The 115,343-nt window shown below is 71.8% G+C and carries 93 protein-coding genes, 2 tRNA genes and 1 riboswitch (2 of these 96 cut by a window edge); of the genes, 58 read left to right on the top strand and 37 right to left on the bottom strand.

The features are described 5' to 3' along the window. The 14 genes from ACZ3IJ_RS18290 to ACZ3IJ_RS18225 form a co-directional block, all read left to right on the top strand. Positions 1–315, top strand: the 3' end of a protein-coding gene (locus ACZ3IJ_RS18290) for a ubiquitin-like domain-containing protein (RefSeq protein WP_467469341.1). 948 nt of this gene lie to the left of the window's left edge; 315 of the gene's 1,263 nt are visible here — the last part of the coding sequence; the start codon falls outside the window, past its left edge; the stop codon is at positions 313–315. Between the two features lie 16 nt (positions 316–331). Beyond that, on the top strand, positions 332–1,204 hold the full coding sequence (rsmA, locus tag ACZ3IJ_RS18285) for a 16S rRNA (adenine(1518)-N(6)/adenine(1519)-N(6))-dimethyltransferase RsmA (RefSeq protein ID WP_467469339.1): 873 nt from the start codon (positions 332–334) through the stop codon (positions 1,202–1,204). Positions 1,205–1,248: 44 nt separating this feature from the next. Next, positions 1,249–2,178 (top strand): 4-(cytidine 5'-diphospho)-2-C-methyl-D-erythritol kinase, encoded by a 930-nt coding sequence (locus tag ACZ3IJ_RS18280; protein WP_467469700.1) that lies wholly within the window; start codon positions 1,249–1,251, stop codon positions 2,176–2,178. Positions 2,179–2,290: 112 nt separating this feature from the next. Next, complete coding sequence (locus tag ACZ3IJ_RS18275; RefSeq protein WP_467469337.1) at positions 2,291–3,595, top strand: acyltransferase family protein; 1,305 nt, start codon at positions 2,291–2,293, stop codon at positions 3,593–3,595. A gap of 213 nt (positions 3,596–3,808) precedes the next feature. Next, positions 3,809–5,599 carry a serine/threonine-protein kinase gene (locus ACZ3IJ_RS18270; protein WP_467469698.1) on the top strand — a complete coding sequence of 597 codons (1,791 nt, stop codon included), beginning with the start codon at positions 3,809–3,811 and terminating at the stop codon, positions 5,597–5,599. Between the two features lie 79 nt (positions 5,600–5,678). Further along, positions 5,679–7,487, top strand: coding sequence for an ABC-F family ATP-binding cassette domain-containing protein (locus tag ACZ3IJ_RS18265; RefSeq protein ID WP_467469335.1), 1,809 nt, complete (start codon positions 5,679–5,681; stop codon positions 7,485–7,487). A 135-nt stretch (positions 7,488–7,622) separates the two neighbouring features. Beyond that, positions 7,623–9,449 (top strand): outer membrane protein assembly factor BamB family protein, encoded by a 1,827-nt coding sequence (locus tag ACZ3IJ_RS18260; RefSeq protein WP_467469332.1) that lies wholly within the window; start codon positions 7,623–7,625, stop codon positions 9,447–9,449. A gap of 16 nt (positions 9,450–9,465) precedes the next feature. Then, complete coding sequence (locus ACZ3IJ_RS18255) at positions 9,466–11,025, top strand: outer membrane protein assembly factor BamB family protein (protein WP_467469330.1); 1,560 nt, start codon at positions 9,466–9,468, stop codon at positions 11,023–11,025. 45 nt (positions 11,026–11,070) lie between these two features. Then, the gene (locus tag ACZ3IJ_RS18250) at positions 11,071–12,942 is read left to right on the top strand and encodes an outer membrane protein assembly factor BamB family protein (RefSeq protein ID WP_467469328.1); all 1,872 of its coding nucleotides are present in this window, start codon (positions 11,071–11,073) and stop codon (positions 12,940–12,942) included. A 179-nt stretch (positions 12,943–13,121) separates the two neighbouring features. Further along, positions 13,122–13,811, top strand: coding sequence for a helix-turn-helix transcriptional regulator (locus ACZ3IJ_RS18245; protein ID WP_391800981.1), 690 nt, complete (start codon positions 13,122–13,124; stop codon positions 13,809–13,811). Positions 13,812–13,949: 138 nt separating this feature from the next. Beyond that, positions 13,950–14,993 (top strand): galactose-1-phosphate uridylyltransferase, encoded by a 1,044-nt coding sequence (galT, locus tag ACZ3IJ_RS18240; RefSeq protein WP_467469326.1) that lies wholly within the window; start codon positions 13,950–13,952, stop codon positions 14,991–14,993. Next, on the top strand, positions 14,990–15,970 hold the full coding sequence (gene galE, locus ACZ3IJ_RS18235; RefSeq protein ID WP_467469324.1) for a UDP-glucose 4-epimerase GalE: 981 nt from the start codon (positions 14,990–14,992) through the stop codon (positions 15,968–15,970). Before galT ends, galE begins: the two co-directional genes overlap by 4 nt. Then, a complete protein-coding gene (galK, locus tag ACZ3IJ_RS18230) occupies positions 15,967–17,127 on the top strand; it encodes a galactokinase (protein WP_467469322.1) in 1,161 nt (386 codons plus the stop codon). Before galE ends, galK begins: the two co-directional genes overlap by 4 nt. A 312-nt stretch (positions 17,128–17,439) precedes the next feature. Then, on the top strand, positions 17,440–18,213 hold the full coding sequence (locus tag ACZ3IJ_RS18225) for a LuxR C-terminal-related transcriptional regulator (RefSeq protein WP_467469320.1): 774 nt from the start codon (positions 17,440–17,442) through the stop codon (positions 18,211–18,213). Here the strand turns inward: ACZ3IJ_RS18225 and ACZ3IJ_RS18220 are convergent. Then, positions 18,172–18,669, bottom strand: a complete 498-nt coding sequence (locus ACZ3IJ_RS18220) for a MarR family winged helix-turn-helix transcriptional regulator (protein ID WP_352188481.1) — start codon at positions 18,667–18,669, stop codon at positions 18,172–18,174. The two genes, ACZ3IJ_RS18225 and ACZ3IJ_RS18220, sit on opposite strands and share 42 nt — an antisense overlap. A 131-nt stretch (positions 18,670–18,800) precedes the next feature. Between ACZ3IJ_RS18220 and ACZ3IJ_RS18215 the strand changes: the two genes are divergently transcribed. Beyond that, a complete protein-coding gene (locus ACZ3IJ_RS18215; RefSeq protein ID WP_467469318.1) occupies positions 18,801–19,643 on the top strand; it encodes a trans-aconitate 2-methyltransferase in 843 nt (280 codons plus the stop codon). A gap of 96 nt (positions 19,644–19,739) precedes the next feature. Here the strand turns inward: ACZ3IJ_RS18215 and ACZ3IJ_RS18210 are convergent, their stop codons facing one another. From ACZ3IJ_RS18210 to ACZ3IJ_RS18200, 3 genes are all read right to left on the bottom strand, one after another. Beyond that, positions 19,740–21,446 (bottom strand): FG-GAP-like repeat-containing protein, encoded by a 1,707-nt coding sequence (locus ACZ3IJ_RS18210; protein ID WP_467469317.1) that lies wholly within the window; start codon positions 21,444–21,446, stop codon positions 19,740–19,742. Between the two features lie 219 nt (positions 21,447–21,665). Next, entirely contained in the window at positions 21,666–22,340 is a 675-nt protein-coding gene (locus ACZ3IJ_RS18205) for a TetR/AcrR family transcriptional regulator (RefSeq protein WP_383178713.1), read from the bottom strand. Continuing rightward, positions 22,340–23,326 carry an acyl-CoA desaturase gene (locus ACZ3IJ_RS18200; protein WP_467469315.1) on the bottom strand — a complete coding sequence of 329 codons (987 nt, stop codon included), beginning with the start codon at positions 23,324–23,326 and terminating at the stop codon, positions 22,340–22,342. Before ACZ3IJ_RS18200 ends, ACZ3IJ_RS18205 begins: the two co-directional genes overlap by 1 nt. Before the next feature lie 224 nt (positions 23,327–23,550). Between ACZ3IJ_RS18200 and ppc the strand changes: the two genes are divergently transcribed. After that, a complete protein-coding gene (gene ppc / locus ACZ3IJ_RS18195) occupies positions 23,551–26,280 on the top strand; it encodes a phosphoenolpyruvate carboxylase (RefSeq protein WP_467469313.1) in 2,730 nt (909 codons plus the stop codon). A gap of 255 nt (positions 26,281–26,535) precedes the next feature. Beyond that, on the top strand, positions 26,536–30,258 hold the full coding sequence (locus ACZ3IJ_RS18190; RefSeq protein ID WP_467469311.1) for a LamG-like jellyroll fold domain-containing protein: 3,723 nt from the start codon (positions 26,536–26,538) through the stop codon (positions 30,256–30,258). Positions 30,259–30,325: 67 nt separating this feature from the next. Here ACZ3IJ_RS18190 and ACZ3IJ_RS18185 read toward each other — a convergent pair whose 3' ends face one another. From ACZ3IJ_RS18185 to ACZ3IJ_RS18150, 8 genes are all read right to left on the bottom strand, one after another. Continuing rightward, on the bottom strand, positions 30,326–31,072 hold the full coding sequence (locus ACZ3IJ_RS18185) for an LPXTG cell wall anchor domain-containing protein (RefSeq protein ID WP_467469309.1): 747 nt from the start codon (positions 31,070–31,072) through the stop codon (positions 30,326–30,328). A gap of 139 nt (positions 31,073–31,211) precedes the next feature. Further along, a complete protein-coding gene (locus ACZ3IJ_RS18180; protein WP_467469307.1) occupies positions 31,212–31,655 on the bottom strand; it encodes a hypothetical protein in 444 nt (147 codons plus the stop codon). A 39-nt stretch (positions 31,656–31,694) separates the two neighbouring features. After that, positions 31,695–32,291 (bottom strand): aminoacyl-tRNA hydrolase, encoded by a 597-nt coding sequence (gene pth, locus ACZ3IJ_RS18175; RefSeq protein WP_361438545.1) that lies wholly within the window; start codon positions 32,289–32,291, stop codon positions 31,695–31,697. Between the two features lie 127 nt (positions 32,292–32,418). Further along, complete coding sequence (locus tag ACZ3IJ_RS18170) at positions 32,419–33,024, bottom strand: 50S ribosomal protein L25/general stress protein Ctc (RefSeq protein WP_467469305.1); 606 nt, start codon at positions 33,022–33,024, stop codon at positions 32,419–32,421. A 243-nt stretch (positions 33,025–33,267) separates the two neighbouring features. After that, positions 33,268–34,242, bottom strand: a complete 975-nt coding sequence (locus ACZ3IJ_RS18165; RefSeq protein ID WP_352188491.1) for a ribose-phosphate diphosphokinase — start codon at positions 34,240–34,242, stop codon at positions 33,268–33,270. A gap of 121 nt (positions 34,243–34,363) precedes the next feature. Further along, positions 34,364–35,812 (bottom strand): bifunctional UDP-N-acetylglucosamine diphosphorylase/glucosamine-1-phosphate N-acetyltransferase GlmU, encoded by a 1,449-nt coding sequence (gene glmU / locus ACZ3IJ_RS18160; RefSeq protein WP_467469302.1) that lies wholly within the window; start codon positions 35,810–35,812, stop codon positions 34,364–34,366. 113 nt (positions 35,813–35,925) lie between these two features. Beyond that, positions 35,926–35,996, bottom strand: a tRNA-Gln gene (locus ACZ3IJ_RS18155). Between the two features lie 6 nt (positions 35,997–36,002). Further along, positions 36,003–36,875 (bottom strand): hypothetical protein, encoded by an 873-nt coding sequence (locus ACZ3IJ_RS18150; protein ID WP_467469300.1) that lies wholly within the window; start codon positions 36,873–36,875, stop codon positions 36,003–36,005. 154 nt (positions 36,876–37,029) lie between these two features. Between ACZ3IJ_RS18150 and ACZ3IJ_RS18145 the strand changes: the two genes are divergently transcribed. After that, positions 37,030–38,358 (top strand): sensor histidine kinase, encoded by a 1,329-nt coding sequence (locus ACZ3IJ_RS18145; RefSeq protein WP_467469298.1) that lies wholly within the window; start codon positions 37,030–37,032, stop codon positions 38,356–38,358. Here ACZ3IJ_RS18145 and ACZ3IJ_RS18140 read toward each other — a convergent pair. Continuing rightward, positions 38,355–38,846 carry an SUKH-3 domain-containing protein gene (locus ACZ3IJ_RS18140; protein ID WP_467469296.1) on the bottom strand — a complete coding sequence of 164 codons (492 nt, stop codon included), beginning with the start codon at positions 38,844–38,846 and terminating at the stop codon, positions 38,355–38,357. The two genes, ACZ3IJ_RS18145 and ACZ3IJ_RS18140, sit on opposite strands and share 4 nt — an antisense overlap. A 10-nt stretch (positions 38,847–38,856) precedes the next feature. Continuing rightward, complete coding sequence (locus tag ACZ3IJ_RS18135; protein ID WP_467469294.1) at positions 38,857–39,366, bottom strand: YwqJ-related putative deaminase; 510 nt, start codon at positions 39,364–39,366, stop codon at positions 38,857–38,859. Positions 39,367–39,610: 244 nt separating this feature from the next. Here ACZ3IJ_RS18135 and ACZ3IJ_RS18130 point away from each other — a divergent pair, with 244 nt between their 5' ends. The 3 genes from ACZ3IJ_RS18130 (at position 39,611) to ACZ3IJ_RS18120 (ending at position 44,355) form a co-directional block, all read left to right on the top strand. Next, positions 39,611–40,606, top strand: coding sequence for an SMI1/KNR4 family protein (locus ACZ3IJ_RS18130; protein WP_467469292.1), 996 nt, complete (start codon positions 39,611–39,613; stop codon positions 40,604–40,606). 7 nt (positions 40,607–40,613) lie between these two features. Beyond that, positions 40,614–43,310, top strand: a complete 2,697-nt coding sequence (locus ACZ3IJ_RS18125) for an SUKH-4 family immunity protein (RefSeq protein ID WP_467469290.1) — start codon at positions 40,614–40,616, stop codon at positions 43,308–43,310. A 106-nt stretch (positions 43,311–43,416) separates the two neighbouring features. Further along, a complete protein-coding gene (locus tag ACZ3IJ_RS18120) occupies positions 43,417–44,355 on the top strand; it encodes a cellulose-binding protein (RefSeq protein WP_467469288.1) in 939 nt (312 codons plus the stop codon). On the opposite strand, the gene ACZ3IJ_RS18115 is transcribed toward ACZ3IJ_RS18120, so the two are convergent. Further along, positions 44,343–45,860 (bottom strand): MFS transporter, encoded by a 1,518-nt coding sequence (locus ACZ3IJ_RS18115; protein ID WP_467469696.1) that lies wholly within the window; start codon positions 45,858–45,860, stop codon positions 44,343–44,345. The genes ACZ3IJ_RS18120 and ACZ3IJ_RS18115 overlap by 13 nt on opposite strands. Positions 45,861–46,210: 350 nt before the next feature. Here ACZ3IJ_RS18115 and ACZ3IJ_RS18110 point away from each other — a divergent pair, with 350 nt between their 5' ends. The 3 genes from ACZ3IJ_RS18110 (at position 46,211) to mfd (ending at position 53,342) form a co-directional block, all read left to right on the top strand. Further along, positions 46,211–46,999, top strand: coding sequence for an ABC transporter ATP-binding protein (locus ACZ3IJ_RS18110; protein WP_467469286.1), 789 nt, complete (start codon positions 46,211–46,213; stop codon positions 46,997–46,999). Beyond that, on the top strand, positions 46,996–49,569 hold the full coding sequence (locus ACZ3IJ_RS18105; RefSeq protein ID WP_467469283.1) for an ABC transporter permease: 2,574 nt from the start codon (positions 46,996–46,998) through the stop codon (positions 49,567–49,569). Before ACZ3IJ_RS18110 ends, ACZ3IJ_RS18105 begins: the two co-directional genes overlap by 4 nt. A gap of 242 nt (positions 49,570–49,811) precedes the next feature. After that, positions 49,812–53,342 carry a transcription-repair coupling factor gene (gene mfd, locus ACZ3IJ_RS18100; protein ID WP_467469281.1) on the top strand — a complete coding sequence of 1,177 codons (3,531 nt, stop codon included), beginning with the start codon at positions 49,812–49,814 and terminating at the stop codon, positions 53,340–53,342. Between the two features lie 98 nt (positions 53,343–53,440). Here mfd and ACZ3IJ_RS18095 read toward each other — a convergent pair whose 3' ends face one another. Together ACZ3IJ_RS18095 and ACZ3IJ_RS18090 are read right to left on the bottom strand one after the other, a co-directional pair. After that, positions 53,441–54,724, bottom strand: a complete 1,284-nt coding sequence (locus ACZ3IJ_RS18095; protein ID WP_467469279.1) for an SGNH/GDSL hydrolase family protein — start codon at positions 54,722–54,724, stop codon at positions 53,441–53,443. Between the two features lie 135 nt (positions 54,725–54,859). Further along, on the bottom strand, positions 54,860–55,069 hold the full coding sequence (locus tag ACZ3IJ_RS18090; protein ID WP_467469277.1) for an antitoxin: 210 nt from the start codon (positions 55,067–55,069) through the stop codon (positions 54,860–54,862). A 121-nt stretch (positions 55,070–55,190) separates the two neighbouring features. Between ACZ3IJ_RS18090 and ACZ3IJ_RS18085 the strand changes: the two genes are divergently transcribed. Together ACZ3IJ_RS18085 and ACZ3IJ_RS18080 are read left to right on the top strand one after the other, a co-directional pair. Then, a complete protein-coding gene (locus tag ACZ3IJ_RS18085; protein WP_467469275.1) occupies positions 55,191–55,865 on the top strand; it encodes an HNH endonuclease family protein in 675 nt (224 codons plus the stop codon). A 40-nt stretch (positions 55,866–55,905) separates the two neighbouring features. After that, positions 55,906–56,652: an N-acetyltransferase gene (locus ACZ3IJ_RS18080; protein WP_467469273.1), complete on the top strand. Its 747-nt coding sequence runs from the start codon at positions 55,906–55,908 to the stop codon at positions 56,650–56,652. 75 nt (positions 56,653–56,727) lie between these two features. Here the strand turns inward: ACZ3IJ_RS18080 and ACZ3IJ_RS18075 are convergent, their stop codons facing one another. Further along, positions 56,728–57,489: a hypothetical protein gene (locus ACZ3IJ_RS18075; protein ID WP_467469271.1), complete on the bottom strand. Its 762-nt coding sequence runs from the start codon at positions 57,487–57,489 to the stop codon at positions 56,728–56,730. A 97-nt stretch (positions 57,490–57,586) separates the two neighbouring features. Further along, positions 57,587–58,366, bottom strand: a complete 780-nt coding sequence (locus tag ACZ3IJ_RS18070; RefSeq protein WP_467469269.1) for a DUF4190 domain-containing protein — start codon at positions 58,364–58,366, stop codon at positions 57,587–57,589. Positions 58,367–58,589: 223 nt separating this feature from the next. Here ACZ3IJ_RS18070 and ACZ3IJ_RS18065 point away from each other — a divergent pair, with 223 nt between their 5' ends. The 4 genes from ACZ3IJ_RS18065 to ACZ3IJ_RS18050 all read left to right on the top strand — a co-directional run bounded on the left by ACZ3IJ_RS18065 (position 58,590) and on the right by ACZ3IJ_RS18050 (position 63,415). Further along, positions 58,590–60,662, top strand: a complete 2,073-nt coding sequence (locus ACZ3IJ_RS18065) for an N-6 DNA methylase (RefSeq protein ID WP_467469267.1) — start codon at positions 58,590–58,592, stop codon at positions 60,660–60,662. Between the two features lie 164 nt (positions 60,663–60,826). Next, positions 60,827–61,372, top strand: coding sequence for a hypothetical protein (locus ACZ3IJ_RS18060; protein ID WP_467469265.1), 546 nt, complete (start codon positions 60,827–60,829; stop codon positions 61,370–61,372). Then, positions 61,369–62,889 (top strand): protein kinase domain-containing protein, encoded by a 1,521-nt coding sequence (locus ACZ3IJ_RS18055; protein WP_467469263.1) that lies wholly within the window; start codon positions 61,369–61,371, stop codon positions 62,887–62,889. The genes ACZ3IJ_RS18060 and ACZ3IJ_RS18055 overlap by 4 nt, the downstream gene beginning before the upstream one ends. A 121-nt stretch (positions 62,890–63,010) precedes the next feature. After that, positions 63,011–63,415 (top strand): LppU/SCO3897 family protein, encoded by a 405-nt coding sequence (locus ACZ3IJ_RS18050; protein WP_467469261.1) that lies wholly within the window; start codon positions 63,011–63,013, stop codon positions 63,413–63,415. Positions 63,416–63,488: 73 nt separating this feature from the next. Here ACZ3IJ_RS18050 and ACZ3IJ_RS18045 read toward each other — a convergent pair whose 3' ends face one another. Continuing rightward, a complete protein-coding gene (locus tag ACZ3IJ_RS18045; protein ID WP_467469259.1) occupies positions 63,489–65,882 on the bottom strand; it encodes a YfhO family protein in 2,394 nt (797 codons plus the stop codon). A gap of 125 nt (positions 65,883–66,007) precedes the next feature. Between ACZ3IJ_RS18045 and ACZ3IJ_RS18040 the strand changes: the two genes are divergently transcribed. From ACZ3IJ_RS18040 to ACZ3IJ_RS18030, 3 genes are all read left to right on the top strand, one after another. After that, positions 66,008–66,994, top strand: coding sequence for a glycosyltransferase family 2 protein (locus ACZ3IJ_RS18040; RefSeq protein WP_467469694.1), 987 nt, complete (start codon positions 66,008–66,010; stop codon positions 66,992–66,994). 95 nt (positions 66,995–67,089) lie between these two features. Continuing rightward, a complete protein-coding gene (locus ACZ3IJ_RS18035) occupies positions 67,090–67,734 on the top strand; it encodes a SurA N-terminal domain-containing protein (RefSeq protein WP_467469257.1) in 645 nt (214 codons plus the stop codon). A gap of 30 nt (positions 67,735–67,764) precedes the next feature. Then, positions 67,765–68,739, top strand: coding sequence for a nucleoside triphosphate pyrophosphohydrolase (locus ACZ3IJ_RS18030; RefSeq protein WP_467469255.1), 975 nt, complete (start codon positions 67,765–67,767; stop codon positions 68,737–68,739). Between the two features lie 117 nt (positions 68,740–68,856). Here ACZ3IJ_RS18030 and ACZ3IJ_RS18025 read toward each other — a convergent pair whose 3' ends face one another. After that, positions 68,857–70,062 carry a globin domain-containing protein gene (locus tag ACZ3IJ_RS18025; protein ID WP_467469252.1) on the bottom strand — a complete coding sequence of 402 codons (1,206 nt, stop codon included), beginning with the start codon at positions 70,060–70,062 and terminating at the stop codon, positions 68,857–68,859. A gap of 207 nt (positions 70,063–70,269) precedes the next feature. On the opposite strand from ACZ3IJ_RS18025, the gene ACZ3IJ_RS18020 reads away from it, so the two are divergent. The 9 genes from ACZ3IJ_RS18020 to ACZ3IJ_RS17980 all read left to right on the top strand — a co-directional run bounded on the left by ACZ3IJ_RS18020 (position 70,270) and on the right by ACZ3IJ_RS17980 (position 80,785). Further along, positions 70,270–71,547, top strand: coding sequence for a cytochrome P450 family protein (locus tag ACZ3IJ_RS18020; RefSeq protein ID WP_467469250.1), 1,278 nt, complete (start codon positions 70,270–70,272; stop codon positions 71,545–71,547). Between the two features lie 179 nt (positions 71,548–71,726). Then, positions 71,727–72,695, top strand: a complete 969-nt coding sequence (locus ACZ3IJ_RS18015) for a LysM peptidoglycan-binding domain-containing protein (protein ID WP_467469248.1) — start codon at positions 71,727–71,729, stop codon at positions 72,693–72,695. 259 nt (positions 72,696–72,954) lie between these two features. Then, positions 72,955–73,130: riboswitch (cyclic di-AMP (ydaO/yuaA leader) on the top strand. Positions 73,131–73,133: 3 nt separating this feature from the next. Then, the gene (locus ACZ3IJ_RS18010; protein ID WP_467469246.1) at positions 73,134–73,829 is read left to right on the top strand and encodes a transglycosylase family protein; all 696 of its coding nucleotides are present in this window, start codon (positions 73,134–73,136) and stop codon (positions 73,827–73,829) included. A gap of 342 nt (positions 73,830–74,171) precedes the next feature. Further along, positions 74,172–75,458 (top strand): phosphopyruvate hydratase, encoded by a 1,287-nt coding sequence (eno, locus tag ACZ3IJ_RS18005; protein ID WP_467469244.1) that lies wholly within the window; start codon positions 74,172–74,174, stop codon positions 75,456–75,458. 98 nt (positions 75,459–75,556) lie between these two features. Further along, on the top strand, positions 75,557–76,030 hold the full coding sequence (locus tag ACZ3IJ_RS18000) for an FtsB family cell division protein (protein WP_467469242.1): 474 nt from the start codon (positions 75,557–75,559) through the stop codon (positions 76,028–76,030). An 80-nt stretch (positions 76,031–76,110) separates the two neighbouring features. After that, positions 76,111–76,650: a DUF501 domain-containing protein gene (locus tag ACZ3IJ_RS17995; protein ID WP_391801028.1), complete on the top strand. Its 540-nt coding sequence runs from the start codon at positions 76,111–76,113 to the stop codon at positions 76,648–76,650. Continuing rightward, positions 76,647–77,561 carry a Ppx/GppA phosphatase family protein gene (locus ACZ3IJ_RS17990; protein ID WP_467469240.1) on the top strand — a complete coding sequence of 305 codons (915 nt, stop codon included), beginning with the start codon at positions 76,647–76,649 and terminating at the stop codon, positions 77,559–77,561. Before ACZ3IJ_RS17995 ends, ACZ3IJ_RS17990 begins: the two co-directional genes overlap by 4 nt. 369 nt (positions 77,562–77,930) lie before the next feature. Next, positions 77,931–79,310 carry an NAD(P)/FAD-dependent oxidoreductase gene (locus ACZ3IJ_RS17985; RefSeq protein WP_467469238.1) on the top strand — a complete coding sequence of 460 codons (1,380 nt, stop codon included), beginning with the start codon at positions 77,931–77,933 and terminating at the stop codon, positions 79,308–79,310. 176 nt (positions 79,311–79,486) lie between these two features. Continuing rightward, positions 79,487–80,785 (top strand): class I SAM-dependent methyltransferase, encoded by a 1,299-nt coding sequence (locus ACZ3IJ_RS17980; protein WP_467469236.1) that lies wholly within the window; start codon positions 79,487–79,489, stop codon positions 80,783–80,785. Between the two features lie 85 nt (positions 80,786–80,870). Here ACZ3IJ_RS17980 and ACZ3IJ_RS17975 read toward each other — a convergent pair whose 3' ends face one another. Further along, a complete protein-coding gene (locus ACZ3IJ_RS17975) occupies positions 80,871–83,402 on the bottom strand; it encodes an ABC transporter permease (protein WP_467469234.1) in 2,532 nt (843 codons plus the stop codon). 83 nt (positions 83,403–83,485) lie between these two features. Next, positions 83,486–84,256 (bottom strand): ABC transporter ATP-binding protein, encoded by a 771-nt coding sequence (locus ACZ3IJ_RS17970; protein ID WP_467469232.1) that lies wholly within the window; start codon positions 84,254–84,256, stop codon positions 83,486–83,488. A 388-nt stretch (positions 84,257–84,644) separates the two neighbouring features. Here ACZ3IJ_RS17970 and ACZ3IJ_RS17965 point away from each other — a divergent pair. After that, positions 84,645–84,726, top strand: a tRNA-Leu gene (locus ACZ3IJ_RS17965). A gap of 131 nt (positions 84,727–84,857) precedes the next feature. After that, positions 84,858–85,745, top strand: coding sequence for a Bax inhibitor-1/YccA family protein (locus tag ACZ3IJ_RS17960; protein WP_467469229.1), 888 nt, complete (start codon positions 84,858–84,860; stop codon positions 85,743–85,745). 130 nt (positions 85,746–85,875) lie between these two features. Here the strand turns inward: ACZ3IJ_RS17960 and ACZ3IJ_RS17955 are convergent, their stop codons facing one another. After that, positions 85,876–86,439 (bottom strand): TetR/AcrR family transcriptional regulator, encoded by a 564-nt coding sequence (locus tag ACZ3IJ_RS17955; RefSeq protein ID WP_467469227.1) that lies wholly within the window; start codon positions 86,437–86,439, stop codon positions 85,876–85,878. A 137-nt stretch (positions 86,440–86,576) separates the two neighbouring features. Further along, positions 86,577–86,807: a DUF4287 domain-containing protein gene (locus tag ACZ3IJ_RS17950; RefSeq protein WP_352188531.1), complete on the bottom strand. Its 231-nt coding sequence runs from the start codon at positions 86,805–86,807 to the stop codon at positions 86,577–86,579. 100 nt (positions 86,808–86,907) lie between these two features. Here ACZ3IJ_RS17950 and ACZ3IJ_RS17945 point away from each other — a divergent pair, with 100 nt between their 5' ends. Further along, on the top strand, positions 86,908–87,249 hold the full coding sequence (locus tag ACZ3IJ_RS17945) for a hypothetical protein (protein WP_391801034.1): 342 nt from the start codon (positions 86,908–86,910) through the stop codon (positions 87,247–87,249). A 35-nt stretch (positions 87,250–87,284) separates the two neighbouring features. On the opposite strand, the gene ACZ3IJ_RS17940 is transcribed toward ACZ3IJ_RS17945, so the two are convergent. The 3 genes from ACZ3IJ_RS17940 to ACZ3IJ_RS17930 form a co-directional block, all read right to left on the bottom strand. Further along, positions 87,285–88,139, bottom strand: coding sequence for a hypothetical protein (locus ACZ3IJ_RS17940; RefSeq protein ID WP_391801035.1), 855 nt, complete (start codon positions 88,137–88,139; stop codon positions 87,285–87,287). A 279-nt stretch (positions 88,140–88,418) separates the two neighbouring features. After that, complete coding sequence (locus tag ACZ3IJ_RS17935; RefSeq protein WP_467469224.1) at positions 88,419–89,639, bottom strand: acetyl-CoA C-acetyltransferase; 1,221 nt, start codon at positions 89,637–89,639, stop codon at positions 88,419–88,421. 280 nt (positions 89,640–89,919) lie between these two features. After that, positions 89,920–90,930, bottom strand: a complete 1,011-nt coding sequence (locus ACZ3IJ_RS17930; RefSeq protein ID WP_467469692.1) for an SGNH/GDSL hydrolase family protein — start codon at positions 90,928–90,930, stop codon at positions 89,920–89,922. Positions 90,931–91,049: 119 nt separating this feature from the next. On the opposite strand from ACZ3IJ_RS17930, the gene ACZ3IJ_RS17925 reads away from it, so the two are divergent. Continuing rightward, a complete protein-coding gene (locus ACZ3IJ_RS17925; protein ID WP_467469222.1) occupies positions 91,050–92,450 on the top strand; it encodes a cystathionine beta-synthase in 1,401 nt (466 codons plus the stop codon). 512 nt (positions 92,451–92,962) lie between these two features. Here the strand turns inward: ACZ3IJ_RS17925 and ACZ3IJ_RS17920 are convergent. Beyond that, positions 92,963–93,388 (bottom strand): hypothetical protein, encoded by a 426-nt coding sequence (locus ACZ3IJ_RS17920; RefSeq protein WP_467469220.1) that lies wholly within the window; start codon positions 93,386–93,388, stop codon positions 92,963–92,965. A 119-nt stretch (positions 93,389–93,507) separates the two neighbouring features. Between ACZ3IJ_RS17920 and ACZ3IJ_RS17915 the strand changes: the two genes are divergently transcribed. Beyond that, positions 93,508–94,347 (top strand): MurR/RpiR family transcriptional regulator, encoded by an 840-nt coding sequence (locus ACZ3IJ_RS17915; RefSeq protein ID WP_467469218.1) that lies wholly within the window; start codon positions 93,508–93,510, stop codon positions 94,345–94,347. A 15-nt stretch (positions 94,348–94,362) separates the two neighbouring features. On the opposite strand, the gene ACZ3IJ_RS17910 is transcribed toward ACZ3IJ_RS17915, so the two are convergent. The 7 genes from ACZ3IJ_RS17910 to ACZ3IJ_RS17880 form a co-directional block, all read right to left on the bottom strand. After that, positions 94,363–94,734, bottom strand: a complete 372-nt coding sequence (locus ACZ3IJ_RS17910) for a hypothetical protein (RefSeq protein WP_467469216.1) — start codon at positions 94,732–94,734, stop codon at positions 94,363–94,365. A gap of 117 nt (positions 94,735–94,851) precedes the next feature. Next, positions 94,852–95,298, bottom strand: coding sequence for a roadblock/LC7 domain-containing protein (locus ACZ3IJ_RS17905; protein ID WP_391801040.1), 447 nt, complete (start codon positions 95,296–95,298; stop codon positions 94,852–94,854). Next, positions 95,298–96,056, bottom strand: a complete 759-nt coding sequence (locus ACZ3IJ_RS17900; protein WP_467469214.1) for a transcriptional regulator — start codon at positions 96,054–96,056, stop codon at positions 95,298–95,300. The genes ACZ3IJ_RS17905 and ACZ3IJ_RS17900 overlap by 1 nt, the downstream gene beginning before the upstream one ends. Continuing rightward, positions 96,053–96,595: a hypothetical protein gene (locus ACZ3IJ_RS17895; RefSeq protein ID WP_467469212.1), complete on the bottom strand. Its 543-nt coding sequence runs from the start codon at positions 96,593–96,595 to the stop codon at positions 96,053–96,055. The genes ACZ3IJ_RS17900 and ACZ3IJ_RS17895 overlap by 4 nt, the downstream gene beginning before the upstream one ends. A 189-nt stretch (positions 96,596–96,784) precedes the next feature. Beyond that, entirely contained in the window at positions 96,785–98,158 is a 1,374-nt protein-coding gene (locus ACZ3IJ_RS17890; RefSeq protein WP_467469210.1) for an APC family permease, read from the bottom strand. 102 nt (positions 98,159–98,260) lie between these two features. Beyond that, positions 98,261–98,725, bottom strand: coding sequence for an SRPBCC family protein (locus ACZ3IJ_RS17885; protein ID WP_391801044.1), 465 nt, complete (start codon positions 98,723–98,725; stop codon positions 98,261–98,263). Positions 98,726–98,766: 41 nt separating this feature from the next. Then, positions 98,767–100,089: a type III PLP-dependent enzyme domain-containing protein gene (locus ACZ3IJ_RS17880; RefSeq protein ID WP_467469207.1), complete on the bottom strand. Its 1,323-nt coding sequence runs from the start codon at positions 100,087–100,089 to the stop codon at positions 98,767–98,769. A 101-nt stretch (positions 100,090–100,190) separates the two neighbouring features. Here ACZ3IJ_RS17880 and hutU point away from each other — a divergent pair, with 101 nt between their 5' ends. The 11 genes from hutU to ACZ3IJ_RS17825 all read left to right on the top strand — a co-directional run bounded on the left by hutU (position 100,191) and on the right by ACZ3IJ_RS17825 (position 113,643). After that, positions 100,191–101,870, top strand: a complete 1,680-nt coding sequence (gene hutU, locus ACZ3IJ_RS17875; RefSeq protein ID WP_467469205.1) for a urocanate hydratase — start codon at positions 100,191–100,193, stop codon at positions 101,868–101,870. A 17-nt stretch (positions 101,871–101,887) separates the two neighbouring features. After that, positions 101,888–103,078 carry an allantoate amidohydrolase gene (locus ACZ3IJ_RS17870; protein WP_467469690.1) on the top strand — a complete coding sequence of 397 codons (1,191 nt, stop codon included), beginning with the start codon at positions 101,888–101,890 and terminating at the stop codon, positions 103,076–103,078. Continuing rightward, the gene (locus tag ACZ3IJ_RS17865; RefSeq protein WP_467469203.1) at positions 103,069–104,514 is read left to right on the top strand and encodes a formimidoylglutamate deiminase; all 1,446 of its coding nucleotides are present in this window, start codon (positions 103,069–103,071) and stop codon (positions 104,512–104,514) included. Before ACZ3IJ_RS17870 ends, ACZ3IJ_RS17865 begins: the two co-directional genes overlap by 10 nt. Positions 104,515–104,540: 26 nt before the next feature. Next, positions 104,541–105,788: an imidazolonepropionase gene (gene hutI, locus ACZ3IJ_RS17860; RefSeq protein ID WP_352191959.1), complete on the top strand. Its 1,248-nt coding sequence runs from the start codon at positions 104,541–104,543 to the stop codon at positions 105,786–105,788. Positions 105,789–105,860: 72 nt separating this feature from the next. Then, positions 105,861–106,364 carry a GNAT family N-acetyltransferase gene (locus tag ACZ3IJ_RS17855; RefSeq protein WP_467469200.1) on the top strand — a complete coding sequence of 168 codons (504 nt, stop codon included), beginning with the start codon at positions 105,861–105,863 and terminating at the stop codon, positions 106,362–106,364. 300 nt (positions 106,365–106,664) lie between these two features. Then, positions 106,665–107,819, top strand: a complete 1,155-nt coding sequence (locus ACZ3IJ_RS17850; protein ID WP_467469198.1) for a GNAT family N-acetyltransferase — start codon at positions 106,665–106,667, stop codon at positions 107,817–107,819. 21 nt (positions 107,820–107,840) lie between these two features. Further along, positions 107,841–109,130, top strand: coding sequence for a glycosyltransferase family 2 protein (locus ACZ3IJ_RS17845; protein WP_467469196.1), 1,290 nt, complete (start codon positions 107,841–107,843; stop codon positions 109,128–109,130). Beyond that, entirely contained in the window at positions 109,127–109,933 is an 807-nt protein-coding gene (locus ACZ3IJ_RS17840) for a polysaccharide deacetylase family protein (RefSeq protein ID WP_467469194.1), read from the top strand. The genes ACZ3IJ_RS17845 and ACZ3IJ_RS17840 overlap by 4 nt, the downstream gene beginning before the upstream one ends. Before the next feature lie 138 nt (positions 109,934–110,071). Further along, positions 110,072–112,057 carry a hypothetical protein gene (locus tag ACZ3IJ_RS17835; protein WP_467469192.1) on the top strand — a complete coding sequence of 662 codons (1,986 nt, stop codon included), beginning with the start codon at positions 110,072–110,074 and terminating at the stop codon, positions 112,055–112,057. Positions 112,058–112,147: 90 nt separating this feature from the next. Further along, the gene (locus ACZ3IJ_RS17830) at positions 112,148–112,576 is read left to right on the top strand and encodes a hypothetical protein (protein ID WP_467469190.1); all 429 of its coding nucleotides are present in this window, start codon (positions 112,148–112,150) and stop codon (positions 112,574–112,576) included. Further along, positions 112,573–113,643: a glycoside hydrolase family 26 protein gene (locus ACZ3IJ_RS17825; RefSeq protein ID WP_467469188.1), complete on the top strand. Its 1,071-nt coding sequence runs from the start codon at positions 112,573–112,575 to the stop codon at positions 113,641–113,643. The genes ACZ3IJ_RS17830 and ACZ3IJ_RS17825 overlap by 4 nt, the downstream gene beginning before the upstream one ends. Before the next feature lie 96 nt (positions 113,644–113,739). Here the strand turns inward: ACZ3IJ_RS17825 and ACZ3IJ_RS17820 are convergent, their stop codons facing one another. Further along, positions 113,740–115,343, bottom strand: partial view of a lipopolysaccharide biosynthesis protein gene (locus ACZ3IJ_RS17820; RefSeq protein ID WP_467469186.1) — the 3' portion only. The gene runs 538 nt beyond the window's last position; the window shows 1,604 of its 2,142 coding nt (coding positions 539–2,142); the start codon falls outside the window, past its right edge; the stop codon is at positions 113,740–113,742.

The following is a 115,343-nucleotide window of genomic DNA, read 5'->3' as shown; positions in this document are numbered from 1 at the left end:
GAGATCGTCCGCGAGCCCGTCAGCCGGAAGGTGAGGGTCGGCACCCGGCCGCTGCCCACCTCGGTCGCGGGCGCGGACGGGCTCGACTGGGGCTCGCTCGCCGCCTGCGAGTCCGGCGGCCGGCCGAACGCGGTCGACCCGTCGGGGACGTACGGCGGGCTCTACCAGTTCGACCCCGGCACCTGGCGCTCGCTCGGCGGCAGCGGGGTCGCGCAGAACGCGCCGGCCTCGGAGCAGACGTACCGGGCGAAGAAGCTCTACGTACAGCGCGGCGCGAGCCCCTGGCCGCACTGCGGCCGAAGGCTCCACCAGTGAGCCGTAGGCTGTACCGGTGAGCACCACCACCGGCCCCGAAGGCCCCGACGCCCTGCTCGGCCCCGCCGACATCCGTGAACTGGCCGCCGCCCTCGGCGTGCGCCCCACGAAGCAGAAGGGCCAGAACTTCGTCATCGACGCCAACACCGTGCGGCGGATCGTCCGCACGGCCGAGGTGCGCCCCGACGACGTGGTCGTGGAGGTGGGCCCCGGGCTCGGCTCGCTGACCCTGGCGCTCCTGGAGGCGGCGGACCGGGTGACGGCCGTCGAGATCGACGACATCCTGGCGGCCGCGCTGCCGTCGACGATCGCCGCCCGGCTGCCGGCGAAGAAGGACCACTTCGCGCTGGTCCACTCCGACGCGATGGACGTCCAGGAGCTGCCGGGCCCCGCCCCGACGGCGCTGGTCGCGAACCTGCCGTACAACGTGGCCGTTCCGGTCCTGCTGCACATGCTCGACCGCTTCCCGACGATCGAGCGCACGCTGGTGATGGTCCAGGCGGAGGTCGCGGACCGGCTGGCGGCCAAGCCCGGCAACAAGGTGTACGGCGTGCCGTCGGTGAAGGCGAACTGGTACGCCGAGGTGAAGCGGGCCGGCGCGATCGGCCGCAACGTCTTCTGGCCGGCGCCGAACGTCGACTCGGGCCTCGTCTCGCTGGTCCGGCGTACGGAGCCGGTCGCCACGACCGCCTCGAAGGCGGAGGTCTTCGCCGTGGTCGACGCGGCGTTCGCGCAGCGCCGCAAGACCCTGCGGGCCGCGCTCGCCGGGTGGGCGGGCTCGCCGGCGGCGGCGGAGGAGGCCCTGGTCGAGGCGGGCATCTCGCCGCAGGCCCGGGGTGAGGCCCTGACCGTGGAGGAGTTCGCGAGGATCGCGGAGGCGAAGGCGTGAGCGGCGGCGTGAGCGAAGGCGTGAGCGGCGACCCGCGCCCCGGCGTGAGCGCGGGCCGGGCCGCGGGTTCCCCGGCCGGGCGGAGCGTCACCGTGCGGGTGCCCGCCAAGGTCAACGTCCAGCTGGCGGTCGGCGCGGCGCGCCCCGACGGCTTCCACGACCTGGCCAACGTCTTCCTCGCCGTCTCCCTGTACGACGAGGTCACCGCGACGCCCGCCGACGAGCTGACCGTCACCTGCGAGGGCCGCGACGCCGACAAGGTGCCGCTGGACCGGACCAACCTGGCCGCGCGGGCGGCGGAGCTGCTCGCCGCCCGGCACGGCATCTCCCCGGATGTGCACCTCCACATCGCCAAGGACATCCCCGTCGCGGGCGGCATGGCGGGCGGCAGCGCGGACGGCGCGGGCGCGCTGCTCGCGTGCGACGCGCTGTGGGGCCTGGACTCCTCCCGCGCCGAACTCCTGGAGATCTGCGCGGAACTCGGCAGCGACGTGCCGTTCAGCCTGGTCGGCGGCGCGGCGCTCGGACTCGGCCGCGGCGAGAGGCTGACGGAGCTGCCGGTGGGCGGCACCTTCCACTGGGTCTTCGCCGTCGCCGACGGCGGGCTGTCCACGCCCGTGGTGTTCGGCGAGTTCGACCGCCTCACCGAGGGCGTCGCCGTCCCCCAGCCCGCCGCCTCCCCTGCGCTCATGGACGCCCTGCGCACGGGCGACACGACCTCGCTGGCCGGCGCCCTGGCCAACGACCTCCAGCCGGCCGCCGTCTCCCTGAAGCCCGCCCTGAACGCCACCCTGGAGGCCGGCACGGCCGCAGGCGCACTGGCGGCCCTGGTGTCGGGCTCGGGGCCGACGACCGCGTTCCTGGTGAAGGACGAGGAGGCGGCCCGCTCGGTCGCCGACGCGCTGATCGCCTCCGGCACCTGCCGCACGGCCCGTGTCGCCACGTCACCGGCGCCGGGTGCGACGGTCCGCTAGCGCCACCGCGGCGGCCCCGGCCGACGGCGTGCGGCCGGCCGGCCCGTACTCAGAGCGGACTTGAGTATCCGAGCGCTGCCGGTGGCCCGCCCCCGGGCGGGAGCGTACCCGCATGGGAATCAGCGCTCGGGAACTCGCCGCCGCCACCCCCGCGACGCGGGACCGGTACGTCGACCTGCTGCGGGTCGCCTCGCTCGGGGTCGTGGTCCTCGGCCACTGGCTGATGGCCGCCGTGGGGACCGACGGGCAGGTGGGCAACCTGCTGGCCGTCGTTCCGGACCTCCAGGTCGTCACCTGGGCGCTGCAGGTCATGCCGGTCTTCTTCTTCGTGGGCGGGTTCTCCCACGCCCTCGCCCATCGCTCCCGCCCCGGCTACGCCGCCTTCCTGCGCGTCCGGCTCCAGCGGCTCCTGCGCCCGACGATGGTGTTCGTCGCGGTGTGGGGGAGCGCCGCACTCGTGATCCAGCTGCTCGGCGCGGACGGAGGGCTGACCGGGGTCGCGCTGCGGCTCGTCACCCAGCCGCTCTGGTTCATCGGGATCTACCTCGCCATGGTGGCGTTCACGCCACCGCTCCTGAAGCTCCACGAGCGGTGGGGCTGGGGCGCGTTCGCCGTGCTCGCGGGCGGGGCGGTCGCCGTGGACGTGTTGCGGTTCGCGCTCGGCGTGCCGTTCGTCGAGTTCCTCAACTTCGCCCTCGTCTGGCTGGCCGTCCATCAGCTCGGCTTCCTCAGGGCCGACGGCATGATCCGCCTCCCCGGCGCGCTCGCCGCGGGCGGGCTGCTCGGAGCGGGTCTCCTCGTCGCCCTCGGTCCGTACCCGCTCTCCATGGTCGGGATGCCCGGCGAAAAGGTCTCCAACATGGCCCCGCCGACCCTGGCCCTGCTCGCGCACGGCATCTGGCTGGTCGGCGCGGTGGAGCTGCTGAAGGGCCCGGGCGCCCGGTTCGCGGCCCGTGCCGGTGTCTGGCGGAAGGTCGTCGCCGCCAACGGGATCGCGATGACCGCGTTCCTGTGGCATCTGACCGCGATGCTCGGTGTGTACGGCGCGTTCCTCGCGCTCGACATGACGCTGCCCGCCCCCGCGACCGGTGCCTGGTGGGCGCAGGTCCCCCTCCGGATCGCCGCCGCGGCCGTCGTCACCGGCCTGCTGGTCGCCGCCTTCCGCCGTTTCGAACGCCCCGCCGCCCGCCGTCCGTCCGCCGGCTCGGCCCCGCTCGCCGCCCTCGGTGTCACCCTCGCCCTCTTCGGCGTGCTCGGCCTGTCGATGACCGGCTTCGGCGGTCTTCTGGAGGGCCACGCGGCCACCCTGATCGCCGTCCGCGTCACCGCTCCGGCCGCCGTCGCGACGGCCCTCGTGGGCTGGCTTCTCGTCGAACGTGCGGGCCGCGCACGGATCCCCGCACGGCGCACGCCCTGACACCGTGCCGTACTGACGGAGCGTCACCGTGCGAGGGTCCGCGCCGGGACCGGTCCGGGGCCGTCGGAGGGCGGCCCTCCGCGTAGGCCTACGCTGGTCCCTCCACGGGGCTACATCGACGACGTACGACGGATCGGAGCGTGACACGTGACGGGGGCGAACGGCGCGGAGCTGGTCGGCGAGGTGCTGGGCGGGCGTTACCGCGTGACCGCGATGATCGGGCGCGGGGGCATGGGCGTGGTCGCCCGGGCCGTGGACCAGGTGCTGAACCGCGAGGTCGCCGTCAAGGTCCTGCGGGCCTACACCGACGCCTCCCCCGCCGAACTGGCCGATCTGCGGGTCCGGATGGAGCGCGAGGCGCAGGCCGCCGCCCGGATCCGACACAGCGGCGTGGTCACCGTGCACGACGTCGTCGAGGAGCGCGGGCTGCCCGTCATCGTCATGGAGCTGGTCGAAGGCCCCTCCCTCGACGAGGTGCTGACCGAGCACGGACCGCTGGACCCGCGCGAGGTGGCCGCGATCGGCGCCAGGCTGATGGACGCCCTGGACGCGGCGCACCGGGCCGGGGTCCTGCACCGGGACGTCAAGCCGGGGAACGTGCTCCTGGAGCGCGCCGTGCAGAGCGGCCCGGGACTCTCCCCGGCCGGTGGCTGGGGGCGGGTCGTCCTCACCGACTTCGGCATCGCCAGCATGGACCGCTCCGGCGAGGAGGCGCTGGCCAAGCTGACCCAGAGCGGTCAGATCGTCGGCTCCCTCGACTACCTGCCGCCGGAGCGCGCGCAGGGCCGGCAGCCGGGGACCGCCTCGGACGTCTGGGCGCTCGGCATGACGCTGTACGCGGCCGTGGAGGGCGCCTCCGCCTTCCGCCGCACCTCGGTCTGGTCCACGCTGGCGGCCATCGTCGGCGAGCCGCTGCCCGGGCCCCGCCGCGCCGGGCCCCTCGCCCCCGTGCTGCAGGCGCTGATGGCCAAGGAACCGGAGCAGCGCCCCGACGCCGCGCGGGCCCGCGAGATGCTGGAGGCGGTCGCCGCGGGCGGGACGCCGCTTCCGCCGCCCGCCCCGGTGCGGGCCCAGCCCTCGCCCCCCGTACACACCCCCGCACAGACTCCTGTGCAGGCTCAGCCCTCCGCTCCCCTCCAGGCACCGCCCACGGATCCCGCGGTCCCGCCCGGCGCCTTCGGCCCGGCCGCGACGGCACCGTTCCAGCAGCCCGCCCCGCAGGCGCCCCCACAGTCCTTCCCGCAGCCGTTCCCCCATGCCGCCCAGCAGCACGCCGCACCGCATCCTGCCCAGCAGCAGGCCGCCCAGCACCCCGGCATACCCGCCGGCCACGGAAGCCGCGCCGACACCGCGACCGTCCGTGCCGGACGGCGCCGGACCCGTACCGTCGTCGCGGCCGCCGTCGCCACCGTGCTCATCGGCGGCGGAGTCGCCTACGGCCTGATGAAGACGGAGAACGAACCGGTCGGCGGTTCGGCGGCGGCACCGCCCACCTCGAGCGCCCCGGCCGACGACGACCTGGCCGCGGGCGGCCCGGGCGACGGCGGCGAGGGCCCGACCTCCCCGGGGGACCTGACGTCCATGGGCCCCGGCGAGACACCTACGAGCGCCCCCGCGGACGCCCCCACGGCCGAGCCGACCCCCACGAAGACGCCCGGCGCCGGCGACAAGCCGTCCGCCACCCCCACGCCGCCGAAGACCACGCCCAGCGCGACGGTGAAGGAGCCCAGCCCCGTCTCGACGGCGTGCACCGGCTGGGCCCACTCGAACCGCAGCGACGGCTACGGGAACATGTCGCAGAACTCCCACCTGTACACCGGGCCGTACTCGGTGTGCTCCTACGTGACCGTGATCAAGACCGGCACCAAGGTCTACTACCACTGCTACGTCACCAACGCCCAGGGCAACAAGTGGATCTACGCCCGCATCGAGGGCACCGAGACCGAGGGCTGGCTGTTCAGCGAGAAGGTCACCACGAAGGGCGGCTCGCTCGCCCGCTGCTAGGCGGGGACGACGCGCTCCGGACCACGGGCCCGGCCGTCTACCCTTGGACGTCGATCCATCCCCCCGTACAGGAGTCAAAGTGGCCGTCAACCTGGTCAATGTCGAGGCCGTCAGCAAGGTGTACGGCACACGTGCCCTGCTCGACGGTGTCTCGCTCGGCGTCTCCGAGGGTGACCGGATCGGTGTCGTGGGCCGTAACGGCGACGGCAAGACCACCCTCATCCGGATGCTCGCCAAGCTGGAGGAGGCCGACACCGGCCGTGTCACGCACAGTGGCGGGCTGCGGCTCGGGGTGCTCACCCAGCACGACTCCCTCGACCCGAAGGCCACCGTCCGGCACGAGGTCATCGGCGTCATGGCCGACCACGAGTGGGCCGGCAGCGCCAAGATCCGCGACGTCCTCACCGGGCTCTTCGGCGGCCTCGACCTGCCCGGCTTCGAGCAGGGCCTCGACACGGTCATCGGCCCCCTCTCCGGCGGCGAGCGGCGACGCATCGCGCTCGCCAAGCTCCTCATCGAGGACCAGGACCTGATCGTCCTCGACGAGCCCACCAACCACCTCGACGTCGAGGGCATCGCCTGGCTCGCCAAGCACCTCCAGGAGCGCCGCTCCGCGCTCGTCTGCGTCACCCACGACCGCTGGTTCCTCGACCAGGTCTGCACCCGCATGTGGGACGTGCAGCGCGGTGACGTGCACGAGTACGAGGGCGGCTACTCCGACTACGTCTTCGCCCGCGCCGAGCGCGAGCGCATCGCGGCCACGGAGGAGGTCAAGCGGCAGAACCTGATGCGCAAGGAGCTGGCCTGGCTGCGGCGCGGTGCCCCCGCCCGGACCTCCAAGCCCCGCTACCGCATCGAGGCCGCCAACGAGCTGATCGCCGACGTGCCGCCGCCGCGCGACACCTCCGAGCTGATGAAGTTCGCCAACGCCCGCCTCGGCAGGACGGTCTTCGACCTCGAGAACGTCACCGTCACGGCAGGCCCCAAGACGCTGCTCAAGCACCTCACCTGGCAGCTCGGTCCCGGCGACCGCATCGGCCTGGTCGGCGTCAACGGCGCCGGCAAGACCTCCCTCCTGCGGGCGCTCGCCGACGCGGCCGTCAGCCAGGGCGAGCAGCAGCCGGCGGACGGCAGGATCGTCGTCGGCAAGACCGTACGGCTCGCCTACCTCTCGCAGGACGTCACCGAGCTGCCCGCGACGCTGCGCGTCCTGGAGGCCGTCCAGCAGATCCGCGACCGGGTCGACCTCGGCAAGGGCCGCGAGATGACCGCCGGTCAGCTCTGCGAGCAGTTCGGCTTCTCCAAGGAGAAGCAGTGGACGCCCGTCGGCGACCTCTCCGGCGGCGAGCGGCGCAGGCTCCAGCTGCTGCGCCTCCTCATGGACGAGCCCAACGTCCTCTTCCTCGACGAGCCCACCAATGACCTGGACATCGAGACCCTGACCCAGCTGGAGGACCTCCTCGACGGCTGGCCGGGCTCCATGGTCGTCATCTCCCACGACCGGTTCTTCATCGAGCGCACCACCGACCGCACGTTCGCGCTGCTCGGCGACGCGACGCTGCGGATGCTGCCGCGCGGCATCGACGAGTACCTGGAGCGGCGCCAGAAGATGGTCGAGGCCTCGGTCCCCGCGCCGGCCGCCGCCACGGCCGCGCAGGCGAAGCCCGGCCTCTCGGCCGCCGACGCGCGCGCCGCGAAGAAGGAACTGCAGAAGGTCGAGCGCCAGCTGGACAAGGTCTCCGAGAAGGAGGCCAAGCTCCATGCCCAGATCGCCGAGAACGCCACCGACTTCGAGAAGGTCGCGAAGTTGGACACCGAGCTCCGGGAACTCGCGGGGGAACGCGAGGAATTGGAGATGCGTTGGCTGGAATTGGCGGAGGATGCGTAGAGAAGCCGTGCGAAACGCGTAACGAGGGCATCACGGGCCGGTCCTCCCTTGGGCACAAGGGGTGGACCGGTCGCTTTTGCGCCATCCCGTGAGTGGTAGAAAGAAAACCCGCTCACACCAAGGGGGAACGCGCTGATGACCCAGCCGCCCAGCAACCAGCCGCCGGGCTTCGGCGCACCGAACCCGGATCCGAATCAGAATCCGGCCCAGAACCCGGCTCCGAACCCGCCGCCGATGCCGCCGCAGGCCCCGCCGATGCCGCCCCAGGCTCCGCCGGCCCCGCCGCAGGCGCCGCAGGCTCCTCAGACGCCCCCGCCCGCCGCGCCCGGCCCGTACGGCCAGCCGCCGCAGCCCGGTTACGGCTATCCCCAGCAGCCGGGTCCGTACAACCAGCCGCCGCAGCCGGGTTACGGCTATCCCCAGCAGCCCGGTCCGTACGGCCAGCAGCCCGGCCCCTACGGTCAGCAGCCGGGTCAGTACGGCTACCCCGCCCCGGCGCCCGCCCCGGGCGGCAGGAACCCCTTCAAGGGCAAGCCGGGCGTCATCGTCGCCGCGGCCGTGGCCGCCGCGCTCGTCATCGGCGGCGGCACATGGTTCGCGCTCAGCGGTGACGACGAGGACAAGCCGGTCGCCAAGCCGACCGCCACCAGCGGCACCCCGAAGCCCTCCGAGTCCGTCGACCAGGGCGACGGCAGCGGCGACGGCGGGGGCCGCAACGGCGAGGACGACCTCAACGCCGGCCGCAAGCCCGGCGAGGCCAAGATCAACTGGCTGCTGAAGAACAACGTCGACCTGCCCCGCAACGGCGCCGACGTCTTCGGCCCGTGGGTGACCGGCGATGTCGTCGCCAAGGCCATGTACAAGGGCATCAGCGGCTTCGGCCTCAGCGACGGCGCCTCCAAGTGGCACCTCGACCTGCCCTTCGAGGTGTGCGCGGCGGCCCCCGAGCCCGCCGCCGACGGCACGACCGTCATCGGCATCAACGACAAGGCCGGCGACCGCGCCGACTGCACCGTCCTGCAGCAGGTCAACCTGAAGACCGGCAAGGCGGGATGGAAGAAGACGCTCGACAAGGGCACCGGCTTCAGCTCGCTCTCCGACATCACGCTCGCCATCAGCGGCACCACCGTGACGGCCTCCGGGACCAACAACTCCTGGGGCTTCTCGCTCACCGACGGCAAGCAGCTCTTCGGCAAGCCGGCCTCGGGCGAGTGCCAGCCGTACGCCTTCGCGGGCGGCGCGAAGCTGATCGCCGCGGCCAGCTGCCGTACGGGCGACGTCAACAAGAAGCAGGAGCAGATCAGCGAGGTCGACCCGAACACGGGCAAGCCCCGGTGGACCTTCAAGCTCCAGCCCAACTGGGAGGTCGACAAGGTCTACTCGGTGAACCCGCTCGTCGTCTCCGCGCAGCAGCGCGACGAGAAGAAGTGGACCGTCTTCGCCGTCACCCCCGACGGCAAGCTCCGTTCGCAGATCCAGGGCGGCAACGACAAGTACGCCCCGGACTGCGGTGGCGGCGCCTTCGTCATCTTCGGCCGCAACCTCCAGGGCTGCCACGGTGTGGCCGCCGACGCCAACACGTTCTACATGGCGACGGACTCCGAGTACCGCCAGGCCAACGCTGTCGTCGCGTTCGACCTGAACACCGGCAAGCAGAAGTGGCGTGCCGCCGCACCCGCCGAGCGCTCGATCACCCCGCTGCGCATGGAGGGCTCGGAGGTCGTCGTCTACATGAAGGCGATGTACGACAAGGGCGGCGCGGTCGCCACGATCGCCGCGACCGGCGGCACCCCGAAGATCCTCCAGCAGCACCCGCTGGCGACGGCCGAGATCGAGGACGACTACTACGACCCGGCCTACGTCTACTCGGGCGGCACCTTCGTCGTCGCGGCGGGGCGCGTCAGCGCCCGCAACGACGCGGAGGAGAAGGAGACCAAGACGATGATGGCCTTCAGCAAGTGAGGGCCGGCCGAATCCGATGACGACACCGCAGCAACCGGGCTCGCCCCCGCCGACGTACGGACCGTACGGAAGCCTGAACCCGCACGGCGGCGGGGGCCCCGGCACGGCGGTGCCTCCGTCGGCACCGCCGCCGCCTCCGCCCGGACGCGGGAAGCGCCGCACGACCGCCGCGATCGCGGCGGTCGTGGCGGCGCTCCTCGCCGTCGGCGGCGGGACCTGGTACGCCCTGGACGGCGACGAGGGGTCCCGGGGCAGCGACGCCAAGCCGTCCACGAGCCCCACCGTCTCCGGGGCCGGGGCCCCGACGGCCGGGCCCTCGGGTCCCCCTGCCCCGGACGCCGCCGACAAGGCCCGCTACAACGCGGGCCGCGCCCCCGGTGACGCCTCCGTCCTGTGGGTCCGGAAGAACGACATCGACGTCACCACGCTGACCGGCGACGTCTTCGGGCCCTGGCTGGTCGGCGACACCCTCGTCACCGCCATGTACCGCACGGTCACGGCCCATTCGGTCGTCGACGGCACGGTGAAGTGGCGGATGACGCTCGACACCGAGATCTGCCGGGCCTCGCACGACGTCTCGGCCGACGGGAAGATCGTCCTCGCCCGCAAGGACCGCCTCCACGCGGACGTCGACGAGTGCCGCCGGCTCCAGGCCGTCGACCTGCGCTCCGGCAGGTCCGCCTGGGAGCGGAAGATCGTGAAGGAAGGAAACTTCGACTTCGGGACCGACTTCTCGCTGGCGATCAGCGGCGGCACGGTCACTGCGGGCCGGGACCTGTACTCGACCGGATACCGCCTCAGCGACGGCAAGCAGCTGTTCGGACGGTGGGACAAGAGCGAGTGCCAGCCCTACGCCTACGCCGGAGGCCCGAAGCTCGTCGCCGCCGTCTCCTGCACGAAGGACGTGAAGAAGCCGCAGGAGGAGATCCACGAGGTCGACCCGGTGACGGGCAAGTCCCGCTGGAAGTACCGGCTTCCTGTCGGCTACCGGGTGGACCACGTCCTGTCCGTACGACCGCTCGTCGTCTCGGCGAACAACCGCGGCCAGGGGACCCACGGCATGGTCGTCCTCAACGAGGACGGCACGAAGCGCACATCGCTCAAGGGCCCGGGCTTCTATGCCGAGGGGTGCGACGACGACACCGTCCAGCAGGGGAATCTGCAGCGCTGCCAGGTCGTCGCGGACGGCACCACCGTCTACATCGCCGTCGAGAACGCCAAGGGCACGGGCAACGAGATCGCCGCCTTCGATCTCCGCACCGGCGAGATCGTGCGGCGCATCGAGGGAATTCCGGGGCGCAGGTCCTGGCCGCTGCGGATGGAGGGCGGTTCGCTGATCGTCCGCAGGGCGGCCGTGCTCGACGAACCCGGTTCGCTGGCCACCGTCGCGCCGGGCGCGACCAAGCCCGTCGAGATGTTGCGGCTCCCGCGGGTGACCGGCCGTCTGGAGTCGCACTTCCATGATTCGCCGGCACTGTACGTCGACGGCCGGTACATCCTGGTGCAGCAGCTCGTCGTCGGTGCGAACGACGGCGAGGAGATGAAGAGGGAGACGCTGTTGGCCTTCGGCAAGTGACACCGCCCCCATCCGTCTTCCCACACCTCAGAGGTACGCACGCCCATGACACAGCCACCTCCGCCGCCCAACCAGCCGCCCGGCCCGCCGCCGAACGAGCCGCCCAGCCAGCCGCCGCCGGTCGGCTTCGGCAAGCCGCAGGACCCCCCGCCCGGAGGATTCGGCGCGCCGACGCCGCCGCCGGAGCAGCCCCAGGGCCAGCCCTCGTACGGCTATCCGCAGCAGCCGCCCACGCAGCCGCAGTACGGCTACCCCCAGCAGCCGCCCACGCAGCCGCAGTACGGCTATCCGCAGCAGCCGCCGACGCAGCCGCAGTACGGCTACCCGGGGGGACAGCAGCCCCAGCAGCCGTACGGGTACCCCACCCAGCCGCAGCAGTACGGCTATCCGCTGGGGGCGCCTCCCGGGCCGCAGGGCCCAGGGGGACAGCCCGTGCCCCCGGCGTCCGGCGGCGGGAAGCTGTCCGCGCAGATGCAGATCGTCATCGCCGCGGTCGTCGCCGTCGCCCTGATCGTCGGCGGCGGGATCTGGTACGCGAGCTCCGGCGGCGGTGACGAGAACGACACCGCGGGCGGCACCACCGGCTCGACCCAGGGCCAGGGCCAGGACAAGGGCAACGGCCTCGGCGGCAACGGCAAGGAGAAGGTGCCGGGCAACACGCAGGCCACGCTCAAGTTCCAGCTCCCCGAGCCCAAGGTCGAGGACATCACCGACGTCGGCGGCTCCTGGATCACCGACAAGGCGTACGTCAAGACGGGCGTCAACTCGATCGTCGGCTACGACCTCGACAAGGGCACCCCGGTCTGGACCCTGCCCCTGCCGGGTCAGGTCTGCGGCACCTCGCGCCACACCACCGCCGACAACAAGACCGCCATCCTCTTCGAGGCGACCAAGCGCGTCGGGCCGAGGTTCTACCAGCCGTGCACCGAGGTCGGGGTCGTGGACCTGACCACCGGCAAGCTGGTCTGGTCCACCTCCGTCTCCGGCGGCAACGCGGGTGACGGCAAGGCCAAGTTCAGCGAGGTCACGCTCAGCGGCACGACCGTCGCGGCCGGCGGCACCGACGGCGGCGCCGCCTTCGACCTGGCCAACGGCAACCCGCGCTGGAAGCCCCAGGCCAACGCCCAGGACTGCTACGACATGGGCTACGGCGGCGGCGAGGGCCTCGTCGCGGCGCGCAAGTGCGGCTCCTACGGCAGCCAGTACGTCGTCATCCAGAACCTCAACCCGACGACCGGCCAGCCCATCTCCCAGTACAAGATGCCCACGGGCGTGGAGTACGCGGCGGTCGTCTCGACGAAGCCGCTCGTGGTCGCCGCCGACGTCGGCGACACCGCGGGCGACGGCAGCGGCATCTCGGACTTCTTCTCGATCGACGAGAAGACCGGGAAGCTGAAGGCCAAGATCGCGGCGAACGCGGACCGCTTCGCGGGCCGTTGCCGCTCCACCGAGGTGGAGACCTGCAGCAAGATCGTCGTCGGCAACGGCCGGCTCTACCTGCCCACCGAGGAGCACGAGGGCTCCACCGGTGAGTACGGCGACGAGACGAACGAGATCCTGTCGTTCGACCTGACCACCGGCAAGCAGAACCCCGAGAAGGCCGACGCCGGCGACCGGTACACGCTGTTCCCGCTGCGCATGGACGGCGGCAACATCATCGCGTACAAGGCCCCGCCGTACGACAAGGGCGGGCAGATCGTCTCCATCGACGGTGGCACCATGAAGCCGACGCTGCTGCTGGAGAACCCGTCGGACAAGACGGTGCGGGACGCCGAGGGCAGCTTCTCGGCGGACTACTCGGAGATGCTCTACGCGAACGGCCGGATGTTCATCTCCGCCGTCAACCTGAGCAAGCCGCGCGAGTCGTCCTCGACGAACGACAAGGAGTACCTGGCACTGGCGTTCGGCACCGGCTGACCCACGCCCGTACCCGGCAACGGCCCGGCGCGTCGACGCACTCGACGCGCCGGGCCGTTTGCGTGGGGCGCAGTTGGGTGAGTATTCGACAGTCTGGGGGGACAAGCGTGTAGTTTGCCGGGTCATCGGAGTGACTGGGGCCGGGGGACGGCCTCAGGGGGGAACTGAGGGGTTGCTCGATGGGCGTGCGGCTCATGGTGGTCGACGACCACCGACTGCTCGCCGAGGCGCTGGCCTCGGCACTGAAACTGCGCGGGCACCGTGTGCTCGCGGCGGCGGCCCCGGTCGCGGGCGCCGCGGAGCTGGTGGTGAGCCGGGCGCCCGAGGTGTGCCTGCTCGGCACGGCCGCCCCGGCCCAGCCGGGTGCCTTCGACCCGATCGTACGGATCAAGCGCGAGCGGCCGCAGGTGGCCGTGGTCGTGCTGGGACCGGTGCCCTCGCCGCGCGGGATCGCGGCGGCCTTCGCGGCCGGCGCCTCCGGGTACGTACGGCACGACGAGCGCATCGAGGGCGTCGAGCGGGCGCTGATCAAGGCGCGCGCCGGGGAGTCGGCGGTGGCGCCGCAGCTCCTCCAGGGGGCGTTCACGGAGCTGCTCAACCCGGCGGCGCAGCCCGACGACGAGGGACAGCGGCTGCTGCGGATGCTGACGCCGCGCGAGGTCGAGGTCCTCGTCCGGGTGGCGGAGGGCGAGGACACCCGGCTGATCGCCGCCGGGATGGGGATCGCGCCGAGCACGGCGCGCACCCATGTGCAGCGGGTGCTGATGAAGCTGGGGGTCGGTTCCCGGCTCGAGGCCGCCGCCCTGGCCGCGCGGACCGGTCTGCTGGATCACGCGCCGGTGCCCGGGGCCCGCACCGAGTACCCGTAACCCGCCGCGCGCCGCCGGACTCCGCGGCCCGCCCACAGCCGACGTCAACCCGCACGGGGCTCACTCACCGTTGACTGTCGATGTTTGATTGTGGTTCCTTGTGCGTGGTTCTGTTCGGTTCCCCGCTGAGGACACCCCGTGAAGAAGACCGTCACCACCCTCGCCGACGGGCGCGAGCTCATCTACTACGACGCGCGGGACGACGCGGTCCGCGACGCCGTCGACGCCCGGCCGCTCGACCCCGTCTCCTCCGCCTCCGAGATCCGCTACGACGCGCTGCTCGGGGACTCGGTCGCCGTCGCCTCGCACCGACAGGGCCGGACCTACCACCCGCCGGCCGACGCGTGCCCGCTCTGCCCGTCCCGCGACGGCCGGCTCAGCGAGATCCCGTCGCCGGACTACGACGTCGCGGTCTTCGAGAACCGCTTCCCCTCGCTCGCCGGGGAGAACGGCAGGTGCGAGGTCGTCTGCTTCACCTCCGACCACGACGCCGCCTTCGCCGACCTCACCCCCGAGCGGGCGGCGCTCGTCCTGGACGCCTGGACCGACCGCACGGCCGAACTCGCCGAACGCCCCGGCGTCGCGCAGGTCTACTGCTTCGAGAACCGCGGCGCCGAGATCGGCGTCACCCTCGGCCACCCCCACGGCCAGATCTACGCCTTCCCGTACGTCACCCCCCGTACGGCCCTGATGCGCCGCCAGGCCGCCGGGCACCGCGCCCGCACCGGACGCAACCTCTTCGACGACGTCGTCGCCCGTGAGCGGGAGGACGGCCTCCGCGTGGTCCTGGAGAGCGAGCACTGGATCGCCTTCGTGCCGTACGCCGCGCACTGGCCCTACGAGGTCCACCTCCACCCGACGCGCCGGGTGCCCGACCTGTGCGCGCTGGACGAGGGGGCCCGCACAGACTTCCCACAGATCTATCTGGAACTCTTGAGGCGCTTCGACCGGATCTTCGGACCCGGCGAGCCGCCCACGCCGTACATCGCCGCCTGGCACCAGGCGCCGTTCACCGGCGAGGACCGCGAGGAGTTCGGGCTGCACCTGGAGCTCTTCACCGTCCGCCGGGCGCCCGGCAGGCTGAAGTACCTCGCGGGCACCGAGTCCGGCATGGGCGCGTTCATGAACGACGTACCGCCGGAGGCGGCGGCCGCACGACTCCGAGAGGTGGCGACCCGATGACGGCCGCGACGTTCAAGTACCTGGTGACCGGCGGCGCGGGATACGTGGGGAGCACGGTCGCGCGCCATCTGATCGAGGCGGGCCACCGGGTGACCGTCCTCGACGACCTCTCCACCGGCTTCGCCGAAGGCGTCCCGGCCGGCGCGGAGTTCGTCGAGGGCCGCGTCCAGGACGCCGCGAAGTGGCTGGACGGCTCCTACGACGGCGTGCTGCACTTCGCCGCCTTCTCCCAGGTCGGCGAATCGGTCGCCAAGCCCGAGAAGTACTGGGAGAACAACGTCGGCGGGACGATGGCGCTGCTCGCCGCCATGCGCACCGCGGGCGTGGGCAAGCTGGTCTTCTCCTCCACGGCCGCCACCTACGGCGAACCGGAGTCCGTCCCCATCACGGAGTCCGCGCCGACCGCCCCGACGAGCCCCTACGGCGCCTCCAAGCTCGCCGTGGACCACATGATCGGCGGTGAGTGCGCCGCCCACGGCCTCGCCGCGGTCTCGCTGCGCTACTTCAACGTGGCGGGCGCGTACGGCGCGTGCGGCGAGCGGCACGATCCCGAGTCGCACCTGATCCCGCTCGTCCTCGACGTCGCCCTCGGCAGGCGCGAGGAGATCAGCGTGTACGGGGACGACTACGCGACCCCCGACGGCACCTGCGTCCGTGACTACATCCATGTCGCCGACCTCGCCGAGGCCCACCTCCTCGCTCTGGACGCCATGACCTCCGGCGAGCACCTGATCTGCAACCTCGGCAACGGCAACGGCTTCTCGGTGCGCGAGGTCGTCGAGACCGTCCGCGAGGTGACCGGCCACCCGGTCCCCGAGATCGCGGCCGCGCGCCGGGCCGGCGACCCCGCCGTCCTCGTCGCCTCGGCCGAGGCCGCGCGCGAGCGACTCGGCTGGAATCCGTCCCGCCCGGACCTGGCGGACATCGTGCGTGACGCCTGGGCGTTCGCCAGAGAGAGGGAGCGGGACCGCGGATGAGTGTGGCGGGCGAGTTCGAAGCGCTGTACGGGGCAGCCCCGGAGGGCGTCTGGGCCGCCCCCGGGCGGGTCAACCTGATCGGTGAGTACACCGACTTCAACGACGGCTTCGTCATGCCGCTGGCCCTGCCGCACACGGCCGTCGCCGCCGTCTCCCGGCGCCACGACGGGGTGCTGCGGGTCCACTCGGCCGACGTCCCGGGCGGGATCGTCCGGCTCGGCCTGGACGCGCTGGAGCCGCTCGCCCCGCTCGCCGGCGGCGCCGGAGCGAGCTGGGCCGCGTACCCGGCCGGCGTCGTCTGGGCGCTGCGCGAGGCCGGGCACCCGGTCACCGGTGCGGACATCCACCTGGCGTCGACCGTGCCCACCGGTGCGGGCCTGTCGTCCTCCGCCGCCCTGGAGGTCGTCTGCGCGCTCGCCCTCAACGAGCTGTTCGGTCTCGGGCTCTCCCGCCCCGAGGTCGCCGTCCTGGCCCAGCGCGCGGAGAACGCCTTCGTCGGGGTCCCGTGCGGGGTCATGGACCAGATGGCGTCCGCGTGCGCGATCGAGGGCCACGCGCTCTTCCTGGACACCCGCGACCTCTCGTACCGGCAGGTGCCCTTCGACCTGGCCGCGCGGGGGCTGCGGCTGCTCGTGGTGGACACCCGGGTGAAGCACGCGCTCGGAGACGGCGCGTACGCGGAGCGGCGCGCCGGTTGCGAAGCAGGCGCGCGGGCGCTCGGTGTGCGCACGCTGCGCGAAGTCCCGTACGCGCACCTGCTCGATGCTCTCGCGCGTTTGAGCGAGGAATCGGTTCGCCGCTATGTCAGGCACGTGGTTTCGGACAATCACCGGGTCGAACGGACGATCGCCCTCCTCGACGCCGGGGACGCGGCGGCCGTCGGTCCGGTCCTCACCGAGGGCCATGCCTCGCTCCGGGACGACCTGCGTGTCTCCTGCCCCGAGCTCGACCTCGCCGTCGAGGCGGCGAACGCGGCCGGCGCGCTGGGGGCGCGGATGACGGGCGGCGGGTTCGGCGGCTCGGCGATCGTGCTGGTGGCCCGCGAGCGGGCGGACGCGGTGGCCGCGGCCGTCGAGAAGGCCTTCGAGGGGGCCGGGTTCGCCGCGCCGCGCGTCTTCCCCGCCGTGCCGTCCCAGGGGGCCCGCCAGGAGGCCTGACGCGTCACCGAGAGCCCCTGAGCGTGGGAATGCCTTCGGAATTGTCGACTTCTGTCGCGACCGTGCTCTGGTGACACAGGAGTACCCACCGTGTTCGGTCACTTCTCCCAATCGCCTTCACCGACGGCCCCCCGCCCGTACTCTGATGCACAGCGCCGGTGGGGGCCGGTGCTGATCAGGGGGCGTGACCAGTCGGGTACGGCGCCCGGGACGGGGTAACTGTCACTGCACGGCGGCGGCCGCGCGATCGACGGACCCTCGTCCCCGGCGCCGTACCCGCGCCGGTCCGTTCCTCGACACTTGGGGGTGTCCGTGGCTCGCATCCGGGTCCTGGTGGTGGACGATCACCGCATCTTCGCCGAGTCGCTGGCCGCCGCGCTCGCGGCGGAGCCCGACGTCGACGTGTCCGCCGCGGGCAGCGGTCCGGCCGCCGTGCGCTGTCTGGACCGCGCGGTCGCCGAGGGACGCCGGTACGACGTGATGCTGGTCGACGCCGACCTGGGCACGGTCGCCGGCCCCACCGCCTCCCTGACGGTCGCCCAGGCCGTGCCGGACGACGGCGGGGGTGTCGTCGACGGCATCTCGCTGGTCGCCGGGGTCCGTTCGACTCAGCCGGCCGTCCGCACGGTCGTCCTCGCGGAGAAGGACGACCCGCACCGGGCGGCGCTCGCGCTGCAGGCCGGAGCGTCGGGCTGGGTGGCCAAGGACTGCTCCCTGCAGCGGCTCCTCGCCGTGATCCGCGGGGTGCTGCGCGACGAGACGCATCTGCCGCCCGCGCTGCTGACCGGCGTCCTGCGGGAGCTGACGGCGGCCCGCAAGCACCGCACCGAGAGCGAGCAGCTCGTGGAGTCGCTGACCCCGCGCGAGCGCGAGGTGCTCCGTTGCATGGTCGCGGGCCTGGGCCGCAAGGCCGTCGCCGAGCGCCTCTTCCTCTCCCCGCACACCGTCCGTACGCACATGCAGAACGTGCTCGGGAAGCTGGGCGTGCACTCCACGCTCGCCGCGGTCGCGCTGGCGCGCCGCGCGGGGGTCGGACCCGCCGAGCTATCCGGGGATGTTGTCGAACGGGGCGGTCAGCTGGCGTAGCAGCGCCGCCAGTTCGCCGCGCTCGCCGCGGGAGAGCTGGGCCAGGATGGCCCGCTCCTGGGCGAGCAGTCCGGCGAGCGCCTGGTCGGCCCGGTCACGTCCCTCGGGCGTCAGGCGGACGAGTACGCCGCGCCGGTCGCTGGGGTCGGGAAGCCGCTCCACCAGGCCCTTCTTGGTGAGCCGGTCGATGCGGTTGGTCATGGTGCCCGAGGTGACCAGCGTCTGGGTGAGGAGCTGGCCGGGGGAGAGCTGGTACGGGGCCCCCGCGCGGCGCAGCGAGGTGAGGACGTCGAACTCCCAGGGCTCCAGCTGGTGCTCGGCGAAGGCGAGCCGACGGGCGCGGTCGAGATGGCGGGCGAGCCGCGAGACGCGGCTGAGCACCTCGAGCGGCTCCACGTCGAGGTCCGGGCGCTCGCGGCGCCATGCAGCGACCAACCGGTCGACCTCGTCCTCCATGACGATCAGTGTAGAGGGTCTGTTGACATAAAGTCTCTTGACGTCAAGATATATTCGGATGGACTATGGGGAAGGACCGGGCCGGGACCTAGTTCCGCTTCGGCAGCTCGTTCCAGCAAGGGGGCTCGAACATGCATTCCGCACCATCTTCCGCTTCCGCGGCGCCAACGTGGGATCCGCAGCAGTACCTGCGGCATTCCGGCCACCGCACCCGTCCGTTTCTCGACATGCTCTCCCGAATACCGCGTCTTCCCTCCGTGGGCAGCCCGGCCAGGATCGCCGACCTCGGCTGCGGTCCCGGCAATGTGACCGTGCTCCTCGCCGACCGTTGGCCCGACGCCCACATCACCGGATTCGACCTCTCTCCCGACATGCTGGAACGGGCCGAGAAGGACTGGGCGGGCACCACGGCCGGCGGCGGCTGGCTGGACTTCCGTCCCGCCGACGCGGCGCACTGGACCCCGGAAGAGCCCTACGACCTGATCGTCTCCAACGCCGCCCTGCAATGGGTCCCCAACCACCCCGAGTCGTTCGCCGCCTGGATCGACGCCCTCAAGCCCGGCGGAACGTTCGCCTTCCAGGTCCCCGGCAACTTCACCGCGCCCAGCCACGCACTGCTCGGCGAACTCTGCGACATGCCCCAGTGGCGCGACCGCCTCGCCGGCGAGGGGCGCCGCTTCGTCCACATCCTCGACCCGGCCGACTACCTCCTGCGCCTCACCGACCTCGGCTGTGTGACCGAGGTCTGGGAGACCACCTACTCACAGCTCCTGCAGGGCGAGGACCCCGTCCTCGACTGGGTCAAGGGCACGGCGCTCCGGCCCGTCCTGACGGCCCTGGAAGGCGACCGGGCGGCGACGGACGCCTTCCTCGCCCAGTACCGCGACCTGCTGCGCGCCGCCTATCCGCCGGGCCCGCGGGGCACCGTCTTCCCGTTCCGGCGGATCTTCGCGATGGCGACGAAGCCGTTGTGACGGCGCCGCGGTGAAACGGCGCCGTGACGCACGGGCGCCCCGCACCGGAAGAACCGGTGCGGGGCGCCTTCGTGTGCCCTGTCCGCCCTGGAGGCGTCAGGACATCGTGTTGTAGATCCCGAACCCGTGGCCGATCTTGGCCCGCGCGGTGAACTTGCCCGCGGAGCTGTTCAGGTAGCTGTACAGATCACCCGACGAGGTCACACCCAGCAGGTCGCCCTTGCCGTCGGCGTTGAGGTCGCCGGGAGCGACCAGCTTGGCGTACGTGTTCCAGCCGCTGCCGACCTTCACCCGCGCCTTGAACGGCGTGGCCGCGACACCCGTGCCCGGGTACACGTACAGGTCGCCGCCCGAGGTGCGGGCCACGATGTCCGCGCGCCCGTCCCCGGTGTAGTCGCCCGCGCCGACGATCTTGTTGTACGTGCCCCAGCCGGTGCCGACCTTGACGCGGGACGCGAACGCCGTGCCGTAGCCGTTGCCCCGGTACAGGTACAGCGTGCCGGAGCCGTCACGGGCCAGCAGGTCGCCCTTGCCGTCGCCGCTCAGGTCCCCCGCGCCGACCAGGGTGTTGTACACACCCCAGCCGCTGCCGATGTACGAGCCCTCGACGTAGAGCCCGCCCTGGAAGATCTGCGCGATGTCGGACGAACCGTCGGGGTTCAGCGAGGACAGGTGCGTGAAGCTGGCACCCGCCCAGCCGCCCGGGTCGCCGATCTGGGCGCGCGCGGCGAGCTTGCCGGTGGTCCGGCTGCCGTACCAGAACAGCGTGCCGGCCGTGTCCCGGGCGAGGACGCCCTCCTTGTTGCCCAGAACCGGGTTGTTGCCCGCGCCGCCGAACAGCGGGACGCCGTCCCAGCCGCCGACGTCGCTGGACTGCACCCGGGCCGCCAGCGTGCCGTCGCCCCTGCCCGCGTAGTACCAGAGCGTTCCGGCGGAGTCGCGGGCGATCAGCTCGCCGTTGCCGTCGCCGTTGTCGTCGCCCACGGGGAAGATCTGGTTGTAGATGTTCCAGCCGCTGCCGATCTTCACCCGCGCGGCGAACGGCGCGCTCTTGTCACCGCGCCCGGCGTAGAGCCACAGCGTGCCGGCCGTGTCGCGGCCGATCAGGTCGGCCCAGCCGTCCCCGTTGTTGTCGCCGATGCCGAGGAGCTGGTCGTAGATGTTCCAGCCGCCACCGAGCGGCACACGGGCCGAGAACGGCGCGCTGCGGTTGCCGGTGGCGTAGTACAGGTACAGGTTGCCGCTGTGGTCACGGGCGACCAGGTCCGCACGGCCGTCGTCGTTCACGTCACCGGGCGCGACGATCTTGTTGTAGATCTGCCAGCCGCCACCCGTCCACGCGTGCCACGCACCGGTGGGCGTGGCGTCCGCGTACAGCTGGAGCGCGCCCTGCTCGGTGAGCGTCAGGACCTCGGGACCGCTGGCGTCCCCGTCCTGGTTGCCGATCGGGATGACGTCCTTCGCGGTCTCCGACAGGTTCCCTGCGAAGAGGCCGCCCGCGCCCGTCGTCGTCGCGGTGTAGATGTCGCCGCTCCACGAGCGGTAGATCAGGTCGCTGATGCCGTCGCCGTCGAAGTCCGACAGCCGCGGAGAGGCACCGACACCGGCGGCCTGGGCCGTACCCGCGCGCAGGCCGTCCGGCTGGGGCCGCGTGAGCGCCGGCGGGGTGAAGACAGGGGCCGGCTTCTCGACGGCCGGCCCGGGCGCGGGCTGGTCGGCCGAGGCCGGGGTCGCGAGCAGCGTGCCCGCGGAGAGGACGAGAGCGGTGCATGCCGCGATGCGGCGCGCACGCGTGGTGTGCACAGAACGCAAGAAAGATCCCCCCCAGGGATCAGAGAAACCATCGGACCGGGGCAGGGGTCCGCGACACCTCCGTAGGGCGCGCAAGCGCTTACGAAGGGCGAACACCCTTCCGGATGTGGAGCGGAGCATACCGCCGATCACGGACAGCGGATCAACGGATATACCCGGCAGCGACCACCCCGCCCCCGCTGCCGGGACCGACCGGCGCCGTGGCCGGACTCAGCTCTTGCGGTGCCCTATCAGGCGAGGCTTCTGCTCCAGGCCGTCGAGACCGTGCCACGCCAGGTTCACCAGATGCGCGGCCACCTCCGCCTTCTTCGGCTTGCGGACGTCCAGCCACCACTGACCCGTCAGCGCCACACTGCCCACCAGCGCCTGCGCGTACAGCGGCGCCAGCTTCGGATCGAAACCGCGGGCCTTGAACTCCAGGCCCAGAATGTCCTCGACCTGCGTCGCGATGTCACTGATCAGCGACGCGAACGTGCCCGTCGACTGCGCCACCGGCGAGTCACGGACCAGGATCCGGAAACCGTCCGTGTACCGCTCGATGTAGTCCAGCAGCGCGAACGCCGCCTGCTCCAGGAGCTCCCGCGGATGGCCCGCCGTCAGCGCCCCCGTCACCATGTCGAGCAGCTGCCGCATCTCACGGTCGACCACGACCGCGTACAGCCCCTCCTTGCCGCCGAAGTGCTCGTACACCACCGGCTTGGAGACCCCGGCCTTCGCCGCGATCTCCTCCACCGACGTGCCCTCGAAGCCCTTGGCGGCGAAGAGGGTCCGGCCGATGTCCAGCAGCTGCTCGCGGCGCTCCGCGCCCGTCATCCTCACCCGGCGTCCACGCCGTGGTTTGTTCTCGCTGCCGCTGGTACTGCCGTCGATCGCCACGCTCTCCATCATGCCGCGTCGACGGGCTCGCCCCGGCGCCGGGCTTCGATCCGTGACGCGTTCGGCCAGCGCACGTCGTACGCCCAGCCCAGCTGCTCGAACCAGCGGATCAGCCGCGCGCTGGAGTCGACCTGGCCGCGCAGCACGCCGTGGCGCGCCGACGTCGGGTCCGCGTGGTGCAGGTTGTGCCAGGACTCGCCGCACGACAGCACCGCCAGCCACCACACGTTGCCTGAGCGGTCACGCGACTTGAACGGCCGCTTGCCCACCGCGTGACAGATCGAGTTGATCGACCACGTGACGTGGTGCAGCAGCGCGACCCTGACCAGCGAACCCCAGAAGAACGCCGTGAACGCGCCCCACCAGGACATCGTCACCAGACCGCCGACCAGCGGCGGGATCGCCAGGGACAGGATCGTCCAGTAGATGAACTGGCGGGAGATCGCCCGGATCGCCGGGTCCTTGATCAGATCCGGCGCGTACTTGTGCTGAGGCGTCTGCTCCTCGTCGAACATCCAGCCGATGTGCGCCCACCACAGGCCCTTCATCAGCGCCGGCACCGACTCGCCGAACCGCCACGGCGAGTGCGGATCACCCTCCGCGTCGGAGAACTTGTGGTGTTTGCGGTGGTCCGCCACCCACCGCACCAGCGGGCCCTCCACCGCCAGCGAGCCCATGACCGCGAGCGCGATCCGCAGCGGACGCTTCGCCTTGAACGAGCCGTGCGTGAAGTACCGGTGGAAACCGATCGTGATGCCGTGGCAGCCGATGTAGTACATCGCCACCAACAGGCCCAGATCGAGCCAGCTCACCCCCCAGCCCCAGGCCAGCGGCACCGCGGCCAGCAGCGCCAGGAACGGCACCAGGATGAACAGCAGCAGCGTGATCTGCTCGATCGAACGCTTGTTGTCCCCGCCGAGCGTGGCGGAGGGCGGATCCGAGCGGTCCTTGAGGTCTTTGCCGGCGGGTTCGAGAACCTCGGGGCTGGAGGTCATGGGTGTCCCCTGGGGGGTGAGGGTGAGGGAATGGAGCCGAGCCTACGGGACCGTAACCTACGGCGACGTAAGTATGGCAGCGCCGTGGCGCGCGGCAAGAGGGCACACGAGGGGCTAGCGAGTGTCCAAGGGATGGACACCTATCCTGTTCGCGTCGGACAGCGCGGTCCGCAAGCCTTCAGTACCCCTTCAGATGTGCCCGAACACTGCAAGGAGCCGCACCTGTGAGCAGTGCCGACCAGACCCCCACCGACAACGCCGAGCTGCGTTCCGACATCCGCCGACTGGGCGATCTGCTGGGCGAGACACTCGTCCGCCAGGAGGGCCACGAGCTCCTCGACCTCGTCGAGAAGGTCCGCTCGCTCACCCGCGAGGACGGCGAGGCCGCCGCCGAGCTGCTGGGGGAGACCGACCTGGAGACCGCCACCAAGCTGGTCCGTGCCTTCTCCACGTACTTCCACCTGGCCAACGTCACCGAGCAGGTCCACCGCGGCCGTGAGATGCGCGAGAAGCGCGCCGCCGAGGGCGGCCTGCTCGCCCGCACCGCCGACATGCTCAAGGACGGCGACCCGCAGCACGTCCGCGACACCGTACGGAACCTCAACGTACGGCCCGTCTTCACCGCGCACCCGACCGAGGCCGCCCGCCGCTCGGTCCTCAACAAGCTCCGCCGGATCGCCGCCCTCCTGGAGACGCCGGTCATCGAGGCCGACCGGCGCCGCCACGACCTGCGGCTCGCCGAGAACATCGACCTCATCTGGCAGACCGACGAGCTCCGGGTCGTCCGCCCCGAGCCCGCCGACGAGGCCCGCAACGCCATCTACTACCTCGACGAGCTGCACGCCGGCGCCGTCGGCGACGTCCTGGAGGACCTCGCCGCCGAACTGGAGCGAGTCGGCGTCGAGCTGCCCGCCGGCACCCGCCCGCTGACCTTCGGCACCTGGATCGGCGGCGACCGCGACGGCAACCCCAACGTCACCCCGCAGGTGACCTGGGACGTCCTCATCCTCCAGCACGAGCACGGCATCACCGACGCCCTCGAGCTCGTCGACGAGCTGCGCGGCTTCCTCTCCAACTCCATCCGCTACGCGGGAGCGACCGAGGAGCTCCTCGCCTCCCTCCAGCGCGACCTGGACGCCCTGCCGGAGATCAGCCCCCGCTACAAGCGGCTCAACGCCGAGGAGCCCTACCGGCTCAAGGCCACCTGCATCCGCCAGAAGCTCGTCAACACCCGCGAGCGTCTCGCCAAGGGCACCAAGCACCAGGAAGGCCGCGACTACCTCGGCACCTCCGAGCTGGTCCAGGACCTCGCCCTGATCCAGACCTCGCTGCGCGAGCACCGCGGCGCGCTCTTCGCCGACGGCCGGATGGACCGCACCATCCGCACCCTGTCCGCGTTCGGCCTCCAGCTCGCCACCATGGACGTCCGCGAACACGCCGACGCCCACCACCACGCCCTCGGCCAGCTCTTCGACCGGCTCGGCGAGGAGTCCTGGCGCTACGCCGACATGCCCCGCGACTACCGGCAGAAGCTCCTCGCCAAGGAGCTTCGCTCCCGCCGCCCCCTCGGCCCCACGCCCGCACCGCTGGACGCCGCGGGACAGAAGACCCTCGGCGTCTTCGGCACCGTCAAGGAAGCCTTCGAGCGCTTCGGCCCCGAGGTCATCGAGTCGTACATCATCTCGATGTGCCAGGGCGCCGACGACGTCTTCGCCGCCACCGTCCTCGCCCGCGAGGCCGGCCTCATCGACCTGCACGCCGGCTGGGCCAAGATCGGCATCGTGCCGCTCCTGGAGACCACCGACGAGCTCAAGGCCGCCGACGTCATCCTCAACGACATGCTGGCCGACCCCTCCTACCGCCGCCTCGTCTCCCTCCGCGGCGACGTCCAGGAGGTCATGCTCGGGTACTCCGACTCCTCCAAGTTCGGCGGCATCACCACCTCCCAGTGGGAGATCCACCGCGCCCAGCGGCGGTTGAGGGACGTCGCTCACCGCTACGGGGTTCGGCTGAGGCTGTTCCACGGCCGCGGGGGAACGGTCGGCCGCGGCGGCGGCCCCTCGCACGACGCCATCCTCGCCCAGCCCTGGGGCACCCTGGAGGGCGAGATCAAGGTCACCGAGCAGGGCGAGGTCATCTCCGACAAGTACCTCATCCCGTCCCTCGCCCGGGAGAACCTCGAACTGACCGTCGCCGCCACGCTGCAGGCCTCCGCCCTGCACACCGCGCCGCGCCAGTCCGACGAGTCCCTCGCCCGCTGGGACGCCGCCATGGACACCGTCTCGGAGGCCGCCCACACCGCGTACCGCAAGCTCGTCGAGGACCCCGGCCTGCCGGCGTACTTCCTCGCCTCCACCCCCGTCGACCAGCTCGCCGACCTGCACCTGGGCTCACGGCCCTCCCGCCGCCCGGGCTCCGGCGTCTCCCTCGACGGACTCCGCGCCATCCCGTGGGTGTTCGGCTGGACCCAGTCCCGCCAGATCGTCCCCGGCTGGTTCGGCGTCGGCTCCGGCCTCAAGGCCCTCCGCGAGGCCGGCCTCGAAGCGGTCCTCGGCGAGATGCACGAGCGCTGGCACTTCTTCCGCAACTTCCTCTCCAACGTCGAGATGACGCTCGCGAAGACCGACCTGCGGATCGCCCGGCACTACGTCGACACCCTCGTCCCCGACGAGCTCAAGCACGTCTTCGACACCATCGAGGCCGAGCACGCGCTGACCGTCGCCGAGGTCCTCAAGATCACCGGCGGCGAGAAGCTCCTGGACTCCAACCCGGTCCTCCAGCAGACCTTCTCCATCCGCGACGCCTACCTGGACCCGATCTCCTACCTCCAGGTCGCCCTCCTCGCCCGCCAGCGCGCCGCCGCCGAGCGCGGCGAGGACCCGGACCCGCTGCTCGCCCGCGCCCTGCTGCTCACGGTGAACGGCGTGGCGGCGGGCCTGCGCAACACCGGCTGACGCCGCCGCACAGACACGAGTGCCCCCGTCGGCCGGACCGACGGGGGCACTTCGCGTATGCGGGATGGCCCGATCTGACCTTCCCTTTCCCCTTCGCGCGATCACGGTTCCATCACGCCTGGCAGACACCGTTTCGCCATGCTCCGGAGCGGCCCGAGAGTGGGGGCTTTCCCTGATCATCTCGTGAACACAGGTGGGAAGTTGAATCGCATACATCGCGTCAGACACGCTCGTCGCGAAAGAGCCCGGGTCCTGGTGGCCGCGGCCACGGCGACTGCCGTCCTCGCCGCGTTCCCGGCCCTGAGCGGGACCGCCGCAGCGGACGCGCCCGCCGCCGGACAGGGCTCACAGCCCACCGAGAGCGAGCAGGCCCTCGCCACCGCCAGGAAGACCGGCACCCGCGTGGAGGTGACCGGGGAACGCTCCGAGCGGTCCACCGTGTACGCCAACCCCGACGGCTACTCCTTCACCCTGGAGGAGGCCTCGGTCCCCGTACGGGTGAAGAAGCCGGGCGGCGGCTGGCGCACCCCGGACGCCACCCTGGAGCGCCGTCCGGACGGCTCGGTCGGCCCGAAGGCCGCTGCCGCGGAGATGACCTTCTCCGGTGGTGGGGACGAGACACCGCTCGTGTCGATCGCCGAGAGCGGCAGGTCGCTCGCGCTCGACTGGCCCGGCACCCTGCCCACGCCCGAACTCGACGGCGCGGGCGCCCTCTACCGCGAGGTCCTCACCGACGTCGACCTGAAGGTCACGGCGACCACCGAGGGCTTCCAGCACGTCCTGATCGTCAGGACTCCGCGCGCCGCCGCCGACAAGAAGCTGAGGAAGCTCGCCTTCGGTCTCACGACCCGGGGCCTGACCGTGCGCAAGAACGCCCGCGGCGCCCTCGACGCCGTCGACACGACCGGGCAGAGCGTCTTCCGCGCTCCTACGGCCCAGATGTGGAACTCGGCGGGCAGAGCGGCGGAGGCGGAGCGTCGCAAGCAGGCGGAGCGTGTCATCGAGGCGAAGACGACGAAGGCGGCGACGACGGTCGCGTCCGCGGAGCCCTCGACCTCCCCGCAGGCCGCCACCCCGCCCGTGCCGGACCATGCCGACCCGGCCGAGACAGCACCCTCCGGCTCCGGCCTGGAGCCCGGGCAGGGCGACAAGGTCGCCCTCATGGACGTACAGGTCACCAAGGACACCCTCGCGGTCGTCCCGGACGCCGGCCTCCTCGCCTCCACCCCGACCGCCGCCTACCCGCTCTTCATCGACCCCACGGTGACGTGGGGCGAGTCGGAGCGGACGCTGCTGCGCAGCGACGGCTACGAGTCCTACGGCTGGACCAACGGCGACGACGACCAGGGCAAGGGCGCGGGCAAGTGCGGCACCTGGAACGGGTACTACTGCGGCCCGGGCTACGTACAGCGCCTGTACTTCGAGTTCTCCCCGTCCTCCCTCGCCGGAAAGCACGTCCTGGACGCCACGTTCCGCGTCACCGAGCCGTGGGCGTTCCAGTGCGACCCACGCACCGTGGACCTGGTCCGCACCGACAACATCTCCTCCTCCACCACCTGGACCACACGGCCCAAGGAACTGGACTGGATGGTCGACCGGAGCGTCTCGGCAGGCCGCGGCTCGCTCTGCGACCCGGACACGCCCGACGCCCCGATCGAGTTCAACGACAACCCGGACGAGACCAACGAGAACCTCACCCCGACGGTCCGCGACTTCGCCGCGGGCAAGTTCTCCCGCCTCACGCTGGAGATCCGCGCGAACAACGAGTCGGACACCTCCGCGTGGAAGCGGTTCAAGAACGACGCCGTCCTCGCCGTCGACTTCGTCGGCAAGCCCGCCAAGCCTTCGGGCATCGGCCTGGTGACCGGCTCGGGCACGGTCTGCTCCACCACCGAGACCAACCCGTCGGTCATCTCCGACCCCACGCCCGCGATGACGGCGACCCCGCAGACCGAGAGCGGAGGTGAGAGCGGGGCCCAGCTCCGGGTCGCCTTCGACATCGACCACAAGAACACCGACGGCACCTGGTCGGACACCTCGCCCGGCAACGGGGACGAGCGCCCCTCCACCGGGTACGCGGGCGACAACGTCAAGCAGACCCTGTCCTGGTCGGCCCTGACCGACGGCAAGCTGTACCGCCTCCGGGCCTGGACGCGGTCGTACTACAACGGCGGCGCCGCCCACCTGGCAGGACCGTCCAACGCCTCGACGACCGGCTGGTGCTACTTCAAGGTCGACAGCACCGCCCCCAAGGCCCCGCAGATCGTCTTCGGCACGCCGTACACCAACTGCACGCCGAACGCCTGTGCGGCCACCGGCGGACCCAACGTCAAGGGCACGTTCACCTTCAAGCCGGCCACCGGCGACACCAACATCGTGTCGTACCAGTACACCCTCTCGTCCATGACCAGCTGGCCCACGGCCTCCGGCTCGACCGCCACCGTCACCGTCACCCCGGACCGCTCCGGCACGCACACGCTCTACGCACGCGCCAAGGACAACGTCGGCCGCTACGGCGCCTGGAACGCGGTGGACTTCCTCGTCGCCGCCGGCTCCGGGCCGATCGCCCGCTACCACTTCGACGAGACCACCGGCCAGGCCGTCGACTCGGCCACCACCGGATCGACCCGGTACCCCGCGACCCTGGCCACGGGCGCCACGCGGGACGACCGCGGCCGCCGCGGCCTGATCACCCACGACGCCGCCGGCGTCCCGCTGGCCACGCCCGTCACCGACAAGGGCCTGCGGCTCAACGGTTCCACCGGCTCCGCCTCCACCGCGGGGAAGGTCCTGGAGACCCGCTCCTCGTACACGGTCTCGGCCTGGGTGTGGGTCGACCCGGCGTCGACCAAGACGGTCTCCGTCCTCAGCCAGACCCCCGACACCGCGTCGCCGTGGACCCAGAAGTACAGCCCGTTCATCATCTCCTTCGGCGACCGCTGGAGCCTGCGCGTCTTCTCCACGGAAGGCGCCTGGTCCCGGGAGGCCAGGTCGGCGGAACCTCAGCCCAAGGGCGTGTGGACGCACGTCGCGGGCGTGCACGACGCCACCACGAAGAAGGTCCACCTGTACGTGAACGGCAGGCAGACCGCGTCCGTCGACGCGGGCACGCCGTGGTCGTCGAACGGCCCGCTGGAGATCGGGCGGACCATCTACGCCGACAACTTCGTCGACCACTTCCAGGGATCGATCGACGAGGTCACCGTCTGGCAGCGGGCCCTGAGCTCCAAGGAACTCGGCGACGAGGCGAAGCTCCTCACCTCCGCGAGCTACGCCGGCCTCGAACTCGTCGCCGACTGGCGGGCCGAGCAGGGCAGCGGCACCACCGTCCCGGACACGCTCTCCGGCTACGGCAAGAGCCTCACCCTCGACGCCGGCGCCCAGCTCATCGGCGGCGTGATGGTCTTCGACGGCGTCGACGACACCGCCCGTTCACCGATGAACACCGCCGTACTCGACGGCACCGGAGCGTTCACGATGACCACCACCGTGGCGCTGGACGGAGCCGCGCTCGCCGCCGAGGACATCGGCTACGCCGGCGCCGTCCTCAGCCAGCGGTCCGGGGACGGAATCTCCTGGGGTCTCTGGTTCGAACTGACCGGTAAGTCCACGGTCCTCGACGAGGAGACGCTCGAGGAGCGCACGGTCCCGGTCGGCAAGTGGCACTTCGGCACGCATCTCGCCTCCGGCGGATTCGCCTCCGTCGTCTCCGACGAAGCCGCCGCCGTCGACAGCAACGTACGCCTCACCGGAGTGCACGACCCCGTTGCCGGGACGATCAGCCTCTACCTGGGACGCAACCAGAACGGCACGGACAAGACCTTCACCGCCCCGGCGGGCTCGTCCGAGGTCTCCGTCGCCTCCGCCTGGACCGGCGGGGTACAGAAGGACCACCTGCCCGCCCGGATCGACGAGGTACGCCTGTTCGCCGGAGCCGTCGCCGGACCGGACCAGATCGACACCTACATCGGAGACTGACCCACCACCGCGGAACGACAGGTGCCCCGCCGGCTCGCCGGCGGGGCACCTGTCGTTCCCACGGACCTCAGTGCTGCTGGGCCTTGCGGCGGCGCATCACCAGGACGGAACCGGCACCCGCGAGGGCGACGGCGACGGCGGCGATGATGCCGACGGGGGCGCTGGAGCCCGTCTCGGCGAGGTCACCGTCGGAGCCGCCGGTGGAGGCGGACGGGGTCGCACCCGTCGACGGGGACTCCGAGGACGACGGAGAGTCGCTCGGCGTACCGGTCGAGGAGGTCTCGCTCGGCGTCCCGGAGGGAGTCTCGGAGGGAGTCTCGGACGGCGTCTCCGAGGGGGTGCCCGAAGGCGTCTCGGACGGCGTGCCCGTCGGCGTCGGGGTGGTGCTGGCGGGGCAGGTGTGGGAGAGGTTGAACCACTCCTTCTTGAAGGTGCCCTTGACCTCGGCCGAGGCCGAGATGAGCTCGGCGCCCGGCGCCGAGCCGACGTAGGCGTGCTTGTCGGAGGGCGGGCCGAAGACCGTGATGGTCTGGACGCCGCCCGGCTTGAACTCCACCGTCAGCTTGGTGAAGACGGCGCTGTCACCCTTGCCGCTGCCCGGCAGCACGAAGTGCCAGCCGTCCTGGCCCGTGGGGATGTCGCCACAGACCTTCTCCTTGTCGCCGGTCCACCCGGAAGCGGTCAGCGGAAGGTCCTTGGCCTGGTGCAGGGGGAGGACCGTCGGGCCGTCGGAGGCCGAGGCCACCGGGGCGAGTGCCAGAGAGCCCGCCATGGCCGCGACAAGCGCGGCTGCGGGGATGAGGGATCGTCGCATGTGCAGTCGTCCATCTGGGAGTTGAGAGGGTCGCCGTGGGAGGTGGCGGAGGCAGCCTATCCGTACGCTTAAGTCACCCTTAACCCACAGGCTCATAACGATCCGGACGGATCGCGCCACGACGACCGGAAACGGCCGGTCAGAGGGCGAAGAACGCCCCGAGCAACAACACCCCGCCCACGCCCGCCATCGACCACGCCGTCCGCGTCAGCCGCAGCCCACCCCCGACGAGAGGCGCCGCCAACAACAGCGCCCCGCCCAGCGGCAGCCAGGCGTGCAGACCGCCGCCCCAGCCCGTACGCACCGCCTCGCTCGTCCCCGGCTTCACCACCACGGGCAGCGTCTGCCCCTTGTCGGCGGCGACCGAACGGTCGATCGTCAGCGTGGCATGCGGCGACGGCGGACCCTCCGGGACGTAACTGCCGCTGCACGTCTCGTCGTTGCAGCCGGTCACCGTCAACGTGCCGTGCTCACGGCCCTTCGGAAGCAGGACGTGCTGCGCCGTACCCCACGACGACCAGGCTCCGGCGACGAGGAGCAGCAGGGCGATCAGGGCCATGGCGGCGTTACGGGCGTGCGTCATGACCCGCGATCGTACAGTCGTACCGCGACGAGGGAACCGTCAGGAGTTGTACGCCGACTGCGCCCGCTCCAGACCCTCCGCCACCAGGCACTCGACGGAATCCGCCGCCCGGTCCACGAAATAGTCGAGCTCCTTGCGCTCCGACGAAGCGAAGTCCTTCAACACGAAGTCCGCCACCTGCATCCGCCCCGGCGGACGCCCGATACCGAACCGCACCCGGTGATAGTCCGCGCCCATCGCCTTCGTCATCGACTTCAGGCCGTTGTGCCCGTTGTCGCCCCCGCCGACCTTCAACCGCAGCACACCGTAATCGATGTCCAGCTCGTCATGGATCGCCACGATATGCGCCGTCGGCACCTTGTAGAAATCCCGCAACGACGTCACCGGACCACCCGACAGATTCATGTACGACATCGGCTTCGCCAGGATCACCCGCCGGTTCGCCGGCCCCGGAGGGCCCATCCGGCCCTCCACCACCTGCGCCTGCGCCTTCTGCGCCCGCTTGAACTTCCCGCCGATGCGCTCGGCGAGCAGATCCACCACCATGAAACCCACGTTGTGGCGGTTCGCGGCGTACTCGGGGCCCGGATTGCCGAGACCGACGATCAGCCAGGGGGCGTTCGCGTCGTCCGTCATCGTGGGACGTCTCCTCGTCTGCGTACTACTCGGATCGTCCGCGCACCGGGCGCGGAACAGCGGAACAGCGGAACGGGGTGGCGGGCCGCAGCCCACCACCCCGTCCGCGTCAAGCAGAGCCTACGGCTCAGGCCTCGGCGCCCTCGGCGGCGGCCTCGTCGCCCTCGCCCTCACCCTCGGCGGCCGGCTCCTCGGCCTGCGCGGCCAGGACCTGCAGCACGACGGCGTCCGCGTCGGTCACCAGGCTCGTGCCCTTCGGGAGCGCGATGTCCTGGGCGAGGATGGAGGCACCGGCCTCCAGGCCCTCGACGGAGACCGAGACGGCCTCGGGGATGTGGGTGGCCTCGGCCTCGACGGAGAGCGTGTTCAGCACGTGCTCCAGCAGGTTGCCACCGGCCGCCAGCTCGCCCTCGGCCTGGACCGGGACCTCGACCGTGACCTTCTCGCCACGCTTGACCAGCAGCAGGTCGACGTGGACCAGGAAGCCCTTGATCGCGTCACGCTGAACGGCCTTCGGGATCGCCAGCTCGCTCTTGCCGTCGACGTCCAGGGCCAGCAGGACGTTCGGGGTACGGAGCGCCAGCAGCAGCTCGTGGCCCGGAAGGGTCACGTGGACCGGCTCGGTGCCGTGACCGTAGAGAACACCGGGAACCTTGTTCTCGCGGCGGACGGCGCGGGCGGCACCCTTGCCGAACTCGGAACGGATCTCGGCGGAGATCTTCACCTCGGACATATGCACTCCTCGTAAGCAGAAACGGAACAGTGTGGCTACCCGGCCACGACTGGCCTGCTACGAAGAGCGCGTCGATAACGGACCGCCGCACCTCACCGGTACGGCCTCCCTCGCCGAGCAACTACGGCAGTCTACTCGCCACCCGCCGCCCCACCCAATTGGATCACCAGGCCCTCCACGGAGCAGACGGAAAGGCCCGCCCCCCAGCAGGGAAGCGGGCCTCTCCGTCGATCAGGCTACGGCTCAGTGCTCCTCGAAGAGGCTCGTCACCGAACCGTCCTCGAACACCTCACGCACCGCACGCGCGATCGTCGGCGCGATCGACAGAACCGTGATCTTGTCCAGCTCCAGCGAACTCGGCACCGGCAGCGTGTCCGTGAACACGAACTCGCTCACCTTCGAGTTCTTCAGACGATCCGCAGCCGGCCCCGAGAGAATGCCGTGCGTCGCCGTCACGATGACGTCCTCCGCACCGTGCGCGAACAGCGCGTCCGCCGCGGCGCAGATCGTGCCACCCGTGTCCACCATGTCGTCGACCAGGACACAGACCCGGCCCTTCACGTCACCGACGACCTCGTGCACCGTCACCTGATTGGCGACGTCCTTGTCACGACGCTTGTGCACGATCGCCAGCGGCGCGTCCAGACGGTCGCACCACCGGTCCGCCACCCGCACACGACCCGCGTCCGGAGACACGATCGTCAGCTTCGTACGGTCGACCTTGTTGCCCACGTAGTCCGCCAGCACCGGCAGAGCCGACAGGTGGTCCACCGGACCGTCGAAGAAGCCCTGGATCTGGTCCGTGTGCAGATCGACCGTGAGAATACGGTCCGCACCCGACGTCTTCAGCAGATCGGCGACCAGACGCGCCGAGATCGGCTCACGACCACGGTGCTTCTTGTCCTGACGGGCATAACCGTACGAGGGAATGATCACGGTGATGCTCCGCGCGGAAGCCCGCTTCAGAGCATCGATCATGATCAGCTGCTCCATGATCCACTTGTTGATCGGAGCCGTGTGGCTCTGGATCAGGAAGCAATCCGCGCCACGAGCCGACTCCTGGAAACGGACGTAGATCTCACCGTTCGCGAAGTCGAAAGCCTTGGTCGGCACGAGACCGACACCCAGCTGGTGCGCGACCTCCTCGGCCAGCTCGGGGTGGGCGCGGCCGGAGAAGAGCATCAGCTTCTTCTCGCCGGTCGTCTTGATCCCGGTCACAGCACTGTCTCCTCAGACGTGTCCTCTGGTCGCCACCACAACGCTCCCGTGCGCGTGTGCGAGCCAGCCGAATTTATGTGCACGTATCACGGTACGCCGAGTTCGACGCACCCGTTTCCGGTCAGCTTTCGCCGGCAGGCTCCTCGACAGCAGCCTGAGCCGCCTGCGCGGCAGCACTGCCAGGCCGCTTCCGCGCCACCCAACCCTCGATATTCCGCTGCTGGCCGCGGGCGACGGCCAGCGAACCCGCCGGTACGTCCTTGGTGATCACGGACCCGGCAGCCGTGTACGCACCGTCCCCGATCGTGATGGGCGCCACAAACATGTTGTCCGACCCGGTACGGCAGTGCGACCCGATCGTCGTGTGGTGCTTCGCCTCACCGTCGTAGTTCACGAAGACGCTCGCCGCGCCGATGTTCGTGTACTCACCGATCGTCGCGTCGCCCACGTAGGACAGATGCGGGACCTTCGTACCCTCACCGATCGCCGCGTTCTTCATCTCCACATACGTACCCGCCTTGGCCTTGCGGCCCAGGTTCGTACCCGGACGCAGATACGCGAACGGACCCACCGACGCGCTCTCGCCGATCACGGCCGAGTCGGCGACCGTGTTGTCCACCCGCGCGCCCTTGCCCACCGTCGTGTCCTTCAGGCGCGTGTTCGGGCCGACCTCGGCGTCCTCGCCGATGTGCGTCGCACCCAACAGCTGCGTACCCGGGTGGATCAGCGCGTCCGGCTCGAACGTCACCGTGACGTCGATGAACACCGAGGACGGGTCGACCACCGTCACACCGGCCGTCATCGCGGCCTCCAGCAGCCGCCGGTTCAGCAGCGTACGGGCCTCGGCCAGCTGCACCCGGTTGTTGATCCCGAGGATCTCGCGGTGATCACCGGCGACCGACGCGCCGACCCGGTGACCGGCCTCACGGAGGATCGACAGCACGTCGGTGAGGTACTCCTCGCCCTGGCTGTTGTCCGTCCTGACCTTGCCCAGGGCGTCGGCGAGCAGCCGGCCGTCGAAGGCGAACACACCGGAGTTGATCTCCATGATGGCGCGCTGCTCGTCGGTCGCGTCCTTGTGCTCGACGATCGCGGTCACGGCACCGGTCGCGGCGTCACGGACGATGCGCCCGTAGCCGGTGGAGTCCGGCACCTCGGCGGTCAGCACGGTGACGGCGTTGCCGTCGGCGGCGTGGGTGGAGGCGAGGGCCTTCAGGGTCTCCCCGGAGAGCAGCGGGGTGTCGCCGCACACGACGACGACGGTGCCGTCGGGGGCCTCACCCAGCTCCTCGAGCCCCATGCGGACGGCGTGACCGGTGCCGTTCTGCTCGTACTGGACGGCGGTACGGGTGCCGGCGTAGTGGGCGTCGAGGTGCGCGGTCACCTTCTCGCGGGCGTGCCCGACGACCACGACGAGGTGCTCGGGCTCCAGCTCACGCGCGGCGGACACGACGTGCCCGACAAGGGAACGTCCGGCGATTTCGTGCAGGACCTTGGGGGTCTTCGACTTCATGCGGGTGCCCTCACCCGCTGCGAGGACGACGACGGCGGCCGGGCGGTTGGCGCTCACGGGAATGCCCTTCGGCTTCGGGTGGTGGACACCCGCAGGATACCGGGGGGTCCGGGGCCGGACATGAGTGCGGGTCCTGACCCCGGAGGGCAGGACCCGAACCAAGCATGTTGCTCCCGGGGGAGGACTCGAACCCCCATGATCAGAACCAAAATCTGACGTCTTGCCCTTAGACGACCCGGGATGGGCGCTATGTCCGATTCTCTCGAACCGCCGCAGATGCAGCCCCTACTATGCCGCACCACGCCCCTTCGATGCGACGGTAGAGATCGGCGCTTCGGCGAATGTGGATCACGATGCAGCCGCGATACTCGACGCCGACATTCCTGCGGACCGTCCGGGGGTTGTGGCGCTTGAGCGTGGTCTTGCCGAAGCTCGCCAACTCCGCGCCGACCACGTCCGCCCAGTACTGCTCTGCCGCCGGCACGTCGGCGCTCTCGTGGATCATGACGTGATACGTGCGCCGGTCCCGCTCCACGCCGAGGAGGTCGAGCCAGGCGACGAAAACGGCGGCCATCCCCGGGTCGCTGTTCACGAACGCCACCCGCTCGCGGCGAGCGTACGGCTTGTCCTTGGTGCCCTCGGCCCAGTACAGGCCGACTCCCACCAGAAACAGTTCGCGGGCGGTCATCGTGCCGATCTCGCTCGCGGCCGCTCGCTTGGTCCGTTGTCGCTCCTCCTCGCGGCGGCGGAGTGTGACGTCCCACCCCCGCCTGGCGATTGCCGACGCCTCCTCCGGGGTGCGCTTGCGCTCCGGTTTCGGGAGGTCCCGGACCCAGAGGGAGATCGAGCTCTTCGAGCAGCCGAGCTCCAGCTGGATCTGGTCGTACGTCATGCCCTGCGTGCGCAGCTCGCGCGCGCGGGTTCGGAGGTCGTCCTTCGCGTGGGGGCGTTTCGTCCAGTCCGGGGGCGGTTCTCCTTCCAGGAGGCGGTTCAGGATGTCGTTGTTGCCGACGCGGAGGCGGTCGCGGATCTGGCGGCGGCTGAGGCCCTCGCGGCGTAACGCGATCGCCTGTTCGCGCAGGCTCTCGAAGTCCGCGTACCTGCCCGTGGTGGATGTCATACGAACACCATCGTCCGGAATGCGGACGTCCGGGTCGAAAGCCTGGGCGATTCAACTGTTCGAGGGACTGGCGTGTGCGCGGTGTTGACGTGCGGTTCTTCCGGGTCCCGTGGTCTTCGGAAAATGATTCGCCCCCGCCCGTACGCTGGAGGGCATGACCACGACGGGGGCACACCAGGACGCGACGGGCATGACGCCCCGCGGCCTGTGGTGGTGGGGGAGACGGCGCAGCGCGGTGCTCGACATCGGGCTGGCGGCGGTGTCCGCGCTGGAGTGCGGGCTCGAAGGTGTCGGCTTCGCCGACAAGGCGGGGCTGCCCGTGCCCGTGGGGGTGCTGTTCGGGCTGATGGTCGGTTCCGTGCTGCTCGTGCGGCGGCGGTGGCCGATCGTCGTGGTTCTCGTCTCGATCGCCGTGACGCCCGCTGAGATGGGCTATCTGATGGGGATCGTCGGGCTGTACTCGCTCGCCGCCTCCGAGGTGCCCCGGCGGATCACGGCCGCGCTGGCCGGTATGTCGACGGTCGCCGTCTTCGTCGTGACGATGGTGCGGGTCCGCCAGGACCTCGCGCAGGCCGACGCCGATCAGCCGGGTTCCGATCCCAGCAGCTGGTACGCGCCGGTTCTCGCGGTCTTCCTCACGTTGGGCCTCAACGCGCCTCCCCTTCTCTCCGGTCTCTATATAGGGGCCCGGCGGCGGCTCATGGAGAGTCTCCGGGAGCGTGCCGACAGTCTGGAGCAGGAGCTGTCGCTGCTGGCGGACCGGGCGGAGCAGCGGGCGCAGTGGGCGCGGCAGGAGGAGCGGACGCGGATCGCGCGGGAGATGCACGATGTGGTCGCGCATCGGGTGTCGTTGATGGTGGTGCACGCGGCGGCGTTGCAGGCGGTCGCGTTGAAGGATCCGCAGAAGGCGGTGAAGAACGCGGCGCTCGTGGGTGACATGGGTCGGCAGGCGCTGACGGAGTTGCGCGAGATGCTGGGTGTGCTGCGGGAGGACGCGGTGCCGGCCGTGGGGTCTTCGGATTCTCCGGTTCCGTTGGCGGCGGTGGGCCGGGCGGCGGCCGCGGCGGCGGAGGCGGCTTCGGAGGACGGGCCGTGTCTGGATGCGCTGGAGGATCTGGTCGAGCAGTCCCGGCAGGCGGGTGCGGTGGTCGAGCTGACGGTGCTCGGTGAGGTGCGCGCGTATGCGGCGGAGGTGGAGCGGACGGCGTACCGGGTGGTGCAGGAGGCGCTGACCAACGTGCACAAGCATGCGGCGGGGGCGAAGGTCGTGGTCCGGCTGGCGCATCGGGAGGCCGAGGTCGCGATGCAGGTGGAGAACGGTCCTTCGGACGCGGAGGCTGCGGATGCGCATCTTCCGAGTGGGGGGAACGGTCTGGTGGGCATGCGTGAGCGGGTGACGCGGCTGGGTGGTGTGTTCGTGTCGGGGCCGACGGATGCGGGTGGGTTCCGGGTGTCGGCGGTGTTGCCGCTGGGGGAGCGCTAGCCCGTGACGAGTCGTGTCGGTTGTACTCCGGTGATCAGCGCCGCCAGTGCCGCGTCGATGTCCTGGCCCAGGTACCAGTCGCCGGTGTGGTCCAGGCCGTAGACGCGGCCTTCCAGGTCTATGGCGAGGACCGCCTGCTGTTCGGTCTCTTCTCCGAGGGGGGAGATCTCCGTGTCGAGCGCGCGTCCGAGGTCTGCCAGGGTGCGGGCCAGGTGCAGGCCGGCGAGGGGGTCGAAGCGGAGGGTCGCGGGGGCGATCTGGCGGCCGGCGCCGGGGGCCGTGACGTGGAGGCCGCCGAATTCGGCCCATGCCTCGACGGCCGCGGGGAAGACGCTGTGCCGGTGGCCGCCGGGTGAGACGTGGGCGCGCAGGGCGTCGGCCCACTGTTCGGCGAGTTTGATGTCCCAGCGGCCCGGCTGCCATCCCGCCTCTCGGAGGGCGGCGTCGACGTTGACCGGGAACCGGGTGGTGCTCAGGTGGTCGGGCATGAAGGTGCGGTCAGCCGTTCTCGACAGTCGAGGTGGGGTCCACGGTGCGTACACCGAAGTGCGCGAGCATCGCCGTACAGGAGCGGCAGGGGGCGGCGTAGCTGCCGTGCAGCGGGTCGCCGTCCTCGCGGATGCGTCGAGCGGTCAGTTTGGCGTGCTTGAGCGAGCGGCGTGCTTCGCTGTGGGTGAGTGCTTTGCGCTGGGCGCGCTTGGAGCGGCTCGCGTCGGTGGCGGTGAGGTGGCGGGAGAGCAGGATCGCTTCGGGGCAGCGCCCGGTGAAGCGTTCGCGCTGTCCACTGGTGAGGGTGTCCAGGAAGTCCTGAACGAGTGGATGCAGGGTGGGCGGTCGGTCTCCGCGGCCCGCGGTGCAGGTGAGGGTTTCGCCACGTACGGAGAGCGCGGCGCCGACGGTGGGGAGGATGCCGTCCCTGCGGAAGCGCAGTAACGGGGCGTGGGAGGGCTCGGTGCTGCTCCAGTTGAGGCGTGGGTCACCCTGCGTGGGCGTCGGTGCTGCGTACATGGTGCGTGTCTTCCCCTCCTGCAATCCCCCGAGTTGCTGGAACAGAGTGCCAAATGGGACGCCTCATGTGGAAGCGGGGTACACAAACGGTGTGTCGGTGTGTCGTAACTATCGCCGGTGCGTCATCCGCTCGTGACAGTTGGTCACGGAGTGTGGTCGTGGCCGCATCGGGCCGGGTGGTGGGCTTGTGGCAGCGCATAGGCTGTGCGGAATCAGCCAGCAGCCAGCGCAGGGGGCAACCGCCATGACGACAGGTCGGCTCGGGAAGGCCGCACCGCCGAACGCGGCTTACGCCGGGCAGGTCGTGCACTTTCCGGACCCGGTCCGCGCCTCCCGGCACCCCAGAGGGGTGCGGGTGGACGAACACGGATATCCGGACTTCTCACCTTACGCCCGGGCGGCGGCGGAAATCGCCGATCCGCCCGAGGGTTTCGGTGTCGACGAGTTGCGGCTGACGGACTACGTGTCGGCGAACGCGGCGCTCGCGGCGACGGGGCACGAGCTGTGGGACACGATTCCGTCGGTGGCGACGCCGCACGGCTGGACCTGGCACCACGTGGCGGGCGGTCGGCGGATGGAGCTGGTCCCGGTCGAGGTGAAGGCGTTGCTGCGTCATCACGGTGGTGTCGCGACGGCTGCCGTCGATCACACGAAGCGGGGCACGCGTCCGCTGCAGGAGACCCGGCCGGCGCACTTCGGGGTGCCCAAGGGGCTGGTGTCGGTGACCGAGCAGCAGTTGCTCGGGGTGGAGGAGGATCTCGGGTACCGCCTGCCGGGCGCGTACCGCTCCTTCCTGAAGGCGGCGGGCGGTTGTGCGCCGGTGGGTGCGGCGCTGGACGCGGAGCTCGGTCTCCTGGTCGACCAGCCGTTCTTCACGGTGCGCGACGAGGCGGGCGTCAACGACCTCGTGTACGTGAACAAGTGTCTGCGTGACCATCTGACCAAGGACTATCTGGGCGTGGGTTTCGTCCAGGGCGGGATCCTGGCGGTGAAGGTGAAGGGCGACCGGGTCGGGACGGTGTGGTTCTGCGCCTACGACGACGCGCGGGACGCCGGTGAGGCGGCGGCCGGGTGGAGTGTGGGCGAGCGCGTGGAGCGGCTGTTGCTGCCGTGCGGTGAGGACTTCGACGTGTTCCTCCAGCGGTTGGCCGGCAATCCGCCGGAGTTGGAGACGGTGGCGAACCTGATGGTGGACGGCGGCTTCGCGCGCGCTGTGCCCGTGGTCCCGGTGGGGGAGTGAACTGGTTGTGGTGACGTTCGCGCAGGCGCAGGAGCGCGCCGAGGAATGGATCAACGGTGATGTGCCGGCGTACCAGCACCGGGAGGTGCGGGTGCGGGAGTTCGGGCTGGGCTTCGTCGTGTGGGCGGAGGACCGTGAGGAGGGTCCGACCTCCGACGGTGGTCTGCAGCGTCTGGTCATCGCCCGGGACAGCGGTGAGGCGACGTTGTGGCCGGGGCTGCCGGTGGGTGAGGTGATCCGGCGGTACGAGGAGGAGTACGGGTCCGTCGCCGACGAGGCGGGTGCCGCGGCGCCCGCGCCGCCGGAGCGGGTCGATCTGAACGCGACGTCGTTCCTGCTGACGCCGCCGGAGTGGCTGCAGGACGCGGCGGACAAGCTGGGTCTGCCGCCGAAGGGGCCGAATGCGTCGCAGGCGGGCGGGAGTTCGTCGACGCCGGAGGCGACGGGCGGTGGTGCGCCGCCGGTGGAGCCGGTGAGTGCGCCGTCTTCGGGTGTGCCGTCTTCGGGCGGGGCGCCTTCGGGAGTGCCGTCTTCGGGCGGGGCGCCTTCGGGCGTGCCGTCTTCGGGTGGGACGCCTTCGGGCGTGCCGTCTTCGGGCGGGGCGCCTTCGGGTGCGGCCGCCGATTCCGTGGGCGGTGCGGAGGGGCGGTCGGCCGACTACGAGCCGACGGCCTCGGAGGGCGTTCCGGCGGAGACGCCGTCGAGCAGCCCGTGGGCGGACGCCAACGCGAGTTCGGGCGGTGCGGACGGTTCGGTGCCGCTGCCCGCGACGGTCTTCGCGCCGCCGCTGTCGGGCGCGGACGACGACGACACGCCGCTTCCCGTGGTGGGTGCGGACGCTCCGACGGCCCTGATGTCGGGCGGCAGTGCGCTTCCTCCGACGGCGATCGCCCGGGCGCTCGACCCGAGCGCCCCTCCGCCGCCCGGTGCCGACGACCCGTTCGCGCCGCGCGGCCCGGCGTCGAGCGGCGGCCCGAGCGGTACGGGTGCGCCGGCCGGCGGGCCCGCCGGTCCGCCGCCCGGTGCTCCGGGGGCTCCCGGAGCGTCCGGTGCCACGCCTCCGCCGGGCGTGCCCGGCGCCCCCACGCCTCCGCCCGCGCCGCGTGCTCCGGGGGCCGGGGACATCGCGGACGCCGCGACCAGCAAGGCCGCGCTGCCTCCGCGGGCCGGACGCGGGGGTGGTGGGAATCCCCCTCCGCCGCCGCAGGCGCCGGGGGTTCCCGGTGCGCCCGCCGGGGGGTACGTGGCGACGCAGCTCGTGTCGCAGCTCGGGCCCGACGGGCCGCAGCCGCCCGGGCCGCCCGGGCCTCCCGGTCCGCCGACGCCTCCGCAGCCCGTGCACCATGCCGCGACGATGCTGGCGCACCCGAACCAGGGCGGGCCCGGTGCTCCGGTGCCTCCGCCCGCGCCGCCGGGTGCGCCCGGTGTGCCCGGTGGGTCCGACGGTGCCGGTGCGGGTGTCGCGCACGCGGCGACGATGCTGGCCCACCCCGGGCCGGGCGGCATCGCCCCGCCCGGGCCTCCCGGTGCGCCCGGTGCCCCCGTGGCTCCGCCCGGGCCTCCTGGTGCCCCCGGAGCCCCGGGTGCTCCCGGGACCCCGCCCGGCGGGGTGCACCACGCGGCGACGATGCTGGCGCAGCCCGGTCCGGGTGGTCCGCCCGCTCCGCCGATGCCGCCGCCGTCGGTGCAGGGCGCTCCGCCGGCGTACGGGTACCCGCAGCAGCCGGCCGGTCAGCCGACCGTCGGCCCCGGCTACCAGGCGGTGCTGCGCTACCGTGCGCCGGACGGTTCCGAGGCGCAGATCATCCGGCGGTCCGCCCCCGGCACTCCGCACCCGGAGTGGCAGATCCTGCACGAGCTGCGCGCCATGAACGTGCCGCCGCAGCAGGTGCTCGAACTGCACACGGAGCTGGAGTCCTGTGAGCTGCCGGGCGGTTACTGCGCGCGGATGATCCGGGAGACCTGGCCGCAGGCGCGGATCACCAACATCGCGCCGTACGGCCGGGATCACGCGGGCCGTCAGCAGGGCATGCGGCAACTCCTGACCCATCAGGGTGAGTTGCATCAGGTCGCGGACGGCCCGGCGCGCCCCGCGCCGGTGCGTGCTCCGCTGCCGCCGGTGCAGCCGGCTCCGCCGATCCCCCCGGACGGGATCGCGCAGGAGATGGCGGGTGCCTTCGGGCCCGGTATCTGCCGGTTCGACCAGCGGGCGGTGTCCCGGCAGGGTGTGCCGGAGGTCGTCGCGCTGACCCTCGTATGGGCGGGTCTGCCGGCCGACTTCGGTCCGTTCTTCTGGGCGCAGCCGGCGCAGCCGGTGGTGCCGACGCTGGCGGAGCTCGCGGCGCAGCGCCAGGTCCAGCCGGCGTCGGACGCGGGCTCGTACCTGGTGGTCGGCTCGGACTTCGGGCGGGCGATCTGTGTCCAGTACGGGACCGCGCACATCGTCGCCGTGCCGGTCGAGGCCGGTCCGGGCGGTGCGCCGGTGGCGCCGCAGTTCGTGAACAGCGGGCTGCCGGAGTTCGCCCGTTCGATGGCGCTGCTGGGCCGGATGTGGCGTCTGCGGTTCGGGCTCAACCCCGAGCAGGCGGGTCGTTGGACGGTCGACTTCCAGGCGCAGCTGGCGATGCTGGACCCGGCGGCGCTGGCGTCGCCGGAGAACTGGTGGTCGGTGCTCCTGGAGCAGATGTGGGACGGCCTGCTCTAGGCCGCGTGTGACCGAAGGCGTCCGACGTGTACGACACGTCGGACGCCTTTTGTCGTGTCTGATGGCGCATCCTGGCTTTTGAGCCGTTATGGAAGGAGCGTCAGGGATGAGTTTCGCCGTCGTCGCACGAGGGCGCGGATACCGCCCGCGACAGGTCGACCGTCACCTCGCCGCGCTCTCCGGCGAACGCGACGCCGGATGGGAGCGTGCGGCCCGGCTGACGGTCCTCGCCAGGGAGATGGAGGAGGAGGCGGTCCGGCTGCGGGCGGAGGTCGACGCGCTGGCACCGCAGCGGTTCGAGTCGCTGGGCGGGCGGGCGCGGGAGATCCTGGAGCTCGCGGAGGCGGCGGACGAGAGTCTCGTACGCGAGGCCGAGGCGGAGGCGCAGGCCCTGGCGGAGGAGGCCGAGGAGGCGGCGCGTACGGCGACCGAGTCGGCCCGGGAGTACGCGGACGCGCTGCTCGCGGAGGCGGAGACCGCGGCCGCCGAGACGCTGGCGGAGGCGGTCGCGGAGGCCGAGGCGCTGCGGTCGGCCGCGCGCGAGGAGGCGGCTGCGCGCCGGGCGGCCGCGCGGGCGGTGTTCGACGACACGGCGCGCAGGACGGCGGCGCTGCTGGAGGCCCAGCGCGTGGAGCAGGCCGGGGTACGGGAGGGGGCCGAGCGGACGGCGGTGTCCCGGGTGGCCGAGCTGGACGCCCGGCACGAGGAGCTGGTGGTGGCCGCGCGGTCGCGGGTGGCCGAGGCCGAACGTGAGCTGGCGCGGGCGCAGGAGGAGGCCCGGCACGGCCAGGAGGACGCGGAGGCGCGGGCGGCGGAGCTCCTGGTGGAGGCGGGGACGCGGCGGGAGCGGGTGGAGCGGGAGACGGAGCGCGTGGTGCGGGAGCACGAGGAGGCGCGTGAGGAGATCCACGCCCACATGGAGCACATCCGTGCCGCGCTCGCCTCGCTCACGGGCCGGGGTGCCGTCGAGGACGACGGCGAGGACGACGGCGGGGACGGTGACGGTGACGAGGAGGGCGCCGACGGCGGGGATCAGGCCGACTGACCGCGGTCCTGGTGCTCCGTCAGGACCGGGAAGCGGCGCGGGGCCAGGGTGAGCAGGACGAGCAGGGCGAGCGCGGCGGCGCCCGCCGCGCCCAGGTAGACGTAGTCGACGGCCGCGTCGACCGCGCGGCGCAGGGTGTCGTCGGCGTGGTCCAGGGCGTACGCGAGGCTGTCCAGGTCGGTGCCGGTGCCCAGGCGGGAGGCGAGGACGCCGTTGGCGATCGCGCCGAAGAGGGCCGCGCCGACGCTCTGGCCGACCTGGCGGCAGAAGAGGACCGAGGCGGTCGTCGTGCCGCGTTCCTCGTACGGGACGGTCGACTGGACGCCGACGATCAGCGGGAGCTGGAAGAGGCCGAGCGCACCGCCGAGGAGGAGCATCAGCAGGGCGGGCTGCCAGGGCTCTCCGGGGAAGGGGAGGAAGGGGAAGGCGAGCAGCACGAGCAGGGCGAGGGTGATGCCGACGACGGCGGTGAGGCGGAAGCCGATGCGGTTGTAGACCCGGTTGGAGAGGGCGGCGGTCACCGGCCAGCTGAGGGTCATCGCGGAGAGGACGAAGCCGGCGGCGATCGGGCCGAGGCCGAGGACGGACTGGGCGTAGGTGGGCAGGAAGACCGTCGGGGCGACCATGAGCAGGCCGAGCGCGCCGAGGGCGAGGTTGACCGCGGAGATCGTGCGGCGTCGCCAGATCCAGCCGGGGATGATCGGGTCGGCGGCCCGGCGTTCGACGAGGACGGTGACTCCGGCGAGGGCGAGCGCGCCCGTGAAGAGGCCGAGGGAGGGCGCGGAGAGCCAGGGCCAGGCGACGCCGCCCTGGACGAGGGCGGTGAGCAGAAGGGTCCCCGTCGCGAAGATGGTGAGCGCACCGGCCCAGTCGACCGACACCTTCCGCGTGACCGGCCCCTCGCCGCGCGCCGTACGCCCTGCCCCCGCCGGCCCCGTCCGTACCGTCCCCTCCGCCGGTGTCGTTGCCTCCGCCCGCGCCGTGCGTTCCGGTTCGACCAGGTACCGGGCCACGAGCCAGAGCGCCACCAGGCCGACCGGCAGGTTGATGAGGAAGATCCAGCGCCAGTCCGCGTATCCGGCGAGGAGCCCGCCGGCCGCCGGGCCGGCGACCGAGGCAGTCGCCCAGACCGACGAGAGCTTCGCCTGGATCTTCGGGCGCTCCTTCAGCGGGTAGAGGTCCGCCGCGATCGTCTGGATGGTGCCCTGGAGCGCGCCGCCGCCGAGGCCCTGCACGACGCGGAAGGCGATGAGTGAGCCCATGTTCCAGGCGGCCGCGCACAGCAGGGAGCCGATGAGGAAGAGAATCGTTCCGGCGATGAGGACCGGCTTGCGGCCGAAGGTGTCGCAGAGCTTTCCGTACACCGGCAGGGTGACCGTGACGGCGAGCAGATAGCCGGAGAACAGCCAGGAGAAGACGGACAGGCCGCCGAGGTCGCCGACGATCTGCGGTACGGCGGTCGAGACGACCGTGCCGTCGAGCGCGGCGAGCGCCATGCCGAGCATCAGGGCGGCGACGACCGGGCCCCGCCCGCGCGGAGTCGTCGCCGATGCCGCCGCCTGCCGCGTCGTCGTCCGTGACACCCCGGCCCCCTCCGTCTGATGGGTCGTACATCTAGTTACGTCGGCCTAGCCTCCCACTCGAACCTCGGGTGGAGAACCCCTAGGGGTCTCTCCCCCATAGAGGGCAGGGGCCGTTCGTTCCGGCGGAGGACGAGGAGCGACCCCCTCCGTCCTTAACTTGGTCTTACGGAAAACCCCAGGGCGAAGAGTGCGCCCAGCACCAGTGATCCGCCGCCCTCCTTCTCGCAGACTCGGACACGAGTCGGATCCGTACCAGACATAGGAGACATACCGTGACTTCGGCTGTGACCATCCCCCAGCACGGGGAGACCGCAGGGGGTACGGCCGTCGCCGCGCGGGCGCGGCAGGTCGTCAAGGCGTACGGAGCCGGCGAGACCCGGGTCGTCGCGCTCGACCACGTCGACGTGGACATCGCCCGTGGGCAGTTCACCGCGATCATGGGCCCCTCGGGCTCCGGCAAGTCGACGCTGATGCACTGCCTCGCCGGGCTCGACACCGTCACCAGCGGCCAGATCTTCCTGGACGACACCGAGGTCACCGGCCTGAAGGACAAGCGTCTGACGCGGCTGCGGCGCGACCGGATCGGCTTCATCTTCCAGGCGTTCAACCTGCTGCCGACGCTCAACGCGCTGGAGAACATCACGCTGCCGATGGACATCGCCGGCCGCAAGGCGGACCGGCAGTGGCTCGACCGGGTCGTGTCGACCGTCGGTCTCGCCGACCGTCTCGGGCACCGGCCCACGCAGCTCTCCGGCGGTCAGCAGCAGCGCGTCGCCGTGGCCCGGGCACTGGCCGCCCGGCCCGAGATCATCTTCGGCGACGAGCCGACCGGAAACCTCGACTCCCGCGCCGGCGCCGAAGTCCTCGGCTTCCTGCGGCAGTCCGTGGACGAGCTCGGCCAGACCATCGTGATGGTCACCCACGACCCGGTCGCCGCCAGCTACGCCGACCGCGTCCTCTACCTGGCGGACGGCCGGATCGTCGACGAGATGTTCCGGCCCACCGCCGACGCCGTCCTCGACCGCATGAAGGACTTCGACGCGCGCGGGCGGACGTCATGACCGTCCTCAAGACCTCCCTGCGCAACTTCTTCGCGCACAAGGGCCGCATGGCGCTCTCCGCCGTCGCCGTCCTGCTCTCCGTGGCGTTCGTGAGCGGCACCCTCGTCTTCACGGACACCATGAACACCACCTTCGACAAGCTCTTCGCCTCGACCGCCTCCGACGTCACGCTCAGCCCGAAGGACGCGGCGGTCGACGACGAGACCCCGCAGTCCGGCCGCCCCGAGACCCTGCCCGCCTCGCTCGTGGAGCAGGTCCGCAAGGCCGAGGGCGTCAAGGCCGCCCAGGGCTCGGTCATCTCCCTGAGCGTGACCGTCGTCGACTCCGACGACGAGAACGTCGGCCCCACCAGCGGCGCCCCGACGATCGCCGCCAACTGGAGCGCCAACGAGCTCCGTTCGGTGGACATCGCCTCCGGCCACGAGCCGCGCGGCCCCACCGAGGTGATGGTCGACGCCGGCACCGCCGAGAAGCACGGGCTGAAGATCGGCGACGAACTGCGCACCATCGCCGTCACCGGCGACTTCAAGGCGAAGGTCTCCGGCATCGTCGAGTTCAAGGTCACCAACCCCGGTGCCACCGTCGTCTACTTCGACACCGCCACCGCGCAGCGCGAACTCCTCGGCGAGGAAGGCCTGTTCACCCAGATCACGGCCGACGCCGTGCCCGGGGTGAGCGACGAGAAGCTGAAGGGCGCCATCGCCGCGGCGGTCGGCAGCGGCTACACGCTGCAGACCGCGGCCGAGGTCGCCGACGCGGGCCGCGAGGACGTCGCCGGGTTCCTCGACGTCATGAAGTACGCGATGCTCGGCTTCGCCGGAATCGCCTTCCTCGTCGGCATCTTCCTCATCGTCAACACCTTCTCCATGCTGGTCGCCCAGCGCACCCGGGAGATCGGCCTCATGCGGGCCATCGGCTCCAGCCGCAAGCAGGTGAACCGTTCCGTCCTCGTCGAGGCGGTCCTCCTCGGTGTCGTCGGCTCGATCGCCGGTGTCGCGGCCGGCGTCGGACTCGCCGTCGGCCTGATGGAGCTCATGTCCTCCATGGGCATGGAGCTGTCCACCGAGGACCTGACCGTGAAGTGGACGACGCCCGCCGTCGGCCTCCTGCTCGGCGTCGTCGTCACCGTCCTCGCCGCCTACATCCCGGCCCGCCGGGCCGGCAAGGTCTCCCCGATGGCGGCCCTGCGCGACGCCGGCACCCCGGCCGACGGCAAGGCCGGCGTGATCCGGGGCGGGCTCGGCCTGCTCCTCACGCTCGGCGGCGGTGCGGCACTGTGGACCGCTACGCAGGCGGAGAAGGCCTCCGCAGGCTCCCTCTGGCTCGGCCTCGGCATCCTCCTCTCCCTCATCGGCTTCGTCGTCGTCGGACCGCTGCTCGCGGGCGGGGTCGTGAAGGCCCTCGGTGTGGTCGTCCTCAGGGTCTTCGGTCCGGTCGGGCGGATGGCGGAGCGCAACGCGCTGCGCAACCCGCGCCGTACGGGAGCGACCGGCGCCGCCCTGATGATCGGGCTCGCCCTGGTGGCCTGTCTGTCGGTGGTCGGCTCGTCGATGGTCGCCTCGGCGACCGAGGAGCTGGACCGCTCGGTCGGCGCGGACTTCATCGTGCAGTCCACCAACGGGCAGCCGATCATGCCGCAGGCGCAGGCGGCCCTGGAGAAGACGCCGGGCCTCACCCACGTGACCGAGTACCGGTGGGTCGAGGCGAAGATCACCGACCCGGCGGGCAAGCCGGTGGACAAGGGGCTCGTCGCCGCGGAGCCGTCGTACGCGCGGGACCTGCGCCGCGACACGACGGCGGGCGAGCTGACCGCCGCGTACGGGGCGGACGCGATGTCGGTCGGCAGCGACTACGCCACGGAGCACGGGGTGAAGGTCGGCGACGTGCTGACCGTCGCCTTCAAGGGCGGCGACAGCGCGAAGCTGAAGGTCGCGGCGATCACCTCGGACGAGAACAACGTCGACAAGGGCGTGATGTACACCAACATCACCACCATGGAGCGGTACCTGCCGGCCGCCAAGCAGCCGCGGAGCATGATCATGTTCGCGACGGCGGTGGACGGCAAGGAGACGGAGGCGTACGCGGCCCTCAAGGACTCGCTCGCCGCCTACCCGCAGTACAAGGTGCAGAACCAGGCCGACTACAAGCAGGACCTGAGGGACCAGGTCGGCCAGCTGCTCAACATCGTGTACGGCCTGCTGGCGCTCGCGATCATCGTCGCCGTGCTCGGTGTGGTGAACACGCTCGCGCTGTCGGTGGTGGAGAGGACCCGGGAGATCGGCCTGATGCGGGCGATCGGCCTCTCGCGCCGCCAGCTGCGCCGCATGATCCGCCTGGAGTCGGTGGTCATCGCCCTCTTCGGCGCCCTGCTCGGCCTCGCCCTGGGCATGGGCTGGGGCACGGCGGCCCAGAAGCTGCTGGCCCTGGAGGGCCTCGGCGTCCTGGAGATCCCGTGGCCGACGATCCTGACGGTCTTCGTCGGCTCGGCGTTCGTGGGTCTGTTCGCGGCCCTGGTCCCGGCGTTCCGCGCCGGCCGGATGAACGTCCTGAACGCGATCGCCAGCGAGTAGTCCCGAGGGCGCCACGGGGGTGCTCCCACGGGCTGCCCGGCCCCCGGCGGACACGGTCCGCCGGGGGCCGCGGCCGCTCACGCCCCGGCGCGGGCGGATTCCCTCGCGCCGGGGTGCCGGCCACGTCGTAGGCTGGGGGAGCACCCGGCCCCTCGACGGCGCCGGGAACACCCGGCCCGTGTGACGTGTCGGGCTGTTCGCGTTGCCCGCCCCCGTAGTCCGAACCCGGGATGGAAAGCTCCATGAGCCTGCACGGTCTGCTCGACCTCGTCGTCAAGGACGCGGCCCTCGCCGAAGCGGTGAAGGCCGCGTCCGACGGCCGCCGCACGCACGTGGACCTCGTCGGCCCCCCGGCCGCGCGCCCCTTCGCGGTGGCCGCGCTCGCCCGGGACGCCGGGCGTCCCGTCCTCGCGGTCACCGCGACGGGCCGGGAGGCCGAGGACCTGGCGGCCGCCCTGCGCACCCTCATCGACCCGGACAGGGTCGTCGACTACCCCTCCTGGGAGACACTCCCGCACGAGCGGCTCTCACCCCGCTCGGACACCGTCGGCCGGCGCCTCGCCGTGCTGCGCCGTCTGGCCCACCCGTCCACCGACGACCCGTCGGCCGGCCCGGTCTCCGTCGTCGTCGCGCCCGTACGGTCCGTGCTCCAGCCGCAGGTCAAGGGCCTCGGCGACCTGGAGCCCGTCTCCCTGCGCACCGGGCGGACGGCCGACCTGAACGAGGTCGTGGAGGGGCTCGCGGCCGCCGCGTACTCCCGTGTGGAGCTGGTCGAGAAGCGCGGCGAGTTCGCCGTGCGCGGCGGCATCCTGGACGTCTTCCCGCCCACCGAGGAGCACCCGCTCCGGATCGAGTTCTGGGGCGACGACGTCGAGGAGATCCGCTACTTCAAGGTCGCCGACCAGCGCTCCCTCGAAGTCGCCGAACACGGCCTGTGGGCCCCGCCCTGCCGTGAGCTGCTCCTCACCGACGACGTACGGCGGCGGGCCGCCGCGCTCGCCGAGGAACACCCCGAGCTGGGCGAGCTGCTCGGCAAGATCGCCGAGGGGATCGCCGTCGAGGGCATGGAGTCCCTCGCGCCCGTCCTGGTGGACGACATGGAGCTGCTGCTCGACGTCATGCCGAAGGGCTCGATGGCCGTCGTGTGCGACCCGGAGCGGGTCCGTACGCGCGCCGCCGACCTGGTCGCGACGTCGCAGGAGTTCCTCCAGGCGTCCTGGGCGGCGACCGCGGGGGGCGGCGAGGCGCCGATCGACGTGGGCGCGGCCTCCCTGTGGGGGATCGCGGACGTGCGGGACCGGGCGCGCGAGCTCGACATGATGTGGTGGTCGGTCTCCCCGTTCGCGGCGGACGAGACGCTCGACGACGACACCCTGAAGCTCGGGATGCACGCGCCGGAGACGTACCGCGGCGACACCGCCCGGGCGCTCGCCGACACCAAGGGCTGGCTGGCCGACGGCTGGCGCACGGTCTACGTCACCGAGGCGCACGGCCCGGCGACCCGAACGGTCGAGGTCCTCGGCGGCGAGGGGATCGCGGCCCGGCTCGACGCGGACCTGGCCGAGGTGACCCCGTCCGTGGTCCATGTCGCCACCGGCTCGATCGACTACGGCTTCGTCGACCCGGCTCTCAAGCTGGCCGTCCTGACCGAGACCGACCTGTCGGGCCAGAAGGCGGCCGGCAAGGACGGCCAGCGGATGCCGGCCAAGCGGCGGAAGACGATCGACCCGCTGACCCTGGAAGTCGGCGACTACATCGTCCACGAGCAGCACGGTGTCGGCCGGTACATCGAGATGGTCCAGCGGACGGTGCAGGGCGCCACCCGCGAGTACCTGCTCGTCGAGTACGCCCCGGCCAAGCGCGGCCAGCCCGGCGACCGGCTCTACATCCCCACCGACCAGCTGGAGCAGGTCACCAAGTACGTCGGCGGCGAGGCCCCGACGCTGCACCGGCTCGGCGGCGCGGACTGGACGAAGACCAAGGCGCGCGCGAAGAAGGCGGTCAAGGAGATCGCCGCCGACCTGATCAAGCTCTACAGCGCCCGGATGGCGGCCCCCGGGCACGCGTTCGGCCCCGACACCCCGTGGCAGCGGGAGCTGGAGGACGCCTTCCCGTACGCGGAGACGCCCGACCAGCTGTCCACCATCGCCGAGGTGAAGGAGGACATGGAGAAGACGGTCCCGATGGACCGGCTGATCTGCGGCGACGTCGGCTACGGGAAGACGGAGATCGCGGTCCGTGCGGCGTTCAAGGCGGTCCAGGACGGCAAGCAGGTCGCCGTGCTCGTCCCGACCACGCTGCTCGTGCAGCAGCACTTCGGCACGTTCTCGGAGCGGTACTCGCAGTTCCCCGTCGTCACCCGTGCGCTCTCCCGCTTCCAGACGGAGACGGAGTCGAAGGCGACGGTGGAGGGCCTGAAGGACGGCTCCGTCGACATCGTCATCGGCACGCACCGCCTGTTCTCCTCCGAGACGAAGTTCAAGGACCTCGGCCTGGTCATCGTCGACGAGGAGCAGCGCTTCGGTGTCGAGCACAAGGAGCAGCTGAAGAAGCTGCGGGCCAACGTCGACGTCCTGACGATGTCGGCCACCCCCATCCCCCGTACGCTCGAGATGGCGGTCACCGGCATCCGCGAGATGTCGACGATCACCACCCCGCCCGAGGAGAGGCACCCGGTCCTCACCTTCGTCGGGCCGTACGAGGAGAAGCAGATCGGCGCGGCCATCCGCCGTGAACTCCTGCGCGAGGGCCAGGTCTTCTACATCCACAACCGGGTCGAGTCGATCGACCGGGCGGCGGCGCGGCTGCGGGACATCGTTCCGGAGGCGCGGATCGCGACCGCCCACGGTCAGATGTCGGAGTCGGCCCTGGAGCAGGTCGTGGTCGACTTCTGGGAGAAGAAGTTCGACGTGCTGGTCTCGACGACGATCGTCGAGTCCGGCATCGACATCTCCAACGCCAACACGCTCATCGTGGAGCGCGGCGACAACTTCGGGCTCTCGCAGCTGCACCAGCTGCGCGGCCGTGTGGGCCGCGGGCGCGAGCGCGGGTACGCGTACTTCCTCTACCCGCCGGAGAAGCCGCTGACGGAGACCGCGCACGAGCGGCTCGCGACGATCGCCCAGCACACCGAGATGGGCGCGGGCATGTACGTGGCGATGAAGGACCTGGAGATCCGCGGCGCGGGCAATCTGCTCGGCGGCGAGCAGTCCGGCCACATCGCGGGGGTCGGCTTCGACCTGTACGTACGGATGGTGGGCGAGGCGGTCGCCGACTACAGGGCCTCGCTGGAGGGCGGTGTCGAGGAGGAGCCGCCGCTGGAGGTCAAGATCGAGCTGCCCGTCGACGCCCACGTGCCGCACGACTACGCGCCCGGCGAGCGTCTGCGCCTCCAGGCGTACCGGGCGATCGCCTCCGCGAACACGGAGGAGGACATCAAGGCGGTACGGGAGGAGCTGACCGACCGCTACGGCAAGCTGCCCGAGCCGGTGGAGAACCTGCTCCTGGTCGCCGGTCTGCGGATGCTGGCCCGTGCCTGCGGTGTCGGCGAGATCGTGCTGCAGGGGCCGAACATCCGCTTCGCGCCGGTGGAGTTGAGGGAGTCCCAGGAGCTGCGGCTGAAGCGGCTCTACCCGCGGACGGTCATCAAGCCGGCCGTCCACCAGATCCTGGTGCCGCGCCCGACGAGCGGGAAGATCGGCGGGAAGCCGGTGGTGGGACGCGAACTGCTGGCGTGGACGGGCGAGTTCCTGACCACGATCCTCGGGTCGTAGGAGCAGGCGGACAGCGGACAGCGGACAGCGGACAGCGGACGGCGGACGGCAGGCGCGCAGGCCTGCGGGGCGGGGGCCGAGCCCCGCCCCGCACGTGCTCACAGCGTGTCGAGGTCCAGTGCCTCGGCCATCGCCCGGTATCCGGCGTCGCCCGGGTGGAGGTGGTCGCCCGAGTCGAAGGCGGGGAGCATCCGGTCCGGGTCGGCCGGGTCGGCGACGGCGCGGTCGAAGTCGACCACGGCGTCGTACGTGCCGGAGGTGCGGACCCAGTGGTTGAAGGCGTCCCGCTTGGCCTCGACGGCCGGGGTGTCGTAGAAGGAGCCCTTGACCGGGGTCAGGGTGGCGCCGACGACCCTGATGCCGCGGGCGTGGGCCTCGCGGACGAGCGCCCGGTGGCCCTCGGCGAGCTGCTCGACCGAGACCTCGGGGGTGGGGCCGGCGCCCCCGCTCGCGAGGCTGCCGCCGAAGTCGTTGACGCCTTCGAGGAGGATGACGGTCCGCACGCCCGGCTCGGTGAGGACGTCCTGCTTGAAGCGCTCGATGCCCTTCTCGCCCGCCCAGGTCGTGTCGTTGGTGACCTGGTTGCCGCCGATTCCGTGGTTGAGGACGCTTCGCGGCCTCCCGGCGGCGGCGTAGCGCTCCGCCAGCTCGTCGGGGTAGCGGTTGTTCGCGTCCGGGCCCGAGCCGACGCCGTCGGTGATGGAGTCGCCGAACGCCACGATGCCGTCCCGGCGGGCGGGAGCGCCGCCGCCGACCTCCACGCCGGAGAGGTAGTACCAGGAGCCGCTGCTCTCCGTGAACGCGGTCCCGGCGCGGTCGGCGCGGTGGTCACCGGTCGCGCGGTAGCTCGTGGCGGAGGCGAAGTGGTGGAAGGTGGCCGGGCCGGTGGGCGCGGCGAGGTAGAGGGTGACCGTCACCGACTCCAGCGCCTTCACGGTGAACGGCACGCCGTCGCTGGAGGCTGTTCCTCCGGAGGGGATCGTCACCGAGCGGGCGTTGCCGAAGGTGAGGTGCCGGACGGAACCGGCCTTCACCGAGGCGCCCTTGTCCGTGCGGGCCACGGTCGCGCCGGTGATCCGGAGCGGGGTCGTGCCGTATCGGTTGGAGAGCTCGATGCGGGCCCTGGTGCCGCCGGTGGTGACCCGGACGACCTGGCGGACGGTGTGGTCGGAGAAGCCCTGCTGGGACCAGTTGGGGGCGAAGGGCGCGGCCGGGGCGTGCGGCGAGGCGGCCCAGGCGCCGCGCCACGGGCCGCTGCCGTGCCGCGCCTCGGCGGCCACCGCACCGCCTGCGGGGAGGGCGAGGGCGGTGAGCGCCGCGGCGGTCAGTGCGGCAACGGTGGTACGGCGTAAGGGCGTTGTGATCCGGGTCGATGTCGTCATGTCGGGAGTCAATCGGAGAGGTGCTCCGGTTATTCCGCGCGGACCCTGACGGCGCCGGGACGCCCGGGAAGCACGCACCGCGGCCGCGGGGCGCGCGTGACGCGTACCCCACGGCCGGACGAGTGTGGAGGAGTCTCAGGTCGGGGGCTGGTCCTGCCCCCGCCGCGGGTCCTGGCCCCGCTGCCTGTCGATGTACTCCTGAGCCTTCTGCTGGCCCTGGTCGACCTGGCCCGCGTGCTTGCCGCCGGTCTTCTGGTCGATCATGTCGCCAGCGCGGTCGACGCCCTGCTGGGTCTTGTCCGGGTGCTGGCCCATCATGCCCTTGAGCTTGTCCATGATCCCCATGATCTACGCGACTCCTTCGAAAGGGGACAAACGGCTCCACTCGACGCTACGCGCCCCCTGCCGAATCCGCGCGCCGAACGGCCTCGTGTCTGGACCAGGCGGGGCTGGCTAGGATCCGGGCGTGCTCAGCTACCGCGGGTTCCTCCCCGTCGCCGCCCTCGCCTCCGCCGTCCTCATAACCTCCGGCTGCACACAGGCCCCTGACGGCTCCCCGGCCGAGGGCGCCCCCGCCGCGCGTGGCTCCGCGCTCGCCGCCGTGGACACCCTCACGGTCAAGGGCCGGGCCCCCAAGACCGGCTACGACCGGGAGAAGTTCGGCCGGGCCTGGGCCGACGTCGACCGCAACGGCTGCGGCACCCGCGACGACATCCTCAGGCGCGACCTGGCGGACGTCCGTCTCCAGGACGGCCGTTGCAAGGTCGCCTCCGGGATCCTGGCGGACGACCCGTACACCGGGGACCGCGTCGACTACGTCCGCGGGCGCAGCAAGGTCGACATCGACCATCTCGTCGCGCTCTCCGACGCCTGGCAGAAGGGCGCCCAGAAGTGGGACGCGGAGAAGCGACGCCGGTTCGCCAACGACCCGCTCAACCTGCTCGCCGTCGAGGCGTCCGCGAACCGGCGCAAGTCCGACGGGGACGCGGCGACCTGGCTGCCGCCGAACAAGGCGTACCGCTGCACGTACGTCGCCGCGCAGGTCGCCGTGAAGAAGAAGTACGGGGTCTGGGTCACGCGGGCCGAGCTCGACGCGATGAAGAAGGTCCTCGGCCGCTGCCCGGAGCAGAGGCTTCCGTAATTCGTTTTCCCGTTGAGCGAACGATCGTTAGCCTCCGCTGATGGAACTGAACATAACGACCCTCGCTGAGCGCCCCGAACTCGAAGGCGCGATGTGGGCGATGAAGGACCTCTGGCCGGAGTTCACGGTCAACGACCCGGTGGGCTGGTCGCACTTCGGCCGGATCGTCACGGAACTGCCGGAGTACGTCCTCGTCGGCACCGACCCCGACGGCAAGGTCGTGGCGCGTGCGTTCAGCGTCCCCTTCCGCCTCCACGCCGAGGGGCGCGGCGAACTGCCCGCCACCGGCTGGGACCAGGTGCTCCTCTGGGCGTTCTCGGACCGGCGGCACGGGCGCGTCCCGGACACGGTCAGCGCCATCGAGGTCACCGTGGACACGAGCGTGCTCGGCCGGGGGCTCTCGGCGAAGATGCTCGGCGCCATGCGGGACAACGCCCGCCGGCTCGGCTTCTCGGAGGTCGTCGCCCCGGTCCGCCCCAACGGCAAGCACCTGGAGGCCGCCTCCTCGATCCACGAGTACGCCTTCCGTACGCGCGAGTCGGACGGCCTGCCCCAGGATCCGTGGCTGCGCGTCCACGTCCGGGCCGGCGCCACGGTGGAGGCGGTGGCCCCGGCCTCGATGACGGTCGCGGCCTCGGTGGAGCAGTGGCGCGCCTGGACCGGGCTGCCGTTCGACACGGACGGCCCGGTGGAGGTCGAGGGCGCGCTGGTCCCGGTGCACTGCGAGGTCTCCCGCGGCTACGCGGTCTACGTCGAGCCGAACGTGTGGGTCCGCCACGCGCTGTGAACAGCCCGAAAGGGTGTGAGGGCCACTCCCCGGCGGTGGCCCTCACACCCTGGTCGGCGCCCGTGTCCGCGCGGGTCAGCCGGTCTTCTCCTCGTCGACGATGTCCTTGGCAGCCGGGACCTTCGCCGCGACGGGCTTCCCGTAGTCGGTGAACGTCATCGTCCCCGGCTCCTCACCGCCCGCCGTCACGATCTTCAGGATGTGCGGCTCGCCCTGCGTCGCCACGTAGACCGTCGTCGTCTCGCCGCCTGACTTCTCCGTGAGCGTCAGCGCCTTCTTGCCGCCGACGGTCGTCTCCTCGCCCTTGACCGCGAAGTTGATCCCCTCCTCGAAGCTGCCGAGGAGCGTCTTCAGGTCGCAGAGTTCGAGGTTGTCCTTGGCCTCGGGGTCGGTCACCGGGGTCTTCACCCAGCGGCCCTTCAGCTCCTTGAGGACAGCCTCCTGGACCTCGGGCGATTCACCCGCCGCCTGGGCCCGCAGGAACGCCTCGTCGAAGCGGAGGTAGACGTCCTTGTCGTCGGCCTTGACCAGCTCGGCCGTGCCCGTCGTGCCGACGGTCAGGGTGCCGGCGCACTGTCCGCCGGTGTTCATCGACAGATACGCCTTCATCGGCCCGTCGGTCGTCTTCGTGGCGAGGTCGAGGGTCAGGGAGTCGGCCTTCTTCGTCGCGGCGACGGCCTTGTTGGCGATCTCGGGTCCGGTCAGGTCCCCGAAGGGCCCGGAGGCCTTCGCCTCGCCGGAGAAGGGGCCGCAGGCGGTGGCGGTGAGCGCGGCCGCGGCGCAGAGCGCGGAGACCAGGGCCGTGCGGCGGGTGCGGGGGTGGCGGGCGGCAGACATGGTGGGTTCTCCGGGGGTGGGGAGGGCGTACGGGGGGAGCGAGGAGAGCTGAGCGCCCGGGGGCGAAGGGCTGAGCGGTGGGGGGTGGGGCGGAGGGTCAGCCGACCTTCAGCTCCCACTGGGAGGCCTCGTGCTCCAGGCCGGGGCTGACCTCGACCGAGAGGTCCTTGGCGTCCTTCGGGGTGTCGAAGGCGTAGACGACCGTGGACTTCTTGCCGGGCAGGATGGAGCCGCTGAAGCCGGTGCCGACCTTCTCGTCGAAGACCTGCTCGGCGGTCACGCCGTCCTTGCCGGCGCGGGCGGTCAGCGTCACGAGCGCGGCGTCGAACTTCTCCTTGCCGCCGTTCTCGATCACGACGGTCACCTGGTAGGCCTTGTTGCCCTCGGTGTGACCGGCGGCGAACTCGCTGGGCTTGTACGACGTGGCCTCCGAGACCGTGACCTTGATGTCGTCGTAGATCGCGGTGTCACCGGCGGCGAGGCCCTTGCCCGCGTTCCCCTTGCCCGTGCTGTCGGACGGGTCCTGCGGGGCGGAGCCCTGGATGGACTTGTCGGCTGCCGTCACCCCTTCGCTCACCGCGTCGCTCACGAGAACGTACGCGATGACCACACCGACCACCGAGAGGATCAGGGCGACGAGGCCCAGGATGGCGCCGGTCGTCGCCACGCCCTTGTTGTTCGCCTCGCCGCGCTTCACGCGGCCTCTGCCCGTGAGGCCGAGGATCAGGGCGATCAGGCCGAGGATGCCGGCCAGCCAGAAGAGCAGCGGGATGAAGCCGGAGATCGTGCCGATGATGCCGAGAACGAGAGCCGCGGTGCCGAGACCGTTGCGTGCGGCCACGTGCGGGACCTGCGGGGTCTGGGTGTCGTACGACATGAGTGTCCTCCCGGACGAGACGCGTCGATGGTTGATCGGGCCCTTCCGGACCCCCGTGGAGCGATGAATCAATAACAGCAGAGCTTGTGAACCGAGTCAACACGGTTCACAGGATTTGAAGCGGCTCACATTGTGAAGCGATGGGTCTTGCGCGCGTCGGTAGGATCGAGGTCACAGCACGTGAACGCGGGGAATCGTGCGGACAGTCAAGGGAGGCAGCCAGGTGCCGGAGCACGCAGCAGAGGTGACCGCCGCCGGGATCGCCCGGCTCGCCGGAGTCGGACGGGCCGCGGTGAGCAACTGGCGGCGCCGCCACGCCGACTTCCCCCGGCCCGTGGGCGGCACGGAGACCAGCCCCTCCTTCGCCCTCGCCGACGTCGAGCGCTGGCTCCGCGCCCAGGGCAAGCTCGCGGAGGTCCCCCTGCGCGAGCGCGTCTGGCAGCAGATCGCCGGCCATCCGGCGGGCGCCGTCACCGCCCTCGCCCTGGCCGGCTGCGTCCTGCTGCTCGTACGGGACCGCTCCACCGCCTGGCCGGCCCTCGCCGCCGTCTCCGACGAACGGCTCGCCGAGACCCTGCCGGTCGCCCTGGAGGAGGTCCTCACCGAGCGCTTCGGCGTCGATCCGGCGGTCCGTACGCCCACCGCGGCCGAACTGGCCCCCGCCGTACCCCTCCTGCGCGGCGCCGCGGACCTCGCCGCCGAGACCGGCGCCCGCCAGGCCTTCGAGTTCCTGCTCGGCCGCCACCTCGACGCCAACCCGCGCCAGTACACGCTGACCCCGCCCGGACCCGCCGCCCTGATGGCCGCGCTCGCCGCACCCGGCGCCGGCCCCGCCCCCACCGTCCTCGACCCGGCATCCGGCACCGGCAGCCTGCTCCGCGCCGTCGCCCACCCCGGCGCCCTGCACGGCCAGGACGCCGACCCCGACCTTGCCGCGCTCACCGCCCTGCGCCTCGCCCTCGCCTCCGACGCCGACATCCGCGTAAGGACCGGGGACAGCCTGCGCGCCGACGCCTTCCCCCACCTGACGGCGGACACCGTGCTCTGCCACCCGCCCTTCAACGAGCGCAACTGGGGCCACGACGAACTGGCCTACGACCCCCGCTGGGAGTACGGCTTCCCGGCCCGGACCGAATCCGAACTGGCCTGGGTCCAGCACGCCCTGGCGCGGCTCCGCGCCGGCGGCACCGCCGTCCTCCTCATGCCGCCCGCCGCAGCCTCCCGGCGCTCGGGCCGCCGCATCCGCGCCGACCTGCTGCGCAGGGGCGCCCTGCGGGCCGTCGTCGCCCTGCCCGCGGGCGCCGCCCCGCCCTACGGCATCCCGCTCCACCTCTGGGTGCTGCGCAGGCCCGCCCCCGGCGTCACCCCCTCCCCGGAGCTCCTCGTCGTCGACACGACCGGAGACCACATCGGCGGCGCGGGCCGCGACAAGCTCGACTGGCAGGCCGTCCACACCGCCGTACTGGACGCCTGGCTGCCCTTCGACAAGCACGGCACGGTCGTCGAGACCCCCGGCGCGAGCAGGGCCGTGCCCGTCATCGAACTCCTCGACGACGACGTCGACCTGGCGCCCGCCCGCCATCTGCCGCCCCCGGCGGCGGGCGGCGGCGCCGCCGAACTCCTCGCGGTCCGCGACCGGCTGGCCGAGACGCTGGGCCACACCGTCGCCCTCACCCCGCCCCCGGCCCTGCCCGCGGACACCGCCGCCGACCCGGCCGCGGCCGCCCGGCCCACCGGCGTCACCGTCGGCGAGCTGGCCCGCACCGGCGCCCTCGAACTCCGCGCGGGCGGCACCGGCACCACCGCCTTCGACGGCGCCCCCCTCCGGGTCCTCACGGAGAACGACGTCTTCGCCGCGCAGCAGCCCACCGGGTCCCTCCCCGACGGGGCACCCGAGGAGCCCGTCGTCCTCGCCGAGGGCGACGTGGTCGTCCCCGTCCTCGGTGGCGGCTCCCTGGCCCGGGTCGTCGAGGCCTCCACCGCAGGAGCCGCCCTCGGCCGCAACCTCCAGCTCCTGCGTCCCGACCCGGCCGCGCTCGACCCCTGGTTCCTGGCCGGGTTCCTGCGCGGTACCGCCAACACCCGCCAGGCCAGCAGCTACGCCTCGACCGCCACCCGGCTCGACGTCCGCCGCCTCCAGCTCCCCCGTCTGCCGCTCGCCGAACAGCAGCGGTACGGGGAGCGGTTCCGGGCCCTCGCCGAGTTCGAGGACGCGCTGCGGCTCGCGGGGCGGCTCGGCGAGCAGCTGGTCCAGGGGCTGTACGACGGGCTCGCGGACGGGACGGTGGCGCCCTGAGCGGTGGCACCGTGATCGGTCCGACAACGGTTCGGTACAACCCTGGAGCCCTTGTCCCCGTCGGTGTATACGCTCGTCTCCGCAACCGAAACGAACGCCCAGGAGCAGGAATGTACGGCCACGGCTATGCGCCTCCGCCACCACCGCGCGCCATTCCGACGTCGGTGATCGTGCTCCGCGTGCTCTTCGCGATGCTGCCGCTGTTCAGCATCGGGTTCCTGACGTGGGGGACCATGATCCGGCTCGCCGTGGTGACCCGTCGCGCGCTCGACTGGATCCTGTGCGGGGTCTCCGCGGCCGTCATGATCACCGGCATGGTCCTGCTCCCGGAGGACATCGAGACGACGCAGGCGGACGTCGCCATGGGGATGATCCTGCTCAACGCGGCGGCGTTCACGGTCTACTTCCTGGTCGTCGACATCAAGCACGACAAGGTCCGCCTCGGCCTCGCGTCCCCCGCGGGCGCCTTTCCGTACAACCCGTACGGGACGACCGTGCCGCGCCACCAGCCCGGTTACGTCGCCCCGGCGCAGTCCCAGGCCCAGCCCCGGCCCCTGCAGCCGCAGCAGCAGCAGCAGCAGCCGCAGCCGCAGCAGCGGCCCGTGGTCCCGCCCCAGCCCGCCACCCCGCCGTCCAACCCCCGGATCGACCAGGTCCGCGCCGAGCTGGACGAGCTCAGCCACCTCCTCCGTAAGGACGAGGAGAGGTGAACGGACGCGTCATCGGCGGACGGTACGAACTGTCCACCGTCATCGGCCAGGGCGGCATGGGCCAGGTCTGGACGGCGTACGACGGACGGCTCGACCGCCGCGTCGCCGTCAAGCTGCTCCGCCCCGCCACCATGACCGGCCCCGCCACCGCCGCCGAGGAGCTGCGGCGCCGCTTCGTGCGCGAGTGCCGGGTCACGGCCCAGGTCGACCACCCGGGCCTGGTCACCGTCCACGACGCGGGCAGCGACGGCGACGACCTCTACCTCGTGATGCAGTACGTCGACGGCGCGGACCTCGCCGACCACCTCGCCGAGCACGACCCGTACCCCTGGGAGTGGACCGTCTCCGTCGCGGCGCAACTCTGCGCGGTGCTCGCCGCCGTGCACGCGGTGCCGATCGTCCACCGCGACCTCAAGCCGCGGAACGTGATGGTGCGTCCGGACGGCACCGTCACCGTCCTGGACCTGGGCGTGGCCTCCGTCCTGGACACCGACACCACCCGCCTCACCCACACCGGCTCGCCGATCGGCAGCCCCGCCTACATGGCGCCCGAGCAGGCCATGGGCGGCGCTGTCGGCCCGTACACCGATCTGTACGCGCTCGGCGTCCTGATGCACGAACTTCTCAGCGGCAACGTCCCGTTCGCCGGATCGACCGCGCTCGGCGTGCTCCACCGCCATCTGTACGAGCCGCCGCTGCCGGTCCGGCAGCTGCGCCCCGAGGTGCCGGAGGCCCTGGAGACGCTGGTGCTGCGGCTGCTCACCAAGGACCCGCAGCACCGCCCCGCGGGGGCGCACGAGGTGTACGAGGCGCTGCTGCCGCTGCTTCCCGCGCGGGGTGCCCCGGCCGGGCCGCTCGACCCGACCCGCCCCTTCCTGCGCCCGCACGCGCCCTGGCCCGACCGCGCCTCCGCCCCCGCCCCGCCGGTGGCGGCTCCGGTCCCGCCGCCGGTCGCCCGCCCGGACGTGGCCGCCACGGTCGACGAGGTCAAGCGGCTCCTCGGCGAGGGCTCCCTGACGCGGGCCGTCGACCTGCTCGGCTCGATCCTGCCCGCGGCCGCCGCGGAGCACGGCGAACACTCGCCCGTCGTCCGCATCCTGCGCAAGCAGTACGCGACGACGCTCATGGACGACGGCCAGTACCGCCGGGCCCTGCCGGAGCTGCGCCGGCTCGCGGAGGACCGCGCGGCGGAGTCCGGCCCGGCCGACCCGCAGACGCTGCAGTTCCGCTACGAGGCGGCGCAGTGCCTGGAGCAGCTGGGGGAGACGGCCGCGGCGCTGACGGAGTACCGCGCCCTGCTTCCGTTCGTCGAGCAGGGCGCGGACCAGAGCCGGTTCTTCGACATCCGGCGCCGGATCGGGAACCTCCTCCTGGCGATGGGGGACCACACGGCGGCCCATCAGCAGCTCCAGTCCCTCCTGTACGACACGGAGCGGGCATACGGTCCGTATCACTCGCTCCCGACCGACCTGCGCCGCGCGTTGGCGCGCCAGCAGCAGATGGGTCGCTTCGCCTGACGGAGCGCCAGAATCACGACTCCGCAACTGATGGGGAATTGGATCTTCCTGGTCCGCTTTGCCCCTTCCGAGAGATGTAGCGTTCGCGTCTGATCATGTTCACGTCCCCAAGGAAGACCTCATGACGACGCAGCCGCCCGCCTCCTCCGAGCAGCCCCTCACTCCTGCCGAGCAGCCTCTCGCGCCCGCCGAGCCGGCGAAGAAGAAGCGCAGCATAGGCAAGACGATCCTGAGCATCGTCGTGGCGTTCGCCGCGATCCTGTTCTGGAAGCTCGGCCTCCCGTACCTCACGGGCGAGGCGCCCGTCTCCGCCAAGGTCGGCGAGTGCGTGACGGTGACCGGCTCCGACACCGACCCCGAGGTCGACATCAAGCCGTGCGGCGAGAAGGTGCCCGACCTCTACAAGGTCGTGAAGGTCATCGACGACACCTTCGACGTGGAGAAGTGCGGCGACGTGAGCGAGGTCGCGCTCGCGCAGCAGCTGGAGTCGTACAAGTTCGTCCTCTGCCTGAACCCCGTCAAGTAACGGACACGTGCACGGAGAAGGGCCGGACCCGGCGGGGTCCGGCCCTTCTCGCGCGTCCACGGGACGGCCCCGCTCAGCCCGTCCGCGCCGGCGCCCTCGTCCGGGCCTCGGCCGGCGGCGGGACCTCCGTGGAAAGGCCTCGCCGTGCCCGGCGGGCGGCCGTCACGAACCACGCCGTCAGCAGCAGCGCCGCTCCGGCGCCCAGGCCCAGGCCCGCGCGCAGGCCCGGCGGGCGGAAGTCGCAGCTCACCGACGTCCGTCCGTCGAGAGCCACGGCCACCAGGCCGCCGTACGAGGCCGCCGGGCGGCCCTCGCAGGTCCAGCCCGCGATCCTCGGGGCCGCGATCAGCGCCGTCCCCCTCGTCCCCGGCGCGAACCGCGCGCGGATGCCGCTGTCGGTGACGTCGACCGAGGTCGCCGCCTTCGCCCGCAGACCCTCCACCGCCGCCGCCAGCCGCCCCCGGTCCAGGCAACCGACCTCGTGGGCAGCGCCGCGTTCCCCCTTCATGCCCACGAGCTCGCCCGCCGTCTCCTGCACACCCAGCGAGGTCAGCGCGGCCCGCCGCTTCGGCAGTTCACCGCTCATCCTCACCGGCGTGCCGCCCGCCCCGAGCCGGGCGGTCCCCCGGAAGTCGGGGGCCCAGAGGAAGGCCTCGCTGCCGACCGGGCAGCCCGCCTTCCCGGGCAGGTCGTACACGGACGAGCCGAGCAGCATCTCCTGGTTGCGGAACGGGGAGGCCCCGTACCGCGGCACGGCGGCCCCCTCCGGACGTACCGTCACCAGCGGCAGCGCCGCGCCCGTCCGCACCACCCGGTCGCCCCGCCAGCGCGCGCCGACGCCGAACAGCGCGTCCGTCACCGGGTTGTCCAGGCTCTGAAGATTGCGCCCCCGCGAGGTCCAGCCGCCGCCGAGCGCGGCCAGCGTCTCCGTCAGCACCGCGGGCGTGTGACTGCTGTAGTACGCGGCGCCCTGGCCGCCGAAGAGCATCGGCTCGTTGCCGGTGATCTGCTCGCGGCCGGAGTCGGTGCGGTACGCGGGCCAGCCGTCGGCCTCGGCGAGCGCCTCCGTCCGCCTCCGCTGCTCGGTGCCCCACGCCGGATAGTCGTCGAGCCGCCCGAGCCGCTCCCGGTCCGCGTACGCCGTCGTCGCGGCTGCCTGTCCGACGAGCGCCGCGGCCAGCAGCGCCGCCGCCACGACCGGAACCTTCCCCCGCGCGGCCAGCCACAGGCCCCCGCAGGCCCCCGCCAGGCCGAGGGCGAACAGGGGGTAGGACCAGGCGGTCACCGACTCGCCGGCGACCGCGCCGACCCCGAGCGCCGCCACCACGCCGGCCCCGCCGAGCAGCGCGCGCCGCCCGGGCCAGCCGTACGAGAGGACGACCCAGGCGACGAACACCAGGACGCCGGAGAAGACGAACGTCTGCCGGTACGGGCTGCCGTTCGGTGTGGCGAAGACATGCCACACCAGATGCGTCGGCCCCCACTGCAGCGACACCCCGACCGCGACCGCCGACCCGGCCCACAGCCACCGCTCCCGGCGCGGCACCTTCCGGTGGAAGAGCAGCGCCCCGGCGAGCAGCAGGGTTCCGGTGCCCAGGAACGCGGCGGGGGTGTAGAAGCCGTACGTCGCCGGGAGCAGCCGTGCGAGGAAGTCCGGCCAGCCGGCGGGCTGGAAGGTGTTCGTCCAGCCCGGATACGCGTGCGTCGAGCCGAGGAACACCGGCACGAGGACCGGTGCCGCGAGCCCCGTCCCGAGCAGCACGGTCGCCGACCCCCGCACCACCACGCGGACGCGCAGCTCACGAGCCGCCGCGAGCCGGACCAGGAGCACGAGCGCCGCGCCGATCGTCGCCATGTACGCGGTGTAGAAGTTGCCGACCCAGCAGAGCGCGACGACCAGCGGACCGAGCAGCGGCCGGCGGGCCTGCCGTGCCCACTCGCCGACCAGGACCAGCAGCGGGAAGGCGATCAGGCCGTCGAGCCACATCGGGTTGTACGTGGCCTCGATGACCGACCAGCCGCACAGCCCGTACGACGCGCCGAGCACCGCCGCCGCCCACCAGGGGCCGGGCCGCAGCCGTAGCAGCGTCACGGTCATGGCGGCCGCGGCGGCCGCCATCTTCAGAAGCGTGACGGCGTAGACCGCGTACTCGATGTCGTCGCGCGGGAAGAGCGCCACGAGGAGGGCGAACGGGCTGCCCAGATAGGTCCCGAGGTCGGGCAGGAAGCTGGTGCCCCAGCCGGACTGCCAGTTGAGGAGCAGCCCGCCGTCCCCGCGCCCGTGCAACAGGTCCCACAGGTGGGCGTGGTACGGGACGAACTGGTTGGCCAGGTCGTTGACGCTCCGGCGCTCCGGACCGAAGGGGAAGGTGCGGGCGACCGCGTCTCCCGCGCAGACCGCGAGGACGGTGAGGAACGAGGCGAGGCCGGCGGCACGGCCCGCGGCCGGTCTGGTCTGAGCAGGCATGATGGTGTGAATATGCCAGTACGGAACACGAAATGGTCATCGGGCGAGGCCAGTTCACCGAATGGTCGCCTCTCGGTCATGTTTCGAATCGGCCGGAGACATCCACGTGGGCTGTCGTGTCCTTCGTGCTGCTCTCGATCGTGGTCCCGTGTTTCAACGAAGAGGAGATCATCGGTCGCTTCCACGACCATGTGACCGCAGAACTCTCCGATTTCGACGGAGAATTCGAGCTGGTCTACGTGGACGACGGAAGTCATGACCGGACCCTCCCCCTCCTGGAGGAGATCGCCGCCTCCGACCCTCGCGCCCGTTACGTCTCCTTCAGCCGGAACTTCGGCAAGGAGGCCGCGATGCTGGCCGGCCTCCAGCACGCGGAGGGCGACGCGGTCGTCATCATGGACGCCGACCTCCAGCATCCGCCGGAGCTCGTGCACCGCATGGTGGCCCTGCACCGCGAGGGGTACGACCAGGTCATCGCGCGGCGCACCCGCAAGGGCGACCGGGTCACCCGCACCATGACCGCGCGCCTCTACTACTGGGCGATCAACCGGCTGGTGGACGTCGAGCTGGTGGACGGCGTCGGCGACTTCCGGCTGCTCTCCCGCCGTACCGTCGACGCGATCCTCGAACTCACCGAGTACAACCGCTTCTCCAAGGGCCTTTTCGCCTGGGTCGGATTCCGCACCACCACATTCGAGTACGAGAATGCGGTGCGCGAGCAGGGCCGCTCGAAATGGACCTTCGGAAAGCTGCTCAACTACGGGCTCGACGGACTGCTCTCCTTCAACAACAAGCCGCTGCGGGCCGCCGTCTATCTGGGAATGATCCTGGTCTCGGTGGCGCTGGCATACGCGGCGTGGATCGTCGGCGACGCGCTGGTGAACGGCGTGGACACTCCCGGATACGTCACGCTGCGCGTCATCGTCACGGCGCTCGCCGGTGTCCAGATGGTGATGCTCGGGCTCGTCGGCGAGTACGTGGGGCGCATCTACTACGAGGTGAAGAGGCGCCCGCACTTCCTGGTGAAGGCCTCGAACGCCGATCTTCCGCGACCCAGGACCGACACCAGCCGAACCGTTCCGTCGTTGGTCGAGACAGTCACGACGAAGTAGTGGCCGCGAAGGAGTGGCCCCGGCTCCGGTGACTGCCTAACATCGATCACCGCAAGGTCGTTCAACTGACGCACGACCCACGCCGGGAGGCTCCTTTGCACCGCCGCACCGCGCTCTCCGTCTCCGCCGCGCTCCTCGCCGCGGCCCCGTTGCTCACCGCATGCGGCGGTGAGGCCCATCCCGGGGCGGCGGCCGTCGTCGGCGGGGAACGGATCGAGGTGTCCAGCCTCCAGGCGCAGGTGGAGGACGTACGGGCCGCTCAGCAGGCATCGCCGCAGGCGGCGCAGCTGATCGAGGCGACCGGCGACCTCAGCCGCGAGAAGCTCAACGTGATGATCTTCGACCGGGTGGTGGAACGGGTCGCCGAGGACAACGGCATCACGGCCACACGCGGCGAGATCCAGCAGGCCAGGGACGAGTTCACCCAGCAGAGCGGCGGCGCGGAGCAGCTCGCCGCGACCCTGCTCCAGCAGCAGGGCGTCGCCCCGGACCAGATCGACGGGGTCGTCCGCCGCACGGTCCTCATGAACAAGATCGCCGCCAAGCTGGGCATCGCGAACACCCCCGAGGGCCAGAAGAAGCTCACGGACGTCTTCACCGCGGCGTCCAAGGACCTCGGCATCGACGTGAACCCGCGCTTCGGCACGTGGGACGACGCCAAGATCCAGCTCGGCACCTTCCAGGCACCCTGGCTGCGCCAGATCACCCAGGACCCGGCCACCGCCGAAGCGGGTGCGTAGCCGGTTCGTCCGGCCACGTAAGGTCGAAGGGTGAACGCTGAATCACCCGTCGACCCCGGCCGTGTCGTCCTGCTCACCGCCAGCCACCGTGTGGCGCCCGGACTGCTGTCCTGGCCCGCGTGGCAGACGCTGCACGGCGCCGACCGGGTGCTGTGCGCCGACGAGCACCACCCGCAGCTGCCGTACCTCCGCGAGGCCGGGGTCGCCGTCGAGCAGGCGAGCCCCGCCGCGCAGGATCTCCTCGACGCGTGCGCCGGGGGCCGGACCGTCGTCGTGCTGCCCTCGGGCGAGGGCGACCGGGCGCTCACCGACGGGCTCGCCCGGCTGGCCGGGTCGGGCCGCGTCGCGATGCCCGACCTGGAGCTGCTGCCCGGCTCGTACGACCTGCCCGGCGCCCGGCTCCTCGACCTGGTGCAGGTCATGGACCGGATCAGGCGTGAATGCCCCTGGTCCTCGCGCCAGACCCACAAGGGGCTCGCCAAGTACGGCCTCGAGGAGGCGTACGAACTCGTCGAGGCGATCGAGGACGGCGACCGCACCGAGCTGCGCGAGGAGCTCGGGGACGTCCTGCTCCAGGTCGTCTTCCACGCCCGGATCGCGGAGGAGGACGAGGAGGAACCGTTCTCCCTGGACGACGTCGCCGGGACGATCGTGGAGAAGCTGATCCACCGCCACCCGCACGTCTTCGGCGACGCCGAGGCCGAGACGCCGGAGGAGGTCAAGGAGCACTGGCTGCGCACCAAGGCGATCGAGAAGCAGCGCGACTCGGTCACCGAAGGCGTGCCGCTCGGCCAGCCGGGTCTCGCGCTCGCCGCCAAGCTGGCGGGCCGGGCGCGGACGGCCGGCCTGGACGTCGAGCTGCCGAAGGGCGAGGGGATCGGCTACGAGCTGCTCCGCCTCGCGGCACGGGCCGAGGCGACCGGCGTCGACCCGGAGGCCGCCCTGCGCGCCGCCGCGCGCGTCTACCGCGACACCATCCTCGCGACGGAGAACGCGGCGAAGTAGGGAGAGCGGGAGCGCGAGGGGAGCGGACGGCCACGACTGGCCTGGCGACCTGACGGGCTCGGCGGCCCTGCCGGCCAGGACGGCCCCCGCGGGCCACCGCGGCCCCGCCGCCCCGGATCAGGGGTGGTGCGGCGCCCGGGCCGCCGGGTCGTGCCAGGAGACTTCCGGCGGGTCGATGAACCACTGCGCCGGGCCGGCCGGGCGGCCGCGCGAGCCGCCCGGCGCCGGCAGACGGTCGTGGTGGACGCGGGCGGCACCCAGGTGGTCCAGGACCGGGAGCACCTCGGCGAGGAAGCCGGGCGGGCCCGCCAGATACACGTCGTGGGCACGCCAGTTGCCGCAGGTGTACAGCGCGTGGAGCAGGCGCTCGGTCGCCTGGTCGCGGGGGTGGCGGGGCGCGGAGGTGATGTACGTGACGCGCAGCCCGGGTATCCGCTCCCTCAGGCGCTCGGCGTCCTCCCTGCCGTACAGGTACTCCTTCGCGCGCGCGACGAGGAAGAGCCGGGCCTCGACTTCCTCCGCCGCCTGGGCCACCTCTTCGAGGAGCGCCTTGACGGGCGCCCAGCCGGTGCCGGCGGCGATGTAGCTGCGCGGCCCGCCCGGCGCGGTCCTCGAGGTCAGCGCGCCGCCGGGCGCACTCAGCCGCAGCGACTCGCCCTCCCGCGTCTCGTCGACGAGCGCCGTGCTCATGGCACCGCCCGGGATCCGGCTGACGTGCAGCTCGACCGTCCCGTCCGTGCGGACGGCGTTGGCCAGGGAGTACGTCCGCCACACCCGGGGGACCCGGAGCGAGCTGACTCCGACGTACTGCCCGGGCAGATGGGCGAAGGGCCTGCGCGGCTTGAGGGTCAGGACCGCCAGGTCCCCGCCGAGCCGCTCGTGGCGGACGACGACCGCGTCCCACCAGGCCGGCTGCCCTTCCGCGTCGGCCTCGCCGGCGCCCCGCATCATGTGCTCGGCGACGTACCCGTACGCCTCGGTCCACGCCTTCTCGGCCTCGATGGTCCAGGCGGCCCCGGCGGCGTGCGCGAACGCGGCGCCGAGGCTCGACCCGACGGCGGCGTAGAGCGCGGGCGTGGCCATGAACTTGCGGTGGTCGCGCCCCAGATGGGCGAGGTACGCCGGCAGTCCGGGGTCCTCCAGGCGGGTCACGACATGGGTGAGCGCGGCGAAGAGCCGGTCGTGCTGGGCCCGCATGTCCTCGGGGAAGAGTTCACGGACGCCCGGGTTGTGCCAGAACAGATGGGAGTAGAAGAAGGCGACGGCGTGTGCGGCCCGCCTCTCGACGACGGCGAACAGGTTTCTGAGTAACTGGGCGTCCACGCGGAAGAATCTAGGCCACGCGTCTTCACAGGACGATCACATCTCGCGGATCGCGGATCGCGGATCGCGAGCCGGAGGCCGGGCGGACGGCGACGGTCGCGGGCCCGGAGGTCGGTGCGGCGGTGAGGGCGGCGGCCCCGGGGCAGGGGCGGCGGTGACGGTCGCGGGCCCGAGGCCGGCGCGGCGGTGACCTTGTACCGTCTCAGGGTGAGCACGACCCCCGCCGACCAGCCCGCCGAGCCCCCGGCCCGGCCCCCCGCTCCCGAGCTCTTCACCTGGGAGTTCGCGACCGACCCGTACCCCGCCTACGCCTGGCTGCGCGAGCACGCGCCCGTGCACCGGGCGAAGCTGCCCAGCGGGGTCGAGGCCTGGCTCGTGACCCGTTACGCCGACGCCCGGCAGGCCCTCGCCGACCAGCGGCTTTCGAAGAACCCCGCGCACCATGACGAGCCCGCGCACGCCAAGGGGAAGACGGGGATCCCGGGGGAGCGCAAGGCCGAGCTGATGACACATCTGCTCAACATCGACCCACCCGACCACACCCGGCTGCGCCGGCTGGTCTCCAAGGCGTTCACCCCGCGCCGGGTCGCCGAGTTCGCCCCCCGGGTCCAGGAGCTCACGGACCGGCTGATCGACTCCTTCGTGGCGAACGGCGAGGCCGACCTCATCCACGAGTTCGCCTTCCCGCTGCCCATCTACGCGATCTGCGACCTGCTCGGCGTGCCGCCCGAGGACCAGGACGACTTCCGGGACTGGGCCGGGATGATGATCCGCCACGGCGGAGGGCCGCGCGGCGGGGTGGCGCGGTCGGTCAAGAAGATGCGCGGCTATCTGGCGGAGCTGATCCACCGCAAGCGGCTCGACCCCGGCGACGACCTGATCTCCGGGCTCATCAAGGCGTCCGACCACGGCGAGCACCTCACCGAGAACGAGGCCGCCGCGATGGCCTTCATCCTGCTCTTCGCCGGCTTCGAGACGACGGTCAACCTGGTCGGCAACGGGGTCTACGCCCTGCTGCGCAATCCCGACCAGCGCCGGCGCCTCCAGGCCTCGCTCGCGGCGGGGGAGCGGGGGCTCCTGGAGACCGGTGTCGAGGAGCTGCTGCGCTACGACGGGCCGGTGGAGCTGGCGACCTGGCGGTACGCCGTGGAGCCGCTGACGATCGGGGGGCAGGAGATCCCGGCGGGCGACCCGGTCCTCGTCGTGCTCGCCGCCGCCGACCGCGACCCGGCGCGCTTCGACGAGCCGGACACGCTCGACCTCTCCCGGCGCGACAACCAGCACCTCGGCTACGGGCACGGCATCCACTACTGCATCGGCGCCCCGCTCGCCCGGCTCGAAGGGCAGATCGCGCTCGCGACGCTGCTGACTCGCCTGCCAGACCTGCGACTTGCCGTGGATCCGGCCGACCTGCGGTGGCGCGGAGGGCTCATCATGCGTGGATTGCGCACGCTTCCGGTCGAGTTCTCCCCTTTGAGTGGCTGACGGACCGTCAAGATTGTGACTTTCGCGTGATCTCCGCTGCATCGACTTGTTACTGACGTTCGAATGCCGCTACGTTCACCGTCACCTCAGCAGTCACGCGAAAGGCCCTCCCCATGCGCTCCGGGAACGGACGACACCGCAGACCCCGCCAAGCCCCCGCCATCGTTGTCGCCGCAGGCGTGACGGGATCGGCCCTGGCACTTCCCCTCCTCGGCGCGGGCTCGGCGTCCGCCGCCGACGCGGCCACCTGGGACCGGGTGGCCGAGTGCGAGTCGGGCGGCCTGTGGAGTGCCCACTTCGGCAACGGGCTCTACGGGGGTCTGCAGTTCACCCAGGAGAGCTGGGAGCGGCACGGTGGGCTCGCGTACGCGACCAGTGCGGATCTGGCCAGCCGCGCCCAGCAGATCGCGGTGGCGGAGAAGGCGTTCGCCGCGGGCGACACGCAGTGGGCCACCTGCGCCCCGATCGCCGGTCTGACGAAGGACGGCGCGAAGCCGGACGTCGACCCGGGCCCGGCCGTGAAGCCGGCGGAGCCCACGGGTCCCCTTCCCGAGTCGAACCGGACCGCGGGCATGCCGGCCGGTGACGGGGGGACCTCGCCCGACGCCGACGCCTCCGAGGGCGCCACGCCGGGCAACGGGAAGGGCGACGGGAACGGCGACGAGCAGGGTGAGCCGTCCGCCACTCCCGAGACGTCCACCACTCCCACCGCGCCGAGCACGTCGGCGACGCCGGGTACCGGGAAGCACCGCGGTGACGCAGCTCCGGAGGAATCGGTCATACCGGGCAAGGATGGCGAAAAGGGCCGCCATGCCTTGCCGACTGACACCCCGACAGTCGAGGGGGAGGCCGGCGCGGACGAGGTCAAGCAGGGCGGTAAGGGCAACAAGGACTCTTCGGACAGTTCGGGCAACACTGCTGCCCAGGACATATCCGACGCAATGGGCGAATACACCGTCAAGTCGGGCGACAGTCTCTCCGAGATCGCCCAGCAGAACGAGCTCCCGGGCGGCTGGGGCGCCCTCTACGACGCCAACCGTTCGACGGTGGGTGCCGATCCGAACCTGATCCTCCCTGGCCAGAGCCTCGACCTCGGCCTCGGCTCGACCGCCGGGCAGGCTGCCGACCAGGGTGCTGAACAGGGGTAGTTCGGGATTGTATGTCCGGTTCTGCGCCAGTGAGACATGGGTCTCTTTGTCTCAACTGGCGCGTCCCGTCCGCAAACTCGGCTTCCGTCACCTCTCACCTGCGTAAACACCCTTCGTCCCCTGGCAGGTAGGGGTGAAATGTCCGACCTGGACGTCTTTGAACTTCACCCAGGTCTGTGTCTACGGTCAGGACCGCTCGCCACCGCGGGCCCCGTCGACCGAAACGCCGAATCCTGCCGTCGGCCGATGGGAACAGTCGTCGCGTCAAGCGCCGTAGGCAGGAGCGGGGGACCCAAGGTAAGTGCCGTCCCCGGCCGTTGAGACAGACGGCCGACGGACCGGCTTGGGGTGAAGCCGCGCGCAAGGTCGCGCGGCCGGGCAACTCACATGGCCCGAACCCGACAGCTCACCTCGCAGGCGTCGGTGAGGAGAAGTTCCATGCTGTTTTCCGCCAAGGGCAAACACCGTCGTGCCTCCAAGGCCACCCGCGCCGTCGCTCTCGCCGGCATCGCCGGTGTCGCCGTCGCAGCCCCGCTGATGGCCACCGGGTCCGCCTCGGCCGCCACGGCCTCCGAGTGGGACAAGGTCGCCCAGTGCGAGTCCGGTGGCAACTGGTCCATCAACACCGGCAACGGCTACTACGGCGGCCTGCAGTTCTCGTCCTCCACCTGGGCCGCGTACGGCGGCACCGCCTACGCCGCGACCGCCGACCAGGCCTCGAAGTCGCAGCAGATCACCATCGCCGAGAAGGTCCTGGCCGGTCAGGGCAAGGGTGCCTGGCCGAGCTGCGGCGTCGGCCTCTCCAGCGCCGCCTACACCGGTGGCGCCGCCGAGAGCACGCCGGCCGAGCCGGCCGCCCCGAAGCAGGAGCGTCAGGCCGAGCAGCCGACGACCCGCAGCGAGACCCGGACCGCCCCGAAGAAGGCCGAGTCCAAGAAGACCGTCACCACCCCGACCGGCAAGAAGGTCAAGAAGGGCGACGGCGAGTACAAGGTCGTCGGCGGCGACACCCTGAGCACCATCGCCGCCGCCCACGACGTCAAGGGCGGCTGGGCGAAGCTCTTCGAGCTCAACAAGGACGTCGTCGAGGACGCCGACCTGATCTACCCGGGTCAGCAGCTTCACCTGAAGTGAGCCCCGCGGCTCGCGTGAGTCCGGCGGCTCACGCGGGTCCGACGACCCTCCCGCGGTGACCACCCCGGTCCGGAGCGCTTTTCCCCCGTGCGCTCCGGGCCGGGGTTCCGCGTTCCCTGGAGTCCGGAGCGGAACCCGGAGCGGGTCGAAACGCGGCTCCGCAGAGTTACCGCCGAGTAGTTCTGGGGGCTTTGGCCGGAGATGCGTACCCTCGGGTCCTTTTTCGTCCCAGGGGGCGGGCGCCCGGCGGGCGGGAGCCCCGGAGCCGGTTAGGCTCTTGTCGCAAGGCCAAAGCGACCCTGCACCGCAAGCGTCACATCTAGCGTCACATCCCAGAAGGAGATGCTCGTGCCGTCCATCGACGTCGTCGTAGCCCGGGAAATCCTGGACTCCCGAGGCAACCCCACGGTCGAGGTCGAGGTCGGCCTCGACGACGGCAGCACCGGCCGTGCTGCCGTTCCGTCCGGTGCCTCCACCGGTGCGTTCGAGGCCATTGAGCTCCGTGACGGAGACAAGAACCGCTACCAGGGCAAGGGCGTCGAGAAGGCCGTCCTCGCCGTGATCGAGCAGATCGGCCCGGAGCTCGTCGGCTACGACGCCACCGAGCAGCGCCTCATCGACCAGGCCATGTTCGACCTGGACGCCACGGACAACAAGGCCTCCCTCGGCGCCAACGCCATCCTCGGCGTCTCCCTCGCCGTCGCGCACGCCGCGTCCGAGGCCTCCGACCTTCCGCTCTTCCGCTACCTCGGCGGCCCGAACGCGCACCTGCTGCCCGTTCCGATGATGAACATCCTGAACGGCGGCTCGCACGCCGACTCCAACGTGGACATCCAGGAGTTCATGATCGCGCCGATCGGCGCGGAGTCCTTCTCCGAGGCCCTGCGCTGGGGCACCGAGGTCTACCACACCCTCAAGTCCGTCCTGAAGACCAAGGGCCTGTCCACCGGCCTCGGCGACGAGGGCGGCTTCGCCCCGAACCTGGACTCCAACCGCGAGGCGCTCGACCTCATCCTGGAGGCCATCAAGCAGGCCGGCTACGTCCCGGGCAAGGACATCGCGCTGGCGCTCGACGTCGCCGCGTCCGAGTTCTACAAGGACGGCTCGTACGAGTTCGAGGGCAAGTCCCGCTCGGCCGCCGAGATGACCGAGTACTACGAGGAGCTCGTCTCCGCGTACCCGCTGGTCTCCATCGAGGACCCGCTGTTCGAGGACGACTGGGCCGGCTGGAAGGTCCTCACCGACAAGCTGGGCACCAAGGTCCAGATCGTCGGCGACGACCTCTTCGCCACCAACCCGGAGCGCCTGGCCCGCGGCATCGAGGACGGCGCCGCCAACGCGCTGCTCGTCAAGGTCAACCAGATCGGTTCGCTGACCGAGACCCTGGACGCCGTCGAGCTGGCCCAGCGCAACGGCTTCAAGTGCATGATGTCCCACCGCTCCGGTGAGACCGAGGACGTCACCATCGCCGACCTCGCCGTCGCCACCAACTGCGGCCAGATCAAGACCGGCGCCCCGGCCCGCTCCGAGCGCGTCGCCAAGTACAACCAGCTCCTGCGCATCGAGGAGATCCTCGACGACGCGGCCGTCTACGCCGGTCGCAGCGCCTTCCCGCGCTTCAAGGGCTGATCCCCGAGAACCCTCGGTTACGTCCGTCCCCGCACCCGGTCCCGTACCGTGTGCGGGGACGCACGCGTTACGGGACGACTCAGGGGAGGCGACTGGAGATGGCCGCGAAGGACCGGGACCGGTTCTCGACCGCGACCAGGATCAGGCTGCTGGGCGAGCAGACCGCCGCCCGTGTCTACCGCTCCCAGACCCGCCGTCAGGCCCGCCGCTCCCGGCTCACCGGCCGGGCGGCCTTCCTCGCCCTGGTGGTCTGTTCGCTGGTCGTCGCGCTCGCGTACCCCATGCGCCAGTACGTCTCCCAGCGCGGCGAGATCGCCGAGCAGGAGCGCCAGGCCGACGACGCGGCCGCGCGGGTCGAGAGGCTGCGGGACGAGAAGGCCCGCCTCCAGGACCCCGCGTATGTCCGCCGGCTCGCCCGGGAGCACCTCCACTACGTGATGCCGGGCGAGACCGGCTTCACCGTGAACGACCCCGAGGCCGAGCAGGCCCGGCGCACCGAGCAGGGTGCCGCCGAGCAGCCCTGGTACTCCGACCTCTGGGAAGGCGTCGACCGCGCGGACAGGCGCCGCTAGCGCGGCCCGCCCGGCGGTCCCGGCCCGAAGAACCGACCTTCACCACCGACGACACTCCGACGAGAAGACAAGACGCAACGATGGAAACGCCCCCTCCGCAGACCGCACGCACCGAGCCGACCGAGGCGGACGTCGCCGCGTTTGAACAGCAGCTCGGCCGCCCGCCCCGGGGTCTGCGCGCCATCGCGCACCGCTGCCCCTGCGGCAACCCGGACGTCGTCGAGACCGCGCCGCGGCTCCCGGACGGCACCCCGTTCCCCACGACGTACTACCTGACCTGCCCCCGGGCGGCCTCCGCGATCGGCACGCTGGAGGCCAACGGGGTCATGAAGGAGATGCAGGCCCGGCTCTCCACCGACCCGGAGCTGGCCGCCGCCTACCGGGCCGCGCACGAGGACTACATCGCCCGCCGTGACGCCATCGAGGTCCTGGAGGGCTTCCCGAGCGCCGGGGGCATGCCCGACCGCGTCAAGTGCCTGCACGTCCTCGTCGGCCACTCGCTGGCCGCTGGCCCGGGCGTGAACCCGCTGGGCGACGAGGCGATCGCGATGCTGCCCGAGTGGTGGGCCAAGGGGCCCTGCGTCACGCCGTGCACGGACGAGAAGGAGTCTGCGGAGTGACCCGAGTCGCGGGCATCGACTGCGGTACGAACTCCATCCGCCTCCTGGTCGCCGACGTCCACCCCGAGACGGGTGAGCTGATCGAGCTGGACCGGCGGATGACGATCGTCCGGCTCGGGCAGGGCGTCGACCGGACCGGGCGCCTCGCGCCCGAGGCGCTGGAGCGGACCTTCGCCGCCTGCCGCGAGTACGCCGCCGTCATCAAGGAACTGGGCGCCGAGAAGCTCCGCTTCGTGGCCACCTCCGCCTCTCGTGACGCCGAGAACCGCGACGAGTTCGTCGGCGGTGTCCTGGACATCCTGGGCGTCGAGCCCGAGGTGATCACGGGCGACCAGGAGGCCGAGTTCTCCTTCACCGGCGCGACGGGCGAGCTGCCCGCCTCCGAGCGGTACCTGGTCGTGGACATCGGGGGCGGCTCGACCGAGTTCGTCGTCGGCGACCGGCACGTCGAGGCCGCCCGGTCCGTCGACATCGGCTGCGTACGGCTCACCGAGCGCCATGTGCGCAGCGATCCGGCGGCCCCCGAGGAGATCGACGCCATCCGCGTCGACATCCGGGCCGCGCTCGACCTGGCCGAGGAGACCGTCCCGATCCGCTCGGCCGGGACCCTGGTCGGGCTCGCGGGTTCGGTCACCACGGTCGCCGCGATCGCGCTCGGACTCCAGGAGTACGACTCCGAGCGGATCCACCACTCCCGCATCCCGTACGGGAAGGTCGCGGAGATCGTCGACTCGCTGGTCCGCTCCACGCACGCCGAGCGCGCCGCGATCTCCGTGATGCATCCGGGCCGCGTCGACGTCATCGTCTCCGGGGCGCTCGTCCTGCTGGAGATCATGGAGCGGACCGGGGCCCGTGAGGTCGTCGTCAGCGAGCACGACATCCTCGACGGAATCGCACTGTCCGTGGCATAACGGGCACTCGGCGGGGCGTCCGGAATCGGTCCGCCGAGAAAGTTCGTGAAGTTCTTCACAAGGAAAAGGGCCCTGATGGGGGCCGCAGGGGGCCATTGGGGCCTCCAGCGCCCCTGCCGGGGCTCTTTCGTAGGCGTGGAGCCCGGTTCGCTCGATGTTTCCATCGTGTGAATGCACCCCGTGGTTCTGCGTTAACGGGGGCTCTCCAGACCAGTTCAGTAGGGGTGAACAACGTTCACCCCTGCACCTTGGTTCCTTTGCACGACCATGACCTGGGTCACGTGGGCGGCGGAGTGTAGCAGAGGTACCCCCGGAGCTTGTGAAGGGGCGCACGAGCGACCCCCCTGGGAGGGGTGGATACTCGGATGCATGAGCACCACGGAGCGTCCCAGGATCCTCGTAGTAGGCGGTGGGTACGTAGGCCTGTACGCAGCTCGACGCATCCTCAAGAAGATGCGTTATGCGGAAGCGACCGTCACGGTCGTCGACCCGCGCTCGTACATGACGTACCAGCCCTTCCTCCCCGAAGCCGCCGCAGGCAGCATCTCGCCGCGCCATGTCGTCGTCCCGCTGCGACGCGTCGTGCGCGGAGCCGAGGTGCTCACCGGTCGCGTCACCAGCATCGACCAGGACCGCAAGGTCGCCACGATCGCGCCGCTCGTCGGCGAGGCGTACGACCTTCCGTTCGACTACCTGGTCATCGCGATGGGCGCGGTCTCCCGTACCTTCCCGATCCCCGGCCTGGCCGAGCAGGGCATCGGCATGAAGGGCGTGGAGGAGGCCATCGGCCTCCGCAACCACGTCCTGGAGCAGCTCGACAAGGCCGACTCCACGACCAACGAGGAGGTCCGCCGCAAGGCGCTGACCTTCGTCTTCGTGGGCGGCGGCTTCGCCGGCGCGGAGACCATCGGCGAGGTCGAGGACATGGCCCGCGACGCGGCGAAGTACTACACCAACGTGAAGCGCGAGGACATGCGCTTCATCCTGGTCGACGCCGCCGACAAGATCCTTCCCGAGGTCGGTCCGGAGCTGGGCCGCTGGGGCAAGGAGCACCTCGAGGGCCGCGGTGTCGAGATCTACCTCTCGACGTCCATGGACTCCTGCGTCGACGGCCACGTCGTGCTGAAGAACGGCCTCGAGGTCGACTCCAACACCATCGTGTGGACCGCCGGCGTCAAGCCCAACCCGGCGCTCTCCCGCTTCGGCCTCCCGCTCGGCCCGCGCGGCCACGTGGACGCCCAGCCGACCCTCCAGGTCACCGGCACCGACTACATCTGGACCGCCGGCGACAACGCCCAGGTTCCGGACCTCGCCGCCCGCAAGGCCGGTGTGGAGAACGCCTGGTGCCCGCCGAACGCCCAGCACGCGCTGCGTCAGGCGAAGGTCCTCGGCGACAACGTGGTCTCCGGCATGCGGGGCTTCCCGCAGAAGGAGTACAGCCACTCCAACAAGGGCGCTGTGGCGGGCCTCGGCCTCCACAAGGGCGTCGCCATGATCGTCATGGGCAAGATGAAGATCAAGCTCAAGGGCCGGCTCGCCTGGTACATGCACCGTGGCTACCACGGCATGGCCGTGCCGACCTGGAACCGCAAGATCCGCGTCTTCGCCGACTGGACCCTCGCGATGTTCCTGAAGCGCGAGGTCGTCTCCCTCGGTGCCATGGAGACGCCGCGCGAGGAGTTCTACGAGGCGGCCAAGCCCGCCCCGGCTCCCGCCGCCCCGGCGCAGGAGAAGGCCAAGGCCTCCTGACGCGCTGAGAGCAGGACCCGACGTCACCGAAAGGGCCGTCCGCCATCCGTGGTGCGGACGGCCCTTTCGCGTGTTTTTGCCGAGTCGTTGTGCGGCGGCGGGACTGTAATCGCCTACGGACGGTGTTTACGTGGTCACGAGCATTTCTGGGGCACGACATCACGGAGGTGTGCACCATGGCCGACGCCGCATCGCGGCTGACCACTCTCGCGGAGGACCTGCTGGGGTCCCCGCTCCCGGTGCGTCTGCGAGCCTGGGACGGCAGCGAAGCCGGACCCGCGGACGGCCCCGTCCTGATCGTCCGGGAGCGGCGCGCCCTGCGCCGGCTGCTGTGGAGGCCCGGCGAACTGGGCCTCGCGCGGGCCTGGGTGGCCGGTGAGATCGACGTCGAGGGTGATCTCTACGAGGTCCTGGACCGGCTGGCGGGGCTGTTCTGGGAGCGCGGCGAGGAGACCAGGAGCGCCCTGGCGTCCGTACGCGATCCGAAGCTGCGCACCGCGGCCGCGGCGTTCCTGAAGCTGGCGAGACCCCTGCCACCGCCCGCGCCGCCCGCCGAGGAGGTGCGCCGGCGCACCGGATCGCGCCACAGCAAGCGCCGCGACAAGCAGGCGATCAGTCACCACTACGACGTGGGCAACGACTTCTACGAACTGGTCCTCGGGCCGTCGATGGTCTACTCGTGCGCGTACTGGACCGAGGACGGGACCCTGGAGGACGCCCAGCGCGACAAGCTGGACCTCATCGCCCGCAAGCTGAACCTGAAGGAGGGCGACCGGCTCCTCGACGTCGGCTGTGGCTGGGGCTCGATGGCCATGCACGCGGCCCGCGAGTACGGCGCGCGGGTCGTCGGCATCACCCTCTCCCGCGAGCAGGCGACGTACGCCCGCAAGCGGATCGCCGAGGAGGGCCTGACGGACCGGATCGAGATCCGGGTCCAGGACTACCGGGACGTCAAGGACGGGCCGTACGACGCGATCTCGTCCATCGGCATGGCGGAGCACGTCGGCGAGACGCGCTACCGCGAGTACGCCGACGTACTGCACGCCCTGCTCAAGCCCGGCGGCCGGCTGCTCAACCACCAGATCTCCCGCCGCCCCGAGCCGGACGAGGACGCCTACCGGATCGACCCCTTCATCGACGCGTACGTCTTCCCCGACGGCGAACTCGCCCCGATGGGACGCACGCTGACGACGCTGGAGGACGCCGGCTTCGAGGTGCGTGACGTGGAGGCGATCCGCGAGCACTACGCCCTGACGCTGCGCCGCTGGGTGGCCAATCTGGAGGGCGACTGGGCCCGTGCCGTACGGAGCACCTCGCCGGGCCGGGCGCGGATCTGGCGGCTCTACATGGCGGCCTGCGCGGTCTCCTTCGAGCGCAACCGGATCGGTGTGAACCAGTTCCTCGCCGTGAAGACACCGGAGTCGGGGACCTCGGGCGTCGCGCTGCGGCCGCGCGTGTGGAACGAGCGGGCGTGACCGCTGAGCCGCTGCCCTGGTGAGCCGCCGACACGCGAAGGGCCGGACCCCCTCTCGGGGAGCCCGGCCCTTCGCCGTGCGTGCGCTATTCGGTCTTGATGGCCGTCAGCATGTTGAGCTTCGCGGCGCTGCGGGCCGGCCACAGGGAGGCGAGGACGCCGACCAGTCCGGCCAGGACCAGGAAGACCCCGATCCGGTCCCAGGGCAGCACCAGCGCGTAGCCCGGCAGGCTGCTCTTGAACGTCTCGCCGATCGCCCAGCCGAGGAACGAGCCGAGACCGATGCCGACCACAGCGCCGAAGAGCGAGATGACCACGGCCTCCAGACGGACCATCCGCTTCACCCGGCGCCGGTCGAGACCGATCGCCCGCAGCATGCCGATCTCCTGCTGACGCTCGAAGACGGACATGGCCAGGGTGTTCACGACGCCCAGGACCGCGATGATCAGGGCCATCGCCAGCAGGCCGTACATGATGTTCAGGAGCATGTTGATCTGGCCGCCGAACAGGTCACGGATGTCCTTCTGGTCCATGACGGTGATGGCCGGGTTGTCGCCCATGGCCTTCGCGATCGCCTTCTCGTTGGCCGCGGAGGCGCCGCCGTCCATCGAGACGAAGATCTGCGGGATGTACGACTGCTGCTCGTGGGCGATGACGGTCTTCGCGTCGATCACGACCGGCGAGACGAACTCGCTGTCCTCGAAGATCGCGCCGACCGTCAGCTTCCCCTTCTTCTTGTCGCCGAACTCGACCGGCAGCGTGTCGCCGACCTTCCAGCCCTGCTTGGTCGCGGTCTTCTCCGCGACCGCGATCCGCCCCTCGCCGAGCGAGTTCAGCGAGCCCTTCACGGTGTCGAGCTTGATCAGCTTCTCGATGTCGCCGGGGGTGACACCGGAGGCCGAGACGTCCTTGCCCTTGAGCGTGAACCAGCCGGCCAGCTGCGGCGAGACGGCCGTCGCACCGGGGGTCTTCTCGATGGCGGCGAGCGTGTCGGTGTTCATGCCCTCGCCGGAGGCCATGGAGATCATGTAGTCGGCGCGGATCTGCTCCGTCGTCATCTTGTCCAGCGCCGCGCCGACCGTCGTCCCGAGTACGGACAGGCCGGTGACCAGGGTCAGACCGATGGCGAGCGCGGAGGCGGTGGCGCCGGTACGGCGCGGGTTGCGGACCGCGTTGAGGCCGGCGAGCTTGCCGGAGACCCCGAAGAGGCCGACGAACAGCGGGCGGATCAGGGCGATCACCGGGCGGGAGAGCAGCGGGATCAGCACGATCACACCGACGAGGGTGGTGAAGGCGCCGCCCGCGATGTACATCCGGCCGTCGTCGCCGCCGGTGCCGGCGCCGAGCACGATGAGGACCACACCGAGCGCGGTGAGCGCGGCGCCGATCGAGTTGCGGACCACGAGCGACTTGGTCGTCGCCGCGGCGTGGACGCTGCTCATGGCGGCGACCGGCGGGATCTTCGCGGCGCGGCGGCCGGGCAGCCAGGCGGCGAACATGGTGATCAGGACGCCGACGGCGAGCGCGGCGACGAGCGGGGTGGCGCTGAGGACCAGCGGGCCGCCCGGCACCTTCAGGTCGAAGGCGTTCATGCCCGAGCGCAGTCCGACGGCCATCGCGATGCCGAGGCCGTAGCCGACGACCGAGGCGACCAGGCCGACCAGTCCGGCCTCGACGAGAACGGAGCGGGTGATCTGCTTGCGCGAGGCGCCGACGGCGCGCATCAGCGCGAGTTCCCTGGTGCGCTGGGCGACCAGCATGGTGAAGGTGTTGGCGATCAGGAAGACGCCGACGAAGAGGGCGATGCCGGCGAAGCCGAGCAGCACCTGCTTCAGCGCGCCGAGCCCGGCCTCGATGTCCTTGGCCTGCTGGTCGGCGAGCGCCTGGCCGGTCTGGGCCGTGGCGGCCTTCGGGACGACCTTCAGGACCTCGTCCAGAAGCTTGTCGGCGTCCGTGCCGGGCGTCGCGGCGATGGTGGCGCTGCGGTAGAAGCCCTCCTTCACGAACTGCTTCTGCGCGACGGAGTTGTCGAAGAGGACCAGGCTGCCTCCGGCGCTGACCGCGCCGTCCTCGGTGGTGAAGACACCGGAGAGGGTGTACTCCTTCACCGGGCCGTTGGTGGCCACGCGGACGCGGTCGCCCACCTGGTAGCCGCCCTTGGCCGCGGTGTCCTTGTCGAGCGCGACCTGCCCGTCCTCGACCGGGCCGGCGCCCTCGACGAAGTCGTACGCCCGGTCCTTGCCGTCGGCGCCCGGGGCGAAGTTGGTGCCCTTGTTGGACCAGCCGACGCCGATCAGCTTGCCGTCCTTGTCGGGCACGCCGGCGAAGCCGTCGACCCGTCCGGTGACGGAGTCGACGCCGTCGAGCCTGCCGAGGCGGTCGACGACGCTCTGGGAGAGGCCGGGCTCCTTGGCGGCCTCCGCCGGGTTCGGGTAGTGCTCGACGGCGACGGCCACGTCGTCGTAGCTCTTGGCCGACTGGCTGCGGAAGGCCTGGGAGAGGGTGTCGGTGAAGACCAGGGTGCCGGAGACGAAGGCGACGCCGAGCATGACGGCGAGCACGGTCATCAGCAGCCGGGCCTTGTGCGCGAGCACGTTGCGCAAGGCGGTACGGAACATGTGTGTGTCCTGGGGTGGGAGCCCCCGTGTGGGGGGCGGAACGTCGAAGGGCCGCGGACCGGGGCGTCAGCCCCGGGGGTGCCTCAGCTCGTGCGGCCCTTGGCGTCGAAGGCCTTCATGCGGTCCAGCACGCCGTCCGCCGTCGGGGCGATCATCTCGTCGACGATCCGGCCGTCCGCGAGGAAGATCACCCGGTCCGCGTAGGACGCGGCGACCGGGTCGTGGGTGACCATGACGACCGTCTGGCCCAGTTCCCGTACCGAGTTGCGCAGGAAGCCCAGGACCTCGGCGCCCGAGCGCGAGTCCAGGTTTCCGGTCGGCTCGTCACCGAAGATGATCTCGGGGCGCGAGGCCAGCGCGCGGGCCACGGCGACGCGCTGCTGCTGACCGCCGGAGAGCTGCGTGGGGCGGTGGCTCAGCCGGCCGGACAGGCCGATCATGTCGATGACCTTCTCCACCCACTGCTTGTCGGGCTTGCGGCCCGCGATGTCCATCGGCAGCGTGATGTTCTCCATCGCCGTCAGTGTCGGCAGCAGGTTGAAGGCCTGGAAGATGAAGCCGATCTTGTCCCGGCGCAGCTGCGTGAGCTGCTTGTCCTTGAGGGTGCCGAGCTCGGTCTCGCCGAGGCGCACCGATCCGGAGCTGAAGGAGTCCAGGCCCGCGACGCAGTGCATCAGGGTCGACTTGCCGGAGCCGGAGGGGCCCATGATCGCGGTGAACTCGCCCTGCCGGAAGTCCACGGTGACCCGGTCCAGGGCGACCACCTGGGTCTCGCCCTGTCCGTAGACCTTCGAGAGATCCGTGGCGCGGGCGGCCACCGCGGTGGCGCGGGAGACGGTGGGGGTGGTGGTCACGAGGGACTCCTGTCACTGCGAGGTGTTCGGGAACCACTCCATCGTGTCGAGCGCTGAGGCCCGGGTCGTCCGCCCACATGCCCGTTCCCGGGGGCGACTCGAGTCGGACCGGGAGGGCGGGGTCTCCTCCTGAGGTATGACGGGACCCCTGAGGGGCCGGTACCCCGGGGGAGTGTGCCGCTCCGGGCGTGTCCAGGCGGCGACTTTCCGTCATTCCGGTGGCCGGGCCTTTGCGGCCGGAACCCCTGTCACACTCCGTCAGACCAGGCCCCACCTGCACTGACGCACACTCAGGCGTCAATAAAATAAGACAACATCGGGTCGGCGTTCCGCTGAACGAGCGACGCATCCCGATAGGCTCATGTGCCGACGCGGAGCCGCGCGCCATGCCCGGATGGTGGAATGCAGACACGGCGAGCTTAAACCTCGCTGGCCTTCGGGCCGTACCGGTTCGAGTCCGGTTCCGGGCACAGCTCACCGCCGTCGCCCCCGGCGTCTCCCTAACGATCTCGGAAAGATCCTCCCCGAGCACTAGGGAGTTTCTTTTGCTTCCCGATTACTCTTGACGCAAGGCCGCGCAGTGCGGCCATGGAGGAGTGAGATGAGGAGCAGTAACCCGGTCTTCTCGCGACGGGGGTTCAGCCGCGACAACGGCCACGCCGGCTTCACACCGCCGCCGCAGCCGCAGGCCGGGGGCCCCGCCGTCGGAACCAACCCGTACGCACAGGGCGCGGCGAACCCGTACGCGACCAACCCGTACGCCCAGGACACCCAGCTCGGCGCCCCTGAGCAGGCCCGCGGCAACGTGATGACCATCGACGACGTCGTGAGCCGTACGGCCATGACGCTCGGCACGGTCGTGATCTTCGCCGCGCTGTCGTGGATCGTCATGCCGGTCGACCCGGAGAACCTCGGCAAGTCCTACGGGGTGGCCATCGGCGCCGCCTTGGTGGCCTTCGTCCTGGCGATGGTCCAGTCGTTCAAGCGCAAGCCGTCGCCTGCGCTGATCCTTGCCTACGCGGCGTTCGAGGGCTTCTTCCTCGGCGTCATCTCCGCCGCGGTCTCGACCTACATCTCTCCCGGTGTGGTCGCGCAGGCGGTGCTCGGCACGATGGCGGTCTTCGCCGGTGTGCTGATCGCGTACAAGATGCGCTGGATCCGCGTCACGCGCCGCTTCTACGGCTTCGTGATGGCGGCCGCGATCGGCTTCATCCTGCTGATGGCGGTCAACGCGATCTTCTCGCTCTTCGACGGCGCCGGTGACGGCCTGGGCTTCCGCAGCGGCGGCCTCGGCATCCTCTTCGGCGTCATCGGCATCATCCTCGGTGCCTGCTTCCTCGCCCTGGACTTCAAGCAGGTCGAGGACGGCGTGAACTACGGCGCCCCGCGCGAGGAGTCCTGGCTGGCGGCCTTCGGCCTCACCCTGACCCTGGTGTGGATCTACCTGGAGATGCTGCGTCTGCTGTCGATCCTGCAGGGCGACGACTGACGCACGCGAGGTGCGCACGCAACGGCGCACAGGCGAGTGTGACGAAGGGCCCGTCCGGCTTCCGCCGGGCGGGCCCTTCCGCGTCCGCGAGAGGGCCGAGGGGCCACGGGGCGGTGCTCGGGCGGCGCGGTCAGCCCCGGAGCGCCGCGTCCAGGAGGACCCGGGCCGCGGCCTTCGCCTGCGCCGCCGGGGCGGGCGAGCCGTCGATGCCCGCGACGACCATGGCGCCGTTGGCCAGCAGCGCCAGCTGGTCGGCCAGCTCCCCGGGCGCCCCGAGGGCGGCGGTCTGCTCGGCGAAGTACCCCCGCAGGGCCTGCTTGTGTCCGCGGGCGATGTCGGCGATGTCCGGTGAGATGCCACCCATCTCGCCGAAGGTGTTGATGAAGGCGCAGCCGCGGAAGCCGGGGTCGGCGAACCGCTCGCCGAGGTGGTCGAAGACCGCCAGGACGCGCTCGTACGGGGTGGTGGCGTGGGCGGCTCCGTGGGCGGCGATGGCCTCGCGCGCGGCGCTGTCGCGGCGGTTCAGCACCGCCCACACCAGATGGTCCTTGGACGGGTAGAGCTGGTAGAGGCGCTTGAGCGAGACGCCCGACGCGGAGCGGATGGCGTCCATGCCGACCGCCTGCACCCCGCGCTCGTCGAACAGCTCCTCGGCGGCCTCCAGCAGCCGCGCCTCGGCGGTTTCGGCGTCCATGGTCTGCATGGTCCGATCACCCCTCGCGTGAGAGAACCATCGTTCTCCCACTCTACCGGGGGTGAGGGGCCCGTGCCGGGCCCCTCACCGGACGCCGGTTCGGGCGACGCGGGCGCCGCCGACGAGGGCGGCAGGCGTCAGAGCAGTCGACGGGCCGCCCGTCGAAGGTCGTACTCGTGGATGATCGCCTTCGCGTGGCCGTACGCGAGGTCGTGCTCGCCCCGGAGCCAGCTGACCTTTTCCTCGAAGCGCACGAGGGAGGGGCCTTCCTCGACGGTGCGGAGCCAGTCGGAGATCTCACGACCGGTGCAGTGCGGGATGCGGGCGAGCAGGTTGCGGTGGGTCTCTTCGGAGAATGCGTGGGACATCGGCGCCTCCGGACGCGTGTTGCCGTGTGCTCCTTCCCGACACCGTGCCCGAGCCTCGGCGCGTTGGCAACAGTGCGTGGAGGGCGCGTAGGGTCGCGGAGTGCTCGATACGACTGAACTGACCGCCGCCGTCGAGCGGTTCGCCGACCGGCTCCGGGCCGCCCCGCAGAGCCGCCTCCAGCGTGGCGCGGCCGCCGAAGGGCTCGACCTGGCCCGGCGGTTGGCGCTGTGGGCGCAGCGGATCGAGGAGCCGGAGGCGGTGGGGGACGAGGGCGGCCGGATCATGCCGGACGCGGGCGTCTTCGCCGTCGCCGACCAACTGCTCGTCGCGGGAACGGATCTGGCGGAGGCTCTGCGAACGGCCCCGGCCGGCTCCCGGGAAGGGGAACTGGGCGAGGCCGTGAGGCTGGTGCGGGACGCGGCGGCGCGCTCGGGGCTGTAGGGCGCTGTGGCCCCCCGGTGCGGCCGCCGGGCGGGTCAGAGCGAGGCGATCACGCGGTCGGCGAGGATGTAGACGTTCTCGTCGTCCGCCTCTCCGAAGGAGAAGGTCAGGGCGTACGCGCCCGAGACGCCGGAGCCGCCGAGGAGGACCGGCGTACGCCCGGCGCGCAGGGCCTCGGCGAGGCGCTCCGCGGTCTCGCGGTGGCCGGGGGTCATGCAGAGCGTGGTGCCGTCGGCGAAGACGTACACGTCGAGCGTGCCGAGCGGGCCGGGGCGCACGTCGGTCAGCGCGGTGCCCGTGTCGGCCAGCTCCTCGAGGCGCGACACGGTGCGCTCGTGGTCGGTGACGACCGGCGTCTGCACCGGGACGAAGTCCGGGTGCGAGGGGTGGCGACGGCGGGCCGCGGCGAGCTCGGGGGAGTCCTCCGCGTACTCGGTCAGCTCGGGGAACTCCTCCAGGACGCTGTCGACGCCGGTGCCGTCGAGCGCGGCGGCCTCGGCCTCCATCGCCTCCAGGGCCATGGCCTCCAGGCCCGCGAAGTCCGCCTGGCGCGGCACGTAGAAGGGGCCGCCGTCCTCGGCGGGGCCGCCGAGGCCGCCCAGCAGGGAGGGCGCGTCGGCCGCGTCACGGGCTTCCTGGGCCGCCCAGAAGGCACGCGCCTCGGCGAGCTCGCGCTCGCGCTCCTCGGCGAGTGCCTCGGCGACCGCGGCCCGTATCTCCGCGGCGGGCGTCTCCCTGGCGTGCGGGACGGACACACCGCGCGCGGCGGCGAGTTCGCCACGCAGGGCGACGACCTGCTTACGGAGACCGTGGGCAGCGTGCAGGGCGGCGGCGCCCACGGCCGTGGCGGCGGCCGTGGTCACCAGCAGGGCAAGAGACATGGCGCTCACTGACGTACTCCCGATTCCGAGTCGATCCCCCCGACTTCCTACATCAGCTTGTCCTGGGAGTGCGCCCCCTGTCAGTGCATTACGTCACGAAATGGACAGGTATTTGGGCCGGGTGTTTAGTCCCGAAACTACTGTGACCTGCGGGAACGACTCTCCCCCGGGACATAGGTCACATCCTGGGGGAGATTCGGTCACGGCTGGGACGCGGGGCGGTTGGATCCCGTGTCAGATGGCCATGGGAGCGCTGCCGCGCGCCCCCGTGGCAGGTTCAGCCCGGAACTAGCTCAGCCGCTCGATGACCATGGCCATGCCCTGGCCGCCGCCGACGCACATGGTCTCCAGGCCGAACTGCTTGTCGTGGAACTGCAGGCTGTTGATCAGCGTGCCGGTGATGCGGGCGCCGGTCATGCCGAAGGGGTGGCCGACGGCGATGGCGCCGCCGTTGACGTTCACCTTGTCCAGGTCCAGACCCAGGTCCTGGTAGGACGGGATGACCTGGGCGGCGAAGGCCTCGTTGATCTCGGCCAGGTCGATGTCGTCGATCGTCAGGCCGGCGCGCTTGAGGGCCTGCTTGGAGGCCTCGACCGGGCCGAGGCCCATGATCTCGGGGGAGAGGCCAGAGACGCCGGTGGAGACGATGCGGGCGAGCGGGGTCAGGCCCAGCTCGCGGGCCTTCGTGTCGGACATGATCACGAGCGCGGCGGCGCCGTCGTTGAGCGGGCAGCAGTTGCCGGCGGTGACCAGGCCGTCGGGGCGGAAGACGGGCTTGAGGCCCTGCACGCCCTCCAGCGTGACGCCCGCGCGCGGGCCGTCGTCCGTGGAGACGACCGTGCCGTCCGGGGTCGTGACCGGGGTGATCTCACGCTCCCAGAAGCCGTTCTTGATGGCCTGCTCGGCGAGGTTCTGGGACCGTACGCCGAACTCGTCCATCTCCTGGCGGCTGATGCCCTTCCAACGCGCCAGGTTCTCGGCGGTCTGGCCCATGGCGATGTACGCGTCGGGGACGAGGCCGTCCTCGCGCGGGTCGTGCCAGCTGGAGCCCTCGGAGGCGGCGACGGCGGCGGTGCGGGCCTCGGCGTCGGCGAAGAGGGGGTTGTGCGTGTCGGGCAGGGAGTCCGAGTTGCCCTTCGCGAAGCTGGAGACCATCTCGACACCGGCGGAGATGAAGACGTCGCCCTCGCCCGCCTTGATGGCGTGCAGCGCCATGCGCGAGGTCTGGAGCGAGGAGGAGCAGTAGCGCGTGATCGTGCAGCCGGGGAGGTGGTCCATCCCCATCTGGACGGCGACGATCCGGCCCAGGTTGTTGCCCTGCTCGCCACCGGGGAGGCCGCAGCCGAGCATCAGGTCGTCGATGTCGCGCGGGTCGAGCTCGGGGACCTTGGCGAGGGCGGCCTGGATGATCGTGGCGGTGAGGTCGTCGGGCCGCAGGTCCTTCAGGGAGCCCTTGAAGGCCCGGCCGATCGGGGAGCGGGCGGTCGAGACGATGACGGCTTCGGGCATCACGGCTCCAGGAGGGTGCGGGGTGGACGGACTGAAAGGGAAGTTACCTGCACGTACGGCACGGGTCACCGCCCGGGCGGTGTGACGCGGACCTCTTTTCTAAGCGCCCGCTCAGCCCTCTGACGTCCATCTCCCCCGCACCACCCCTCCCCGAAACCCCCAGGGGGCCTCGCCGCCCGGTGAGGACCTCCCGGCCCGGCGGGGAGCGGGAAGGCCCTCACCGGGCCCGGCGGGAGCGGGGACGCCCCCTCGGGGGCCGGGGGCGGTCCTCCTCGGCCCCTCAGGGCCTGTGGGCCTCCTCCGGAGACGTGGCCGGATCCGGGGCCGAGGCCGGCTCCGCGAGGCGCCGCCGGCGGCGGTGCTTGAGCAGGGCCCAGGGCGCCCGCGCCCCCGTGACCTCCGTACCGGCCTCCCTCGCCGCCTCCGCCGCCGCCTTCGCTACCGGCAGCATGTCCTCGTGACGGTCCGGCTCCAGACGGTCGGTGTCCGGCCACACGCCGAGCACCGCGCACACCGTCGGCAGCACGGCCATCGCCGCCGTCGCGTACCCCTCCGCCGACGGGTGGTAGTTGTCCGCCCCGAACATCTCCCGCGGGTTCGCCGCGAACTCCGGGCCCAGCAGATCGCCCAGCGACACCGTCCGGCCGCCCTGCTCCACCACCACGATCGTCTGCGCCGCCGCCAGCTGCCGCGACACCCGGCGCGCCAGCCACCGCAGCGGCTGGTAGACCGGCTCGATCGTCCCGAGGTCCGGGCAGGTCCCCACGACCACCTCCGCCCCCGCCGTCCGCAGCCGCCGCACCGCCGCCGCGAGCAGCCGCACCGACTCCGTCGCCGGCATCCGGTGCGTGACGTCGTTCGCACCGATCATGATCACGCCCACGTCCGGCGGCCCCGACGGGGACGACAGCAGCAGCGACACCTGACGTTCCAGATCGTCCGAGCGCGCCCCCGGCAGGGCCACGTTCCGCAGCACCACCGGCCGCTCCGCCACCGCGGCCAGGCCCGAGGCCAGCAGCGCCCCCGGGGTCTGCCCCGAGCGCCGCACCCCCTGGCCCGCCGCCGTCGAATCACCCAGAAGGGCCAGCCTCAGAGGGACCGAGCCGGGATCCGAGGCCGCGAACGAGCGCCCGTACAGCCCGTCCGCCCCCGGCGGCAGGGGCGCCACCCCACCCCCCACGTTCCGCTTCGCCAGCTGCACCTCGGCCAGGAGAACGCCCACGGCCGCCGCACCGAGCAGCCCGATGCCGCCGCCTCCGTACGCCGCGCCCGCCGCGATCCGCCGTGCCACCCTCGCCCTCGACATGGGGGCAGTCACCTCCTTCAAGCCGTTCAGGATCTAACTGCCCCGTAACCCGCTCCGACTACGCATACGCTGGACGCACCATTACGGAGACCCCGGAGATTACGGTGCAATTCCACGACTCGATGATCAGCCTCGTCGGCAACACCCCGCTGGTGAAGCTCAACAACGTCTCGGCGGGAATCCAGGCGACCGTCCTGGCCAAGGTCGAGTACTTCAACCCCGGCGGCTCGGTCAAGGACCGCATCGCCCTGCGCATGATCGAATCGGCCGAGGAGAGCGGGGCGCTCAAGCCCGGCGGAACCATCGTCGAGCCCACATCCGGGAACACCGGTGTCGGTCTTGCGATCGTGGCCCAGCAGAAGGGCTACAAGTGCATCTTCGTCTGCCCCGACAAGGTGTCCACGGACAAGATCAACGTGCTGCGGGCGTACGGCGCCGAGGTCGTCGTCTGCCCCACCGCCGTCGACCCCGAGCACCCCGACTCGTACTACAACGTGTCCGACCGCCTCGTCCGTGAGACCCCGGGCGCCTGGAAGCCGGACCAGTACTCCAACCCGAACAACCCCCGCTCCCACTACGAGACCACCGGTCCCGAGCTGTGGGAGCAGACGGAGGGGAAGATCACCCACTTCGTCGCCGGCGTCGGCACCGGCGGCACCATCTCCGGCACCGGCAACTACCTCAAGGAGGTCTCCGGCGGCTCGGTGAAGGTGATCGGCGCCGACCCCGAGGGCTCCGTCTACTCCGGCGGCTCCGGCCGGCCGTACCTGGTCGAGGGCGTCGGTGAGGACTTCTGGCCCACCGCCTACGACCGGAACGTCGCCGACGCGATCGTTCCGGTGTCCGACAAGGACTCCTTCCAGATGACCCGCCGTCTCGCCAAGGAGGAGGGCCTGCTCGTCGGCGGCTCCTGCGGCATGGCGGTCGTGGCCGCGCTCGAGGTCGCCAAGGAGCTCGGCCCGGACGACGTCGTGGTCGTGCTGCTGCCGGACTCCGGCCGCGGCTACCTGTCCAAGATCTTCAACGACGAGTGGATGGCCGACTACGGCTTCCTGGAGGACACCTCCTCCGCCACCGTCGCCGACGTGCTGCGGCACAAGGAGGGCGTCATGCCCTCCCTCGTCCACATGCACCCGGAGGAGACGGTCGGCGAGGCCATCGAGGTGCTGCGGGAGTACGGCGTCTCGCAGATGCCGATCGTGAAGCCGGGCGCCGGTCACCCGGACGTCATGGCGGCGGAGGTCGTCGGCTCGGTCGTCGAACGAGAGCTCCTGGACGCGCTGTTCACCAAGCGGGCGTCCCTGGAGGACCCGCTGGAGCGCCACATGAGCGCGCCGCTGCCGCAGGTCGGCTCGGGCGAGCCCGTCGCCGACCTGATGTCCGTGCTCGGCGAGTCGGCGGACGCGGCGATCGTGCTGGTCGAGGGCAAGCCGACGGGTGTGGTCAGCCGGCAGGACCTGCTGGCGTTCCTGGCGAACGGCGGGGCGAAGGGCGTCGCGAAGTAGCGCGAAGCGTGATCGAGCGGGCGTTCGCGCAATCGGTACGAGCGCGACACGTACGCGCAGCACCCGCTTAACACGCGTCCGGCACATTGTTCCTTGTCGGCGTCGAGGACTACGGAGCGGCTCCCGGACCTCCTGACGACGCCTTCCGGACGCGAGACCGGCCCTGACCCGGGCCCGTGTCCCTCGCGGGGACCGCCGTCGTCCCGCCCCCCAGCGATGGGGGTGCGGCGGTCCCCGCGCACATCTCTTTCCGGGGCCGGGAGGTTCGGGCCCGGTCCCCGCGGTACTCGGGCCCGGTCCTTTGCGGTACTCGGCCCCGGTGCCTTGCGGTACTCGGGCCCGGTCCCTGCGGTACTCGGGCCCCGGTGCCTGCGGTACTCGGGCCCCGGTGCCTTGCGGTACTCGGGCCCGGTCCCCGCGGTACTCGGGCCCGGTGCCTTGCCGTACTCGGAAAACGGTCCCGTGCGGTACTCGGGCTCCGGCCCAGGGCTGCCCGCCCTCGCCGCGACGGGCTATCGGTCCTCATCGTCCTGGCGGCGCGCGAAGCGCCGTTCCAGGCCGCGGGTCGCGTGGACGAAGTTCACGCCGACGATGCCGATCCAGGCGACGATCAGGCCTTCGAGGTCCGCCTGGGTCACGGCGATCGCGGAGAGCGGGATCGCCAGGAGCAGCGAGATGATGCCGAAGCCGTAGCGCTCGCCGAAGCCCTCCGGGCCCGTGCCCGGCGGGCGGACGCCCCGGGCCGTCGCCACCTGCGCTTCGGCCGTGCGGCGGCGGACCTGGCGGTCGATCGTCGTCTCCAGGCTCTGTTCCACCTTGCCGAGGAAGGACTCGATGAGCGCGGCCTCGTACTCCGCGCCCAGCTCCCGCCGGACGTGCAGTGTGGCGTCCAGCTCGTTCTTCAACTCGTCGGTGCGGGCGGGGTCGCGGCTGTCCATACTCGTCACGGTAGGGAGCGTCGGCCCCACGTGTCAGTAGGGGTATCCCCCGCATTTCTTGCCCTCCTGCATATCTTCATGCAGAGTTCACGGTGAATGAATAGGCGGAAGGGGACGGCGTGAGCGACAGCCCGGCCGGACGGCTGCAGGCGCTCTTCGAGGGGCATCGGCTGACACCGACACAGCGGCGGATCGCGCACTGCATGGTGCGCCGCGCCGGCGACGTGGCGTTCCTGTCCAGCGTGGAGCTGGCCGACCTCGCCGGCGTCAGTCAGCCCTCCGTGACCCGGTTCGCCGTCGCTCTGGGCTTCGACGGCTACCCTGCCCTCCGCCGACATCTGCGCGAGGTCGCCCCCGCGGGGGAGGCCTCGGAGCAGGCCGGCGAGCACAACGAGTACCAGCAGGCCGTCCTCGCCGAGATCGAGAACCTGCGCCACCTCGCCGAGCTCCTCGCCGATCCCGCGCCCGTCGCCCGCGCAGGCCGGCTGCTCGCGGCCTCGCGGCCGCTGCCCGTCCTCGGGCTGCGGGCCGCCTCCTCGCAGGCGCGCGGCTTCGCGTACTTCGCCGCCAAGGTCCACCCCGACGTCCGCCTCCTCGACGAGGGCGGCTCGATGCTCACCGACCGGGTCGACGCGGCGGTACGGGCCGGGGCCACGGCCCTGCTCTGCTTCGCGCTGCCCCGACACCCCCGCGAGGTCGTCGAGGCCCTGGAGTACGCCCGGGGCGCCGGACTGACCGTGGTGACGGTCGCAGAGTCGGCGTTCGCGCCCGTCGCCGCCCACAGCGACCTGCTCATCCCGGCCGCCGTCGGCACCGGGCTCGCCTTCGACACGGCCTGCGCCCCGATGCTGCTCGGCCGCGTGCTCCTCGAAGCCATGGCGGACGAACTGCCCGACGCCCAGGCGCGCCTGGAGGAGTTCGACACCAAGGCGGCGGCTCGCGGCCTCTTCGTGGACTAGCGCCTGTCCTTCGGATCAGAGTTCCAGGTCGTTCTCCAGCTTCTTCAGCTGGTGACGCGCCATCGCCAGGTTCGCCCGGTCCTTGAACAGCGCCAGGTACAGGAACAGCCCGTTCTTTCCCCGCCCCTTCAGCAGACGGATGATGTGGTACTGCGTGCCGAGGGTGATCAGGATGTCCTCGATCTCGTCCTGGAGCCCCAGCATCTCCATCGTCCTGACCTTGGCGCGGACCACGTCCGTGTTGCCGGCCGCCGCCACGGTGAGGTCGAGGTCCTTGCCGCCGCCGATGGTGCCGAGCGCCATTCCGCTGGTGTAGTCGACCAGAGCGGCGCCGATGGAGCCTTCGATGGACGCGGCTTCCTTGAGGACGGTCTCGGTGTTCGCCATGGGTGTCGCACTTCCTTTTCCGGTTTCGGTTCTCGTTCGGTTTCGGTTCTTCGATCGGTCTTCGATCGGTCTTCAGGTCCGGTCGGGGCCGCTCAGGGGGCCGGTCCCGGGGCGCGGCTATGTCTGGTGCCGGTTCAGGTCCTTGCGCTCCAGCGCGCCGTCGACCAGCTCGCCTATCCGGGCACTGGACCGCCGCGCCTCGAGATGGAGCCGGCCCACGTTGATCCGGGGCTCGGCGAGCAGCGTGAGCACGGCGGAGCCGCCGGCCGCGTACGTGGCGACGTAACCGTTCTCGCCCCGGACGAGCAGCTCACGGAAGCCGCCCTGTCCGGTCGACTCGCACAGTCGCTGGGTCACGCCGAGGGCAGCCGCGGTCAGCGCGGCCACCCCCTCCGCCTCCGTGGAAGCGGTGTCATGGGCGAGCACCAGGCCGTCCGCGCTCGCCGCGAGCGCCCCGGTCAGCTGGGGCAGCCGGGCCCGCAGCCGTCTCAGCTCGCCGAGTACCTCGGCTTCTGCCGACATCAGTTGTCTCCTCTCGGCGCGCAGGCGCAGGGCACGCCTCATCACAGACTTGCCTCCAGGGCGTCGCGGAGCCGGCGCAGCAGGGTGATGTCCGGATCGGCCGCGACCTCGCCGACCCAGGCGGGTAAGGCGGGCGGTGCGGCTTCCACGGGGTCGGGCGGGGTCTCCACGAGGCCGGCGGCGGCGAGCCGGCGGACGTCGAGAAGCGTGTGGAAGGCCGGACGGCCCAGCCGGCGCGCGATGTCCGCGGGCGTACGTGTCCCGTCGGCCGCCGCGAGCAGCGCCCGCTGGCGCAGGCTCACCGTCTGCCCGGGGGCGGGGGTGCGGGCGACGACCGGGGCGGCGTCCACCGCCGCGTACGGCCAGACGCTGTCCAGCAGTTCGCGGCGGCGTACCGTCTCGCGCTCGACGGCCTCGGTCGAGACCGGGCGCACCGCTCCGAACCAGTGGGACACGCCGTAGCGGAAGCGGGTCGGGCCGGTGGCGGGGCCCAGGGCGAAGAACGCCGCGTCGAAGACCGCGCCGAGGTGACAGATCTCCAGCTCGCCGTCGTGCAGCCGGCCGCTCTCCACCAGGAACCTGCCGACCTCGCGGCGCGCCCCGGCCCGGTTGACGGCCTCGTCCCAGCGCTCGCGGGCCAGCCGTCCGCCGGCCGTCAGCAGGACGTCGAGTCCGGGGGCGGCCGGGCTCTCTGCGTGCACGACGCGGCCGTCGACGAGGTAGAGCGTTCCGTGGTCGCGCAGCAGGGCGCCGGTCGCGCGCTCGGCGGCCAGCCGGACGAGCATGGGGGAGACGGTCATCCGAGCACCAGCCTCTCGGCGAGGTCGCGGAGTCTGAGCCGGGCGAGCGCGAGGTTGCCGGTGTCCCGGTCCAGCCACACGTGCAGGAAGACGCTGCTGTCGAAGGCGGTGTCGACGAATCGCAGCACGTGATAGCCGCTGCGGGTGCTGACGATCAGATCCTCCACGGGCGGACCCTTGGTCAACCCGCCGTCTGAGGTGGCGGTTTCGGTACGCTGTCCCATGGCTGGGGCGGACGCCGCGGCCGCGGTTCCGGTCGCTGCCGGGGAGCCGGCCGTGCCGGTGCCCGGGAAGGTGGCCGGGTTCGCGCGCGGCGCCAGGACGACGGCCGTGGTCGGTGCGGCGACGCCGGCGAAGGAGTCGTACTCCGCCGCCGCGCGGGCCAGTTCGGCCGCCTCCGCCGCCGTGGTCTCGTGGTCGCCGACCGGCGACTCGCCCGCCGCGCCGAGGGCGAGCCCGCTGGTCCAGTCGACCAGCCAGGCTCCGCGCGCGCCTGGCAGGCTCATGGCCTCCAGCAGGCACTCGTCGATTCCGGGCACGCGGACTCCCCTCCCGATGCAGCGTGCGGGCGTACGGCAGTGACCGTGACGCTACTCAACGTTCCCGCCGGGGGGAGGAGTTCTGGCATTTTCCATCGGAACATGCCGCTCGCTTGCTTGAATTCGCCCCTGGGTCCGCGGCCGTCCTTCCCCAGGGGCCTCCGTGTGCCTCGGAAGGGCTGTCGCGCCTCAGTCCTCCCCGCGCACGCGCAGGACGGCCCTGTTCACCACCCACAGCCCGATCCCGATGGCGAGCAGGATGCCGGCCCGGACGTACACGTCCGCCGACCGGTCGGCGAGCGGGCTCGCCAGGATCAGGGCCGTGACGGCGCCGATGACCGGGAGCGCCGTCGGCGCACGGAAGTGGGCGTGGTCCACCCTGTCCCTGCGCAGCACCAGGACGGCGATGTTGACCACGGCGAAGACGCAGAGCAGGAGGAAGGCCGTGGTGTCGCCGAGACCCTCGATCTCGCCCGTGGCCACCAGGCCGATGGTCAGGACGGTCGCGAAGACGATGCCGGTGAGAGGGGTGCGGCGGTGCTTCAGGACCTTGCCCATCACGCGCGGCAGGACCCGTTCGTTGGCGAGGCCGTAGCAGAGCCGGGAGGCCATCATGATGTTGATGAGCGCGGAGTTCGTGACGGCGAAGAGGGCGATCAGCGCGAAGAGTTTCGGCGGGAAGTCGACCCCGCCGGCCTTCACGACCTCCAGGAGCGGCCCGCTGGAGCTCTCCAGGACCTCGTGGTCGACGAGGAGCGAGGAGACCAGGGCGACCAGGACGTAGACGGTGCCGGTGACGGCGACGCCGATGAAGATGGCCCGGGGGAAGGTGCGGACCGGATCCTGCGTCTCCTCCGCCATGTTGACGGAGTCCTCGAAGCCGACGAAGGCGAAGAAGCCGAGCGCGGTGGCCCCCAGCACGCTCGTGATCAGAGCGTATCCGCTGCCCGACGCCTCGAACTCGCCGAGCCGCGACGGCTCCCCGTCACCGCTCAGGACGGCCCAGGCCCCGATCCCGAGAATGATCAGCAGCCCCGTGACCTCCACGAGTGTGAGGACGACGTTCGTCTTCACGGACTCCGACACTCCGCGCAGGGCGAGACAGGCGAGGGCGAGGACGAAGACGATCGCGATGAGCGTGGCGGGGATCGCGTCCGTGAACTCCTGGAAGTAGTCCCCGCTGAAGGCGCGGGCCGCCGCGCTCGCGGAGGAGAGCCCCGAGCACATCACCATGAACGCGACGATGAAGGTGAGGAAGGGGACCTTGAACGCCTTCTGCGTGTAGAGCGCGGCGCCCGCCGCCTTCGGGTACTTGCCGACCAGCTCCACGTACGACGCGGCCGTCAGCAGCGCGACGACGAAACCGATCACGAAGGGCAGCCAGAGCGCACCGCCGACCTTGCCCGCGACCTTGCCGGTCGTCGCGTAGATCCCGGTGCCCAGAATGTCGCCGATCACGAAGAGGATCAGCAGCTTGGGCCCGATGGCGCGTTTGAGCGCGGGCTCCCCGGTCGTCCCGGACCGCTCGGCCGCGGGCTCGTCGGATCGTGATGTCGTGGTCATGGGCGCCTCTCGTCGTCGTCGAGAGAACGCCTGCCCGGGTGCCCGTCACCTGATGCCCGCCGCACTGTCACTCGTACGGGCGAACGTATGTGCGGACGAGGGTCAGTGGCGGCGCTCCACCGAGGCCGCCACGTCGTCCAGGTCCTTCGCGAGCGCCCGGCTCGCCGCCTTGGCGCCCAGGCCGCTCAGCAGCCTGGCGACGAACCCCAGGCGGTTCCCCTCGGCAGGGCCTCCCGAGAACGTCATCCGCACCACGGTCCCCCCGTCCCCCTCGGGGCGGAGCGCGATCTCGGAGACGTAGTGCATGCCGTGCGAGTCGGCCACCGTCACATAGCGGTCCGGCGCCTCGGCCTCGGTCACGGTCATCTCCTCCGTGGCCTGCTTGCCGAACATGGTCCGGGTCTCGCGCCAGCGTGTGCCGACGCCGAAGGTGCCCTCGGTGAGCACCTCGACCTTGTCCACGCCGCTGAGCATGCGCTCCATGCCCCGCAGGTCCGTCATCGCCTCCCAGACCGGTCCTGGGGGCGCCTGGATCCGGCGTTCGACGACGATGCTCTTCATGGCCATGGCTCCATGGAAGCACCGGGGTCCGACAGTCGCCTCCGTTGTCAGCCCAGGAGTGCGTCCGCGCTGTCGCCGCCCGCCTCGGCGACGATCTCGTCCATGCTCTGCGCGGGCCGCACGGTCGAGAACGAGACACCGCCGTCGCCGTCCTGGACCGTGAAGCCGTGGACCGCCGGCCGGGGCAGGCTGTTGTACGCGTAGTGGTGGGCGAAGTAGTACGCGCCGGTGTCAGGCACCGCCACGACGTCGTCCGGCCGCAGCAGCGGCAGCGGGCGCGCGGTGGCGAGCAGGTCCCCCGCGAAGCAGGCGGGTCCTGCGACGTCCTGGACGGTCTCCTCCCCGTCGTGGAGCCTGCCCTCGGCGTCGTAGGCGAGGACGCGCAGCGGCCAGGAGGCCGGGTCGTAGACGGTACGGGTGGCGACCTGGACCCCGGCGTGGGTCACCGCGATGGGGCGTCCGCCGGAGGTCTTGGTGTACTCGACGCGGGCGAGGATCGTGCCGTGCTTGGCGAGCAGCGAGCGGCCGAACTCGGTCACGAGCCCGTAGCGCCCGTCGAGGAGACCGGGCGCCGTCCGGGCGAGCAGCGCCGCGTACTCCGCGTAGGTCGGCGTCTCCTCGTCGGAGGCGAAGTTCACCGGCAGCCCGCCGCCGATGTCGACGGTGTCGATCTGCTGTCGGCCTGCCTTGGCGTTGATCTCCTCGGCCAGGTCGTACACGGCGGCGACGCCCTCGGCCATCAGCGAGAAGGGGACGCCCTGCGAGCCGGAGTGCGTGTGCAGCCGGGTCAGCCACGGCCGGTCGAGGTAGGCCTGGACGACGGCCTCCCGCGCGCCCTCGTCACGGAGGGCCACCCCGAACTTGGACGTGGCGGTCGCGGTCGACAGCGCTCCGATCGAACCGGCTCCGACCTGCGGGTTCACCCGGATCCCGATGGGCGAGGCGGTCGGCGCGGCGGCGATCAGCGCGTCGAGCCTGGCCAGCTCCTGGAGGTTGTCGGCGTTGACGGCGATCCCGAGCGCGAGGGCCTGGCGCAGTTCGGCGGGCGTCTTGGCCGGCGAGTCGAGCACGGTACGGGACGGCGCCACGCCGGCCGCGCGGGCGAGGGCCAGCTCGCCGGGGCTCGCGACCTCGGCGCCGAGGCCGCACGCGTCCAGCAGGCGCAGAACGGGCACGAGCGGGCAGGCCTTCACGGCGAAGGCGTGCAGGACGCGGGCGTCGGTGACGGCGGCGAAGGCGGAGACGAGGGCGGCGGCCGACGCGCGGATCCCGGCGGTGTCGAGGAGCGCGACGACCTGCCCGGAGGAGGGGGTGAGGAGACCCTGCTCGACGGCGGCGCGGACGGCCTGATCGCGACGGTGGGATGCCATGGATCCATAGGACCACCGGGACGGGGGGCGCCGCAGCTGTTGACTACAACTATTCATCAGGCCAGGATGTGAATAGTTACGTCACATCGGAGGAGGCACCCATGTCAGGACCCCGCCCCGTACGGGCCCCGCGCGGTACGGAACTGAGCACCCTGGGATGGCAGCAGGAGGCCGCCCTCCGGATGCTGCAGAACAATCTCGACCCCGAGGTCGCCGAGCACCCCGACAAGCTCGTCGTCTACGGCGGGACCGGGAAGGCCGCGCGTGACTGGCGCTCCTTCGACGCCATGGTGCGTACGCTGCGGACCCTGAAGCAGGACGAGACGATGCTCGTCCAGTCCGGCCGCCCGGTGGGCGTCATGCAGACGCACGAGTGGGCCCCGCGCGTACTCATCGCCAACTCCAACCTGGTCGGCGACTGGGCCAACTGGGAGGAGTTCCGGCGCCTGGAGCAGCTGGGACTGACCATGTACGGCCAGATGACGGCCGGTTCGTGGATCTACATCGGCACCCAGGGCATCCTCCAGGGCACCTACGAGACGTTCGCCGCCGTCGCCGCGAAGAAGTTCGGCGGCACGCTCGCGGGCACCATCACCCTCACCGCCGGCCTCGGCGGCATGGGCGGCGCCCAGCCGCTCGCCGTGACGATGAACGACGGCGTCGCGATCTGCATCGACGTCGACCCGCGCGCGATCGAGCGCCGCATCGAGCACCGCTACCTCGACGTGAAGGCCGACAGCCTCGCCCACGCGCTGGCGCTGGCCACCGAGGCGCGCGACGCCCGCCGCCCGCTCTCCATCGGCCTCCTCGGCAACGCCGCCGAACTGCTGCCGCAGATGCTCGCCGAGGGCGCCCCCATCGACATCGTGACCGACCAGACCTCGGCCCACGACCCGCTCTCCTACCTGCCGGTCGGCGTCGACTTCGACGACATGGCGAGCGCCGCCGCCAAGGACCCGGCGGGCTTCACCACCCGCGCCCGGGAGTCCATGGCCAGGCATGTCGAGGCCATGGTCGGCTTCATGGACGCCGGCGCCGAGGTCTTCGACTACGGAAACTCCATCCGCGGCGAGGCCCAGCTCGCGGGCTACGACCGCGCGTTCGCCTTCCCCGGCTTCGTTCCGGCCTACATCCGCCCGCTGTTCTGCGAGGGCAAGGGCCCGTTCCGCTGGGCCGCCCTCTCGGGCGAGGCCTCGGACATCGCCAAGACCGACAAGGCGATGCTCGAACTCTTCCCCGAGAACGAGTCCCTCCACCGCTGGATCAAGATGGCCGGCGAGCGGGTCCACTTCCAGGGCCTCCCGGCGCGCATCTGCTGGCTCGGCTACGGCGAGCGGGACCGCGCGGGCGAGCGCTTCAACGACATGGTGGCCTCCGGAGAGCTCGCCGCCCCGCTGGCCATCGGCCGCGACCACCTCGACTGCGGCTCGGTCGCCTCCCCGTACCGCGAGACCGAGGCCATGCTCGACGGCTCCGACGCGATCGCCGACTGGCCGCTGCTCAACGCCATGGTCAACGTCGCCTCCGGCGCCTCCTGGGTCTCGCTGCACCACGGCGGCGGCGTCGGCATGGGCCGCTCCATCCACGCGGGCCAGGTCACCGTCGCCGACGGCACGCCGCTGGCCGGCGAGAAGATCCGCCGCGTCCTCACCAACGACCCCGGCATGGGCGTCATCCGCCACGTCGACGCGGGCTACGACATCGCCGAGAACGTCGCCGACGAGAAGGCCGTACGCGTCCCGATGCGCGAGGGCGACGGCGTGGACGGTGTCTCCGCGTGAGCGAGACGTTCCACGCCATGTGGCGTTCGCTGCGGCCCATCGGCCGCAGCGACGCCTCGGGCGGCTACCGCCGCTACGCCTGGACCGGCGCCGACGCCGACTGCCGGCTCTGGTTCCGGATGCAGGCCGAGGCCCGCCGCCTGGACTACGTGGTCGACCGGAACGGCAACCAGTGGGCCTGGCTCGGCGACCCCGCGGCCGGTGACGCGGTCGTCACCGGCTCGCACCTGGACTCCGTGCCAGACGGCGGCGCCTTCGACGGCCCCCTCGGCGTCGTCTCCGCCTTCGCCGCGCTCGACGAACTCCGTTCCCGCGGCGTCCAGTTCAAGCGCCCCTTCGCCATCACCAACTTCGGCGACGAGGAAGGCGCCCGCTTCGGCCTCGCCTGCGTCGGCTCCCGCCTCACCGCGGGCCGGCTGACGAAGGAGCAGGCCCACGAGCTCCGCGACGCCGACGGGATCAGCCTCCCGCAGGCGATGGAGGCCGCGGGCCACGATCCGGACGCCATCGGTCCCGACCCCGAGCGCCTCGCCCGGATCGGCGCCTTCGTCGAGCTCCACGTCGAACAGGGCCGCGCCCTGGACCTGTCCGGCGACGCCGTCGGCATCGCGTCCGCGATCTGGCCGCACGGCCGCTGGCGGTACGACTTCGCGGGCGAGGCCAACCACGCCGGCACCACCCGCCTCGTCGACCGCCGCGACCCGATGCTCACCTACGCCGAGACCGTCCTCTCCGCCCGGCGCGAGGCCGAACTCGCGGGCGCCGTCGCCACCTTCGGCAAGATCGCCGTCGAGCCGAACGGCGTCAACGCCATCCCCTCCCTCGTCCGCGGCTGGCTCGACGCCCGCGCCGCCGACCAGGACGCCCTGGACGCCGTCATCGCCGGCATCGAGACGGCCTCCCGGGACCACGCGGCCCGCCACGGCATCGACCTCACGGTCGTACGGGAGTCCTTCACGCCCGTCGTCGAGTTCGCCCACGCCCTCCGGGACGAGATCGCCTCCGTCCTGGGAGAGAAGACCCCGGTCCTCGGCACGGGCGCCGGACACGACGCGGGCATTTTGTCCGAGTCGATCCCGACCGCCATGCTGTTCGTACGGAACCCCACGGGCGTCTCGCACTCCCCGGCCGAGTTCGCGGCCGAGGACGACTGCGTGGCCGGAGTGCTCGCGCTCGCCGACGTACTGGAAGGACTGGCGTGCAGGTGACGACGTACTGGCTGGAACACGCCTGGCTCGACACGAACGTCGAGCCCGGCGTGGTGCTGGAGGTCACGGACGGCCGGATCACGGCGGTCCGGACGGGAGCCGAGGCGGGGGCGGGAGCCGCCGCGGAGGCGACCGGGGGAGCGGGAGCCGGAGCCGGCGCGGAGAACGCCGCGCGGGCCGGCGCGGGGACGGGTGCCGGGGCGGGCGGCCTCGCCCCGCCGCCCGGCGCCGTCGTCCTGCGCGGACTGACGATCCCCGGCCTCGCCAACGCCCACTCGCACGCCTTCCACCGCGCCCTGCGCTCCACCGTCCAGGTCGGCTCCGGCACCTTCTGGACCTGGCGCGAGATCATGTACCAGGTCGCGTCCCGGCTGACCCCGGAGTCGTACCACGCGCTCGCGCGGGCGGTGTACGCGGAGATGGCGCTCGCCGGCATCACGGCCGTCGGCGAGTTCCACTACCTCCACCACGCCCCCGGCGGCACCCCGTACGCCGACCCCAACGCGATGGGCGAGGCCCTCGTCCAGGCGGCGGCCGACGCGGGCATCCGGATCACCCTCCTTGACACCGCGTACCTCTCCTCCGGCTTCGGCGCCGCCCCCGACCGCCACCAGCTCCGCTTCTCCGACGGCACGGCCGACGCCTGGGCGGAGCGCGTCTCCCAGCTGAAGGAGCGCGAGGGCGTACGCGTCGGGGCGGCGATTCACTCCGTACGCGCCGTCCCGGCCGACCAGCTGTCGACGGTGGCGAGCTGGGCGCACGAGCGGGGCGTACCGCTGCACGTCCATCTCTCCGAGCAGACGGCCGAGAACGACGCCTGCCTCGCCGCCCACGGCCGCACCCCGACCCAGCTCCTCGCCGACCACGGCGTCCTCGGCCCGCTGACGACAGGCGTCCACAACACCCACCTCACGGACGGGGACATCGCGCTCATCGGCTCGACGACGACGGGCACCTGCATGTGCCCGACGACCGAACGCGACCTCGCGGACGGCATCGGCCCGGCCGTCGCCCTCCAGCGCGCGGGCTCCCCGCTCTCGCTCGGCAGCGACAGCCACGCCGTCATCGACCTCCTGGAGGAGGCCCGGGCGATGGAGCTGAACGAACGCCTCCGCTCCCGCACGCGCGGCCACTGGACGGCCGCCGCGCTGCTGCGGGCCGCGACCGCCGACGGCCACGCGGCCCTCGGCTGGGGTCAGGCGGGCGCCCTGGAGGCCGGCGCGCTCGCCGACTTCACGACGATCGCCCTGGACTCCGTCAGGACAGCGGGACCGGTGCCGCGTCTGGCAGCCGAGACTGCGGTATTCGCAGCGTCGGCCGCGGATGTGCGGCACACGGTCGTGGGCGGCCGCCATGTCGTACGGGACGGGGTCCACCGGTCCGTACCGGACGTGCCCCGCGCCCTCGCGGACTCGATCGCCGCCCTGCGCGGCTGAAGCGGCTGAAGGAGAGATCTCTCATCATGAACACCGGCCCCGCGACGAGGAACAGCCCGGCGGCGACCTCCGCCCCCACGAGCGCGAACAGCGCCGTGGCGACGGCCGCGACCGCCATCGTCAACATCGCAAGCCTGGTCACCAACGATCCCTCCCTCGGTGATGGAACGCCCCTGGGTCTGATCCAGGACGCGGCCGTCGTCATCGAAGGCGACCGCGTCGTCTGGGTCGGTGGATCAAGCAAAGCACCCGCCACTGACAACCGGGTCGACGCCGGTGGCAGGGCCGTGATCCCGGGATTCGTGGACTCCCACTCGCACCTCGTCTTCGCGGGCGACCGCACGGCGGAGTTCAACGCGCGGATGTCGGGCCAGGCGTACAAGGCGGGCGGCATCCGCACGACGGTCGCGGCGACGCGCGCGGCGAGCGACGAGGCCCTCTCGGCGAACGTCGCCCGCTACCTGCGCGAGGCCCTCGCCCAAGGGACGACGACCTTCGAGACCAAGTCCGGCTACGGACTGACGGTCGAGGACGAGGCGCGCGCGCTGCGCATCGCCGCCGCGCACACCGACGAGGTCACCTACCTCGGCGCGCACATCGTCGCGCCGGAGTACGCCGACGACCCGGCCGCTTACGTGGACCTCGTCACGGGCGACATGCTCGACGCCTGTGCCCCGTACGCCCGTTGGGTGGACGTCTTCTGCGAGAAGGGCGCGTTCGACGGGGACCAGGCGCGGGCGATCCTCACGGCCGGCAAGGCGCGGGGTCTCCACCCCCGGGTGCACGCGAACCAGCTCTCGTACGGCCCCGGTGTCCAGCTGGCGGTGGAGCTGGACGCGGCGAGCGCGGACCACTGCACGCACCTGACGGACGCCGACGTGGACGCCCTGGCGCAGTCGTCGACGGTCGCGACGCTGCTCCCGGGCGCGGAGTTCTCCACCCGCGCCGAGTGGCCGAACGCCCGCCGCCTGCTGGACGCGGGCGCGACGGTGGCCCTGTCCACCGACTGCAACCCGGGCTCGTCCTTCACCTCGTCCGTGCCGTTCTGCATCGCGCTGGCGGTACGGGACATGGGCATGACCCCGGACGAGGCGGTCTGGTCGGCCACGGCGGGCGGCGCGGCGGCCCTCCGCCGCGCGGACGTCGGCCACCTCACCCCCGGCTCCGCCGCGGACCTCACGATCCTGGACGCCCCGTCCCACGTCCACCTGGCCTACCGCCCGGGCGTCCCCCTGGTGACGGAGGTCTGGCGCCGGGGTACGCGCGTGATCTGACGACGAGGGCCTGGCGGTACGCGGGGAAAATCCAGGGGAGCGGACGGTCACGCACTGCTACCGTCGGGCGCCATGAGCTGGCTTCCCGATGACTTCGTCCACCCCGTCCTGGTGCCGCTGCCGGGCGGTGGTCATCACCTGCGGCCGATCCGGGAGGCGGACACCCCGCTCGACTATCCGGCTGTGATGGGTTCGCGCGAGCGGCTGTGGACCGTCTTCGGCCCGGCCTGGGGCTGGCCCGCGGCCACCATGACCTACGAGGCCGACCGGGCCGACCTGTTGCGGCACGAGAAGGAGATCGCCGCGCACCAGTCCTTCAACTACGCGCTGTTCGACGCGGCGGAGACGGTTCTGCTCGGCTGTGTCTACATCGACCCGCCGGAGAAGGCCGGCGCGGACGGCGAGATCTCCTGGTGGGTGGTGGACGAGCTGGTGGGCGGCGAGATCGAGCAGGCCCTCGATACGCTGGTGCCGCAGTGGATCGCCGCCGACTGGCCGTTCGAGCGGCCGCGCTTCCTCGGCCGTGAGATCTCCTGGTCGGACTGGCTCGCCCTGCCGCAGCACCCCGGCACGTAAGCGGTCGTTGCCGGTGCCTGCCTTGTTCCAGGGGCGGTGTGGACGGCCGTAGGGACTTGACCAGCAGTGTTCTCGTCGGTTCGCAGAGGCGGAAGGCGCCCGCGCCGGGTCGTTCGTGGCCGGGTCGTGTTCCGTCGCGATCCAGGTACTCACGTGGCCGCACCTGACCGTCCCAATGGTCGCTTGATCACCATGAATTCCCCTCAGTCACAGATAGGTCGAGTGCCCTGTCCCGGAGGGTTTTCGACCGGTACCGTCCTGTAGCGGCAGGACTCAGGGGGGAAGACCGGGGGGTCGGAGTTGAGCGCTGTCCGTCATCAGGCTGTCCGCGAACAGGGCGGTGGCCGCAGGCAGTTCGTGCAGATCGTGAAGCCGGGGGAGCTGACCGACCGCGAGGACGAGGCGTGGCGGGAGTTACGGGGGAAGTGCGGGGCACCCGATAACCCGTTCATGGGACCCGAGTTCACGCGGGCCGTCGCCGAGGTGCGGCCCCGCGTACGGGTGGCCGTCTGGTGGGAGGACGGGGAGCCCGTCGGCTTCTTCCCGTACGAGAAGCGGTCGTTGGGGCGCGGACGGGCCGTCGGGCTCGGGGTCTCCGACTGCCAGGGCGCCGTCACCCGTCCCGGTCTCGCGCCCTCGCCCCGCGCGCTGCTGCGCGTCTGCGGGCTCTCCGCCTGGGAGTTCGACAATTTGGAAGCCGGGCAGGCCGCCTTCCTCGGCGAGAGCGCCGAGTCGTTCGGTTCGCCCGTGATCGACGTCGGCGAGGGCTACACCGCGTACGAGGAGGTCCTGCGCGCCCAGTCGCCCAAGTTCCTCAGGACCACCCTCGCCAAGGAGCGCCGCCTCGGCCGCCAGGTCGGCCCCACGCGGTTCGTCTTCGACGAGCGTGATCCGGCCGCCCTGCGCACCCTCATGGCGTGGAAGTCCGCCCAGTACCGCAGGACCGGCCGGCGTGACCGCTTCGCCAAGGAGTGGATCAACACCCTCGTGCGACACCTGCACGAGCTGCGCGCACCCGGCTGCTCCGGTGTCCTGTCCGTGCTCTACGCCGGCGACCGGCCCGTCGCCGCCCACTTCGGGCTGCGCTCCCGCACGGTCCTCTCCTGCTGGTTCCCGTCCTACGACCCCGAGTTCGCGAAGTACTCACCCGGTCTCGTCCTCCACCTGCGGATGGCCGAGGCCGCCGCCGCGGCCGGGATCGGGATGCTCGATCTCGGGCGCGGCGACGCCGAGTACAAGGACGCGCTGAAGACCGGCGAACTCACCGTGTACGAAGGGTCGGTGACCCTCCCGGGGTTACGCGCCGGGCTGTACCGGCTCTCCCGCGAGCCCTCCCGCCGGGCCCACGGCTTCGTACGCAACCGGCCGGCGCTCGCCGCGCGCGGCCGCCGCACCCTCAACCGGATCGCCCGCCTCCGCGGCAGCGGTAGCGGCCGCGGCACCGGCCGGTCCTGAGCCGACGACGGGGACACGCAGATGCGACCACCACACGCCCTCTCCGTCGCCGACCTCGACCTCGGCTCGCCCGACGGACCCGTCCTCTCCCTGCGCCCCGCCCCCGGCGGCCCGCCGCCCGGGCCCGGGGACGTCTTCGCGCTCGTCCGGCTCCGGGGGAGGCCCGCCGCCACCGTGCTCGGGCACGTACCGGACGGGGCGGACCCGGCGGACACACTCGCCGCCCTCGCCCGCCCGCGCCTCGAGGAGACCCGACGCGAAGGGACCCGACGCGAAGGGACCCGACGCGAAGGGACCCGACGCGAGCACCCCGAGCCCCGCCTCGTCCCGCCCCGTGCGAGCGTCGTCGTCGCCACCCGCGAGCGCGCCGACCAGCTCGCCCGCGCCCTGGACTCGCTCCTCGACCAGGACCATCCCGACTACGAGATCGTCGTCGTCGACAACGCGCCCGTGACGCGCGCCACCGAAGAGCTGGTCAGGGGCGCGTACGGCGACCGCGTCAGATACGTCCGCGAGGACACCCCCGGTCTCGCCGTCGCCCACAACACCGGCCTCGCGCACACCCGCGCGGACGTCGTCGCCTTCACCGACGACGACGTCGTGGCCGACCCGCACTGGCTGACCGCCCTCAGCGCGCCCTTCGCAGCCGACCCGCGGCTCGGCTGCGTCACCGGCCTCATCCTGCCCGCCCGGCTGCGGACCCCCGCCCAGATCCTGCTGGAATCCCACGGCGGCTTCGCCAAGGGCTTCGCGCCCCGGCTGTACGACCCGGTGCGGCCGCCCGCCGACGAACCGCTCTTCCCGTTCACTGCGGGCAGCTTCGGCTCCGGGGCCAACATGGCGTTCCGGACCCGTGCCCTGGAGGCCGCGGGCGGCTTCGATCCGGCCACCGGCACCGGGACGACGGCCCGGGGCGGGGACGACCTGTACGCCTTCGTCGCCGTCCTCTCCGCCGGCTTCCGGCTCCGCTACACCGCCGACGCCCTCGTCTGGCACCACCACCGCGAGAGCTGGCAGGACGTGCGGAACCAGGCGTTCGGGTACGGCGCCGGTCTCACCGCGTACCTCACCGCCACCCTCGTCCGGCGCCCCGCCCTGCTGCCCGCGCTCCTCGCCAGGCTGCCCCGCGGGCTCGCCCACGCCAGGAACATGACCGCCAGCCGCCACGCCGAGGGCGGCGGGGTTCCCGGCGAGCACGGCACCCACACCCATCCCTGGCCTCGCAGCCTCTCCCGACTGGAGCGACGCGGCATGCTCTACGGACCGCTCGGTTACGCCAAGGCCCGCCTGCGGATGCGGGGTTCGAGATGAGCGCACCCGCCCACACCCGCATACCGGTCCTCCTCTACCACGCCGTGATGGAGGATCCGCCGGCCTGGATCGCCGAATTCACCGTCACACCGAAGGAGTTCGAGGCGCAGCTCGACGCGATCGTCGACAGCGGACGGACACCCGTCACCATCGGTGTCCTCGCCGACCACTTCACCCGGCGCGCCCCGTTACCGCCCCGGCCGGTCGTCCTCACCTTCGACGACGGCTTCGCCGACCTGCCCGGTCCGACGGCCGAGGCGCTCGCCGCCCGCGAGCTCCCCGCCACCGCGTATCTGACGACCGGCGCGATCACTCCGGGGCAGGTCTGTCTGCTGCCGCCCGCGCCGATGATGACGCTGGACCAGGTGCCTCTCCTGGAGCAGTACGGGATGGAGGTCGGGGCGCACACCGCCACCCACCCCCAGCTCGACACGCTGCCGCCGAAGGAGCTCAGGCGTGAGCTGCGCGAGCCGAAGGCCGCCCTGGAGGACGTCCTCGGACGCGAGGTCCGGCACCTGGCCTACCCGCACGGCTACAACAGTCCGGCCGTACGCCGGGCCGCCGCCACCGCCGGGTACGCCTCGGCCGTCGCCGTCCGGCACGCGCTCAGCTCCGAGACCGACCAGCGGTACCGGATCGCCCGGCTCATCGTGCGCCGCGGGCACACCGTCGCCGACGTGGAGCACTGGATGGACGGCCGGGGCGCCAAGGCGGCGCCGTACCCGGACTCGCTGCCGACGGTGGGCTGGCGGATGTACCGCAGGGCCCGGGCCCTGGTCACAGGGCCGGAGTTCGCGGGCTGACGGCGCGCTGACGGTCGGTGCGAGGCGGCTGGGATGCGGTGCGGGAGGCGGTTGGGAGGCGGTTGGGAGGCGGTCGAGGCGGCCGCCGGGCCCGATGGGCGTGACCTGATGGCGAAGAGTTCGAAGGGGAGTTCCACCGTGCAGCAGCGTGTGCCCGCACCGGCCAACGGAGGCGACGTGCCGCTTCCCCCCGCCCGGCGGCCGGAGGCGGAACCGGATGCGGAGCCGCGGACGGAGCCGCACGCGGACGCCGACCGGGAGGGCGCCGCGGACACGTCCGCGCGGAGCCGCAGACCTCGCCTCGGCCCCCGTCTGCGCCCCCGCCTCCGCATTCCTGGCCCGCAGACCGTCTTCAGCGCGCTGCCGCTGCTGGTAGCCGCTGCCCTCTGGGTGTACGCGCTCCCGCGGATCGGCTTCCGCGACATCGGCGACTACGGTCTCCTCGACCGCTTCCCGCTCGCCTTCTACGCCTCCCTCGCCGCCCTGACCTGCGGGTTCCTCGTCACCCTGCGGCGGGCAGGTACGGCCCCGTGGTGGCCGGCGGCGTACAGCGTCGCGATGCTCGTGGCGCTCAAGGCGCCGCCCGCGATCCTCTACGACTCCGTGCGCTACGCCTGGGCCTCCAAGCACGACGCCGTGATCAGCCGGCTTCTCGCCGAGGGCACGGTGTACCCGCAGCGCGATCTGTCCGGGGGGATGTCCGCGTACGACCAGTGGCCAGGGTTCTTCTCGCTCGACGCGGCGCTCGTCCGCGCCTTCGGCGTGGACTCGGCGGCCTCGTTCGTCAACTGGGCGCCCATCGCCCTGGGCGTCCTCACGCTCCCCGTCCTGCTGCTGATCTACCGCACCTTCAGCGACGACTGGCGGCTCGTGTGGACCGGGGTGTGGATCTTCCAGCTGGCGAACTGGGTCGGCCAGGACTACCTGTCCCCGCAGGGCTTCTCGTACCTCCTCTATCTGACCGTCCTCGCCGTCGTCGTCCGGCACTTCGTCCGGCCCGGCTCGGCGGGACGGCTGCGCGACCGTACGCTCCTCGACCCGGCGGCGGCCGCCGTGCCGCCGCCCACGACGCCGAAGCAGCGCGCGATCTGCGTACTGATCACCGCCCCGCTGATCGCGACCATCAACGCCTCGCACCAGCTCACACCGGTGATGCTCTGCGCGACGCTCTTCGCGCTCTGCCTCACCCGCCGCTACCGCAATGTCGGGCTTCTCGCCGTCACCGGACTGATCATGCTGGCGTGGGACCTCACCATGGGCCGGGTGCTCTTCCTGGAGACGATGAGCACCCTGAAGGACTCGGCGGGCGACCTGCTCTCCAACTCCCGCGCCGGATACGCCGGCGAGCCCACCGGGCCGGGTCCCGAACTGGTCGGCGCCGCCAACATCGTCATGGTGCTCGCCCTCGCCGTGCTCGCCGGCACGGCCGTCCTGCTGCGCCGCCGGCTCGTCCGCAGCGCGCTGCCGCTGCTGCTCGCCGCCGCGGCGCCGGTGCCCATGTTCGCCGTCAACGACTACGGCGGCGAAATGCTCTTCCGCGTCTACCTGTTCGGGCTGCCCGGCACCGCGTTCTTCGCCGCCGCCGCGCTCGTCCCGGCGGCGGGCGCGGCCGGCCGGGCGGCCAGGGTGGCCCGGCGCACGGCCGCGGTCGCGCTGCCGCTCGCCGTCACCGCCCTGCTGGCCGGCTTCCTGCCCTCGTACTACGGCAAGGAGGGCATGCACTACGCCCCGCCGGCCGAACTCGCCCTCACCGAGCGGGCCTACGACCGGGCCGGCGACGGCGCGCTGATCCTCGCCACGACGGGCTCGTTCCCGGGCGCGTACTACCGCTACGACCACTACGAGCGCTGGTTCTTCACGGAGCAGGAAATCCCCGAGAACCTGAAGATGCTGAAGGATCCGGCGGGCTATCTCGCCCGGGGGATCCCGGAGGGCCGTCCTGCCTTCGTCGTCCTCACCCCGACGCAGGAGAAGGCGGTCATCGGCGAGGGCTATCTGCCGCCCGGCAGCTTCCGCACCCTGAGCGAAGACCTGAAGCGCTCGCCGCTCTTCCGTGTGGTGGAGGAGAGCGAGCACGGGCTGGTCCTTGAGTACCGGGGCGCAGGGCCGGCCCCGACGCCCTGACGCCCCGCCACCACCCCACCGGCCCATCACTTCTCCACCCCACCACCCCACCACCCCTCCAGCCGACCGATCCACGGGAGTACGCACGCCATGGCACCCGCACACCTCCGGCTCAGAATCGGCCTCGCGGCGTCCGGCTGGCTCGCGCTCGGCGCCACAGCGCTGCCGGGCGGCTCCCCGCTGCGCTGGATCCCCGTCCTCGCCTTCGTCGCCCTCGCGCCCGGCCTCGCGCTGCTCCACCCGCAGCCGACCGGGCTGCGCCCCGGAGCCCGCCTGGAGGCGCTCGCGCTCGCAGCCCCCGTGAGCCTGTCGCTCGCGACGCTCACGGCGACCTGCCTGTTCCTTCTGGAGGGCTTCTCCACGACCACGTTCCTGGTCTCGCTCGCCGTCTTCGTCACGGTCGTCGCCGCGTTGCCCGGCGTCCCGCTGCCCGCCGCCACTCGTGGCGCCGTCGAGCGCGAGAGCACGGGCGTGCGCGTCCGCTTCCGCGCCAAACGGAAGCCCGGTGGCGGGCGATGAACCGACGCCATGCCGCGCGGCCGCCGCGCCGGGCCCCGATGACGGCGGTCGCGCTCGCCGCCGTGGGCGCGCTCGCCGCGGCGATAGGGCTCTGGAACCCCCAGAACTCCGACGACCGCTGCGTGCCCGACCGCAAGCTCGTCCTGCCGTGCGGCGGCGCGTGGTGGGGCGCGTACATCCCGTACGACGAGGACAGCTCCCTCACCAGGCCGGTGTACGCGTTCGAGCGGAAGATCGGCCGCAAGCTGGACCTGATCTACACGTACCACGACATGTCGGGGAACCCGACGGACGGCGAACTCCTCACCCCCGACGAGGTGGAACTCGGCGAGGACCGGCTGCTGATGCTGGCCTGGGAGTCCACGGTCTGGAAGGAGAAGCACCACGCGGGCTGGAGCGAGACCCAGCTCGGCTGGAAGAACTTAGCGTCGGGAAAGTACGACCGCTCGATCATCGACCCGCAGGCCCGCCGCCTCAAGGCGTACGGCAAGCGGGTCTTCTTCTCCTTCGACCAGGAGACGGACATGCGCATCAAGGAGGGCGCGGGCACCCCCGAGGAGTACGTCGCCGCCTACCGCCACCTGCGCGAACGCTTCGAGCGCCTCGGCGTCCGCAACGTCGTCTGGGTATGGACGGTCTCTGGCTACCTCGGCAACGCGGACACGATGAAGGCGCTCTACCCGGGAGACGCGTACGTCGACTGGATCGGCATGGACCAGTACAACTACTACCAGTGCCACAAGTCGCCCGACTGGCTGGACTTCGAGTCCAGCCAGCGCCCGACGTACGACTGGCTGCGCACGAACATCTCCGCCAACAAGCCGATCATGCTCGCGGAATTCGCCACCGCCCCGGACCAGGACCGCCCGAACCGTCAACGCGACTGGTACACCGCCATCCCGAAGATCGCCCCCACCCTCCCCAGGGCCAAGGCCTACGTCCACTGGAACCGCGCGGTCCCAGGCGGCCGTTCCTGCGACCTGACGGTCAACTCGGGCCCGGCCCTGGAGGGTTACAGGACCGCAGGCAAGGCCGACTACTTCCGCCAGGGCGTCCCGCACCGCTAGGCCCCTACCGTGCGGGACGAGACCTGGACGTTCGACCGTGTGGACGCCCTGGAGGGTGACGACTGGGTCGTGGTCCTGCGCAAGGTCGCCTGAGCGTCACCCGTCACCGGCGCGGCGGCGCAGGCCGCGGGTCGCCGCCGCTGTCATCGTGGCCCCGCACATCCCCAGGAGGACCGGCAGGGGTGCCGAGGCGAAGGCGTGCTGGGCCGCCCAGCCCGCCCATACCAGGACCCACACCGCGCCCGCCGTGATCCGCACGCTCGCGCCGAGGGTGCGCAGCAGGACGGCAGCGAGGGTCAGGCACAGGGCCTGGAGGACGATCGGCAGCGCCTCCAGGGCCTGGCCGGCGGGCACGAGGGCGGTGCCGGGGCCCGCCGCCGGGTCCGGGAGGATGCCGAGCAGCGGCGGCGCGGTGTGCAGGGCCAGGAACGTGGCGAGCAGGACGGTCGCGGCGAGCGCGGGCCGGACCCGGCGCTGCGACAGCACGGCGCCGTGCAGGACGACCAGCAGGATCCCGGCGGCGAGGGTCACCGGCGGCAGCGCGGCGATCAGCTCCGTACCGGACAGCCGGCCCGGGCCGAGGGTCTCCGCGCGGGCGAGCGGGATCCAGAAGAGCCCGGCCGACAGGCCGAGGAGCAGCCAGAGCCAGGTTCCCGTACCGGCCTCCCCGGACCGCGGATCCGCACGCGGCGGCTTCGGCACGGCCCGCGTATCCGCACGCGGCGACTTCGGCACGTACACCGGTAGGCCCAGCGTGGACGCCTCCCGCGGTGCCCACTCCTGCTCGGCCGCCCGCCGCGCCCAGCTGGTGCCGTACTCGATCTCCTCGCGGCCTCCCCTCAGCGCCGCCCGCAGGCCGGGCGCCGAGGCCGCCGCCATCAGCGTCATCGAGCCGAGCATCGCGAGCCCGGCGCCGGAGATGCCCACGGGCCCGAGGAGCAGCGCCGCGGAGCCGAGGACGAGCAGGCACATCGCGCCCTGGAGGACGGCGAGCGCGCCGGTGCGCCCCTGGACGCGCAGCACGCCGATGTACAGCTCGACGGCGACCCGGGGCAGCGCGGCAGCGGCGAGCAGCCGCAGGACCGTCGTGCCGTGGTCGGCGTAGTCCGGGCCGAAGGGGGCGAGGATGTAGGGCGCGAAGACCAGCAGGACGAGGACGACGGGGACGAGGAGTACCGCCATGCGCCGCAGCGCCCCGCGTACGCCCTCGGCGAGCGACTCCGGGCTGTGGGAGGCGTGCGCGGTGAGCGAGGAGGCCATGTTGATGGCCATGAACTCCATCGTGCCGCCGACGGTGTACGCGGTGTAGAAGAACGCGTTGTGCGCGGCGTCGAACCGGACGGCGACCATCACCGGCAGCAGATTGATCATGGCGAGGCTGAACAGCGCGCCGACCGAGTCCCCGGCCATGAAGCGGCCGATCTCGCGCATGGCGGGCGGCTCGCGGTCGTGGTCGGCGCGGGCCTGCCGGGGAATGAGGCGGCGGAAGACGAGCCAGCCGAGCGGGACGACGGAGAGGGCGATCGCGGCCGACCAGGACACGAAGACGCCGAGGACGGGCATCGTGGTGGCGAAGGCGGCGAGCAGGAGCAGCTTGCCGATGGAGAAGCCGGCGTTGCCCACGGGCACCCAGAAGGCGCGTCTGAGGCCGGTGAGGACGCCGTCCTGGAGGGTGAGGAGCGCCCAGCCGACGCAGGAGG

Source organism: Streptomyces sp. NPDC013317, from assembly GCF_055563155.1.
The sequence above is the reverse complement of the archived record's forward strand: the minus strand, read 5'-3'. Positions and strand labels throughout refer to the sequence as shown.

What these genes read in the sequence shown, in the direction of transcription:
- ACZ3IJ_RS18275 (WP_467469337.1), top strand. Translation starts at nt 2,291, where the DNA reads ATGGGAATCAGCGCTCGGGAACTCGCCGCCGCCACCCCCGCGACGCGG.
- ACZ3IJ_RS18090 (WP_467469277.1), bottom strand. Translation starts at nt 55,069, where the DNA reads ATGGGGATCATGGACAAGCTCAAGGGCATGATGGGCCAGCACCCGGAC.
- ACZ3IJ_RS18000 (WP_467469242.1), top strand. Translation starts at nt 75,557, where the DNA reads ATGGCCGCGAAGGACCGGGACCGGTTCTCGACCGCGACCAGGATCAGG.
- galE (WP_467469324.1), top strand. Translation starts at nt 14,990, where the DNA reads ATGACGGCCGCGACGTTCAAGTACCTGGTGACCGGCGGCGCGGGATAC.
- ACZ3IJ_RS18010 (WP_467469246.1), top strand. Translation starts at nt 73,134, where the DNA reads ATGCTGTTTTCCGCCAAGGGCAAACACCGTCGTGCCTCCAAGGCCACC.
- ACZ3IJ_RS18080 (WP_467469273.1), top strand. Translation starts at nt 55,906, where the DNA reads ATGGAACTGAACATAACGACCCTCGCTGAGCGCCCCGAACTCGAAGGC.
- ACZ3IJ_RS17985 (WP_467469238.1), top strand. Translation starts at nt 77,931, where the DNA reads ATGAGCACCACGGAGCGTCCCAGGATCCTCGTAGTAGGCGGTGGGTAC.
- ACZ3IJ_RS17980 (WP_467469236.1), top strand. Translation starts at nt 79,487, where the DNA reads ATGGCCGACGCCGCATCGCGGCTGACCACTCTCGCGGAGGACCTGCTG.
- ACZ3IJ_RS17830 (WP_467469190.1), top strand. Translation starts at nt 112,148, where the DNA reads ATGGCACCCGCACACCTCCGGCTCAGAATCGGCCTCGCGGCGTCCGGC.
- ACZ3IJ_RS18045 (WP_467469259.1), bottom strand. Translation starts at nt 65,882, where the DNA reads ATGCCTGCTCAGACCAGACCGGCCGCGGGCCGTGCCGCCGGCCTCGCC.
- ACZ3IJ_RS18070 (WP_467469269.1), bottom strand. Translation starts at nt 58,366, where the DNA reads ATGTCGTACGACACCCAGACCCCGCAGGTCCCGCACGTGGCCGCACGC.
- ACZ3IJ_RS18180 (WP_467469307.1), bottom strand. Translation starts at nt 31,655, where the DNA reads ATGACGCACGCCCGTAACGCCGCCATGGCCCTGATCGCCCTGCTGCTC.
- ACZ3IJ_RS18140 (WP_467469296.1), bottom strand. Translation starts at nt 38,846, where the DNA reads ATGCCCGACCACCTGAGCACCACCCGGTTCCCGGTCAACGTCGACGCC.
- ACZ3IJ_RS17995 (WP_391801028.1), top strand. Translation starts at nt 76,111, where the DNA reads ATGGAAACGCCCCCTCCGCAGACCGCACGCACCGAGCCGACCGAGGCG.
- ACZ3IJ_RS18170 (WP_467469305.1), bottom strand. Translation starts at nt 33,024, where the DNA reads ATGTCCGAGGTGAAGATCTCCGCCGAGATCCGTTCCGAGTTCGGCAAG.
- ACZ3IJ_RS18130 (WP_467469292.1), top strand. Translation starts at nt 39,611, where the DNA reads ATGACGACAGGTCGGCTCGGGAAGGCCGCACCGCCGAACGCGGCTTAC.
- ACZ3IJ_RS18120 (WP_467469288.1), top strand. Translation starts at nt 43,417, where the DNA reads ATGAGTTTCGCCGTCGTCGCACGAGGGCGCGGATACCGCCCGCGACAG.
- ACZ3IJ_RS18095 (WP_467469279.1), bottom strand. Translation starts at nt 54,724, where the DNA reads ATGACGACATCGACCCGGATCACAACGCCCTTACGCCGTACCACCGTT.
- pth (WP_361438545.1), bottom strand. Translation starts at nt 32,291, where the DNA reads ATGACGGACGACGCGAACGCCCCCTGGCTGATCGTCGGTCTCGGCAAT.
- ACZ3IJ_RS17880 (WP_467469207.1), bottom strand. Translation starts at nt 100,089, where the DNA reads ATGGCATCCCACCGTCGCGATCAGGCCGTCCGCGCCGCCGTCGAGCAG.
- ACZ3IJ_RS17950 (WP_352188531.1), bottom strand. Translation starts at nt 86,807, where the DNA reads ATGTCCCACGCATTCTCCGAAGAGACCCACCGCAACCTGCTCGCCCGC.
- ACZ3IJ_RS17870 (WP_467469690.1), top strand. Translation starts at nt 101,888, where the DNA reads ATGTGGCGTTCGCTGCGGCCCATCGGCCGCAGCGACGCCTCGGGCGGC.
- ACZ3IJ_RS18220 (WP_352188481.1), bottom strand. Translation starts at nt 18,669, where the DNA reads ATGGAGGACGAGGTCGACCGGTTGGTCGCTGCATGGCGCCGCGAGCGC.
- ACZ3IJ_RS17855 (WP_467469200.1), top strand. Translation starts at nt 105,861, where the DNA reads ATGAGCTGGCTTCCCGATGACTTCGTCCACCCCGTCCTGGTGCCGCTG.
- ACZ3IJ_RS17840 (WP_467469194.1), top strand. Translation starts at nt 109,127, where the DNA reads ATGAGCGCACCCGCCCACACCCGCATACCGGTCCTCCTCTACCACGCC.
- ACZ3IJ_RS17825 (WP_467469188.1), top strand. Translation starts at nt 112,573, where the DNA reads ATGAACCGACGCCATGCCGCGCGGCCGCCGCGCCGGGCCCCGATGACG.
- ACZ3IJ_RS17920 (WP_467469220.1), bottom strand. Translation starts at nt 93,388, where the DNA reads ATGGACAGCCGCGACCCCGCCCGCACCGACGAGTTGAAGAACGAGCTG.
- ACZ3IJ_RS18185 (WP_467469309.1), bottom strand. Translation starts at nt 31,072, where the DNA reads ATGCGACGATCCCTCATCCCCGCAGCCGCGCTTGTCGCGGCCATGGCG.
- ACZ3IJ_RS18205 (WP_383178713.1), bottom strand. Translation starts at nt 22,340, where the DNA reads ATGGAGAGCGTGGCGATCGACGGCAGTACCAGCGGCAGCGAGAACAAA.
- ACZ3IJ_RS18245 (WP_391800981.1), top strand. Translation starts at nt 13,122, where the DNA reads ATGGGCGTGCGGCTCATGGTGGTCGACGACCACCGACTGCTCGCCGAG.
- ACZ3IJ_RS17885 (WP_391801044.1), bottom strand. Translation starts at nt 98,725, where the DNA reads ATGGCCATGAAGAGCATCGTCGTCGAACGCCGGATCCAGGCGCCCCCA.
- ACZ3IJ_RS17935 (WP_467469224.1), bottom strand. Translation starts at nt 89,639, where the DNA reads ATGCCCGAAGCCGTCATCGTCTCGACCGCCCGCTCCCCGATCGGCCGG.
- ACZ3IJ_RS17960 (WP_467469229.1), top strand. Translation starts at nt 84,858, where the DNA reads ATGAGGAGCAGTAACCCGGTCTTCTCGCGACGGGGGTTCAGCCGCGAC.
- mfd (WP_467469281.1), top strand. Translation starts at nt 49,812, where the DNA reads ATGAGCCTGCACGGTCTGCTCGACCTCGTCGTCAAGGACGCGGCCCTC.
- ACZ3IJ_RS18145 (WP_467469298.1), top strand. Translation starts at nt 37,030, where the DNA reads ATGACCACGACGGGGGCACACCAGGACGCGACGGGCATGACGCCCCGC.
- ACZ3IJ_RS18255 (WP_467469330.1), top strand. Translation starts at nt 9,466, where the DNA reads ATGACGACACCGCAGCAACCGGGCTCGCCCCCGCCGACGTACGGACCG.
- ACZ3IJ_RS18200 (WP_467469315.1), bottom strand. Translation starts at nt 23,326, where the DNA reads ATGACCTCCAGCCCCGAGGTTCTCGAACCCGCCGGCAAAGACCTCAAG.
- galK (WP_467469322.1), top strand. Translation starts at nt 15,967, where the DNA reads ATGAGTGTGGCGGGCGAGTTCGAAGCGCTGTACGGGGCAGCCCCGGAG.
- eno (WP_467469244.1), top strand. Translation starts at nt 74,172, where the DNA reads ATGCTCGTGCCGTCCATCGACGTCGTCGTAGCCCGGGAAATCCTGGAC.
- ACZ3IJ_RS17845 (WP_467469196.1), top strand. Translation starts at nt 107,841, where the DNA reads ATGCGACCACCACACGCCCTCTCCGTCGCCGACCTCGACCTCGGCTCG.
- ACZ3IJ_RS17905 (WP_391801040.1), bottom strand. Translation starts at nt 95,298, where the DNA reads ATGAGGCGTGCCCTGCGCCTGCGCGCCGAGAGGAGACAACTGATGTCG.
- ACZ3IJ_RS17900 (WP_467469214.1), bottom strand. Translation starts at nt 96,056, where the DNA reads ATGACCGTCTCCCCCATGCTCGTCCGGCTGGCCGCCGAGCGCGCGACC.
- ACZ3IJ_RS18215 (WP_467469318.1), top strand. Translation starts at nt 18,801, where the DNA reads ATGCATTCCGCACCATCTTCCGCTTCCGCGGCGCCAACGTGGGATCCG.
- ACZ3IJ_RS17890 (WP_467469210.1), bottom strand. Translation starts at nt 98,158, where the DNA reads ATGACCACGACATCACGATCCGACGAGCCCGCGGCCGAGCGGTCCGGG.
- ACZ3IJ_RS18105 (WP_467469283.1), top strand. Translation starts at nt 46,996, where the DNA reads ATGACCGTCCTCAAGACCTCCCTGCGCAACTTCTTCGCGCACAAGGGC.
- hutI (WP_352191959.1), top strand. Translation starts at nt 104,541, where the DNA reads ATGAACACCGGCCCCGCGACGAGGAACAGCCCGGCGGCGACCTCCGCC.
- ACZ3IJ_RS18075 (WP_467469271.1), bottom strand. Translation starts at nt 57,489, where the DNA reads ATGTCTGCCGCCCGCCACCCCCGCACCCGCCGCACGGCCCTGGTCTCC.
- ACZ3IJ_RS18250 (WP_467469328.1), top strand. Translation starts at nt 11,071, where the DNA reads ATGACACAGCCACCTCCGCCGCCCAACCAGCCGCCCGGCCCGCCGCCG.
- ACZ3IJ_RS18260 (WP_467469332.1), top strand. Translation starts at nt 7,623, where the DNA reads ATGACCCAGCCGCCCAGCAACCAGCCGCCGGGCTTCGGCGCACCGAAC.
- ACZ3IJ_RS18150 (WP_467469300.1), bottom strand. Translation starts at nt 36,875, where the DNA reads ATGACATCCACCACGGGCAGGTACGCGGACTTCGAGAGCCTGCGCGAA.
- ACZ3IJ_RS18135 (WP_467469294.1), bottom strand. Translation starts at nt 39,366, where the DNA reads ATGTACGCAGCACCGACGCCCACGCAGGGTGACCCACGCCTCAACTGG.
- ACZ3IJ_RS17910 (WP_467469216.1), bottom strand. Translation starts at nt 94,734, where the DNA reads ATGGCGAACACCGAGACCGTCCTCAAGGAAGCCGCGTCCATCGAAGGC.
- ACZ3IJ_RS17955 (WP_467469227.1), bottom strand. Translation starts at nt 86,439, where the DNA reads ATGGACGCCGAAACCGCCGAGGCGCGGCTGCTGGAGGCCGCCGAGGAG.
- ACZ3IJ_RS18115 (WP_467469696.1), bottom strand. Translation starts at nt 45,860, where the DNA reads ATGCTCGGCATGGCGCTCGCCGCGCTCGACGGCACGGTCGTCTCGACC.
- ACZ3IJ_RS18270 (WP_467469698.1), top strand. Translation starts at nt 3,809, where the DNA reads ATGATCGGGCGCGGGGGCATGGGCGTGGTCGCCCGGGCCGTGGACCAG.
- ACZ3IJ_RS17975 (WP_467469234.1), bottom strand. Translation starts at nt 83,402, where the DNA reads ATGTTCCGTACCGCCTTGCGCAACGTGCTCGCGCACAAGGCCCGGCTG.
- ACZ3IJ_RS18050 (WP_467469261.1), top strand. Translation starts at nt 63,011, where the DNA reads ATGACGACGCAGCCGCCCGCCTCCTCCGAGCAGCCCCTCACTCCTGCC.
- hutU (WP_467469205.1), top strand. Translation starts at nt 100,191, where the DNA reads ATGTCAGGACCCCGCCCCGTACGGGCCCCGCGCGGTACGGAACTGAGC.